At 59.2% G+C, this 113,287-nt stretch carries 103 protein-coding genes and 2 tRNA genes (1 of these 105 cut by a window edge); 58 read left to right on the top strand and 47 right to left on the bottom strand.

Annotated features, from left to right (window positions below; all coding sequences use genetic code 11):
* Window positions 1-131, bottom strand: partial view of a tRNA lysidine(34) synthetase TilS gene (gene tilS, locus RBB75_RS02515; RefSeq protein ID WP_353069418.1) — the beginning only. The gene continues 919 nt to the left of window position 1, outside the view; the window shows 131 of its 1,050 coding nt (coding positions 1-131); the start codon lies at window positions 129-131; the stop codon falls past the left edge of the window.
* A gap of 58 nt (window positions 132-189) precedes the next feature.
* Window positions 190-672 carry a carboxypeptidase-like regulatory domain-containing protein gene (locus RBB75_RS02510; protein ID WP_179639203.1) on the bottom strand — a complete coding sequence of 161 codons (483 nt, stop codon included), beginning with the start codon at window positions 670-672 and terminating at the stop codon, window positions 190-192.
* A gap of 85 nt (window positions 673-757) precedes the next feature.
* Between RBB75_RS02510 and RBB75_RS02505 the strand changes: the two genes are divergently transcribed.
* From RBB75_RS02505 to ispF, 3 genes are read left to right on the top strand one after another with little or no spacing between them, the layout of a single operon-like run.
* Window positions 758-1,195 carry a GNAT family N-acetyltransferase gene (locus tag RBB75_RS02505; protein WP_257031121.1) on the top strand — a complete coding sequence of 146 codons (438 nt, stop codon included), beginning with the start codon at window positions 758-760 and terminating at the stop codon, window positions 1,193-1,195.
* Window positions 1,196-1,221: 26 nt separating this feature from the next.
* Entirely contained in the window at window positions 1,222-1,944 is a 723-nt protein-coding gene (gene ispD / locus RBB75_RS02500; protein WP_179639201.1) for a 2-C-methyl-D-erythritol 4-phosphate cytidylyltransferase, read from the top strand.
* A 59-nt stretch (window positions 1,945-2,003) separates the two neighbouring features.
* Complete coding sequence (ispF, locus tag RBB75_RS02495; protein WP_353069417.1) at window positions 2,004-2,615, top strand: 2-C-methyl-D-erythritol 2,4-cyclodiphosphate synthase; 612 nt, start codon at window positions 2,004-2,006, stop codon at window positions 2,613-2,615.
* A 199-nt stretch (window positions 2,616-2,814) separates the two neighbouring features.
* Here the strand turns inward: ispF and RBB75_RS02490 are convergent, their stop codons facing one another.
* On the bottom strand, window positions 2,815-3,483 hold the full coding sequence (locus RBB75_RS02490; protein WP_179639199.1) for an O-methyltransferase: 669 nt from the start codon (window positions 3,481-3,483) through the stop codon (window positions 2,815-2,817).
* Between the two features lie 114 nt (window positions 3,484-3,597).
* Between RBB75_RS02490 and RBB75_RS02485 the strand changes: the two genes are divergently transcribed.
* The 3 genes from RBB75_RS02485 (at window position 3,598) to RBB75_RS02475 (ending at window position 8,060) form a co-directional block, all read left to right on the top strand.
* On the top strand, window positions 3,598-5,496 hold the full coding sequence (locus tag RBB75_RS02485; protein ID WP_179639198.1) for a M14 family metallopeptidase: 1,899 nt from the start codon (window positions 3,598-3,600) through the stop codon (window positions 5,494-5,496).
* Window positions 5,497-5,596: 100 nt separating this feature from the next.
* Entirely contained in the window at window positions 5,597-6,028 is a 432-nt protein-coding gene (locus RBB75_RS02480) for a hypothetical protein (RefSeq protein WP_353069416.1), read from the top strand.
* Between the two features lie 118 nt (window positions 6,029-6,146).
* Window positions 6,147-8,060 (top strand): CocE/NonD family hydrolase, encoded by a 1,914-nt coding sequence (locus tag RBB75_RS02475; RefSeq protein ID WP_353069415.1) that lies wholly within the window; start codon window positions 6,147-6,149, stop codon window positions 8,058-8,060.
* 62 nt (window positions 8,061-8,122) lie between these two features.
* Here RBB75_RS02475 and RBB75_RS02470 read toward each other — a convergent pair whose 3' ends face one another.
* A complete protein-coding gene (locus RBB75_RS02470; RefSeq protein WP_179639195.1) occupies window positions 8,123-8,896 on the bottom strand; it encodes an SDR family oxidoreductase in 774 nt (257 codons plus the stop codon).
* Window positions 8,897-9,050: 154 nt separating this feature from the next.
* Between RBB75_RS02470 and RBB75_RS02465 the strand changes: the two genes are divergently transcribed.
* A complete protein-coding gene (locus RBB75_RS02465) occupies window positions 9,051-9,605 on the top strand; it encodes a TetR/AcrR family transcriptional regulator (protein WP_179639194.1) in 555 nt (184 codons plus the stop codon).
* A 178-nt stretch (window positions 9,606-9,783) separates the two neighbouring features.
* Here RBB75_RS02465 and RBB75_RS02460 read toward each other — a convergent pair whose 3' ends face one another.
* Both RBB75_RS02460 and RBB75_RS02455 read right to left on the bottom strand, forming a co-directional pair.
* The gene (locus RBB75_RS02460) at window positions 9,784-11,085 is read right to left on the bottom strand and encodes a M24 family metallopeptidase (protein ID WP_353069414.1); all 1,302 of its coding nucleotides are present in this window, start codon (window positions 11,083-11,085) and stop codon (window positions 9,784-9,786) included.
* Between the two features lie 193 nt (window positions 11,086-11,278).
* A complete protein-coding gene (locus tag RBB75_RS02455; RefSeq protein ID WP_353069413.1) occupies window positions 11,279-11,737 on the bottom strand; it encodes an REP-associated tyrosine transposase in 459 nt (152 codons plus the stop codon).
* A gap of 178 nt (window positions 11,738-11,915) precedes the next feature.
* Here RBB75_RS02455 and fbp point away from each other — a divergent pair, with 178 nt between their 5' ends.
* The 4 genes from fbp to RBB75_RS02435 all read left to right on the top strand — a co-directional run bounded on the left by fbp (window position 11,916) and on the right by RBB75_RS02435 (window position 13,791).
* Window positions 11,916-12,962 carry a class 1 fructose-bisphosphatase gene (fbp, locus tag RBB75_RS02450; RefSeq protein WP_353069411.1) on the top strand — a complete coding sequence of 349 codons (1,047 nt, stop codon included), beginning with the start codon at window positions 11,916-11,918 and terminating at the stop codon, window positions 12,960-12,962.
* Window positions 12,955-13,218 carry a hypothetical protein gene (locus RBB75_RS02445; RefSeq protein ID WP_353069410.1) on the top strand — a complete coding sequence of 88 codons (264 nt, stop codon included), beginning with the start codon at window positions 12,955-12,957 and terminating at the stop codon, window positions 13,216-13,218. The genes fbp and RBB75_RS02445 overlap by 8 nt, the downstream gene beginning before the upstream one ends.
* Window positions 13,219-13,329: 111 nt before the next feature.
* A tRNA-Ala gene (locus RBB75_RS02440) sits at window positions 13,330-13,405 on the top strand.
* 176 nt (window positions 13,406-13,581) lie between these two features.
* Window positions 13,582-13,791 (top strand): hypothetical protein, encoded by a 210-nt coding sequence (locus tag RBB75_RS02435; protein ID WP_353069409.1) that lies wholly within the window; start codon window positions 13,582-13,584, stop codon window positions 13,789-13,791.
* Window positions 13,792-13,820: 29 nt separating this feature from the next.
* Here RBB75_RS02435 and RBB75_RS02430 read toward each other — a convergent pair whose 3' ends face one another.
* The 9 genes from RBB75_RS02430 to dinB form a co-directional block, all read right to left on the bottom strand.
* Complete coding sequence (locus RBB75_RS02430) at window positions 13,821-14,651, bottom strand: cytochrome c oxidase assembly protein (protein WP_353069408.1); 831 nt, start codon at window positions 14,649-14,651, stop codon at window positions 13,821-13,823.
* Window positions 14,652-14,802: 151 nt separating this feature from the next.
* Window positions 14,803-16,284, bottom strand: coding sequence for a cytochrome b N-terminal domain-containing protein (locus RBB75_RS02425; RefSeq protein WP_353069407.1), 1,482 nt, complete (start codon window positions 16,282-16,284; stop codon window positions 14,803-14,805).
* The gene (locus tag RBB75_RS02420; RefSeq protein ID WP_353069406.1) at window positions 16,272-16,964 is read right to left on the bottom strand and encodes a ubiquinol-cytochrome c reductase iron-sulfur subunit; all 693 of its coding nucleotides are present in this window, start codon (window positions 16,962-16,964) and stop codon (window positions 16,272-16,274) included. Before RBB75_RS02420 ends, RBB75_RS02425 begins: the two co-directional genes overlap by 13 nt.
* Before the next feature lie 50 nt (window positions 16,965-17,014).
* On the bottom strand, window positions 17,015-17,794 hold the full coding sequence (locus tag RBB75_RS02415) for a c-type cytochrome (RefSeq protein WP_353069405.1): 780 nt from the start codon (window positions 17,792-17,794) through the stop codon (window positions 17,015-17,017).
* The gene (locus RBB75_RS02410; protein WP_353069404.1) at window positions 17,791-18,660 is read right to left on the bottom strand and encodes a hypothetical protein; all 870 of its coding nucleotides are present in this window, start codon (window positions 18,658-18,660) and stop codon (window positions 17,791-17,793) included. The genes RBB75_RS02415 and RBB75_RS02410 overlap by 4 nt, the downstream gene beginning before the upstream one ends.
* Before the next feature lie 22 nt (window positions 18,661-18,682).
* Window positions 18,683-19,294, bottom strand: coding sequence for a cytochrome c oxidase subunit 3 (locus RBB75_RS02405; protein ID WP_353069403.1), 612 nt, complete (start codon window positions 19,292-19,294; stop codon window positions 18,683-18,685).
* Window positions 19,291-20,976 (bottom strand): cytochrome c oxidase subunit I, encoded by a 1,686-nt coding sequence (ctaD, locus tag RBB75_RS02400; RefSeq protein ID WP_353069402.1) that lies wholly within the window; start codon window positions 20,974-20,976, stop codon window positions 19,291-19,293. Before ctaD ends, RBB75_RS02405 begins: the two co-directional genes overlap by 4 nt.
* A gap of 24 nt (window positions 20,977-21,000) precedes the next feature.
* Window positions 21,001-22,029, bottom strand: coding sequence for a cytochrome c oxidase subunit II (coxB, locus tag RBB75_RS02395; RefSeq protein ID WP_179639183.1), 1,029 nt, complete (start codon window positions 22,027-22,029; stop codon window positions 21,001-21,003).
* 289 nt (window positions 22,030-22,318) lie between these two features.
* Window positions 22,319-23,377, bottom strand: a complete 1,059-nt coding sequence (gene dinB / locus RBB75_RS02390; protein ID WP_353069401.1) for a DNA polymerase IV — start codon at window positions 23,375-23,377, stop codon at window positions 22,319-22,321.
* 171 nt (window positions 23,378-23,548) lie between these two features.
* Here dinB and RBB75_RS02385 point away from each other — a divergent pair.
* Window positions 23,549-23,623 (top strand) — tRNA-Gly (locus RBB75_RS02385).
* A 72-nt stretch (window positions 23,624-23,695) separates the two neighbouring features.
* On the opposite strand, the gene RBB75_RS02380 is transcribed toward RBB75_RS02385, so the two are convergent.
* The gene (locus tag RBB75_RS02380) at window positions 23,696-25,309 is read right to left on the bottom strand and encodes a S41 family peptidase (RefSeq protein WP_179639181.1); all 1,614 of its coding nucleotides are present in this window, start codon (window positions 25,307-25,309) and stop codon (window positions 23,696-23,698) included.
* Window positions 25,310-25,585: 276 nt separating this feature from the next.
* Here RBB75_RS02380 and RBB75_RS02375 point away from each other — a divergent pair, with 276 nt between their 5' ends.
* Window positions 25,586-27,547, top strand: coding sequence for a peptidylprolyl isomerase (locus tag RBB75_RS02375; protein WP_353069400.1), 1,962 nt, complete (start codon window positions 25,586-25,588; stop codon window positions 27,545-27,547).
* A gap of 78 nt (window positions 27,548-27,625) precedes the next feature.
* Complete coding sequence (locus tag RBB75_RS02370) at window positions 27,626-28,606, top strand: 3'-5' exoribonuclease YhaM family protein (RefSeq protein ID WP_353069398.1); 981 nt, start codon at window positions 27,626-27,628, stop codon at window positions 28,604-28,606.
* Here RBB75_RS02370 and RBB75_RS02365 read toward each other — a convergent pair.
* On the bottom strand, window positions 28,582-28,839 hold the full coding sequence (locus RBB75_RS02365) for a hypothetical protein (protein ID WP_353069397.1): 258 nt from the start codon (window positions 28,837-28,839) through the stop codon (window positions 28,582-28,584). The genes RBB75_RS02370 and RBB75_RS02365 overlap by 25 nt on opposite strands.
* A gap of 521 nt (window positions 28,840-29,360) precedes the next feature.
* On the opposite strand from RBB75_RS02365, the gene RBB75_RS02360 reads away from it, so the two are divergent.
* Window positions 29,361-32,540 (top strand): TonB-dependent receptor, encoded by a 3,180-nt coding sequence (locus tag RBB75_RS02360; protein ID WP_353069396.1) that lies wholly within the window; start codon window positions 29,361-29,363, stop codon window positions 32,538-32,540.
* Between the two features lie 155 nt (window positions 32,541-32,695).
* Here the strand turns inward: RBB75_RS02360 and RBB75_RS02355 are convergent, their stop codons facing one another.
* The gene (locus tag RBB75_RS02355) at window positions 32,696-33,154 is read right to left on the bottom strand and encodes a hypothetical protein (RefSeq protein WP_353069395.1); all 459 of its coding nucleotides are present in this window, start codon (window positions 33,152-33,154) and stop codon (window positions 32,696-32,698) included.
* A 200-nt stretch (window positions 33,155-33,354) separates the two neighbouring features.
* On the opposite strand from RBB75_RS02355, the gene aroC reads away from it, so the two are divergent.
* From aroC to RBB75_RS02335, 4 genes are all read left to right on the top strand, one after another.
* The gene (gene aroC, locus RBB75_RS02350) at window positions 33,355-34,539 is read left to right on the top strand and encodes a chorismate synthase (protein ID WP_353069394.1); all 1,185 of its coding nucleotides are present in this window, start codon (window positions 33,355-33,357) and stop codon (window positions 34,537-34,539) included.
* Window positions 34,540-35,079, top strand: a complete 540-nt coding sequence (gene def / locus RBB75_RS02345) for a peptide deformylase (protein WP_353069392.1) — start codon at window positions 34,540-34,542, stop codon at window positions 35,077-35,079. It abuts the gene before it with no gap.
* Between the two features lie 202 nt (window positions 35,080-35,281).
* On the top strand, window positions 35,282-36,214 hold the full coding sequence (fmt, locus tag RBB75_RS02340; RefSeq protein ID WP_179639174.1) for a methionyl-tRNA formyltransferase: 933 nt from the start codon (window positions 35,282-35,284) through the stop codon (window positions 36,212-36,214).
* Window positions 36,211-37,593, top strand: coding sequence for a transcription antitermination factor NusB (locus RBB75_RS02335; RefSeq protein WP_353069391.1), 1,383 nt, complete (start codon window positions 36,211-36,213; stop codon window positions 37,591-37,593). The genes fmt and RBB75_RS02335 overlap by 4 nt, the downstream gene beginning before the upstream one ends.
* Before the next feature lie 312 nt (window positions 37,594-37,905).
* Here RBB75_RS02335 and RBB75_RS02330 read toward each other — a convergent pair whose 3' ends face one another.
* From RBB75_RS02330 to aroB, 12 genes are all read right to left on the bottom strand, one after another.
* On the bottom strand, window positions 37,906-38,673 hold the full coding sequence (locus tag RBB75_RS02330; RefSeq protein ID WP_179639172.1) for an SDR family NAD(P)-dependent oxidoreductase: 768 nt from the start codon (window positions 38,671-38,673) through the stop codon (window positions 37,906-37,908).
* Window positions 38,674-38,967: 294 nt separating this feature from the next.
* Window positions 38,968-39,807: a PASTA domain-containing protein gene (locus RBB75_RS02325; RefSeq protein WP_353069390.1), complete on the bottom strand. Its 840-nt coding sequence runs from the start codon at window positions 39,805-39,807 to the stop codon at window positions 38,968-38,970.
* A gap of 227 nt (window positions 39,808-40,034) precedes the next feature.
* On the bottom strand, window positions 40,035-42,371 hold the full coding sequence (locus RBB75_RS02320; RefSeq protein ID WP_353069389.1) for a TonB-dependent receptor: 2,337 nt from the start codon (window positions 42,369-42,371) through the stop codon (window positions 40,035-40,037).
* A 111-nt stretch (window positions 42,372-42,482) separates the two neighbouring features.
* On the bottom strand, window positions 42,483-42,863 hold the full coding sequence (locus RBB75_RS02315; protein WP_353069388.1) for a hypothetical protein: 381 nt from the start codon (window positions 42,861-42,863) through the stop codon (window positions 42,483-42,485).
* An 88-nt stretch (window positions 42,864-42,951) separates the two neighbouring features.
* Window positions 42,952-44,568: a Na+/H+ antiporter gene (locus tag RBB75_RS02310; protein ID WP_353069387.1), complete on the bottom strand. Its 1,617-nt coding sequence runs from the start codon at window positions 44,566-44,568 to the stop codon at window positions 42,952-42,954.
* A 265-nt stretch (window positions 44,569-44,833) separates the two neighbouring features.
* On the bottom strand, window positions 44,834-46,288 hold the full coding sequence (locus tag RBB75_RS02305; protein WP_353069386.1) for a cation diffusion facilitator family transporter: 1,455 nt from the start codon (window positions 46,286-46,288) through the stop codon (window positions 44,834-44,836).
* Window positions 46,288-47,670: an MFS transporter gene (locus tag RBB75_RS02300; protein WP_353069385.1), complete on the bottom strand. Its 1,383-nt coding sequence runs from the start codon at window positions 47,668-47,670 to the stop codon at window positions 46,288-46,290. The genes RBB75_RS02305 and RBB75_RS02300 overlap by 1 nt, the downstream gene beginning before the upstream one ends.
* Before the next feature lie 143 nt (window positions 47,671-47,813).
* On the bottom strand, window positions 47,814-48,242 hold the full coding sequence (locus RBB75_RS02295) for a type II toxin-antitoxin system HicB family antitoxin (protein WP_179639166.1): 429 nt from the start codon (window positions 48,240-48,242) through the stop codon (window positions 47,814-47,816).
* Window positions 48,243-48,251: 9 nt separating this feature from the next.
* Window positions 48,252-48,428: a type II toxin-antitoxin system HicA family toxin gene (locus RBB75_RS02290; RefSeq protein WP_353069384.1), complete on the bottom strand. Its 177-nt coding sequence runs from the start codon at window positions 48,426-48,428 to the stop codon at window positions 48,252-48,254.
* Between the two features lie 60 nt (window positions 48,429-48,488).
* Complete coding sequence (ubiE, locus tag RBB75_RS02285; RefSeq protein WP_353069383.1) at window positions 48,489-49,262, bottom strand: bifunctional demethylmenaquinone methyltransferase/2-methoxy-6-polyprenyl-1,4-benzoquinol methylase UbiE; 774 nt, start codon at window positions 49,260-49,262, stop codon at window positions 48,489-48,491.
* Window positions 49,263-49,296: 34 nt separating this feature from the next.
* Window positions 49,297-49,623 carry a hypothetical protein gene (locus tag RBB75_RS02280; RefSeq protein ID WP_353069381.1) on the bottom strand — a complete coding sequence of 109 codons (327 nt, stop codon included), beginning with the start codon at window positions 49,621-49,623 and terminating at the stop codon, window positions 49,297-49,299.
* Between the two features lie 165 nt (window positions 49,624-49,788).
* Window positions 49,789-50,907 (bottom strand): 3-dehydroquinate synthase, encoded by a 1,119-nt coding sequence (aroB, locus tag RBB75_RS02275; RefSeq protein ID WP_353069380.1) that lies wholly within the window; start codon window positions 50,905-50,907, stop codon window positions 49,789-49,791.
* A gap of 226 nt (window positions 50,908-51,133) precedes the next feature.
* Between aroB and nadB the strand changes: the two genes are divergently transcribed.
* Both nadB and RBB75_RS02265 read left to right on the top strand, forming a co-directional pair.
* Window positions 51,134-52,720, top strand: coding sequence for an L-aspartate oxidase (gene nadB / locus RBB75_RS02270; protein WP_179639162.1), 1,587 nt, complete (start codon window positions 51,134-51,136; stop codon window positions 52,718-52,720).
* Window positions 52,721-52,771: 51 nt separating this feature from the next.
* A complete protein-coding gene (locus RBB75_RS02265) occupies window positions 52,772-53,023 on the top strand; it encodes a hypothetical protein (RefSeq protein ID WP_179639161.1) in 252 nt (83 codons plus the stop codon).
* A gap of 25 nt (window positions 53,024-53,048) precedes the next feature.
* On the opposite strand, the gene RBB75_RS02260 is transcribed toward RBB75_RS02265, so the two are convergent.
* The 4 genes from RBB75_RS02260 to RBB75_RS02245 all read right to left on the bottom strand — a co-directional run bounded on the left by RBB75_RS02260 (window position 53,049) and on the right by RBB75_RS02245 (window position 55,920).
* A complete protein-coding gene (locus tag RBB75_RS02260) occupies window positions 53,049-53,606 on the bottom strand; it encodes a PepSY domain-containing protein (RefSeq protein ID WP_353069379.1) in 558 nt (185 codons plus the stop codon).
* Window positions 53,607-53,812: 206 nt separating this feature from the next.
* Window positions 53,813-54,367, bottom strand: a complete 555-nt coding sequence (locus RBB75_RS02255) for a PEP-CTERM sorting domain-containing protein (protein WP_179639159.1) — start codon at window positions 54,365-54,367, stop codon at window positions 53,813-53,815.
* Between the two features lie 301 nt (window positions 54,368-54,668).
* A complete protein-coding gene (locus tag RBB75_RS02250) occupies window positions 54,669-55,589 on the bottom strand; it encodes a TerC/Alx family metal homeostasis membrane protein (RefSeq protein ID WP_353069378.1) in 921 nt (306 codons plus the stop codon).
* A 127-nt stretch (window positions 55,590-55,716) separates the two neighbouring features.
* On the bottom strand, window positions 55,717-55,920 hold the full coding sequence (locus tag RBB75_RS02245) for a hypothetical protein (RefSeq protein WP_179639157.1): 204 nt from the start codon (window positions 55,918-55,920) through the stop codon (window positions 55,717-55,719).
* Window positions 55,921-56,127: 207 nt separating this feature from the next.
* On the opposite strand from RBB75_RS02245, the gene RBB75_RS02240 reads away from it, so the two are divergent.
* Complete coding sequence (locus RBB75_RS02240; protein WP_179639156.1) at window positions 56,128-56,670, top strand: DUF3761 domain-containing protein; 543 nt, start codon at window positions 56,128-56,130, stop codon at window positions 56,668-56,670.
* Window positions 56,671-56,893: 223 nt separating this feature from the next.
* On the opposite strand, the gene RBB75_RS02235 is transcribed toward RBB75_RS02240, so the two are convergent.
* From RBB75_RS02235 to RBB75_RS02225, 3 genes are read right to left on the bottom strand one after another with little or no spacing between them, the layout of a single operon-like run.
* The gene (locus RBB75_RS02235; RefSeq protein WP_179639155.1) at window positions 56,894-57,844 is read right to left on the bottom strand and encodes a M28 family peptidase; all 951 of its coding nucleotides are present in this window, start codon (window positions 57,842-57,844) and stop codon (window positions 56,894-56,896) included.
* The gene (tatC, locus tag RBB75_RS02230) at window positions 57,841-58,629 is read right to left on the bottom strand and encodes a twin-arginine translocase subunit TatC (protein WP_179639154.1); all 789 of its coding nucleotides are present in this window, start codon (window positions 58,627-58,629) and stop codon (window positions 57,841-57,843) included. The genes RBB75_RS02235 and tatC overlap by 4 nt, the downstream gene beginning before the upstream one ends.
* Window positions 58,622-59,182 (bottom strand): Sec-independent protein translocase subunit TatA/TatB, encoded by a 561-nt coding sequence (locus RBB75_RS02225; RefSeq protein WP_353069377.1) that lies wholly within the window; start codon window positions 59,180-59,182, stop codon window positions 58,622-58,624. The genes tatC and RBB75_RS02225 overlap by 8 nt, the downstream gene beginning before the upstream one ends.
* 345 nt (window positions 59,183-59,527) lie before the next feature.
* On the opposite strand from RBB75_RS02225, the gene nadA reads away from it, so the two are divergent.
* The 4 genes from nadA (at window position 59,528) to RBB75_RS02205 (ending at window position 63,142) form a co-directional block, all read left to right on the top strand.
* Window positions 59,528-60,682 (top strand): quinolinate synthase NadA, encoded by a 1,155-nt coding sequence (gene nadA, locus RBB75_RS02220; protein WP_353069376.1) that lies wholly within the window; start codon window positions 59,528-59,530, stop codon window positions 60,680-60,682.
* Window positions 60,679-61,110 carry a DUF2203 domain-containing protein gene (locus RBB75_RS02215; RefSeq protein ID WP_353069375.1) on the top strand — a complete coding sequence of 144 codons (432 nt, stop codon included), beginning with the start codon at window positions 60,679-60,681 and terminating at the stop codon, window positions 61,108-61,110. Before nadA ends, RBB75_RS02215 begins: the two co-directional genes overlap by 4 nt.
* A 76-nt stretch (window positions 61,111-61,186) precedes the next feature.
* Window positions 61,187-61,615, top strand: coding sequence for a Fur family transcriptional regulator (locus RBB75_RS02210; RefSeq protein ID WP_353069374.1), 429 nt, complete (start codon window positions 61,187-61,189; stop codon window positions 61,613-61,615).
* 33 nt (window positions 61,616-61,648) lie between these two features.
* Window positions 61,649-63,142, top strand: a complete 1,494-nt coding sequence (locus RBB75_RS02205) for a catalase (RefSeq protein ID WP_179639150.1) — start codon at window positions 61,649-61,651, stop codon at window positions 63,140-63,142.
* Between the two features lie 62 nt (window positions 63,143-63,204).
* On the opposite strand, the gene RBB75_RS02200 is transcribed toward RBB75_RS02205, so the two are convergent.
* A complete protein-coding gene (locus tag RBB75_RS02200) occupies window positions 63,205-63,333 on the bottom strand; it encodes a hypothetical protein (protein ID WP_353069373.1) in 129 nt (42 codons plus the stop codon).
* A gap of 70 nt (window positions 63,334-63,403) precedes the next feature.
* Window positions 63,404-64,318 carry a M28 family peptidase gene (locus RBB75_RS02195; RefSeq protein WP_353069372.1) on the bottom strand — a complete coding sequence of 305 codons (915 nt, stop codon included), beginning with the start codon at window positions 64,316-64,318 and terminating at the stop codon, window positions 63,404-63,406.
* Between the two features lie 248 nt (window positions 64,319-64,566).
* Here RBB75_RS02195 and RBB75_RS02190 point away from each other — a divergent pair, with 248 nt between their 5' ends.
* Both RBB75_RS02190 and RBB75_RS02185 read left to right on the top strand, forming a co-directional pair.
* On the top strand, window positions 64,567-65,724 hold the full coding sequence (locus RBB75_RS02190) for a lactonase family protein (RefSeq protein WP_353070346.1): 1,158 nt from the start codon (window positions 64,567-64,569) through the stop codon (window positions 65,722-65,724).
* A 172-nt stretch (window positions 65,725-65,896) separates the two neighbouring features.
* Window positions 65,897-67,078: an SH3 domain-containing protein gene (locus tag RBB75_RS02185; protein ID WP_353069371.1), complete on the top strand. Its 1,182-nt coding sequence runs from the start codon at window positions 65,897-65,899 to the stop codon at window positions 67,076-67,078.
* 44 nt (window positions 67,079-67,122) lie between these two features.
* On the opposite strand, the gene RBB75_RS02180 is transcribed toward RBB75_RS02185, so the two are convergent.
* A complete protein-coding gene (locus RBB75_RS02180) occupies window positions 67,123-68,298 on the bottom strand; it encodes a DegT/DnrJ/EryC1/StrS family aminotransferase (RefSeq protein ID WP_257031118.1) in 1,176 nt (391 codons plus the stop codon).
* 246 nt (window positions 68,299-68,544) lie between these two features.
* On the opposite strand from RBB75_RS02180, the gene hfq reads away from it, so the two are divergent.
* From hfq to atpC, 9 genes are all read left to right on the top strand, one after another.
* Window positions 68,545-68,865, top strand: a complete 321-nt coding sequence (hfq, locus tag RBB75_RS02175; protein WP_179639146.1) for an RNA chaperone Hfq — start codon at window positions 68,545-68,547, stop codon at window positions 68,863-68,865.
* Window positions 68,866-68,943: 78 nt separating this feature from the next.
* Complete coding sequence (gene hflX / locus RBB75_RS02170; RefSeq protein WP_179639932.1) at window positions 68,944-70,326, top strand: GTPase HflX; 1,383 nt, start codon at window positions 68,944-68,946, stop codon at window positions 70,324-70,326.
* A gap of 363 nt (window positions 70,327-70,689) precedes the next feature.
* Entirely contained in the window at window positions 70,690-71,157 is a 468-nt protein-coding gene (locus RBB75_RS02165) for a F0F1 ATP synthase subunit B family protein (protein ID WP_179639145.1), read from the top strand.
* A gap of 23 nt (window positions 71,158-71,180) precedes the next feature.
* The gene (locus RBB75_RS02160) at window positions 71,181-71,879 is read left to right on the top strand and encodes a F0F1 ATP synthase subunit B family protein (RefSeq protein WP_218884697.1); all 699 of its coding nucleotides are present in this window, start codon (window positions 71,181-71,183) and stop codon (window positions 71,877-71,879) included.
* Window positions 71,879-72,418, top strand: coding sequence for an ATP synthase F1 subunit delta (gene atpH / locus RBB75_RS02155; protein ID WP_179639143.1), 540 nt, complete (start codon window positions 71,879-71,881; stop codon window positions 72,416-72,418). Before RBB75_RS02160 ends, atpH begins: the two co-directional genes overlap by 1 nt.
* 62 nt (window positions 72,419-72,480) lie before the next feature.
* Entirely contained in the window at window positions 72,481-74,040 is a 1,560-nt protein-coding gene (gene atpA, locus RBB75_RS02150; protein ID WP_353069370.1) for a F0F1 ATP synthase subunit alpha, read from the top strand.
* Between the two features lie 3 nt (window positions 74,041-74,043).
* On the top strand, window positions 74,044-75,135 hold the full coding sequence (locus tag RBB75_RS02145; RefSeq protein ID WP_353069369.1) for a F0F1 ATP synthase subunit gamma: 1,092 nt from the start codon (window positions 74,044-74,046) through the stop codon (window positions 75,133-75,135).
* 31 nt (window positions 75,136-75,166) lie between these two features.
* A complete protein-coding gene (gene atpD / locus RBB75_RS02140; protein ID WP_179639140.1) occupies window positions 75,167-76,609 on the top strand; it encodes a F0F1 ATP synthase subunit beta in 1,443 nt (480 codons plus the stop codon).
* A 103-nt stretch (window positions 76,610-76,712) separates the two neighbouring features.
* Complete coding sequence (atpC, locus tag RBB75_RS02135) at window positions 76,713-77,144, top strand: ATP synthase F1 subunit epsilon (protein WP_179639139.1); 432 nt, start codon at window positions 76,713-76,715, stop codon at window positions 77,142-77,144.
* Between the two features lie 272 nt (window positions 77,145-77,416).
* Here atpC and aroE read toward each other — a convergent pair whose 3' ends face one another.
* On the bottom strand, window positions 77,417-79,009 hold the full coding sequence (aroE, locus tag RBB75_RS02130) for a shikimate dehydrogenase (protein ID WP_353069368.1): 1,593 nt from the start codon (window positions 79,007-79,009) through the stop codon (window positions 77,417-77,419).
* 279 nt (window positions 79,010-79,288) lie between these two features.
* On the opposite strand from aroE, the gene pgeF reads away from it, so the two are divergent.
* Entirely contained in the window at window positions 79,289-80,140 is an 852-nt protein-coding gene (pgeF, locus tag RBB75_RS02125) for a peptidoglycan editing factor PgeF (protein ID WP_353069367.1), read from the top strand.
* Between the two features lie 124 nt (window positions 80,141-80,264).
* Here the strand turns inward: pgeF and RBB75_RS02120 are convergent, their stop codons facing one another.
* From RBB75_RS02120 to RBB75_RS02110, 3 genes are all read right to left on the bottom strand, one after another.
* Window positions 80,265-82,394, bottom strand: coding sequence for a prolyl oligopeptidase family serine peptidase (locus RBB75_RS02120; RefSeq protein ID WP_353069366.1), 2,130 nt, complete (start codon window positions 82,392-82,394; stop codon window positions 80,265-80,267).
* 254 nt (window positions 82,395-82,648) lie between these two features.
* On the bottom strand, window positions 82,649-84,367 hold the full coding sequence (locus RBB75_RS02115) for a hypothetical protein (RefSeq protein WP_353069365.1): 1,719 nt from the start codon (window positions 84,365-84,367) through the stop codon (window positions 82,649-82,651).
* Window positions 84,355-85,158, bottom strand: a complete 804-nt coding sequence (locus RBB75_RS02110) for an ABC transporter ATP-binding protein (protein ID WP_179639135.1) — start codon at window positions 85,156-85,158, stop codon at window positions 84,355-84,357. The genes RBB75_RS02115 and RBB75_RS02110 overlap by 13 nt, the downstream gene beginning before the upstream one ends.
* 257 nt (window positions 85,159-85,415) lie before the next feature.
* Here RBB75_RS02110 and dxs point away from each other — a divergent pair, with 257 nt between their 5' ends.
* Complete coding sequence (gene dxs / locus RBB75_RS02105; RefSeq protein WP_353069364.1) at window positions 85,416-87,305, top strand: 1-deoxy-D-xylulose-5-phosphate synthase; 1,890 nt, start codon at window positions 85,416-85,418, stop codon at window positions 87,303-87,305.
* Between the two features lie 91 nt (window positions 87,306-87,396).
* Here dxs and RBB75_RS02100 read toward each other — a convergent pair whose 3' ends face one another.
* Window positions 87,397-87,981, bottom strand: a complete 585-nt coding sequence (locus tag RBB75_RS02100) for an SRPBCC family protein (protein WP_353069363.1) — start codon at window positions 87,979-87,981, stop codon at window positions 87,397-87,399.
* A gap of 87 nt (window positions 87,982-88,068) precedes the next feature.
* Window positions 88,069-88,623: a fasciclin domain-containing protein gene (locus tag RBB75_RS02095; protein ID WP_179639133.1), complete on the bottom strand. Its 555-nt coding sequence runs from the start codon at window positions 88,621-88,623 to the stop codon at window positions 88,069-88,071.
* A gap of 276 nt (window positions 88,624-88,899) precedes the next feature.
* On the opposite strand from RBB75_RS02095, the gene RBB75_RS02090 reads away from it, so the two are divergent.
* From RBB75_RS02090 to murG, 12 genes are all read left to right on the top strand, one after another.
* Entirely contained in the window at window positions 88,900-89,430 is a 531-nt protein-coding gene (locus tag RBB75_RS02090; protein ID WP_257031116.1) for a DUF2127 domain-containing protein, read from the top strand.
* Window positions 89,431-89,753: 323 nt separating this feature from the next.
* Window positions 89,754-90,215 carry a division/cell wall cluster transcriptional repressor MraZ gene (locus RBB75_RS02085; RefSeq protein ID WP_179639132.1) on the top strand — a complete coding sequence of 154 codons (462 nt, stop codon included), beginning with the start codon at window positions 89,754-89,756 and terminating at the stop codon, window positions 90,213-90,215.
* A gap of 45 nt (window positions 90,216-90,260) precedes the next feature.
* A complete protein-coding gene (rsmH, locus tag RBB75_RS02080; protein WP_179639131.1) occupies window positions 90,261-91,154 on the top strand; it encodes a 16S rRNA (cytosine(1402)-N(4))-methyltransferase RsmH in 894 nt (297 codons plus the stop codon).
* Between the two features lie 218 nt (window positions 91,155-91,372).
* Complete coding sequence (ftsL, locus tag RBB75_RS02075; RefSeq protein ID WP_179639130.1) at window positions 91,373-91,897, top strand: cell division protein FtsL; 525 nt, start codon at window positions 91,373-91,375, stop codon at window positions 91,895-91,897.
* Between the two features lie 95 nt (window positions 91,898-91,992).
* Window positions 91,993-94,323, top strand: a complete 2,331-nt coding sequence (locus RBB75_RS02070; RefSeq protein ID WP_179639129.1) for a penicillin-binding protein — start codon at window positions 91,993-91,995, stop codon at window positions 94,321-94,323.
* A gap of 97 nt (window positions 94,324-94,420) precedes the next feature.
* Window positions 94,421-95,890: a UDP-N-acetylmuramoyl-L-alanyl-D-glutamate--2,6-diaminopimelate ligase gene (locus RBB75_RS02065; RefSeq protein ID WP_179639928.1), complete on the top strand. Its 1,470-nt coding sequence runs from the start codon at window positions 94,421-94,423 to the stop codon at window positions 95,888-95,890.
* Window positions 95,887-97,272 carry a UDP-N-acetylmuramoyl-tripeptide--D-alanyl-D-alanine ligase gene (locus tag RBB75_RS02060; protein WP_179639128.1) on the top strand — a complete coding sequence of 462 codons (1,386 nt, stop codon included), beginning with the start codon at window positions 95,887-95,889 and terminating at the stop codon, window positions 97,270-97,272. The genes RBB75_RS02065 and RBB75_RS02060 overlap by 4 nt, the downstream gene beginning before the upstream one ends.
* A 101-nt stretch (window positions 97,273-97,373) precedes the next feature.
* The gene (locus RBB75_RS02055; RefSeq protein ID WP_179639127.1) at window positions 97,374-98,030 is read left to right on the top strand and encodes a hypothetical protein; all 657 of its coding nucleotides are present in this window, start codon (window positions 97,374-97,376) and stop codon (window positions 98,028-98,030) included.
* A 138-nt stretch (window positions 98,031-98,168) separates the two neighbouring features.
* Window positions 98,169-99,305, top strand: a complete 1,137-nt coding sequence (gene mraY / locus RBB75_RS02050; RefSeq protein ID WP_179639126.1) for a phospho-N-acetylmuramoyl-pentapeptide-transferase — start codon at window positions 98,169-98,171, stop codon at window positions 99,303-99,305.
* Between the two features lie 14 nt (window positions 99,306-99,319).
* A complete protein-coding gene (gene murD / locus RBB75_RS02045; RefSeq protein ID WP_179639927.1) occupies window positions 99,320-100,675 on the top strand; it encodes a UDP-N-acetylmuramoyl-L-alanine--D-glutamate ligase in 1,356 nt (451 codons plus the stop codon).
* A 15-nt stretch (window positions 100,676-100,690) separates the two neighbouring features.
* Window positions 100,691-101,785 (top strand): putative lipid II flippase FtsW, encoded by a 1,095-nt coding sequence (ftsW, locus tag RBB75_RS02040; RefSeq protein ID WP_179639125.1) that lies wholly within the window; start codon window positions 100,691-100,693, stop codon window positions 101,783-101,785.
* A gap of 144 nt (window positions 101,786-101,929) precedes the next feature.
* Entirely contained in the window at window positions 101,930-103,072 is a 1,143-nt protein-coding gene (gene murG / locus RBB75_RS02035; protein WP_353069362.1) for an undecaprenyldiphospho-muramoylpentapeptide beta-N-acetylglucosaminyltransferase, read from the top strand.
* Window positions 103,073-103,715: 643 nt separating this feature from the next.
* Here the strand turns inward: murG and RBB75_RS02030 are convergent.
* The gene (locus RBB75_RS02030) at window positions 103,716-104,978 is read right to left on the bottom strand and encodes a YXWGXW repeat-containing protein (protein ID WP_306459703.1); all 1,263 of its coding nucleotides are present in this window, start codon (window positions 104,976-104,978) and stop codon (window positions 103,716-103,718) included.
* A 470-nt stretch (window positions 104,979-105,448) separates the two neighbouring features.
* On the opposite strand from RBB75_RS02030, the gene murC reads away from it, so the two are divergent.
* The 7 genes from murC to RBB75_RS01995 all read left to right on the top strand — a co-directional run bounded on the left by murC (window position 105,449) and on the right by RBB75_RS01995 (window position 113,282).
* Window positions 105,449-106,840 carry a UDP-N-acetylmuramate--L-alanine ligase gene (gene murC / locus RBB75_RS02025; protein WP_179639124.1) on the top strand — a complete coding sequence of 464 codons (1,392 nt, stop codon included), beginning with the start codon at window positions 105,449-105,451 and terminating at the stop codon, window positions 106,838-106,840.
* Window positions 106,841-106,990: 150 nt separating this feature from the next.
* Window positions 106,991-108,328, top strand: a complete 1,338-nt coding sequence (locus RBB75_RS02020) for a cell division protein FtsQ/DivIB (RefSeq protein ID WP_353069361.1) — start codon at window positions 106,991-106,993, stop codon at window positions 108,326-108,328.
* Entirely contained in the window at window positions 108,325-109,566 is a 1,242-nt protein-coding gene (gene ftsA / locus RBB75_RS02015; protein WP_353069360.1) for a cell division protein FtsA, read from the top strand. Before RBB75_RS02020 ends, ftsA begins: the two co-directional genes overlap by 4 nt.
* A 226-nt stretch (window positions 109,567-109,792) precedes the next feature.
* Entirely contained in the window at window positions 109,793-111,631 is a 1,839-nt protein-coding gene (locus tag RBB75_RS02010; protein WP_353069359.1) for a hypothetical protein, read from the top strand.
* A 106-nt stretch (window positions 111,632-111,737) separates the two neighbouring features.
* Entirely contained in the window at window positions 111,738-112,109 is a 372-nt protein-coding gene (locus RBB75_RS02005; RefSeq protein WP_353069358.1) for an ArsR/SmtB family transcription factor, read from the top strand.
* A gap of 191 nt (window positions 112,110-112,300) precedes the next feature.
* Window positions 112,301-112,810, top strand: a complete 510-nt coding sequence (locus RBB75_RS02000; RefSeq protein WP_179639120.1) for an SRPBCC domain-containing protein — start codon at window positions 112,301-112,303, stop codon at window positions 112,808-112,810.
* Window positions 112,800-113,282, top strand: coding sequence for an SRPBCC family protein (locus RBB75_RS01995; RefSeq protein ID WP_179639119.1), 483 nt, complete (start codon window positions 112,800-112,802; stop codon window positions 113,280-113,282). Before RBB75_RS02000 ends, RBB75_RS01995 begins: the two co-directional genes overlap by 11 nt.
* The last annotated feature ends 5 nt before the right edge of the window (window positions 113,283-113,287 follow it).

The following is a 113,287-nucleotide window of genomic DNA, read 5'->3' as shown; positions in this document are numbered from 1 at the left end:
AGGGGCTCGCGTTGGGCGTGGAGGGTGAGGAGAAGGGCTACGGAGTCTGCTCCGCCGGAGAGGGCTACGCAGAGGCGGTCGCCGGGTTGGACTTGGGTGCGGTCGAAGGGGAGGGTGGGTTCGTGGGGCATGAACTGTAGAAGTCGGAGATCGAACTCTTAATAAGAGTAGCTGAGCGAGAGCCGGATCTTATCGGGAGAGTTTTTTTGATCTTCTGGAGTGGAGTTTGAGTGGCGGAAGGGGGGATAGAGGCAGGGTCGAGGTGAGTGAGGCATTGAGTAGCTCGATCTGGGGGAGCGGGGTGACGTCCACCACCGGCCCACTAAACGATGCTACGCTGAGTGCGACCTGCATCGTAGTCGGGGCCGCAGGAGTGAGATGAACTAGCTGATAGTATGACTCAAAACCTTGCGAGGATACCTTTAGCATGTAATCGCCGGGTACACCTTCGACGGTAAACTGGCCATCTGTGTCGGCTACCGTTTGGAGCCTGGGGATGCCTGGCATCTCCAGCCTGATATCAGCTTTAGGGATGGATGCGCCGGTTACGTCCTTTACGGTTCCGACGATAGACGCGGTCTGGGCGTGTGCTTGTCCAGTGTTTGCGGCAGCAAGGACTAATACCGCGAACCAACTACTCAGCATGGTGGCGCGTTGGATGAGGGATCGCATCGTTGGCCCAACTGGACGACCTGATGATAGCTCAATGTGAACCGATTCTTTCTATACTGAAAAGATGTTTGAGACAAGATTGGCTATGGTTAAGGATGCTGAGTTGATTGCGCGGCAGCGGCGGCAGATGTTTGTCGATGCAGGGCAGGCGGAGGACGCGGCGCTGCAGGCGATGATGGAGAACTTTGTGGCGTGGGTGCGGCCTCGTTTGAACGATGGCAGCTACGTTGGGTGGATAGTGGAGGATGCGGGCCGCGTGGTGGCGGGGGCGGGGATGTGGATGATGGAGTTTCCTCCGCACTGGATGGATGCGCAGCCGATGCGGGCGTATCTGCTGAACTTTTATGTGGAGCCGGAGGCGCGAGGGAAGGGGCTGGCTTATCGACTGCTGAAGACTTCGGTGGAGGCGGCGCGAGGGCGTGGGGTGAAGGTGGTTTCGCTGCACGCTTCGAAGTTCGGCAGGCCGATCTATGAGCGGAATGGATTTGAGGAGTCGACCGAAATGATGCTGCGGCTGGAGTAAGGCGCATCTTGTATACTTCGCAGGTTATGCGAGTTTTTGTGATTCTTCCTGCAGCAGGTATTGGGACGCGGATGGCCGCGGGGGGTGCGTCTGGCTCAGGGCCGGCGCCGAAGCAGTTTCTTGCGATCAGTGGAGTGCCGGTGCTGGTGCGGTCGGTGCGGGCGTTTCTTGCGGTGCCGCGGGTGGATGCGGTTTGCGTGGCGGTGCGGGCGCATGAGCGGGAGCGGGTAGAGGCGCAGATGGTGGAGTTCAAGCTTGGGCCGCGCGTGCATATGGTCGAGGGCGGGGATAATCGACAGGAGTCGGTGGGGAATGCGCTGGCGGCGCTGGAGTGCGATGCGGAGGATGTGGTGCTGGTGCATGATGCGGTGAGACCGCTGATCGATCCGGCGACGATTGAGCGGACGATTGATGCGGTGGTAAAGCATGGGGCGGCGATTGTGGGGCTGCCGGCGGTGGATACGATCAAGCAGGTGGAGCGGACGGCGGATGGGGCGATTGTGACGGCAACAATTCCTAGGGAGCGGATTGTGCAGGCGCAGACGCCGCAGGGCGCTCGGTTTGGGCTGCTGAGGGCGGCATTTGTGGAGGCGGAGGCGGATGGGTTTTCGGGAACCGATGAGGCTAGTCTGCTGGAGCGGGCCGGGGTGGAGGTGGCTGTGGTGCAGGGGTCGGCGAGGAACTTCAAGATTACGCAGCCGGGGGATATTGAGCTTGCGGAGTTTTATCTGGGGCAGGGGAAGGCTTGACGGATCGGTGGGGCGCTCGTGGGTGCTCCGCGATTTTGGGAAGCATGGGAAGATAGCTTATGGGTATGAGGATTGGTTACGGATTCGACTCGCATGCGTTTACGGCGGGTGTGCCGTTGGTGATTGGCGGACTTGCGATTGAACATCCCGAGGGGCTGGCTGGGCACTCGGATGGCGATGTGCTGCTGCATGCGATTACGGATGCGCTGCTGGGTGCGGTGAGCGCGGGGGATATCGGTACGTTCTTTCCGCCGAGCGATCCGCGGTGGAAGGGCGCGGCTTCAAGTGTGTTTCTGCAGACGGCGCTAGAAGAGGTGGCTACGGCTGGATACAAGATCGTGAACATCGATACGGTGCTGGTGATGGCGAAGCCGAAGATTGTGCCGATTGCGGGGGAGTTGCGGGAGAGCGTTGCGGCGCTGCTGGGCGTGCAGCCGGGTGAGGTGGGGATCAAGGCGAAGACGCCGGAGGGTTTGAATCAGGATAATGTCGCTGTGGCCCATGTGACGGTGCTGCTGGAGAGTCTGGGGATTCCAGAGCCGGTGGGGGTTATGGCTGCTTCGGCTGAGAATGAGATTGATGTGGTGGTGAAGACGCTGGTGGGGGATTCGCGGAGCGTTTCGGCGCTGGGGCGGAAGGTGACTCCTTTTGATACGGATGATTTGACTTGAGAAGATGTCCTGCCGGACGAGCGCCCTGCGCGGGCGGCGGTCACTTCGTGACTTGTGTACCCGCTTCGCGCGGCGCTCCAGTTGGTCGCGAAGGGTAATAGTTCCGACCAACGGGAGGACCTATACAGCTGATCCTGCCTTGTCCGGTATACACGTCACGAAGTGACCGCGCCGCGCGTAGCGGGCCCGTCCGGCAGGACTATGCTTTGACTATGGCTATGGCGAATCCGTCGTAGCCTTTGCTGCCTACGGTCTGGAGCGCGGTGGCGTCGAGGCGGGGATTGTCTCCAAAGCGCTCGAGAAAGGTGCGGGTGCCTGAGACTGCGGGGTCGGTACTTTTGGGATCGAGGATGGCGCCGTCGCGGATGACGTTGTCTCCGACGATGACCGTGCCGGGACGCGAGAGTTTGAGCGCCCATTCCAGGTAGGAGGGGTTGTTGGGTTTGTCCGCGTCGAGAAAGATGAGATCGAAGGGTGCGGCTTTTTGAGCGTGCAGGTTGGTTAGGGATTCGAGTGCGCTGCCGACTTTGAGGTCGACTAGCGAGGACAACCCTGCTCGCTTGATGTTCGCCGCAGCAACCTTTGCGTGGGTGGGATTGAGTTCGAGTGTGACCAGTGTGCCGTCTGGTGGGAGAGCGCGGGCCAGCCAAATGGTGCTGTATCCGCCGAGGGTTCCTACTTCCAGAATGCGCTTCGCTCTATGGATGCGGGCGAGGAGATGAAGGAATTTGCCCTGGTTTGGCGCTACGTCGATGGCAGGTAGACCGGCGTCTGCGTTGGCGCGGACGGCTTCGTCGAGTGCTTGATCGGGATGAACGAGGGTGTGGGTGAGGTAGTGGTCGACTGAGGTCCAAAGATCCTGATTCATATAGTGATGAGGATATCGGTGCGCGGCACGAGGGGCAAGTTGTGTGCGGAGGTCGGTTGCATTCTCGGGAATGTTAGCGTGTTGGTAGATAGTTCATCGTGCGAGGAGTCCGAGATGCGAATTGGTTCCAGCGTTGGTTTGATTTTTGTGGCGGCTTTGGTTTGGGGTGTAGTGGCGCAGGGGCAGACCGTGGCTGATGTTAGTTTGCAGCCTCATGCCGCGGGTAGTGTGGCTTGCGCTCCGAGCGGCGATGCAACCTGGATGACGCCGGCGGAGAAGAGTTGTTATCAGACGACTCCGGATTATGCGGAGACGATGGCTTATCTGAATCGCGTGCAGAGTGCGGCACCGGGACAGGTGAGGATTGAGGCGTTTGGGAAGACGGGTGAGGGCAGGGAGTTGGATGTGGTGGTGGTTTCGCGGGATGGTGTATTTGATCCTTCTGAGTTACATAAAGCGAAACGCCCGATTGTGTTGGTGCAGAACTCGATTCATGCGGGGGAGATGGATGGGAAGGATGCTTGCCTTGCGCTGCTGCGGGATATGGTGATCTCGAAGACGAAGGCTGGTTTGCTGGAGCGGGCGGTGTTTGTGTTCATCCCGATCTATAACGCGGATGGGCATGAGCGGAGGAGTGCTTATAACCGCATCAACCAGGCTGGTCCGGCGGAGATGGGGTGGCGCGGCAATGGGACGAACCTGAATTTGAATCGTGATTATCTGAAGCTGGATACACCGGAGGCTCGGGCGTTCAACTCGATGTTTCATCGCTGGCTGCCGGACTTTTTTGTGGATGACCATGTTACCGACGGCGCGGACTATCAGTATGACGTGACGTTCACGATTGATGATGGCCCGAATGTGCCGAAGGGTACGGCGAAGTGGGTGAATGAGGTCGCGACGCCGACGCTGGAGAAGTATGTGGACTCGCATGGGCATCTGGCTTCGCCTACGTATATCAATCTTGTGAATGACAACGATCCGGCGGAGGGGCTTGGGTTCAATGATGATCCTCCGCGGTTTTCGACGGGGTATGTAATTCTTGAGGGCCGGCCGGGGATGCTGGTTGAGCTGCATATGCTGAAGGACTATAAGACGCGCGTGACGGGGAACTACGAGATTCTGGCTGGGCTGATGGAGTTGATGAACCGCGATGCGGATAAGGTGATTGCGCTGAATGCGGCGGCAGATAAGGAGGCAGAGGCGCTGGGGGCGCATCCGCTGGGGAACGTGATGTACCCGCTGGCGTTGGGATGGAGCGGGGATACGACGCCGTTTTTGTTTCGCGGATACAAGTACACGCGAGAGTTGAGTGAGGTTTCGGGGGCGATGCGTGTGGAGTATACGCATGAGCCGTGGAATGTTTCGCTGCCGTTCCAGACTGGGTTCAAGGTGAAGGCCGAGACGAAGGTGCCGGCTGCGTACATCATTCCGGCGCAGTGGGTGAAGGTGATTGATGTGCTGGCGGCGCACCAGGTGGAGATGGAGCGGACGACGGCGACGTGGACGGGTGATGTGGAGACGTATCAGTGCGCTGGAATGGCGTGGCAGGAGCCTCCGTTTGAGGGGCGGCATCCGACGTTTAATGGTGAGGCGATGCATGATCCGGGGAAGTATGGGAGCTGCGTGCTGGTGCGGGAGAAGAGGACATTTCCGGCGGGGTCGGCGGTGGTGCGGCTGAATCAGCGGCTGTCGAAGGTGGCGCTGGAGTGGCTGGAGCCTGCTGGGCCTGACTCGGCTTTGCAGTGGGGATTCTTCGATTCGATCTTTGAGCAGAAGGAGTATGGCGAGGCGTATGTGCTGGAGTCGCTGGCGCGGGAGATGATGGCGAAGGACCCGAAGCTGAAGACGGAGTTTGAGAAGAAGGTGGCGAGCGATCCGGTGTTTGCGGGGAATTCGTATGCGCGGCTGGAGTTTTTCTATGAGCGGACGCCGTGGTTTGCGGCGAATCGGGTGGGGCAGTATCCGGTGGGGCGGTTGCTGAGTGTGGAGGGAGTTCCGGTGGCGCGATAGTTTGGGGTCGAAGGCAGGCTGACGTTTGCAGGCAAATGTTTGCTGGCCGAGTTTGCGGGCCGATGGGCTATGATGGTGGGCTTCCTGGGAGAGGTGAGCTATGCATGATCTCGTCGTCGATGTTGTGGCTGTTGCGGTGTGCGGAGCGGTGGGCGGTTTTGTGAATGTGTTTATTGGGGACTCTGGACTTCATCTGCCGACGATGGAGCAAGGGGTCTTTCGTCCGGGATACCTTGGGGTGGTGCTGGTGGGGATGGTGGCGGCGGTTGGAGCCTGGCTTGGGACGCAGGGTTCGATGCTGACGAGCGGTTTTGTGCCATCGCCTCCGGTGACGTTGAGGCTGTCGGAGTTGAGCACTGCGATGCTGATAGGTTTTGGCGGAGCGCGATGGTTCAAGTCGGAGGGAGAGACGACGATCTTTCGCAAGGCGGCGGTGATTGCCGCGAGCAAGCCGGCGGACGGGGAGGCTGCGGCTACGATTGCGACGGGGACGCCGTTTCAGGCGCTGACGGCTGCGAACAGGATGCGGTGAGTGCTGGTTTTTCATGGATAGATGTAGAGATCTGTAAGGTGGCGTGAAATATCGTATGTCAGGAATCGCGCGAATCGCGATAGACTGCCACTATTCTGTTTTCACCTTTTGAGGTTCGATGATGAGAAAGTTCGCGCTTGTGGTGTGTTTGTTGGCGGTGGTGAGTGGCGGAGTGATGGCGCAGGCTCCGGCGGCGAGTCAGGAAGAGTTCATCAAGACGCACTATGCGAAGTTTGAGTACCGTATTCCGATGAGGGACGGGGTGAAGCTGTTTGTGTCGGTGTATACGCCGCAGGCGGGGGCATTCAAGGATGCGGGCCCGTATCCGTTTTTGATGACGCGAACGCCTTATAGCTGCGGGCCGTATGGCGAGGATAAGATGCCGACGCGGCTTGGGGTGAGCCAGGAGCTGCTGGAGTCGGGCTACATCTTTGTGTGTGGGGACGCGCGTGGGCGGTATGAGAGCGAGGGCGTGTTTCAGGAGATGAGCCCGCATATCGAGGATAAGAAGTCCGCGAAGGATGTGGATGAGTCGACGGATATGTACGACACGGTGGAGTTTTTGCTGAAGCACGTTGAAAACAATAACGGCAAGGTGGGGATTACGGGGATCAGCTATCCGGGGTTTTATACGTCGGCGAGCATTATTGATTCGCATCCGGCGATCAAGGCGGCCAGTCCGCAGGCTCCGATGACGAATCTGTTCTTCAACGATGATGGGTATCATGGCGGCGCGTTTATGCTGTCGGCCAACTATGGGTTTTATGTGTTCTTCAAACCGCTGAAGAACCCTACGTTGCCGGAGAAGCACGAGCCATTCGACTTTGGTACCCCAGACAGTTACAAATTCTATTTGAAGGCGGGGCCGACAGAGAACCTGGATAAGGCGTTTGCCGGGTCGAACTTTTTGTTTCATGACCAGGTGGTGCATACGACCTATGACGAGTACTGGAAGAAGCGTGATCTGTCGCTGCATATGAAGAATGTTCATGCGGCGGTGATGACGGTTGGCGGGTGGTTTGATGCTGAAGATCTTTCGGGGCCGTTCAAGACGTTCCATGCGATCGATGAGTTCAATCCTGGCGCGGTAAATACGCTGGTGGTTGGCCCGTGGACGCATGGCGGCTGGGCGATGTGGGATGGGGACAAGCTGGGGGATGTGAACTTTGGATCGAAGACCGGGGTGTTCTTTCGGTCGCAGATTCAGTTTCCGTTTTTTGAACACTACTTGAAGGGGCATGACGGCGGAGTGCTGCCAAAGGCTTATGTGTTCGAGACGGGCAGCAATGTGTGGAAGAAGTATGACGCGTGGCCACCGAAGTCTGCGGCTGCGAAGACGCTTTATTTTCGCGAGGGCGGCAAGCTGAGCTTCGATGCGCCTGCGGAGAAGGCCGGTGTGGATGAGTATGTGAGCGATCCGGCTCATCCTGTGCCGTTTGTGAACTACACGACGGACACGGTGCCGCAACGGTATATGGATGACGATCAGCGGTTTGCTTCGCGGCGGCCGGATGTTTTGACGTATGAGACCGAGCCGCTGACGGAGGATGTGACGATTGCGGGGCCGGTGCGGCCGAAGTTGAAGGTGGCTTCTACGGGGACGGATGCGGACTTTGTGGTGAAGCTGATTGATGTCTATCCAAATGATTTTCCGGATCCACCGAACGACGCTGTGGGGAAGCGGGTGCTTGGAGCGGCACCGATTTTGATGGGCGGATATGAGCAGCTGGTTCGGGGCGAGCCCATGCGGGCGAAGTTCCGGGATAGCTGGGAGAAGCCGACGGCGTTGACGCCGGGAAAGATGGTAGAGGTGAATGCGGAGATGCCGGATATCAACCACACGTTCCGCGCGGGGCATCGGATTATGGTGCAGGTGCAGAGCTCGTGGTTCCCGCTGGTGGACCGGAATCCGCAGACATTTGTGGATATTCCGTTTGCCAAGCCGGAGCAGTTTGTGAAGGCAACGGAGAGTGTGTACCGGAGCGCAGGCGCGGCTAGCGGGGTTGAGGTGCTTGTTGTGCCGCAGCACTAATTTTCCGAGACGACAGGGAAGTTGCGGGCGATCGTGAATAGGTTTCGCGATCGCCCGTTGTTTTAGCCGCGGAAGGCTGGTCCGCCGAAGGGAGTGCCTACTGCACCGCCGTCGACGAAGAACTCGACTGCGTTGACGTAGGAGGAGTCATCGGAGGCAAGGAAGAGGACTGCTTTTGCGAGCTCCTCTGCTTCACCGAAGCGGCCTAGTGGAATCGTCGAGGCGATGAACTTTGCTACTCCGTCATTCTCTTCGGTGGTGTGGGTGTTGCGGCTCCAGATGGGTGTTTTGATTGGCCCTGGAGCGACGACGTTGACGCGGATGCCGCGGGGGGCGAGATCGGCGGCCATGGAGCGGGAGAGACCGCGGAGGCCGGCCTTGCTTGCGGCGTATGCGGCGTAGCCTGGCTGGCCGAGCGATCCGATGACAGAGCCGTTGAAGATGACGGAGGAACCGTCTTTGAGGATGGGAAGAGCCTCTTCGACTGTGAAGAAGGCGCCGGTGAGGTTGATGCGGATGATGTTTTCAAAGGTGGCTTCGTCGGTTTTGCCGGTGGTTGTTTGTCCGGCGATGCCGGCGTTAGCGAAGACGATGTCGAGGTGGCCGAAGTCTTTCTTGATCTTGGCGAAGAGATCTTTGCGTGCAGCGGAGTCGGCGACGTCGGCGCGGTAGGCGGTGGCCTTCGGGCCGAGGAGCTTGGCTGCTTCGTCGAGGGTCTTCTGGTCGCGGCCGGTGATGGCGACTTGTGCGCCTTCCTTGATGAAGAGCTGGGCGGTGGCGAGTCCGATGCCGCTGTTGCCGCCGGTGATGAGAGCCTTTTTACCTTCGAGTTTCATGATGGTTTCCTCTTGTCTTGTTAGCTTCTTTGATTGCGGACTGCCTGGGTTGGGTGCAGTCTCTACTTCAGAAATTGGTAAACATGATGATTATCATGCTTAACTCTCTATCAAGCATGACGTGTATCATGTATTAAGTCAAGTGGAGGTTGGGATGAGATATCCGGTAGCAGAGACGGCGGAGAAACATGCGCGGATTCTGGAAGAGGCGTCGCGATTATTTCGCGAAAGGGGATTCTCGGGGGTTAGCGTCAGCGAGATTATGAAGGCGACCGGTTTGACGCATGGGCCTTTTTATAATCACTTCGACTCGAAGGAAGAGCTGATGGTCGAGAGCGTACTGCAAGGGTTCAAGAGCACGCTGGACGGGCTGCATGCGACGGAAGGGACTGCAAGGGGGAGAGCGGAGTATGTGAAGAGGTATCTGAGTGCGGGGCACCGGAATGCTCCTGGTATGGGATGCACGATGGCTAGCCTTTCTTCAGAGATTCGACATGAGCCAAAGGTGAAGGGTGCGTTCACGGATCGGCTGAAGGCTGTGATTGAGGCTGTGACGGCTCACTTTCCATGGCCTTCCAAGAGATCGGCGCGGGGGGATGCGATTCGGATGATGGCTTCGATGGTGGGGGCGATGATTCTGGCGCGGGCGGTGGAGGATGAGAGATTCTCGGATGAGATTCTGAGTGAGGTGCGGAAGGGGTTGGTGTGACGCTTCTGCGGTGGATTGAAGGAAAGGCAACAGCAAGTGCAAAGGCGAAATGCGGGGATCCTTCACTCCGTTCAGGATGACGGCCAAAAACAACGGCAACACAGGCAACAGCAAACGGACACAAAACAGACGGCAGTGGAACAAGGCTTCGATTGCGGTTGTTAGATAGGGTTCTGGCTTATCCGAAGGGGTGTTCGAGGCTGGGGCTTTGCGGGGTGAACATCTTGCCACCGTCTTCGGTGACGTGCCAGTCGTCTTCGAGGCGGACACCGAACTCGCCGGGGAGGTAGATGCCGGGTTCGTCGGAGAAGCACATGCCTGCGGCGAGTGGGGTGGTGTTGCCGCGGACGAGATAGGGCCACTCGTGTCCATCCATGCCGATGCCGTGGCCTAGGCGGTGGGTGAAGTACTTGTAGTCCGGGCCGTAGCCGGCGGCGGTGATGAGGTCGCGCGCGGCGGCGTCGACGGTGTGGCAGGGGGCGCCGGGATGACCCGCGGCAAGGGCTGCTGACTGCGCCTTCAAGACGATGTCGAAGACCTTGCGGGCTTTGTCGAGCTTGGGGATGGTGGGGTCGCCGAGGACGAAGGTGCGGGAGATGTCGGATTGGTAGCCTTCGACGGTGCAGCCATCGTCGATGAGGATGATCTCTGCTTCGCGGATGATTTGCGGTTGGAGGGAGCCGTGGGGTAGCGCGGAGTACTCGCCTACCTGACAGCTGGCGTCGCCGGTGACTCCGCAGCGGGTGTAGGCGAGGTCGACCATCTGGCTGAACTGGCGGTTGGTCATGCCGGGTTGCGCGGATTGGTAGCAGGCTTTGTAGACGGAGAGGGTGATGTTGTTGGCCAGCTGCATGAGGGCTAGTTCGGCGGGGGATTTGATGGCGCGACAGCCGAAGGTGACGGGAGTTGCGCTGGTGGTGGTGAGGGCCGGGCTGGCGTGACTGATGCCGTCGGCGAAGACGAACTGGGTGCGCTCTTCGATGCCGATTCTTCCTGTGGCTACGCCGGAGTCTTTGAGGGCTTTGGCGAGGAGCTGGTAGGGATCTTCGTCTTCGTTCCAGGTGTAGACGCGGGTGATGGAGGCGGAGGGGAGGGTGGCGGGTTTGGCGTCCATGCGTTCGCGCACGCGGCCCTCTTCGAAGACTGGGCAGACGATGAACGGGGCGCCGGTGGCGGGGAGGGTCCAGGCGAAGAGGCGCTCGGACTGGCCCCAGCGGAGGCCGGTGAAGTAGGTGAGGGAGGTGCCGGTGGTGATGACGATGGCGTCGATGCTGTGCTGGTGCATGAGGGCGCGGGCGCGTTCGAGCCGGTGTTCGCGTTCGGCGAGGGTGATGGGGACGGCTTCGGCGCGGCGGTTGGTGAGGGCGGTGATGGCGGACGGGAGTTTCACGGTTTGCTCAGACTGGGCGGCTAGTTTGAGCGTGGGGGCGGCTGCGACTGTCGCGGCAGAGGTGATAAGGAAGCGGCGGCGGGTGGGCATGGGTGATTGTAACTAAGGTGTTCGTGCGGGTGGGTGGGTTTGCTTCGGATGATTCTGAAGGCACGGGCGACTGAACTGCGGTTCGCGCCTGCCGGCGCGAATACCCCACCCTATCGCGATGAGACTGCGAAAGGATGGGGCACCCGGTCTTACCCCGGGGTCTTATCTTGCACACAGCGTACTTTTTTGGCTGTTATCGGGTGATGAGGATTGGATGAGCGTCGTTGGTGGCGTGGGCATTGAAGCTGCTCCACTGCCAATGGCCGGGCTCTGTGACTAGTCCACGGGTGACTGGGTTGCGGCGAATGTAGCGGAGTTTTTCAATTCTCTTGGGTTCGGTGCGGACGTTGAAGTCGTAGTAGCGGGTCTCCCAAACGTAGTCTTCGGTGCGAGTGCGGGAGAAGCGCTGCTTGAGGATCTGGATGGCGAGCGATAGTGGGGCGGATTTGGGCTCTGAGACGAGAATGTGGACATGGTTGGGCATGACGACATAGCCGTTGATGTGGAAGAGATATTTGCGGGTCTGTTCGAAGATTTCTACGAAGCGGTCGCGGGCTTCGTAGGTGCCGAGGATGTTTCGTTTGCGGAAGCAACTGAAGGTGATGAAATGGAGGTCGCCGGTTTGATGGTATCGGTTCAGGCCCAGGGACATAGGGTTAGTTTAGCGAAGACGGTTCGCGCCTGCCGGCGCGAATACCCCACCCTATCGCGATGAGACTGCGAAAGGATGGGGCACCTGGTGTCCATTGCGATGAGACTGCGAAAGGATGGGGCACCCGGTGGCTATCCGCGTTGCATTTGGCACTCCATCAGGCACTGCGGAGGCAGATATGATTGGAGAGACACGGAGAGTGGCGATGGCGATGATTACGACGGTGCAGCAGCATATTTTGCAGCAGCAGCAGGATATGTTGAAGTCTACGGGACGTGAGGCTACGGGGACGTTCAGCTGGTTGCTGAGTGGGATTACGCTGGCCGCGAAGATGGTGGAGGCGAAGATTCGCTCGGCTGGGTTGAGCGATGTGTATGGCTCGTTTGGCGCGGAGAACGTGCAGGGGGAGCAGCAGCAGAAGCTGGATGTTTATGCGAACCAGGCTCTGCTGCATTGCCTTGGGCTCCGCGATAGCGTTGCGGCTCTGGTGAGCGAGGAGGATGAGCAGCCGGTGACGTTCAACCGGGATGCGGAGACGGGGAAGTACATTATTGTGTTCGATCCGCTGGATGGGTCAAGCAACATTGATGTGAATGTGAATGTGGGAACGATCTTCAGCGTGCTGCGGAGGATGCCGGCGGAGCTGGGGACGCTGGAGGAGTCGATTCTGCAGCCGGGGTTTCGGCAGGTGGCGGCGGGGTATGTGGTGTATGGGCCGTCGACGGTGCTGGTGTATACGACGGGAAATGGGGTGCATGGATTTACGCTCGATCCGACGATTGGGGCGTTTGTGCTGAGCAACGAGAAGATGATGATGCCGGAGCAGGGGAGCTACTACTCGGTGAACGAGGCCAATGCGGCGGGGTGGTCGGAGGAGTATCGCGGGTATGTGGAGATGCTGCGGACGGGTGGGTTGAAGAAGGAGTATAGCTCGCGGTATATCGGGAGCCTGGTGGCGGACTTTCATCGGACGCTGCTGAAGGGTGGGGTGTTTTTGTATCCGCCCACGCTGAAGCAGCCGAAGGGGAAGCTACGGCTGTTGTATGAGGCGAATCCGCTGGCGTTTATTGCGGAGCAGGCGGGTGGGATGGCTACGCATGGGGCGGGGCGGATTCTGGATATCAAGCCGGAGGGGATCCATCAGCGGACGCCATTTTGTGTGGGGAGTAAGAGGGAGATGGAGGCGCTGGTGGCGGCGGTTAGTCCGGTGAGTGCACGTGAGTGAGTTTGCTGCGGAGGTGATTGATATTCGCGAGGAGTCGCGTGTGGCGGGGCGGCAGCGATGGCAGATGGCGCTCGATCGGACGGAGTTTGTTGCAGGCGATGTGGGGATGCTGGAGGCGGTGGCTCGGAGTGGAGCGAGGTTGGTGGTTCCGGTGCTTGAGGTGGTGATGGATGCTGGCGAGGTGTGGCATGTGGTAGAGAAGCCGTTAGCTGCTGGGACGGCGGTGACTGGGCGGGTTGGTGTGTCGGTGGAGTGATGTTGATTGGAGCCTCGTGGTTGAGCCGCTGGGGTGGTTGCTGATACACTCGGAGATGTTGTTTCGACTGCGTTGGGCCTGCGAAAGCGGTGCGCGATGCGGGTTTGGTGGGGGGCTGTAGCTCAGTTGGGAGAGCGCCTCGTTCGCAACGAGGAGGTCAGCGGTTCGATCCCGCTCAGCTCCACCATAGAAACATTCTTTCTATCATCTAAATTGACCAAGCTGACGTGCTTGTGTTGCTGTAAAACAGAAACCTCGATTTGCTGGCTCCCCAAAACCAATTCGCGTAGACTTCGTTCTTTAGAAACGTTCAGTCCCCCGCGTCCTCGGAGAATGATGAGTCCGAAGAGAAAAAGAAAACGAATGAGAGCTATGACTCTCGGTCTCATGATTGGGATGACGGTTGGAATCGCCGTTGGGTGGTGGCGTCAAAGTCTGGAGCTTGGCGTGATGATTGGAATAGGCCTTGGTTGGGCCTTCGGAAAGCTCATTTCAAAGTATCACTTGCGGTCGACGATTAAAACGGCGCTGCAGGGTGGTTCGCGTCCGGAGGTCGACGGTCGTCAAGACTAGCTAAAACAGTTCGCTTCTTTGCTAGACGGCTATGACGTGCGGGTCTTCTCTTGTTGGAGGAGGCGGAAGGTGACGAAGACGGCTGGGACGAGGAAGATGAGCGAGCCGAGGACCCACATGATGACGGCTCCTGCGCGCTGGTCGGCGATGGGGTCGATGTGGAAGGGGTTGGGGTGCTCGAGGTAGTAGGTGTAGACGGGGCGGTCGCAGAAGGCGAGGAAGGCGGAGAGTGCTGTGTTGACGATGTCTGCCAGGACCAGATAAGGCAGCATGATCCAGCCGGGGTAGCGCGCGGTGGTGGGCCAGGGGCGGATGAGCGGCCACCAGAAGAGGATCGATGAGGCGAGGAAGCAGATGTGCTCGAACTCGTGCCAGTGTTCGTGCTCGAGAGCGAAGTCGTAGGCGGCGGGAATGTGCCAGAGGAGGAAGGTGAGGTTCATTGCGAGCCACGCTACGACGGGGCGGGTGAGGAAGTGGCCCAGGGTGCGGAGCCACTTCATGCGCAGGAAAGGTGCGAGTAGATGGACGGTGAGCGCGTGTGGGAGACCTCGGAGGAGTGGGACTTGCGGGTAGCCGAGTAGGAGCATTGGGGGGACGAAGGACATGAGGAGGAGGTGCTCGACCATGTGGGCGCTGAGGAGCGCGTCGGCGAAGCCGTCCATAGGGGAGGCGATGGCGAGCCAGATGGTTGCGATGCCGAGGTTGAAGCAGACGAGGCGCCAGGTGGGGAAGAGTGCGGGCCTGGTTTTGCGGATGGCGTACCAGCCGCGTGTGTAGAGGAGGACGCTGAGGAGGAGCGCCGTGGTGAGGAAGAGCGGAGGGGACCATTCGTCGAAGATGGCCCGGTATTCAGGAGGCATGGGAGTAGGGTATATGCGGGCTATAAGGATGAGTCCTGCCGGACGGGCTCGCTGCGCGCGAGGCGGTCACTTCGTGACTTGTATACCTTATGTTGGTAAGTGAAATGATGTGGTCCTCCCGTTGGTCGGAAGGTTTTCGTGTGCTCGCAGTTCAGTGCGGTGTTTTGCCCGTGAGGGCCAGGTGGCGGGAGGCGTCGATGGCAGGCTGCAGGTCGTTGCCGCGCAGGGTGGTAAGGAACTTGACGAGTGCGGTGGTCTCGGAGGGGTTGAGGGCGTTGCCGTAGGAAGGCATATTGCCTCCGCCTTGCAGGACCTGGCGGATGATCTGGTCTTCGGTCATGCGCGAGGCTACGGCGTCGAGTGCAGGGCCGCGCAGACCGCCTTCGCCGCCGATGGAGTGGCAGTTGCGGCACTGTTTGTTCTGTAGGACGAGGGCGCCTTCGCGTTCGAGCGGGGTGCGGTTGTGCAGGTAGGCGACGGGGATGGGATCGCTGGTCCAGGCGTTCATGATGGGGCTCCACGGCGTGTAGGTGCCGAGGTGGGTGAAGACGCCGAGCGAGACAGCGATGACACTTACGATCAGCACGGCTGCGGGACGGCGAGAGACATGCTTTTCGCCTTCGCCGGAGAGCAGCGGGAGGAGAATCATTGCGCCGAGGCCGAGGACGGGAGCGATGAAGAGGACAGGGGTTTCGATGGATGGGGGCAGATAGGCGAGGACGGCGTAGAGCCAAAGGAAGAAGTAGTCGGGCTTGGGTGCGGTCTGGATGATGGTGGGGTCGGGTTGGCCACTGGGGCCGAAGGGGCCGAACCAGAGGGCGCAGGCGATGACGGCGAGCATGATGGCGGCGGCGAAGGCGGCGTCCTTCCAGGCGGCGTCGGGGACGAAGGGGATGCCGGTTTTCTTTTCTAGCTCGTGGTACTCGCGCTGATAAGTGGATTTTTTGACGAGACGGCCGGGCATGGGCCAGTCGTTGATGCCGAGTCGGAGGACCATCCAGACGTGCAGGCCAACGAGGCCGAGGAGGATGCCAGGGATGACGAAGACGTGCAGGGCAAAGAAGCGGGAGAGGGTGTTGCCGGCGATGATGGGGCCGCCGAGCATGAGGCCGACGAGTGGGCCTCCGATGAGCGGGACGCGGCTAAGGATGGAGGCGCCGATGCCGAGGCCCCAGTAGGCGTCCTGGTCGAAGCGCAGGACTTGGCCGGTGAAGGCCATGCCGAGGGTGAGCAGGAGGAGGAAGACGCCGATGATCCAGGTGAGCTCGCGGGGGAACTTGTAGGCTCCGAAGAGGAAGACCTGCAACATGTGGATGAGGACGATGGCGACCATGAAGTCCGAGCCCCAGCCGTGCATGGCGCGGAGGAACCAGCCGAGCTTGACGTTGTGGTCGAGGAACTGGAGGCTGTTCCAGGCGTTGCTGGCGGTGGGGGCGTAGACGAGCGCGAGCAGGATGCCGGTCATGATCTGCAGGACGAGGATGACGGTGGCGGCGCTGCCGAAGACGTACCACCAGCTGGCGGTGTTGGCGGGGACTTCGTGCTCGGCTACTTCAATGAGAGGTGCGCCCAGTCCGAGACGGGCTTCAAACCAGTTGTAGACCTCGAGGCCGCGTTGTTTTAGGTCTGGCATGAGCTGCACCTCGGTTGGGGTTGGTCGATTGCGTTGAGACGGGCTGCGGGGCTGCCGTTGATTTGAGTGAGGGGATCGACGTTTTTTGCCTCGTTAGCCAAGGTTGGCATTCTGCCGCCGCTGATCATGAGGGTGCCGTTGGAGACTTTGTGGTCGTACTCGAAGAGGCCGCGCTCGGGTGGGCCGGAGGCACGGGAGCCGTCGGCGTAGTAGGCGCCACCGTGGCAGGGGCAGAGGAAGAGTTTGGACTGGGCGAACCAGCGGACGGGGCAGCCGAGGTGAGCGCAGTTGATGGCAAAGACCTGGAAGGTGTCGCCGGAGACGCGGCGGACCCAGGCAGGGACGTCGCCGGTCTGGCCGTCCCAGTCGGTTGTGATGGGGTTGCGGTAGTTGACGAGGCGGGTCTCGCCTTCGGGAAAGTCGGAGATTGGGCCAAGGTTGATCCATGAGTTTTCGGCGGAGGTCTTCTTGAGCGCGGGGCCGAGGAGATAGCCGACGATGGGGATGGCGAGGACGACGCCGACTACGCCGTTGACCGCAATGGCGAGCTTGAAGAGGAAGGCGCGGCGGGAGTGGCCCGCGGCGATGCTCGGGTCTTTGACGAAGTCGGGTTGCGGCTCGGTCATCGTTTGACCAGCACGGGTTTGATCGGTTGGTGGGAGCTGTTCACTCGGTATCATTGCTTCCTGCTCCTGCGTTGCGCTTCGTTTTCACTTCTTGTCTTCCGCGTTTAGTGAGAGTGATAGGGCTGGCCGGGTTCGGTGATGCGTTTGGAGGTTAGCCAGGCTAGGATGTCGGTGATCTGCTGATCGGTGAGGGGCTGGGCGGAGTCGGAGCGCCAGTCGGGCATTCCCTCGTCGGGTCGGCCTGCGATGACGATGCTGCGCAGGCCCTGATCGCTGATGAGGGCAAGATAGGACGAGTTGACGATGGAGCCTAGTTTTTCTGCGCTTGCTTTAGAATCACTGGTTTTAGGATCACCGGTTTTGGGATCGACCGAGGTGCCTTCGCCGCTTGCTCCGTGGCATCGCGCACAGGCTGCGGCATAGGCTTGCTGGCCGCGGTTGGCATCGCCCTGCGAGGCGGCCGCGTAGGGGGGTGGAGTTACTCCAGCTAGCTGACCCGGGGCGCCCCACTGCTGCAGGATGCCCTGCGACAAGATCGCGACCTGCTTGTCGGTGAGTGATCCGCCGGAGGTTCTGGCGAAGGCAGGCATCAGGCCTCCGGGGACGCCTTTGGTGATGGTCTGGTGGATGGTCTGCTCTCCGGCTACTGCGAGGTAGATGGGGTTGGCGAGCGCGATGGCTGCGCCGTTCTTGCCGTTCGCTCCGTGGCAGGCTGTGCAGTTCTCTTTGTAGAGGGTTGGGAAGTCGAGGACTTCATCGGGTCGTATGACCTCGGGGCCTGGTCCGGGGCGACCGTGGATGCGGCTGCATCCGATGGTGGCGAGGCACGCTGTCGACAGCATGAGGGTGCCGAACACTTTAAGTCTGCGAGGGACTGCGCTCATTGGTCGTCGTCTTTCGTAATGGGTACATCGCTATGGATACCGGCGCGAACGGCGAAGGGCAGAGATCGGAACTGCGGAGTGCGCACCTTAACCTGGAGGTTGACGATGAAGCCGCAGACCAGACCGAAGGCGATCTGTGAGATGACGAACCATAGCCAGTTGATACGGGCGTTGAGGACGGGGCTGATGACTCCGAGCGCGGAGTAGAGGAGGCCGGTCCAGAGCAGAGGCGCGACGAAGCCGGCGGTGAGGATCGGCTTTCTGGGGAACATCGGGAGCATGGCTCCGTAGAGAAGGCCGATGAGGACGGAGGTGAAGGCGTGGATGCCAGTAGCAGCTAGAAGGCCTTCGAGATGAAACTGGCAGAGGAAGGCCGTGCTCTCGCTCGCCCAGCTAACGAAGCCGCCTGCAGCCAGAAGATTCACGGCGTACCAGATGCTGTGATATTTGAGCAGGCCGAAGAGAGCTGCGGGAATGATCATTGCGATGCCGCCGACGATGCCGCCCTTGATGCCAGCGGTGACGCTGAAGGTTTCAACCGGCAGCATCTGACGATGATCTGCACTGACGGGAAGCTGTTCGCGTGTGGTGCGGGTGCTGGCGATCTTCATTACGCCGGTTTGAACGGGGACGGCGACGTGAAGCTCGTGGGGGAAGATATCGAAGAACCAGCCGAACATGGCGCGCAGAGTCAGGATGAGTCCTAAAAGGCTGATGACCCAATGTGTGACCATGCCGGCGATCAGGAGCGAGAGACCGAGCGCGAGAACCATGGGCCAGGGCGTTGGCGCCGGAAGGATGACGGTGTCGGATCGGTGTTCGTGCTCGTGGCTTGGCGAGGATTGCGTGAATGGCTCTTCCTGCATCGTGCTCCTCCTCTCCGGGGAGTTATCTGCCTAAGACGTAGACGACGAGAAATACGACGACCCAGACTGCGTCGACGAAGTGCCAGTAGAGTGAGAGGACTTCGAGCTTCTCGGAGTGCTCTTCTTTTACGTGGCCGGTTAGCGAGATGCCCAGGACCAGAGTGAGCATGATGAGGCCGACGACGACGTGGGTTGCGTGCAGGCCGACCAAAGAGTAGTAGGTGGTGCCGAAGAGGTTGGTCTTGATGGTGAGACCCTCGTCGTGGATGAGGTGATACCACTCGCGGGCTGTGGTCGCTAGAAAGATAAGTCCGAGTAGGACGGTGATGGCGAGATTCAGGGTGCAGCCTCGGCGGTTGTCTTTGCGCAGAGAGCTGACTGCGTTGTGAACGAAGATGCTGCTGGAGAGCAGACAGATGGTGCCGAAGATGGGAAGCTCGAGCACCTGGGCGGGGGTTGGGCCGCTGAGGCTCTTACCAATGTAGTAGATGTAAGCGACGACGAAGATGATGAAGATTGCGGACTCGGCGATGATGAGGCAAGCCATGCCGATGGTGCCGCGGTAGGGCAGCTTCCACGGTGTTTCGATGGGACCGTCGATTGGAATTCTGCTGGCAGTCGCTATGGTTGTCATGATTCGTAGTCCGAGTCTGGATCTTCAGGATGCTTGATATCCCACAGCGGGCGGCGACTGTTGACGGTTGGCTCGATAGCAAAGTTATAGGACGGCGGCGGAGAGGGGACCGACCATTCGAGGGTCCAGGCGTCCCAGGGATCGTGGCCGGCATCCTTGCCTTTGTAGTAGGAGTGGATCATGTTGTAGACCAGAACCAGGGTGCCTGCGGCCTGAAAGATGGCTCCGATACCGATGATGAAGTTCAGGGTGTCCCAGCCGCGGCCAGCTTCGTAGGTGTAGATACGTCGCGGCATGCCGAGGATGCCGGGGACGTGCATGAAGTCGAAGGTAAGGTGGAAGCCGATGAGGAAGAGCCAGAAGTGCCATTTGCCGAGTGTTTCGCTCATCATCTTGCCGGTGACTTTGGGGTACCAGTAGTAGAAGGCGCTGAAGAGCGAGAAGACGATCGCTCCGACGAGTACGTAGTGGAAGTGCGCGACGACGAAGTACGAGGCGCTGAGCTGCCAGTCGAATGGTGCCGCCGAGAGCATGATGCCGGTGAGGCCAGCGATGAGGAACTGGAAGAGAAAGCCGATCATAAACATCATCGGAACGGCGAAGATGATTTTGCCGCCCCAGATGGTGGCGAGCCAGTTGAAGATCTTAATGCCGGTCGGCACCGAGATGACCATGGTGGCGAAGACGAAGAAGGTGTTGCCGGCGGGGCCGAGGCCGGCGGTGAACATATGGTGCGCCCAGACGCTGAGGCTGATGAAGCCGATGGAGACCGAAGCCGCGACCATCGCGGGGTAGCCGAACATGGCCTTGCGGGAGAAGACGGGGATGATCTCGTTGGCGAAGGCGAAGGCGGGGAGTACGAGGACGTAGACCTCGGGGTGGCCGAAGATCCAGAAGAAGTGCATCCACAAGATGGCGGAGCCGCCGGCCTGGGTATCGAAGAAGTGAGCGCCGAGATAGCGGTCCAGCGTGAGCATGACCTGCGCGGCGGTGAGCGGACTGACGGCGACGAAGACGAGGCAGGACATGACGAGATAGAGCCAGGGAAGCAGCGGCATGCGGCTCATCTTCATGCCCTTGCAGCGCATGCAGAGGATGGTGGTGACGATGTTCAGTGCAGTTCCTATGCTACCTATGCCGCTGAGAAAGACGGCGAGGGTCCAGTAGTCGGTGCTGTGGCCGGGGGAGAAGACTTTTGAGGTGAGAGGGGCATAGGCGAACCATCCGACGTCAGGCGCGGAGCCTGCGGCGTAGAGGCCGCTGCCGCCGATGTAACTGAAGTAGAGCAGGAGGCCGGCGAAGGCGGAGATCCAGAAGCTGAAGGCGTTCAGCCGTGGGAAGGCCATGTCGCGCGCGCCGATCATCAGGGGGACGAGGTAGTTTCCCATGCCGAAGAGGATAGGCATGCCCATGAAAAAGACCATGGTGGTGCCGTGCATGGTGAAGAGCTGATTGAAGACCTGCGGTGAGACGAAGTGGTTGTTTGGAATGGCGAGCTGAATGCGCATCAGGATCGCTTCGAAGCCGCCGATGACGAGAAAGATGAGGGCGTAGACGATGTACATCAGGCCGATCTTTTTATGATCGACCGTGGTCAGCCACTCGTAGATAACGTTGAGCGGCTGCTTGCCCTGCGTCTCCTGTGTCTCGTCGATCGCTTCCAATACGGGAGTTGTAGTCATGCTTCGCTTCTTTCCGGTAAAGGGTTAGTGAAGCTGAGAGAGATAAGCGGTGATGACGTCGAGATCATGATCGTTCAGGTGCATCGCCGGCATCAGCGAGCCGGGCTTCATGGTGTTTGGATCCTCGACCCACTTCTTCAGATTCTCGGGCGTGTTTTGAATCGGGCCGGAGGCGATGGTGTCGCGGCTGGCGAGATGGGTCAGATCGGGGCCGAAGCGACCGGTGGCGACGGTTCCTTTGACGGTGTGGCAGTTGATGCAGGCGTTCTTCATGAAGACGGCCTGGCCTTCGGTCGCGGCGGGGTTGCCGGGGAATTCTTGTTGCGCGGGTTTGTTCTGCTGCTCGATCCACGCGGCGAATTCCTGCGGGGACTGCGCGTAGACGCGGAGGAGCATCTTGGCATGCTGGGTGCCGCAGTATTGGGCGCACTGGCCGAGATAGAGGCCTGTTGCTTCAGGGTCGATCCACATGGTGTTGACGCGATTTGGGATTAGGTCCATCTTGCCGGCGAGGCGAGGCACCCAGAAGCTGTGGGAGACGTCGGCGGAGGACATGGTGAGATAGGTTGGGGTAGGCGATGCGGGATCGCTGATGGGAACGTGGAGCTCGTTGGCGGTGACAACGCCGGATTTGGGATAGCGATACTCCCACCAAAACTGATGGCCGATGACGGTTACATCCATGGCGCTTGCGGGCTTGGGAATTGCCTGGGTTCCGAGGATCACGCGCGTGGTGGTGAGGAAGAGCGTAACGACGATCAGGATCGGAATGACGGTCCAGGAGAGCTCGATCTGGTTGCTGCCGTAGATCTGGGCGGGCTCGCGATTGGAGTCCGTCGGGCGGTGGCGGAAGCGGATCAGCGCATAGAGCAAGAGGCCGGCAACGATGAGAAATATAACCAGCGTGATAGAGAGGACCAGCATCGACAGGCCGAAGGTGGAGCGTGCCGGAGTGCCTGCGGGGTCGAAGACATTGGTGGGGGTTTGCGCGAAGGCCGTACCGGCAACTAAAGACAGGCTGAACGCTGCTCCCCGCAAGATCCATGCGGGCATGATTCTGTTTTGAGAGGTATCTGTCGGCGAATGTCCGGTGAAAGGAGACAAGACGGTATGACCTCGCTACGCAACAGGTTGAAGGAGCATCACTAAAGCCAAGGGTCTGAAAACGATGTTAAACCAATCCAGCACGGTTGATTGAACTTGCGAAACATTTTGTTTCGTTTATGACATTCACCCGCGTTAGATGGAAGTGAGATTCAAATGGCGGCAGCTTTGTAAAGAGAGATTTTTGGAGATTATCTCACTGCTGTTCGCGATCATGTTGCGCGGGTTTGATGTGGATCTAGTCGAACAGAGGGGACTGCGGGCTTTCGGCGTCGCGAAAGTTACTCAGGCCGACCCCCACCAAACGGAAGCGTTGAGCAGGTTCCAGAGTTATACGCCCTCGGAGGAAGAGAGCGATAGCGGTGAGCTCCTCGCAGGATTCTGGAGGGAGGGGAGGGGTGTGGCTGCGGGTGAGGATGCTGAAGTCGCTTGTCTTTAGTTTTAGAACCACGGTTCGCGCTATGCGACCTTCTTTGCGGGAGGCGGTCCAGACTTTTTCTGCGAGACGACGGATGAGCTCCTCGGTTTCAGACAGGGGGATGTCGCGCTCGAAGGTGTCTTCGGCAGAGATGGATTTGGTTGGCCTGTCCGGGATGACCTTGCTGTGGTCGATCCCCCGGGCCAGCTCGTGGAGGCGTACTCCGTAGCGGCCGAACTGTGCTTCGAGGGCGCTTGATTCCAGGGCCAGCAGGTCAGCGATGGTGAGGACGCCGATCTGCTTCAGGCGGGTTTCGGTGACCTTGCCGACGCCGGGAATGCGCACTACGGGGAGGGGAGGGAGGAAGGTTTGAACCTCCTCGGGTTGAATGACGAAGAGACCGTTTGGTTTGCGCCAGTCGGAGGCGATCTTGGCGAGGAATTTATTCTGCGCCACGCCAGCGGATGCTGTGAGGTGGAGCTCGTCGTGAATCTGCTGCCGGATGGTGATGGCTACCCGCGTTGCGGTGGGCAGGCCGGTCTTGTTCTCGGTGACGTCGAGATAAGCCTCGTCGAGGGAGAGAGGCTCGATCAGATCGGTGTGGCGCTGGAAGATCTCTTGCACGGCACGGGATACGGCACGATAGCGAGTGAAGTCGGGCGGCACGAAGATCGCCTCTGGACACAGCCGTTCGGCATGAATGGCCGGCATTGCGGAGTGGACACCGAAGCGTCGGGCCTCGTAGGAGGCTGCACAGACCACGGATCGCTTGCCACGCCAGGCGACGACGACGGGTCTTCCGCGCAGCGCCGGATCATCACGTTGCTCGACCGAGGCATAGAACGCGTCCATATCTACGTGAACGATCTTGCGGATCATGATTCAGCTCCATGATAGGCCTCGGGGTTGAGAATGAAGAGTGAGATGTCGGCAGCCATCTTTTGATGTGTGCGCGAAGCGTGCGGATCTTTGTGCCTGATGGGTGCGATTGAGTGAAGCAGGGAAACCCTCAAGTTTTGCTTGAATCTTTTGCGTATAATTGGAGTCGTTGCGGGAGTAGTTCAGTGGCAGAACGTCAGCTTCCCAAGCTGAATGTCGCCGGTTCGATCCCGGTCTCCCGCTCCATTACTTTGAAGCATGGAAAAGGCGTTCAAGCTTGTGCTTGAACGCCTTTTTCTATCGTCGATGAGTTACGGTTCAGCGGCTGGCGGTGTTCTTCTGGGCCAGCTTGGAGTGATCTTCGAGGGTCTGGGCTTCGGGTAGGAAGGTGACTGCCTTGGCGATCTGGGGGTCCCACTCGGCGCGGACTTTGAGACCTTCGAGTTGACCGAACTGCGAGGTGAAGAGCTCGCTCTTGATGCTCTCCTTGACCCAGTCGCTGACGCCGGCGATGTCGGAGTCGGTGTAGTCAACCTGATTGTCCTTGAGGAAGGCCTTGAACTGTTGAAGGACTGCATCGTCGACCGTGAAGTCTTTGGTGACGGTGTGGCTGGCGAGATAGTGCTTGCTGAAGTTGAAGAAGGCGTAGTGGATGAGGAGGCTATCCTGGAAGTGGTTCAACTTCTGGTTGTCGATCTTCTCGTCAGGAGTGATTCCGCCGCCGCCGTAGACGGTACGTCCGGAGTCGGTGAGTTTGACCTCGAGGTTGCTCTTGTCCTTCGTTTTGTCAGCGTCGTCGCGGACGTAGTAGTAGTCGTAGAGGGAGACATGGTCGTAGTTGCGCTGGATGAGGCGGCCCGAGGGCGTGTAGTAGTGATAGGTGGTGAGGGCGAGGCCGGTGTTCTCGGTGATCTGAAAGACCGTCTGCACAAGGCCCTTGCCGAAGGTGGTTTCGCCGACGATGAGGGCGCGGTCGTGATCCTGTAGGGCGCCGGAGACGATCTCAGCGGCTGAGGCGGTGTTGCGGTTGACCAGAACGACGATGGGGAACTTAGGACCTTCTTCGCCGCGGGTTGCGCGATAGACCTGATCCGGGAATGCGCGTCCGCGCTGGGAGACTACGATCTGTCCCTTTTGCAGGAACTTGTCGGACATGTTGACGGCTTCGTTGAGCAGGCCGCCGGGGTTACCGCGCAGGTCGAGGACGAGGCCGTGAATGTCGCCGAACTTGTCGAGTGCGTCGCCGACTTCGTGGCTGGTGGTTTCGATGAAGCTGGAGACGTGGATGTAGCCGACGCCGGGGCTGAGCAGGAAGGCCAGATCAACCGAGGGGCGGGGGATTTCGTCGCGGACGAGATCGAAGACGAGAGGCCGGGCTGCGCCTTCGCGAACCATGGTGACGGAGACGTGGGTGCCGCGTGCTCCTTTGAGCATGGTGGCGACTGCAGTGGAGTCCATGCCTTCAGTGGATTTGCCGTCGACGGTGAGGATCTCGTCGCCGGGACGGATGCCGGCTTTATAGGAGGGAGTTCCTTCGAAGGGATAGAGAACGACGATCTTGGTCTTGCCGCTTGGGGTGGGCTGCGGCTGAATAGTCATGCCGACGCCGTAGTATTTGCCGTGCTGGTCTTCGCGCATCTGGGCGAAGGCTTTGGGGTCGTAGAAGTTTGAGTGGGGATCGAGGACGTGGAGCATGCCTGGAATCGCGCCGTCGTAGATGGCCTTGTCGGTCTTGTCGGTGTTGAGGGGCTCGGCGTAGTTCTGCTCGACCAGGGAGTAGACGTTGGTGAAGGAGTGGAGTGAGTCGCGCAGGGTGGACTCATCGCTGGCGGACTGGGCGGCGACCTTCTGGTTGATGAAGGAGCCGATGACGGCGCAGGTGGCCAGAAAGACGGTAGCGGAGAAGAGTGCGCGGCGGGTGCGGGGAGCCATGGGCTTGGGTGACCTCAAAAGGGTGGAGACGGCGCTTAAAGATGCGCTGGGACAGACGTCCTATCTTGGACGGAGTATAGCATCCGGGGGTGAGCCGGAGCTGCGCCGAAGGAGGGATTCGCTTGTTCGGGGCGCGGCAGTTAGAATTGAGTACGGATACCGTCCAATCCTGGGTTGAGTCTAAAAAACAGGGCGGACGTGTTGGGCGATAAGGGTTCGGACCCGGGCAGTGGCTGGGATTTTGATGTTGGGATGTTGATAAAGATACGAGTGACGATGACCTTGAGAATTTCGCAGTTTGCGGTGGTGTGCGGGCTAGGTTTGCTGACACTGCCGGGAGTGGTGCAGGCACAAGCGCCGCGGTACCAGAGCCCTTTGAGCGTTCCGAACGCGCCGCAACCAGTGTTGACGCTACCAGTGACTCAGCCGATTACGCCGAATGGGACCGTTGTGGAGGATGTGGTCGTGCATGTAAACGACCAGATCATCAGCCGGAGCGATGTGGAGCGAGCAGAACAACAGCTTGCGGAAGAGGCCCGACAGAGCGGGGCAAGTGCTGCCGACGTTACTGACAGGCAGAAGAACCTGCTGCGCGACATGATCGATAAGCAGTTGCTGCTCTCACGAGGTAAGGAGCTGGGGATCAACGCGGACGCGGATGTAATTCGTCGGCTGGACGAGATTCGCAAGCAGAATCACATGGACACGATGGAGGACCTCGAGAAGGCGGCGCGGCAGCAAGGCGTGTCTTTTGAGGACTTCAAGGCTGGGATTCGCGATAGCGTGATTACCCAGCAGGTGGTGCGGGATGAGGTGGGCCGGCGTCTGCAGATTACGCAGGGCCAGGAACAGGCTTACTACGACGCGCATAAGCAGGAGTTTGTTCAGCCGGAGCAGATCAAGCTGAGCGAGATCCTGATTCCTTCGGCTGCCGACGCCGATGATGCCGCGGTTGCCCAGGCAAAGGCGAAAGCAGACGGTATTGAAGCAAAGCTGAAGGACGGTGGGAACTTCGAGGAGTTGGCGAAGGCGAACTCTGGCGGGCCGACCGCCGATAAGGGCGGGGATCTGGGACTTTACAAGCGTGGGGCGCTGGCGAAGGTGCTGGAGGATCAGACCTTCAGCCTGAAGGCGGGGGAGTGGACGGCGCCGATCCGGACGCGGCAGGGGTTTGTGATCTTGAAGGTCACCGACCATGTGGCTCCCGGGGTGCCACCTATTAAGGACGTTGAACAGCAGATTCAGGAGGCGATGTACTCGGAGCAGATGCAGCCTGCGCTGCGCGCGTACCTGACGAAGCTGCGGGAAGAGGCTTATATCGATATTCGCGCCGGATATGTGGACTCGGGCGCGAGCGCGAAGCAGACCAAGCCGGTATTTACGGCGTATGCTCCGCCGGTCGTGAAGAAGAAGACGGCTCAGCAGAAGAAGAGATTTGATCGGGGCACGAAGTTCTCTACGGCTGCGAAGACGACTACGGCGCCCGTGGCTAAGCCGGTTGCCGCGGTGGCAACTCCGACTACGACCACGACGAAGAACGGAAAGCCTGCAAAGCCGAAGAAGGTGAAGCGGGAGAAGGTTCGGTTTGGACAGGCTCCGCGGAACTCTTTGCCGGCAGGGCCTGAGGAGACGGCTTCGGGGAGCGATGTAGGCGCTGGTGCGGCTTCGGCTTCGTCTGCCTCTGCGCAGGCGGCAGCTCCTGGAACGGCGATTGCACCGCTGGAGACGGTGGCGCAGGAGTCGAGCTCGGATACGGGAGCGAATCCCCTTGCAGCGACAACGCCTGTCGCTGGAAAGACACGTTTCAGTGATCGCGCAAAGGTTGATGCTGTAGCGAAGAAGACGGCGAAGGTAAAGAAGGTGAAGGAGAAGGCGGCTGCTGCGCCTGCTCCCGCGAGTGCGGAAGAGAAGGCGACCCAGCAGACCCAGGCGGCACCGCTGGGACTGAACGGGGACACGGCCAAGAAGAAGAAAAAGAAGAAGGTGAAGGGAGCGAAGAAGGAGCGGCTGCAAAATCAGGCTCCTACTCCGAAGGCTCCGCTGGAGGAGACGCCGTCGAAGGCTCCTGACCGAGGAACTCCGTTGGAAGGAGTTCATGGAACGGGAACTCCTGCACCGAAGGCGAGCGATAAGACGACACTGCCTCCGGCGACTGCGCCTCCTGCCAGTAATCCTCCGGATGGGGGGCAGCCACCGGCTACGCCGGGGTCGCCAATCCCGATTCCTCCTCCGCAGTAGACGTGCGGTTTTCCTTACAGCGCGAGGGCTTCGGCTCTCGCGCTTCTGTTTGGGTCGGTGCGCGGTATTCTGTTTGAGATGAAAGACTTTTTTGTTGAAGATGCGGCGCGGTTCGATAACGCGACAGTCACGACTTACTTTGTTTTGACGTCGATGCAGGTGAGAGACAAGAAGCAGGGGGGACAGTATCTTGCGTTGATGGTGAGCGATAAGACGGGATCGCTTGAAGCGCGTATGTGGGATGACGTGACAGAGGCGGTTGCGACCTGTGACGAAGGCTGCTATGTGAAGGTGCAGGGGGATATCTCCAGGTATCAGGGGAAGTTCCAGATCACGTTGAAGAAGCTGCGGCTGGCGGCGGAGTCGGAGGTCGATCCGAAGGACTTTCAGCCTTCGACGAAGTTCGATGTGGAGCAGATGTGGGGGGAGCTACGGGGGTATGTCTCTGCTTTCAGGAATTTAGAGTTGCAACGACTGGTGTTTGCGTTTCTTGATGATGAGCAGATAGGCCCTGCGTTCAAGGCGGCTCCTGCGGCGAAGCGGCTGCATCATGCGTGGCTTGGCGGGTTGCTGGAACATGTGCTGACGCTGGTGCGGGTGTGTCTGGGGACGGCTCCGTTTTATCCGGAGGTGGATGCGGATCTGCTGGTTACGGGGGCGATTTTGCATGATATTGGTAAGATTCGCGAGCTTTCCTGGGGTTCGAGCTTCAGCTATACGCTGGAAGGGCAGATGATTGGGCATATCAGCATTGCGCAGGGGATGTTGCGGGAGAAGGTGCAGCAACTGGCGCCGTTTCCGGAGAAGCTGCGGGTGCTGGTGGAGCATATGATTCTGAGCCATCATGGGAAGTATGAGTTTGGTTCGCCGAAGCTGCCGATGACGCCGGAGGCTATTCTTTTGAGTGCGTTGGATGACCTTGAGGCGAAGATGCAGGCGATGCGGAATGAGTTTGCGGCGGCGGTGGCGAGTGGGAAGAGCAGCGGCGAGGTGACCGACTGGGTGAGGAGTATGGATCGGCCTCTGCTGAATACTCAGGGATATTTGAAGGACGAGTAGGCGAGTTTTTGGGGTTTGGAGCGAGAAAAAATATTGGCGCGGTAGAGTGGCGTTTTTGCTGGGGGTTTTACGGTTTTATGGTGTTTTTTCGCTGGTAAAGCATGGTGTGGTTGTGGTGGGTTGGTGGTGAGAGCGTGGTGTTTCGCCGTCACTTTTCCGGCTGCTAAAAATACGCCACGGTTTTGAAGTTTATTTTTGACCCGGCTGGCTGACGGTCGGATGGCACCTGCCATCTTGCCTGCATGCAAGGTTCGGCGGGGCGACAGGGCAGTGGATCGCGGTACAGGTCCGCTCATGCCACCGCCGCGGTTCCTGCCTGCCCTTTGATTGGGGAACGGCCGGACGATGAGGGTAAGGCTAAAAGAGATTTTTGATTTTCTTTGGAAGGTGGCTGTCTAAGCGATCCTGGCGGATTGGCTCATGAGCAATCCTGCTGTGGCGATTTGCCTGGGTGTAGAGACTGCAAACGCAGATTCCCTTCGGGAATGACAAACAAAAAAAGCGAAAGCGACTGCGCGCCAAACAAAAAAGCGAAAGTGACTCCACGCCAAACAAAAAAAGCGAAAGCGACTCCACGCCGATTCAGCAATAGACGATCCGCAGGCTTTTTTGTTTGCACGCCGACTTAGTCTGGGGTAACATCGGCAGCATTACCTACATCTGTCATCTTTTGGGTCCACGGGCCTCAGAAGAACGTTTTTATCGACTGTGGCTTATTCGAGCTGGCGGTCTGCTTTTCTTTATCCGGAGGAATATGCATATCAGATATCAACGCCTCGTTGTTTTTCTAGTCATGATGTTCGCGACCGCAGCGGTCTTCGGTCAGGCGACCAGCACCGGGAACATCGTCGGAGCGGTCACGGATGCGACGGGAGCCGCTGTGGCGGGCGCCACGGTTACCGCGACGAACAAGGGGACGAACTCTCAGCGTACGGTCACCACGAATCGTGCCGGGGAGTATAGGTTCGACCTGCTGCCGGTCGGGACCTATACGGTGAAGGTAGAGGCGCAGGGCTTCAGCTCCGGTCAGGCTGCGAATCTTGAGCTGATTGTAGGGACGACGCTGAATGCGAATTTCCCGCTGATAGCCGGGCAGGTGTCGACCTCGATCGAGGTCTCGACCGGAAACCAGCTGGTGAATGCGGAGAAGACGGACAGCTCGACGGCTGTGACTCCGCAGGAGATCAACAATCTGCCGTTGAACGGACGCGACTTTGCGAACCTTGCGATTCTGGCGCCGGGCGTGAAGCAGGTGGACAGCTACGATCCAACGAAGAACCGGTATGCGGTGTATGCGGTGAACGGTTCGAGCGGCCGTAATACGAACACGACGGTCAACGGCGTGGATAACAAGGACAACACGGTGGGCGGTGCGGTGATGCAGCTACCGCTCGAGGCGGTGCAGGAGTTCAACATCAGCACGAGCCGGTTCTCTGCTGAGAACGGGCGCAGCGAAGGTGCTGCGGTGAACGTGGTGACCAAGTCGGGGACCAACCAGTTTCATGGTGCGCTGTATGGCTTCTTCCGGAGCCAGGCGATTCAGACCAACAATGCGATCAGCGAACAGGCCGGGCAGCCGAAGCCGGACTACAGCCGTCAGCAGTATGGCGGGGCGATCGACGGTCCGATCCGCAAGGACAAGGACTTCGGATTTTTTGCGTATGAAGGATTGCGGGAGCGTTCGAGCCTGGCAGTGACCGACCTTTCGTATAACGAACTGGTGCTTGCGGAGCCGTTGGGTGCAAAGCCGATCCATACGATTGCGACTCCCTTCGATGAGAAGAGGTATAACGGCCGGCTGGACCACTACTTCAGCGACCGGGAGAAGTTTTACGTCAGCTACACGGCGCAGGACAACAAGAGCAACAACGATCAGTCGACCGGACAGGTGGATATGACCGAAGGCAACTTCACGATCAACGATCTGATTATTGCCAATGCGACGCTGACCTCGATTCTGTCATCGAAGTCGATTAACAACTTTACGGTGGGATTCCAGTACTGGAATAACCTGATCGATTCAACGACCCGGACGCCGTACTTTCTGTTTCCCGACGGGACGAGCTTTGGGACGAACATCAACGTTCCGCAGAAGTCGAGCCAGCACAAGTTCCAGTTCCGCGATGATTTTTCGCAGACGGTTGGCAAACATACTTTGAAGATGGGATTCGACTTCCTGTATGAGCCGCAGGTTGGCGGATTCTTCGAGAATAATCCGACTCCGGAGTTCGACTTCTTCGATTCTGCGGCGAACCTTCTGGACCCGAGCAAGTATCCGAACGGATTCTCTTCACCCGGTGCGATTCAGGCTTCGACGGGCACCTCGGGCGATCCGAGCTTCAATCTTTCTCCGAAGATGCTTGGTCTCTACTTCGAGGATGACTGGCGGGCGACGTCACGGCTGTTTCTGAATCTTGGCATCCGCTACGATCGCGATATCGATACGTACGGATTGGACAAGCAAGCGAACAGCCGCACGCACCAGGAGCTGGTGGCTGCGGCTGCGACGACGGTGCCAACGCTTCCGACGACCCCACCTGTGAGCCTCGTGGGTGTCGGCTACACGCCCACGTTGGATTTCCTTGGCGGAAACTACACGGGCCTGCCCAAGAACGACAATCTGGACATCAGCCCACGCATTGGATTCTCGTACGATGTCTGGGGCGACGGGCGGTTTGTGCTTCGCGGAGGATATGGGCTGTATTTTGGCCAGACGTTCGAGAATATTCCTCTGTTCATGATTCAGCAGGCGAACAGCGCGGTGTTTGCGAATACGTATTCGATCGCCTGCGCCGGTCCAACGGATACGAGCTGCGGCGCGGCCAACTTTGTTCCGGGGACAAACATTCCGTTGAGCCAGTACCGGTATGGCGTCGATCCGGCGCCGGTGATTCCACCTGCGAGCTTCAATCTTGCGACGGGATCGACGGGACGCCTGATGGATCCGGGCTTCCGCAATCCTTACACGCAGCAGATCAACCTGGGGATTCAGTATGCGTTGACAACACACTCGGTGTTTGAGGTGGAGTACAACCAGTCGCGCGGCATCCACGAAGACAAGACGGTGAACATCAATCCGACGGAGTACTTCAACGGCGGGATTCGTCCGTTCGCCGCAGCGTTCAAGGCGGCTGGGGTTCCGGTGCTTGGCCGGTTCGGCGCGGAGAAGTCGCTGGGGCGCTCGTACTACGATGGGCTGAATCTGAGCTATCGGCAGTCGTTGAATCGTCACTTCAGCGCGATTGTGAACTATACGTATGCGAAGGCGCTGGCGTTTGAGGGTAATCCTGCGGCGTTCCGCAACTCGGCGACGAATCCGTTTCTTGGGGAGTTCCGGAAGCCGGACTATGGGACGGCGCCTAACGACGAGCGGCACCACATTACGGCGGCTGGAACGATCGCGTTGCCTTGGCGGATCGAGATCTCGCCGATCTTGTCGGTGGGCTCCGCGCGGCCACTGGACATCGTCGAGTCGAGCAGCGATCTGTGGGGGGTAGGCAGCGGTCGCAGCAACCCGCATGCGCTGGTCTTAAGTGGAGCTAAGGAGAGTACGCAGGCTTATGCCGACTATCTGAATACTGCGAAGGCGGCGGTGGCGGCGGATCCGACCGGGGCTACAACGCTGGCGAGCTTCTACAAGAGCTGCCTGGTGTCGGGCCGGTGCCGCGAGGTCTCGTATGACTCGAATCACGGCCAGACGTTCGCACAGCTGGATGCGCGGTTCAGCAAGACGATCTCGATCAAGGATCGCTACAATGTGGCGCTGTTCTTCCAGGGATTCAACCTTACGAATCGCGCCAACTATGGCAACAACTACGATGGCATCGTATCGGACGGGTCAAGTTTCCTGACGCCAAAGGGGTTCATCAATCCGAGCAGCACGGTGATCCCGCGATCGTTTACAGGGGAGTTCGGCGGGAGGTTCTCGTTCTAACGTCGCTGTAGGGCATGATTACGGTGGTTTGAGGAGTAGGCGTTTTGCGTCGCTCCCCAGACTCTGTGAGTGGTGATTTGGAATTGCAAAAAAAGAGACATCTCGCCTGTTCCGGGAGATGTCTCTTTTCTTTTGCTGGGAGGGCTGATTCGGTTTTAGTGGTGACCTCCGCCGCCGTGGCTGCCGCCACCACCGGGGTGACCGCCGCCTTGGAAGCCGGCGCTGTGTTCGTTGGTAGGCTCGTGGCCGGCGTTGCCTATGTGACCTTGCGGGTCGTGGGCTTCGTTGCCGTGGAAGTGGTTGAAGGCCTGCTCGTTTCGCTCGGGCATGGGGCCTGCGTAGCCGTGACGTGGGTCGTAGCGGTTGTCGACGTGTCCGTAGAAGCCGCCGTGGCCGTGGTACCAGGGGCCGGCGCCGATGAAGACTCCGCCGGTGAACCAGTCGGGTCCGTAGTAGCCATAGGGAGCGCAGGGGTACGGGGAGTAGTCAAAGTATCCATAGGGGCAGTAAGGAGCCGCTCCGATGCTGACGGAGATCTGCGCGGGTGCTACGGAGACGCTGCTGACCAGGGCTACGGCGAGAGCAGAGAGGGCGAACGATTTGATGCGGGACATATTTTCTCCTCGATCCACTTCGGTTTGATTCGTGCTGGGATGGGAGAGTTGTTTGCGGCACGGACTTGTTTGTGGGATGGGTAGAAGGGTGTGAAGGTGCAGAAGGTGTTGCGATGTGACCAGTTTAGTCTTCGAAGGGTGATGTGGATCGGGTTGTTACAATTTAGGTTTGGGCGCTGTTTCTTGAGGGATTGATACGGATGGTGCGATTTTCTACGGCGGGAGAGAGCCACGGGGAGAGCCTGGTGGCGACGGTGAGCGGAATGCCCGCGGGTGTGGCTGTGGATCAGGAGTTTGTTGATCGTGAGCTGTGGCGACGGCAGAAGGGATATGGACGCGGTGGGAGGATGCGGATTGAGAAAGACACGGCGCATATTCTGAGCGGGGTGCGGCATGGGAAGACGATTGGGTCGCCGATTGCGATGGTGCTCGCAAATAACGATTGGAAGAACTGGGTCGACATACTGCCTGTAGAGGTTGGTGATTCAAGCAAGCATAAGGCTGTTGCTTCGCCGCGGCCGGGGCATGCGGATTTGGCGGGGAGTTTGAAGTACGACTTTCCGGATGCGCGGTATGTGCTGGAGCGGGCGAGTGCGCGGGAGAGCGCGGCGAGGGTTGCGGCGGGTGCGATTGCGAAGTTGTTGCTGCGGGCGCTGGGCGTGGAGGTTGCGAGCCACGTGATTCGCGTGGGGAAGGCGGAGCTGGGGCGGGCGGCGGCGTGGGAGGAGATTGCGGCGTTGCAGTTGAAGGAGGAGGTTTTGTTGAACTGCGTGGATGCTGAGGCCGAGGCTCGGATGAAGGCTGAGGTGGATGCGGTGCTGCGGACGGGCGATACGGTGGGTGGGGTGTTTGAGGTAGTGGTGCATGGGCTGCCGCCGGGTGTGGGGACGCATGCGAACTGGGATGAGCGGATGGATGGTTTGTTGGCGCAGGCGGTGATGAGTTTGCAGGCGGTGAAGGCGGTGGAGTTGGGACGCGGTGTGACGGCGGCGGAATCGGTGGGGTCGGCGGTGCATGATGCGATTGGGTATGAGGGTGCTCCTGAGGAGGGACGCGGGTTTACGAAGTTTTCGCGGGAGCAGAATAATGCGGGGGGAATTGAGGGTGGGATCTCGAATGGCGAAGATGTGGTGGTGCGGGGGTATTTGAAGCCGATTTCTACGCTGCGGCGGCCTTTGGGTTCGGTGAGTTTTGAGACGCGGGAGCCGGTGAAGGCTGCTTATGAGCGGAGCGATGTGTGTGTGGTGCCGGCGGCTGGTGTTGCGGCCGAGGCGATGGTTGCGCTGACGGTGGCGCGGCTGGTGGTGGAGAAGTTTGGTGGGGACTCGCTGCGTGAGATGCAGCGAAATTTCAATGGCTATTGCGAGCAGATTCGAGCGTATTGAGTGACTGGAAAAGTGAGCGAGAAGAAGACGAAGATTCATGAGGTGGTGAAGTGGCCGGATCCGGTGCTGGCAAAGCGCGGAGAGACGGTGACGGTGTTTGACGCGAAGCTGAAGAAGCTGGTCGACGAGATGTTCGAGAGCATGTATGTGGCGCAGGGGATTGGACTGGCGGCGCCGCAGATTGCGATCTCGCAGCGGATTACGGTGATCGATGTGAGCTTCAAGAAGAATCCGGAGGAGAAGATTGTGCTGATCAATCCGGAGATTGTGGAGCGTGAAGGGAAGCAGGTGGAGGAGGAGGGGTGCCTGAGCCTGCCGGAGATTCGCGAGAAGGTGCAGCGGGCAGAGTGGGTGAAGGTGAAGGCGCAGGATGTGACGGGGAAGTGGTTTGAGATTGAGGGGACGGAGTTGCTGGCGCGGGCGATGCAGCATGAGATCGATCATCTGGAGGGGGTGCTGTTTATCGATCGGCTGAGCCGGTTGAAGAGGGATCTGGTGATTCGAAGGATCAAGAAGCTAATTAAGAACGGCGAATGGTAGCACTTCGTGCCGTTCTCGACCGCTTCGCGGTGTTGTCTCGGTGACATGAGCTTAATAGCGGCCTCCCGTTGGTCGGCGTAAGATTTTGTATCCCGAGCATCGCTCGGACCTGGGTGTTGACTTGTCGAGACAAGGTATACAAGTCACGAAGTGACCGCCCTCCGCGTAGGAGGCCCGTCCGGCAGGACAGAGGATTATCAAAATGAAATTGGTTTTTTGTGGCACGCCGGAGTTTGCAGTACCTACGCTTGAAGCGGTGATTGCTGCGGGGCATGAGATTGCTCTGGTGGTGACGCAGCCGGATCGTGCGGCAGGGCGGGGGCTGGAGGTTCATGTTCCTCCGGTGAAGCAGGCGGCGTTACTGCATGGCTTGACAGTGGTGCAACCGGAAAAGATCAAGAACAATCTGGAGTTGCGCGGGTGGCTTGAAGAGATTAAGCCTGATGCGATTCTGGTGGTCGCGTATGGGCGGATCATTCCGCAGTGGATGCTGGAGCTGCCGCGGTTTGGGAACATCAATCTGCATGGGTCGTTGTTGCCGAAGTATCGCGGGGCTGCTCCGATTCAGTGGGCGGTGGCTTGTGGAGAAGTAGTGACGGGCGTTACGACGATGCGGCTGGACGCGGGGCTTGATACGGGCGATATGCTGTTGGCGGCGGTGTGCCCGGTGGGGCAGGAGGAGACGGCGGTGGATGTGTATGGATGTCTCGCACCGCTGGGCGCGGAGTTGATGGTGGAGACGCTGAGACGGTTGGAGGCGGGAACGATCTGTCCCGAGGTGCAGAACCATTCGCTGGCTACGCTTGCTCCTATCTTGAAGCGAGAGGATGGGCTGGTAGATTTTTCTCGCTCGGCGAAGCAGATCTATGACAGGTGGAGAGGGTTTCAACCCTGGCCGGGTGCGCATACGACGCTGCGGGGGAAGAAGCTGATTGTGGCGAAGATGAGAGTTGGGAGTGGGCGTACGGTTGTTGCGGGGGAGCTACTGGTGGATGGGGAGCAGATGCTGGTTGGGTGCGGGGGTGGGACGATGGCGGAGCTGCTTGAGGTACAGATGGAAGGGAAGAAGCGGGTGAGTGCGGCGGAGTTTTTGCATGGGTATCAGGTGAAGAGCGGCGAACGGTTGGGGATATGAAGAAGCAGGGCGCAGGGCTCAGGGATCAGGGGGTAGATGGGACAGCCAAGGTTGGGCCTGCGCGGAAGAGGCCGGTGTCGGCTGGGCCTACGGCTTCGGTGGAGGCTGCGGTTGCGAAGATTACGCCGGCTCGGCTGGCTGCGTTTGAGATTTTGAAGCTGGTGGGAGAGAACAAGGGGCATAGCGACGAGTTGCTGCATTCGGCGCGGGTGGATGGGTTGTCGCCTGAGGATCGGAACCTGACGACGGCGTTGGTGATGGGGGTGTTGCGGTGGCAGATAGGGCTGGATGCGCGGGTGCGTGGGTTGTTGCAGAGGCCGGAGCAGAGGCTGGCGGAGCCGGTGGCGATTGCGCTGCGGTTGGGGGCGTTTCAGTTGCTGCACCTGGATAAGATTCCTGCGCATGCGGCGCTGAGTGAGAGCGTGGAGCTTTGCAGGGCGGCGGGGGAGCCACATGCGACGGGGATGGTGAATGCGGTGCTGCGGAAGTTGGCGGCTAAACCCACATCTCAAAATCGAGATGTGGGGCACCCGGATCTTCGCTCTGGGCGTACGGTTCCGTTGCATGAATCGGTTGCGGCGTTTGCGGAGAGGCTGGGGCATCCGCGATGGCTGGTGGAGCGGTGGGTTGCGGCGTATGGTCGTGAGGCGGCGTTGATGATCTGTGAGGCGGATCAGCGGGAGCCTGCGAAGGGTGGGATGTTTGTGGAGCGGGGTGGGGATTGGCCGGTGATGGATGATGGGTCGCGGCTGGTGGCGGAGATTGCTGCGGCGGCAATGCCTGAGGCGAAGCGGGTTTGGGATTGCTGTGCTGCTCCGGGTGGTAAGACTTTGATTTTGGCGAAGCGACTTGGTAGTGCAGAGATTGTGGCTAGTGATGTGAGTGCGAAGCGGCTGGCGCAGACGGAGGCGAGGCTGCGGCGTTATGCGTATGCGGAGCGGGTTGGGTTTTCGGTTGCCGATGCGGCGGATGCCAAAAGTGTCACCGGGGAGTTTGATCTGATTCTTTGCGATGTGCCCTGCTCGGGGACCGGGACGATGGCGGGGAATCCGGAGATTCGGCATCGGCTGAAGGTGGAGGAGTTTGTGCGGCAGGCGGAGAGGCAGAGGTCGATTTTGACGGGGGCTTTGAAACGGCTGGCTCCGGGGGGACGGTTGGTTTATTCGACTTGCTCGCTGGAGGCGGAGGAGTGTGAGGGGGTGGTGGATGCGGTGGTTGGCGCGGGTGGTGTGGTTAGGGTTCCGGTGGATGGTGTGATGGTGGAGCGTGGGGTTCTGAGTGGGGAGATGGGGTCGGCGGTGCGGGATGGGGCGCTTCGGACGCTGCCTGGAGTGCATGGGGGTGATGGGTTTTATGCGGTGATTCTGGAGCGGGCTTAGACGATTCGCGAACGATATTAACTGGGAGAAGTGAAGGGCGGTTCGCGCGTGGCGCGAATACCCCCACCCTATCGCGATGAGACTGCGAAAGGATGGGGCACCCGGCACCCGGCGGATGACGAAAGCAAACCCCAGGGGCTAAAGCCCTCGTCTTTGGCGGGTTTGATTGCCAAGGCTAAAGCCTTGGCCTACCTAGAAGCAAAGGCTGTTCTTTACAGACCTCTCTTTACAGACCCTCCAAAATGACTTAGGCAGAGTTGCCTGTAGTTTCTGAGGTCGAGGCCTTCAACTATTTTCCATACGCGTTTGCTTTTAGATCCAGCCGCCGTCGATGATGTGACTTTGATTGGTGATCGCTTCGCTGTCGTCGGCGGCGAGGAAGAGGACGAGGCGGGCAACGTCGTCGGGCAGGAGGTGGCGCTTGAGGCATTGGCGGCTGAGGACCTCTTGCTCATACTCTGGGGACATCCACAGTTGATGCTGGCGCTCGGTCAGGATTGCTCCGGGCAGGACGCAGTTGACGCGGATTCCCGCTGGGCCCAGATCGTGTGCAAGGGAGCGCGTCATGCCGACGATGGCGGCTTTGGCTGTGTTGTATACGGGGAGGCGGTGGCCTGGAATCATCCACGAGATCGAACTGAGGTTGATGATGGAGCCGCTGCCGATCGCTTTCATCCCTTCCGCCACGGCTTGTGCGGCAAAGAACTGATGTTTGAGGTTGACTGCCATTCTTTGGTCCCAATATTCGGGCGTTACGTTGGCAAAGTCGTGGCGGTCGTCGCTGCCGGCGTTGTTGACGAGGACCTGGGGCGCGCCGAGGCTGCGCGAGATCTGCGCGATCGCCGATTGCAACGTTGGGATGTTCGTTAGATCGCAAGGCAGGAAGAGTGGGCGGTGCGCGCAGTGGGGTGCGAGGCGCTCGACCAGGTTTGTGGATAGCTGCTCGGCGATATCGAGGAAAGCTACTTTGGCGCGTTGCGACGCGAAGTGTTCGACGAGGGATGCGCCTATGCCTGAACCTCCGCCGGTGATGAGCACCACGCGGTCTTCGAGGCTGGGGTAGGTGGCGAAGTTCGACATCAGGTGGCTAACCTCCGATGCGTTGTGCTGGGCAAAAGCCGATTTTAGTGTGGGTGTGAGGAAGGCAACCGCAGATTCCCTTCGGGAATGACAAATAAGAGGCACGGCAGACTCACCCAACTACTACTTTTGCTCCAAGGAAATTCTGATTAAGTATCCAGCATTCCCCCAGCGACTAAAGTCGCGCTGCTGTGGTTAGACTGGCGGCGGGACTAAAGTCCAGCCCTTTCAAAAGCAGGACTTGATCAGGAGTTCTCTAAAAAACTGTGATGCGTGTTTCGCGCAGCAGAATGATTAGTCGGTGAGGGTGATGTGGACTGGGTCGCCTTTGACGACGCGGTGGCCGGCGGGCGGGGTTTGCGCTATGACGGTGCCGATGGAGGAGACGGTGCGGGCTATGGGCTCGGTGAAAGATGGCGTGGTGGCGCTGGGTGGGGATTGCGGCGTGAGTGGGGCGGCTTCTGCTGAGGCTGAGTTTAGGTTGAGGTCTTCGGCGCTGGCGATGTGGAGGCCGGCGGATGCTGCTCTTGCGGCGGCGGCGGTGAGTGTGAGGCCGGCGAGGGAGGGCATGACGAAGGCTTCGGCGGAGGTTGCGGTTTCGGGGTCGCTGAGAAGGAGGCTGACGCGGGGGCGGTCGACGCCGATGGCGTTGGGGTTGGGGGTTTGGGCGATGACGGTGCCGGGTTCTCCGGCGGATGGGATGTGGGCGACGGCGCCTAGTTCGAGGCCGAGGCGGCGGATGTTGATGGTGGCGGTGCGCTCGGTTTGGTTGAGGAGGTCGGGGATGGCGACTTGCTGGGCGCCGAGGCTTTCGGTGATGCGGACGGGCCACTCGCGACGAACGGTGAGGCCGGGGGCGGGGGATTGGGCGAGGACGCGGCCGGGTGGGGTGTTTGGGGAGTAGAAGCGGTTTTCGAGGCTGAGGACGAGGCCGAGGGAGCGGGTCTTCTGGCTGGCTTCGGAGAGGGTGAGGCTGGTGAGGTCGGGGACTTTGACCTCGTGGCCGTGGATGGCGAGGCGCATGGTGATGAAGGCGGAGACGAGCGCGACGGTGAGCATCGCGAGGGCTCCCAGGACGATGTTGAAGAAGCGGTTGATGCTTCGGGTGACTTTTCTGGGGATTCGGAGCTTCATGCGTTTTTTGAGTATATCTTTGTCCTGCCGGACGGGCGCCCTGCGCGGGCAGCGGTCACTTCGTGACTTGTGTACCTTGTCCTGGTGGGATGAGCGGCTTGGGTCCTCGCGATGCTCGGGCCGACCAGCGGGAGGACTTTGGTTGATGACGGCGGCACGACCGGTATACGCGTCACGAAGTGACCGCCCCACGCGTAGTGGGTCCGTCAGGCAGGACATATCTTCTCTCAGTATTTGAAGCGGTAGCGGAGTTCGGCGAAGATTTCGCGCGGGTCGTTGTAGTGGAAGCCGCCGAAGGTGAGGCTATTGTCGAGCAGGACGCGACGGTTGGCTACGTTGGTTGCAGTGACGGAGGCAGTTAGTTTTTCGGTGAAGGTTTTGCCGAGGGAGAGGTCGAAGGTGGTGTGCTCGGGGAGGTAGGGGTTGGGGTAGCGTGAGTCTGCAGGCGGGCCGTCGGGATTGAAGCCGCCGTTGACGAAGCCGGAGCCGTAGTACAGGTTGGTGGAGGCGGTGGTGTGGAAGGGAAGAGTGGCGTTGAAGCCGACGTTCAGGGTGTTGCGCTGGTCGTGATCGACGGGGGTGTAGGCGGAGTCGACGTCGCACTCGGCGGAGGTGGGAGGAGAGCAGATGAGGCCGCCGATGATGGCTCCGCGCTGCTCGGCGATCTGGTTGGAGTAGGCGAGGTGGAACTGGCCGAGGTTCCAGAGATGCGGGCTGCGGAGGCTTAGCTCCCAGGCGCGGACGAGGGCTCCGTCGACGGTGACGGGAAAGTAGATGCTGGAGTCGCCGATGTTGGAGTGGTCGAGGAAGTTGTTGATGCGGGTCTTGAAGGTGTCGGCGTCGAGGAGCCAGCCGTGGAGGGGGATTTGTACGCCGAACTGATGCTCTTCGTCGCGCTCGCCGTGGAGCGGGGAGAAGCTGGTGCCGGAGCTGAGGGCGAAGTTTTGCAGGCTGCAGGTTCCGTTGGCGATGGCGGCGGCGGTGCAGCCGAAGGTGAGTAGCGGTGGGGGTTGGTAGAAGCGGCCGTAGAAGCCGCGGAAGACCCAGTTGAGTTTGGGGATGCGGAGGGCTACGCCGAAGCGGGGGGCGGTGTAGTTCTCGGTGAATTCGGCTTGAAAGTGGGTTTGGCGGAGGCCGGCGATGAGGGTGAGCCAGGTGGTGGGTTTGTAGTTGTCGGAGATGAACTCTTCGATGACGCCGCCTGAGGCTGAGTCGGGTGTGGAGAAGGCGGGCGTGTTGGTGCTGTCGTTGAAGATGGCGCCGAAGAGGTAGTTGTCGTGCTGACCGAAGGAGTAGAGGCCGGCTTGGAGGGTGTTGCGGGTGGGCTTGCTGGGAAAGACTTCGGTGGTGATGTTGGCTTGTGCGCCGGCGTAGGTGGAGCTGCGGTCGGAGGTGGTGGCTACGGGGATGTCGTTGGGGTTGGATTCGTAGTCGGCGCGGTTGTAGTGGAAGAAGGGTGAGACCTGGAGGACTGTCGCGGGGTTGAAGGTGTGAAGCCAGGAGAAGGCTACGGTGCCGTCAAGCTCGTGCTGGCCATCGCGCAGGCCGCTGGATTGAAACTGCTGGTTGCCGGGGCTGTTGGGGTCGGGGTCGTAGGAGATCTGAAAGTAGTCGGCGCGGAACTGGGTGATGAGACGGAGCTGGTCTTTCGGGGTGCGGTTGTAGAGGAGGGATGCGAAGCCGCCGTAGCCGTTGGCGGCGTCGTGGATGACGACTCCTGTGGGTGGGGAGAGGCCGTAGTCGCTGCGGTTGCCGGTGAGGCTGGCGTAGTAGGCGAACTTCTCGGTGTGGTCGCCGAAGTTGAGCTGGTCGTTGGTCTGGAGGAAGCTGCCGGCGCTGAGGATGAGCTCGGCCTGGCGGTTGCGCTCGAAGCCGGTGCGGGGGACGACGTTGAAGACGCCGTAGGTGCGGTCGCCTACGTCGGAGGTGTAGCTGCCGCGCTGGACTTCGATGTAGTCGATGTCCTTGGGGTCGATCTGCGCGCCGAGGTTGGAGGCGATGTTGGTGTTGGGGATCTGGACGCCGTCGAGGAGCCACGAGACCTGGTGGCCGCCGCGCATGTGGAGCATGTCGTGGGTCATGTAGGCGCCGGGGACGTAGTTGGTGATCATGGCCATGCTGTTGGTGCGGTCGGCGCCGGGGGTTTGTGCGATGTCCTGACGGCTGATGAGGGTGGTGGGGGTTACGGTGTTGACGTTGGCGGTGTTGAGGTCGGTAGTGACGCTGGTGGTTTGTTCGATGGTGCCGATTTGGAGTTCGATGTGGAGGATGGGTGCGGTGTCGGAGGCTAGCGTGAGGGATTGCTTTGTGGTGTCGAAGCCGGGTTGCGAGATGGTGATGGTGTAGTCGCCTAGGGGGAGAGAGGGGAGGGTGAAGGAGCCGTCTTGCGCGGTGGTGGTGGATCTGGTGAAGGCGGAGTTGGCGGCGTGGAGTTCGATGGTTGCGCCTGCGATGGGGCGGTGCTGGGGGTCGTGGACTACGCCGTGGAGCTGGCTGAAGATGGTGGCTTTAGTGGTGACGACGCTGAAGAAGCACAGGAGACAGAGTAGAGCGAGCTTGCGCATAGGATTTTTCCTCGTCAGAGACGCTGACGGAGTTCAGACTGCGTAACGGGACGGCAGAGCGACGTGCCCTCGCGAATGGCGGGAGGTTATGTCGGCTGCTGGTCGGGTCGCTTAGAGGGAGTAGGAGGGAGGGCCGCGTTTTTGGCGGGAGCGATCGAGAGCCACGCGGGCGCGGGCTTCAGTCTGGGTTGTGACGGAGGGCTGGCTGACGATCTCTGCAAAGAGGAGGGAGGCAGCGTGGGACGAGAGATCTCCGTGCTGGATTGAGGTGACCGCGGCTGGATAGGACGGGCACTTCTGCGGGATCGTGGAGACATTGATCCCTGAGCTTGAGGACTCCGCTTGCTGCATGTTCCTCATGCAGTGATGTGCGCCGTTCCGTCTGCAACAGGCCGGCAGATTCGCTTGACTGCCGGCGGTAAGAGCCAGTAGCGGCGAGATCAGCGGGGAGCTGAAGAGGAGTAAGAGCGTGATGCCGATTAAGCGTCGCACGGTTTCATTGTAGCGGAGGTTTGTCAGCGCAGTGTCATGGGATGGGTCATCTTTGATGAGAGTGCATGTTCAAGTGGGGATGAGAGTCTCAGGGATGGATCATCGAGCCGGTGTGTACGCGGCTCTCGGCCAGATCGAGCTCTCGCTGCAGGGTGCGCAAGACTTCATCGTCGATCTGCTCCTCATCTCGCAGTCTGATCAACGCTTCGCGTTCGGCCTGCAGCGCGGTCAGAATTGCGTCGTTTCGTCGAGCCTGATGGATAAGCCCGGTCGCCGACCGCTCGCGTTCGAGGGGCATGGCGTCAAGTCGTTGCTGGTATCGATCGATCAGCTCCTGAAAGAGTGGGGATTGGTCTCGATTCTTCGATCTGGTGCGATGCAGATGCATGATTGCTTCAGTCGCGAGGACGCGTCGAGCCTCTTGTTCTTCGCGGTTTGTATGCCCCGACTCGGAGAGGCCCATGATTCGAATCAGCCAGGGAAGTGTCAGGCCCTGCACCACCAGCGTTGCTACGATCAGGCAGAACGCGAGATAGATGATCATGCTGCGCTGAGAGAAGGTTCTGCCTCCTGGAAGAGCGTAAGGGAGCGAGATGGCTGCTGCGAGCGACAGCACACCGCGCATGCCGCCCCACCCGATGACAAACACCTGCCGCGGCTGCGGTGGTTTTACGTCCAACTTCCGGACCCATCGCCGGAGCCCGTAGGCGACGTAGGTTTCTGCGAAGACCCAGGCTATGCGCAGACAGATCATCAGGGCAGAGAAGCCGATTCCGTATTCAAGGAGAACCGGGCGGCTCATGCCAACGATCTGCCCGACGACATAGGGGAGCTGAAGTCCGATGAGAACGAAGACGATGCCGTTGAGGATGAAGGTCAGTGCATCCCAGACAGCGGTCGTCTGCAGGCGGACCTGGGGCGACATATACTCGGGACTTTTGCGGCTCATGTACATGCTGCAGGCGATGACGGCCATGACCCCGGAGACCTGCATGCGGGCTCCCAGGAGGTAAGCTCCGTAGGGTGCCAGAATGCTGATGACGATCTCGATGGGGCCATCGTCGACCCATCTTTCAAACCACGCTACGACAGCTCCGATGGCCAGGCCCACGGCTACTCCACCGCAGGTCAGGAAGACGAGTTGACCGAGTCCTTCAATGACTGACGGCGTTCGGCCTGTGACCAGCATGGTGAGGCCGAATTGCAGGGCGAGGAGGCCGGTGCCGTCGTTGACGAGGCTTTCGGCTTCGAGGATGTCGACGATTCGTTGCGGAAGGCCCACTCTTCGTGCGATCGATGTGGCTGCGATGGCGTCAGTGGCCGCGACGACCGCACCGAGCAGCACGGCGGACTTCCAATCGAACCCTGGCAGGAGAGAACCCGCGACTACGGCGAGTCCTACGATGGTGAACAGCACCAAGCCTACGGCGAGCATGGCTATGCTGACAAAGTTGCGCTGGAACTCTCTCCATGACAGGGTCCATGCCGCTGAGTAGAGCAGAGGAGGAAGGAAGACGAGAAAGACCAGGTCGGGATCGAGGCCGATGCGTGGCATGCCGGGTAGAAAGCTCAAGAGCAGGCCGGCGATGACGAGCAGGATCGGATACGGCACTTTGAGTCTTCGGGCCAGCCCGGCAAAGACGGCTACGAAGACGAGAAGGAGAAGGAAGACCGCTTGTACGGCATGCACTCCGCCACCCATCATCGAGCGAGCCCTCGGATGCGAGGTGCTGGCGCTCTGCTAATCGCGATGGGAAGGGAGGGCATGGGCCATTATCTCGCGCTTATGGTAATTCGCCTGACGGTGCAGAAACTGCAAACGCAGATTCCCTTCGGGAATGACAAACAAAAGAGCTAAAGCGACTCCACACCAACTGAGGCGTTGCTCAAGTGGGTAGAGAGAATTAAGACGAAGGTGCGATAACGTCACTCGTTTGGTTAACCCGGTTGGAAGACCATCAGAGGGCAAGTCAGCGGCGGTTGTCGGTGGCGGGCTCGGGGTGGATGAGGAGGCGGGAGACTTCGGGGCAGTCTAGTTTGAAGGCGTTTTCGAGGGCGGTAATGATCTCGTGGACCTTCGACATGGGGAGGTCGTCGGGCAGGGTGCAGTGGCAGTTGACCTGGATGCGGTCGACTCCTGTGTTGTGGGCCCGGGTTACGAAGACCTCGTGGATGTCAAGGATCTCCGGGAAGGCCTGGGCTGCGCGGCGGAGGCGGACTTCGAGCTGGCGGTCGCGCTCGAGGGAGGCGGGACGCTCGATGGTGGCGGGTTCGCTTTCGATGTGGGTGAGGATGGTGGAGATCTCGGGGATCTCACGGCGGATGTCGGACTCGAGTTGGGTGACGAGCGCGTGGGCGGCGCTGAGGGACATCTTCTCGTCGACTTCGAGGTGCTGCTCGACGTGGAGCTCCTGGTTGTACTCCTGCACGGCGACGTCGTGAATGGCGAGATTGGAGCGTGCGGCTACGGCGCGGATGCGGTCGTGGAGGCTTTCGGCGAGGGAGGCGGTGGGGATGGAGTGGACGACGACGTCGGCGCCGGGGAGATGGCGGCGGACGGCGGCGGTAGCGGCCATGGTGATCTGCTCGGAGCGCTGGAAGGTGAGATTGCGGGGGAGGCCGAGGGTGAGGTCGGCGAAGTAGTTGGGGCCGGCGCGGCGGGTGCGGATGCGGTCGACGGAGAGGACGCCGTCGATGGCTGCGATGTCGCGGGTCATGTCGCGGGTTTGGGCGCGGGTTTCGATGGGGGTGGCGTCGGTGAGGGCGTCGATGGTGCGGCGGGCGAGGTTCCAGGTGACGTGGAGGATGATGCCGGAGACGAGGATGGCGGCGATGGGGTCGGCTAGCTCTAGCTGGGTGATGTGGAAGCGCTCGCCGATGTAGCTGGCGGTGAGGCCGAGGAGGACGGCGATGGAGGACCAGATGTCGGTGCGGAAGTGGATGGCGTCGGCTTCGAGCGCTTCACTTTTTGTTTCGTCTGCGATTTTTTTGAGCTTGCCGGAGCGGGTGTAGTCGACGGTGATAGAGAGGAGAAGGACAACGAAGGGCCAGATTGAGAAGTTGAGGGCGAGGTGCTGGCGGTGGGCGATGCGGCGGACGGCTTCGGTGAGGATCCAGACGCAGGAGCCGAGCATGAGGACGGACTCGATTGCGGCGGAGAGGCTTTCGATTTTTCCGTGGCCGTAGGTGTGGTCGGCGTCGGCGGGGCGGTCGGAGACCTGGACGGAGAAGAGGGTGATGGCGGCGGCGATGAGGTCGATGCCGGAGTGGGCGGCCTCGGAGAGCATGCCGAGGGAGCCGGTGAGCAGGCCGGTGAGGAGCTTGAGGAGGGTGACGGCGAAGGCGGCGAGGACGGAGAAGAGCGCGGCGGAGCGCTTGGCGCTGTGTGGGGTGGCGGCTTGTTCGGGCTGGGCCGTTGTGCTCATCAGGAAGATGGTACAGGGTTTTCGGGGCTGAGGGTTTGGCTTCGGAGGCGCGTTTGGGCGCGGAGATAAAACATGATGAGGGCGCCGAGGAGCATGGGGATGCTCATGAGGAGGAGGCCGCGTTGGTAGTCTCCGGTGAGATCTTTGGCGAAGCCTACAAAGTAAGGGCCGAGAAAGCCGCCGATCATGCCGATCATGTTGAGGGTTGCGATGCCGGCGGCCGCGGTTCGTCCATGAAAGAAGCTTCCGGGCAGAGACCAGAGGGGACCCTGCATGGCGTTGTAGGCGATGATGATGGCGCCGATGGCGACGACGACGTTGATGGGATTGGTTGAGAGACCGCAGGCGAAGAAGCCGGCCGAGATGAGGAAGGCCCAGGGGATGATGTGCATGTAGCGGGGATAGATACTGTGTGGCGTCCGGCGCTGGACTCGGTCGGAGTAGATGCCGTTGATCAGCATGGCGGCTGCACCGAGGAGGCTGAGGATTGCGATGAGGTAGCCGACCTTTGACGTGCTGAGGTGGGTCGCTCGCTGGATGATGTCGGGAGCGACAAAGGTGTAGGCGTAGGAGGAGGCAAGCATCAGGAGCATGAAGAGGCCAAGCTGCCAGACGCGGGGATCAAGGAGGGCTGCGCTTAGATTGTGGCTGCGCTGGCCGCTTAGAGAAGGATCGTTGTGGACGTGGTCGAGGATCCAGGCGCGCTCGTCTTCGGTGAGCCACTGAGCCTGCTGCGGGCCGTCGGGGAGCAGGTAGAGGAAGACGATGCCTAGCAGGATGGGAGGAATGCCTTCGACGAGGAAGAGCCATTGCCAGCCGCGGAGGCCGAGGCGGCCGTCGAGGTTGAGAAGTGCGCCGGCGATGAGTCCCATGAATACGAAGCTGAGCGGCAGGGAGATGTAGAAGCGGCTGATGGCGCGGGCTCGGAGTTCGGAGGGGAACCACTGCGTGAGATAGAAGATGACTCCGGGGAAGAATCCGGCTTCGGCGACACCGAGGAAGAAGCGCGCGGTGTAGAACTGCCAGGGAGTGCGAACGAAGAGCATGGCCATGGCAAGGATTCCCCAGGTGACCATGATGCGGGCGAGCCAGCGACGTGCTCCGAAGCGGTAGAGGAGGAGGTTTGAGGGGATCTCGCAGGCGGCATAGCTGAGAAAGAAGAGGCCGGCGCCGAAGCCGTAGGTGGTGGCGCTGAAGTGAAGATCGCGGTTCATCTGGAGGGAGGCGAAGCTGATGTTGATGCGGTCCATATAGGCTGCGCCGTAGCCGAGGGCGATGAGAGGGATGAGATGGCCGGTGGCTTTGCGCATGGCGGATGCGCCGATGGCTGCGTCAGGGGAGACTAAAGGCCCGTCGAGGATGGGGGGCTGCGTCGAGGCCATTGGAATTTCGTCTCATTGACCGAAGTTGAAGCAAGGCCGAACGAACAACGTAAAAAAAGAGTTATATCGAGCTAACTGCTGAAGTGTCGATTGAATCCGTACTGTCTTTTCTTTGGTAGTCGAACGGTGACTTGCCGGGAGGTTTAGGCGGCCAAGTCGTTTGCAGCGCTGATCTGGAGTGTTTTGCCGAGTGCCTTCATCGCGTCTGCAATGCCGTCAATCTTGGACGTGTGACGGATATTGGTAAGCCGGTTTATCTCCTGAGGCGTCGTATGCAGCCTTCTTGCCAGTTCCGCCGGTCTTACCTTTTGCCGCAGCATTTCGTTTAGCAGAAGCACCTTCGCCGCGAGACTGACGGGCAATTCCACGTATCGCTGTTTGCGCTTAAGCAGGGAAGGGCTTGGAACGATGCGGTTTTCTTCGAAATAGAAGTCCAGCGCTGTCTCCAAAGCTTCTTTTGCGGCATGGAGCGCCTGCTCTTCTCCTTCGCCCTGCGTGATCGCTTCGGGAATATCAGGAAAGGTCACGAGAAAGAACTTTCCATCCTGCTTCAGTTTGATTGGATATCGCATGCTCCCCTCCTATTTGAGACCCAACTGCTTCTTGATTGCAGCAACCAGACCGGTGCCGAGTTCTTTGTTGTGCATCGGAAGAACAGATTGCTTTCCGTTCAGCGTGACCTTAAGATGGGACCCTTTTCCTGGCTTGAAGAATGCTCCTTGATCTGAGAGCCAACGCTTGAACTCACTACTCTTCATGAATGCTTAGAGTAAACAATTTTGCTTATATTGGCAAGTAGGATTGTCGGCTCTCAATTGTTAGGGCTTGGTGGCGTGGTAAAGGCCGACGACACCGAAGGTGTAGCTGGTCCAGGTGGGGTTGGTGAAGCCTGCGGCTTTGAGGAGTTGGAGCATGCGGGGTGGGCGGGGGAAGCGCTCGACTGAGGCGTTGAGGTAGCTGTAGGCGCGTTCGTTGCCGGTGATGAGGCCGCCGAGACGGGGCAGGATGGATTTGAAGTAGATGTTGTAGAGCGCGCCGGTGAGGCCTTCGGGCTGGTTGCACTCGAGGATGCCGAGCTGGCCGCCGGGGCGGAGGACGCGAAGGATTTCGGTGAGGCCTTCGTGGTAGTTGGCGAGGTTGCGAAAGCCGAAGGCGGAGGTGACCAGGTCGATGGAGGCGTCGGCTAGGGGGAGGTGGAGGGCATCGGCTTCGATGGGGGTTACGTTGTGCGTGCCGAATTTCTTGATGCCGAGGGCGAGCATCTGGTGGGAGAAGTCTACGGCGAGGATGGGCGCTGCGCCGGGGGTGGTGGGGCGATGTTTGAGGAGGGCCATGGTCATGTCGCCGGTGCCGCAGCAGAGGTCGAGGGTGACGGCTTCGGGGTGCTGGAGGATGGGGCGGAAGAGGCGGGCGGTGCGGGTCCACCAGGTGCGATCGATGCCGGCGGAAAGAAGGTGGTTGGCGCGGTCGTAGGCGGGAGCGATGGTGTCGAACATCTGCTGGACGGAGGTGGCGGCGGCTTGCTCGGTGGTGATGCCGGCGGGGCGGGCTCCGGTGGAGCGTTCGTGTTCGGGTTTTAGATCGATTGTCACTTTGCTTATGTTAGTCGTTCTTCAAAGGCCATTTTTAGGATAAGAACGATTTCATGGTTGGCAGCCACGAGGCACCTTCGTACCACGCGACATCAATGTATTCATCGTGAGAGGCGAAAAAATGGAAGTCAGTGGTTGTGCTTGCTCCAGCAATATCGAATAGCGAAATCAATGAAAGATGAAGAATGTTGCGAAATTCATTCGCCTCAGAAGAGGTAAAAATATGAAAGTGAGCGTCATTCAAGAAGCGCTGCTCTCCAAGGTAGCGTCGGTACGCGTAGAACAAGTCCATGTTCGTTGACGACGGCCATACGTTCCAATCAGTGATGTCCAAACAAGCAACTGACGCTTCGCTGGTCATAAGGTAATCGGTAAGCATCTTTGCGTATGCGCATCGCCTCCCAACGTCGGTCGTTACTTCAGATCGCGAGACCTGCGGTTCAAGGCGGGTAACTTTACCGCCGAGTCCATGTTTGGTTAAGAATATTGTTGCTTCCTCTTCCGTAAGCACGTGCATAGATGAAGTCTAACGGCTACGTATCTGTTGGCGCATGAGGGTGAGCATGGCGTTGGTGGCGGTTAGGAGTTCGGGTTCGGTGATGTTGCGGACTATTTCTACTTTGCCTATGGCGGTGGGTAGGACGAATGAGCGGATGCCGCTGCGGTTTTTCTTGTCGCGGGCGGTTAGGGCTACTAGTTTTTCGGCGGTGGCTTTGAACGGGGGAAGCGGGCCGTAGCGGAGGATCAGATTTACGATGCAGTTCGCGTCTTTTTCGCTGATCGTGTTGCGAGCTACTGATACGCTGAGTGCCGCGATGGAGCCCCAGGCTACGGCTTCGCCGTGGAGGAGCTGCTTGTAGTTGGTGGCGGCTTCGATGGCGTGGCCGATGGTGTGGCCGAAGTTGAGGATCATGCGGAGGCCGGACTCTTTTTCGTCCTGGCTGACTACTTCGGCTTTGACTCGGACGGAGGCGGCTACTACTTTGGCTAACGGTGTCGGGTCTGCGTTTCTTTTTGTGCTCAGGATGGCTTCGGCGTTTTGTTCCATGTAGCGGAAGAGCTTTGCGTCGTAGATGACTCCGGCTTTGATGGACTCCTGGAGGCCGGCGCGGAGTTCGGCGGGTGGGAGGGTGCGGAGGAGGTCGGTGTCGGCGAAGACGGCTTGCGGGTGGTGGAAGCTGCCGATGAGGTTTTTGCCGGTGGCGAGGTTGACTCCCGTCTTGCCGCCGATGGAGGAGTCGACTTGGGCTAGAAGCGTGGTGGGGATTTGAACGTAGCGGATGCCGCGCATGTAGATGGCGGCGAGGAAGCCGGTGATGTCGCCGATGACGCCGCCACCGAAGGCGAGGAGGAGAGCGTCGCGGTCGGCTCCTGCGGTGGAGAGTTGCTGGGCGAGGGATTCGACGCTGGCCATGCGCTTGTGGCGCTCGCCTGCGGGGTGGAAGAGGACGGTTGGAGGTTCCTTAAAGCTGGCTAGGAAGGGCTTGGACCAGAGGGCCCAGATGTTGGGTGAAGTGATGATGAAGGGGCGAAAGGGTTTGCCGGGGTTTAGTTTGCGGAGGCGAGAGTGGAGGGTGGTGAGGAGGTTTGGGGCTATCGTGACGTTGTAGGTGGCCGAGGGCGTGTTGACGGGGATTACGGGCACGGTTTCTTCATCGTATCGTATCTATTCTTTGTCCTGCCGGACGGGCCCACTGCGCGTGGGGCGGTCACTTCGTGACTTGTATACCGCTTCGCGTGGCGCGAGGGAAGCTGATTCCGACCAACGGGAGGACCACGCGAAGCTTTAAAAAGACGTGCGAACGCCCGCCCCACGCGCAGTGGGCCCGTCTGGCAGGACCTATCTTTCTAGACTCCGGTAGCATTGAGAGATGGAACGGTTTGACTTTTTGGTGATAGGGGCAGGGATTGCAGGGTTGAGTGCGGCGATTCGGTTGGCGGAGACGAGCACGGTACTAGTGGTGACCAAGGAAGAGCTGGCGGAGTCGAATACAGCTTATGCGCAGGGTGGAATCGCGGTGGCGATGGGAGGCGAGGAAGATGTCGCACTGCATCTTGAGGACACGATGGCGGCTGGCGATGGGCTGGTGAATCGTGAGGCCGCTGCGGTGTTGGTGACCAAGGGGCCGAAGCGTGTGGAGGAGCTGCTGGAGTGGGGGACGGCGTTCGATCGCTATCCGACGGACAAGAACGGGGTGGAGGGCGAGTTGATGCGGACACGCGAGGGGGCGCATAGCCTGTCGCGGATTCTGCATGCGAATGGAGATGCGACGGGGAAGGAGATTGCGGTGTCGCTGCTGCGGCATGTGCGGGAGATTCCCTCGATCGAGTTGATGGAGTGGGCGACCAGTGTGGATCTGCTGGTGGAGGGTGGTCGCGTGGTGGGGGCTACGCTGCTGGATGGCGAGGGTGGCCTGAGGGTGGTGCGGGCTGGGGCTGTGTTGCTGGCCAGCGGCGGGGCGGGGCAGGTCTATAGCGATACGACGAACCCTGCGGTGGCTACGGGAGACGGGATTGCGATGGCTTACCGGGCGGGTGCGGCGGTGAGCGATATGGAGTTCTATCAGTTTCATCCGACGGCGTTTATTGAGCCAGGGGCACCGCGCTTTTTGCTGAGTGAGGCGCTGCGGGGCGAGGGCGCTACCCTGGTGAATGCGAAGGGGGAGCGGTTTATGGAGCGGTATCATCCGCTGCTGGAGCTGGCTCCGCGGGATGTGGTGGCGCGGGCGATTACGCGGGAGGGCATGGATGGGCCGGTGTATCTGGATATGCGGCATGTGGCTTTGAATCCGACTGGGAGTCCGGGCGCGACGGACTTGCAGAGGCGGTTTCCGGGGATCTCGAAGTTTCTGGCGAAGTATCGGCTGGAGTTGGGGAGGGATCTGGTTCCGGTGCGGCCGGCGGCGCACTATCTGATGGGTGGGGTGAAGACGGATGTGCAGGGAAGGACGACGCTGCCGGGGTTGTATGCGGCGGGCGAGGCGGCCTGTACGGGGGTGCATGGAGCGAATCGGCTGGCGAGCAACTCGCTGCTGGAGGGGCTGGTGTTTGGGCCGCTGGCGGCGGAGACGATGGTTGCGGAGACGTCGTTGGCCGAGCTTGATGCAAGTGCTTCGGTAGTGGCTTCCAGTGGGGGTGTGACGCCGGAGGCTGCGACGGAGCGATGGATCAAAGAGCTGCGCGATCTGATGTGGAAGTACGCCGGGCTGCTGCGGGATAAGGCTGGTCTGGAGCAGGCTAAGCGTGGGTTGGATGCGTTGGGGACGGCTATGCCGAAGGGGCTGACCCGGCGGGCGGTGGAGGCCAGGAATCTGCATGTAGTGGCGGAGCTGATCGTGACGTCGGCGCTGGGGCGCGAGGAGAGCCGGGGAGCACATTTTCGGAATGACTTTCCGCTGCGGGATAAGGTTGCGAAGCACTCGGTGATGCAGAATGGGAGGCTTGAGTTTGTTGCTTGAGATGGGGCGGGTTGTTTTGGGGATAGATTGGAAGCGGATAGAGGTTCAGGCTTGAGCCGGGGGCACGGTCTTTCGCGATTGGTGGCATCGATTGTGGGAGCGGGGTTGAGTTTTTGCGTGGTCGCGGTGGCGATCTATTGCAAGGTTGCGGATGTCAGGGAGAATGGACTCTTCCATGGCGGCCCGGAGGCGCTGGCAGCGGCGATGGCTGGATTGTTTGGCGGCGGGATCGTTGCGGTTCTGGTCCTGGTGTTTCTTCTGCGTTGGGGGAATGGCAGCGAACGACGGGAGTTGGAGCCGTGATGTGGCTGCGACTTTAGGGGCGTAATTACAGGATAGTTAGAAGTATGGGAATGACGACACCGGCAATCAGGATAGCGGTGATGAGACCTCTGTTGCGGATGTACTTGTAGGACATGTAAATGCCCGAGATGGTCGAGATAAAGAGACCGATGGAGACGAGAAGAAAGAAGATCTTCAGGGGCAGGGTGTTGTGTGACTTTGGTGCGGGTGCGTCTGATGATTGGGGCGATGGGCTTTGCGCCGGCTGCGTGCCAGTGATGGGAGCAGATTGAGATTTGACAGGTTGCTTGTCGGCGCTGTTGTTTGAAGGCTTGTCTTGTAATTTGGCTGAGGAATTTTCTGGGGATCGCTCTGGTGGGGGGAGTTTTCTTAGGGGAACGACGGTGGTCTGCTTCTTGTGGATCTGGCCCAGCGTCACGGCCCAGGAGGGCGGTTTGTAGCTGCTGCCGCGCGTGGTTTCATGGAGGCTGAAGGTTTGGAGGGCTCCGGTAAAGGCGAAGAAGAGCAGGGCAGGTGCAATAAAGACCCCGAGATAGAGATGGACAAGTCTGGTGTACTTCAGGGCGGAATGAGAAGAGGACATTAAGTCTTTTTACACAAGGAATTGAAATACGACAAGTTCAGTCCTAGTTGGATCCGGGTTTCAGCAAGATTTGTCTTGTCTGGTCGATTTTGAGGGAAAAGGGGATGGATCGCGTGGCGATGGATTGGATGAAAAAAAGCGGGCCGCCAGATTTGACGGCCCATAAGTTTGCCTTGAGCTAACGTGGTTTGCTGTCGGAAAACACTTTAGGCCGTCGCGAATTTGCGGCGGACGGTAGCGGCTGCGCCGAGCAGGCCTGTGGCCATGAGGCTCAGTGTGCCGGGTTCCGGGACGGGGCTGTTCGAGGAAGGATTGGTGAAGTCAAATGAGCCTGAACCTGCTCCGATGCTGCCGTCGAAGTTGACTCCGGCTACGCCTCCTGCCACGTTGGCGCCGAGGCCGAGAAAGGTCCCGACAGTTATGTCACCGAGGGTGGCATTGGTAAAGGAAAATGCAAGGCTTTGGCAGGGAGCTGCGTGGTTGAAGACGACGGTTACGGCGACGCAGGCCTCGGTAACGTTTAGAACACCAAGTACTCCTGAGACGTCTGCGTAGCTTGCGGTGAAGGTTTCGAGACTGGTGCTGAAGATGTCTGTGCTGAGCTTCGTGAAGCTGAACACCTCGGCGTCACCGATGACGATTGGGGTAATGATTTGATCACCGGCACCGGCATTAATGATTGCGGAGATTGAGTCGGCGTGAAGGGCGGATGGGATAAGGGCGAGAGTAACCAGAGCGAGAAATGCGGCAGGCGATTTCATAGGTGTGACTCCTTATACCTGTGGTTATTGCAAGTCCCTGGCCAAAGACTATTTATCGCCAAGAAATAGGAAACTCTGGTTTTAGCGGTGTTTCTGAACTACTTGCCAGGATTTCGCATAACGGCGGAGGGCGGATCTTGGATTTGAGTTCGTATGGAATTTTTTTCGGAGTCTAGTCTCCGGCTGCCTTTAAGTGGAAAAAATTTTCCACTTAAAACTGCAAATTTACCCCATTCCCGCCGACGGCAGCTCTATCAAGAGTCCGCGCAACGCAAATTTTCCCTATAAATTCAATGCTTTATCAGGCCACGGAGCGCTTTTTTGGGAGGAGTGAGAGAGCGATGGTGATTCCGAGGATGGCTACGATCGCGACGAGCGAGAGCAGGGGACCGATCTCGATCCAGTGGGCGGCGAGCATTTTGAAGGCTGCGAAGGCGAGGACCGCGGCGAGGCCGTAGTGGAGGAAACGCAGCTTGGCGAGCAGGTGGGCGAGGAGGAAGTAGAGAGAGCGAAGACCCATGACGGCCATGATGTTCGAGGTGTAGGCGAGGAAGGGCTGGCGGGTGATGGAGAGGACGGCGGGGATGGAGTCGAGGGCGAAGACAACGTCGGTGAGTTCAATGGCGATGAGGGCGAGGAAGAGAACGGTGATCATGCGCTGGCCGCTCTCGAAGACGAAGAACTTGTCCTGATGGAGGCTAACGGGGTGGAGGCGGGAGAGCCAGGCGATCCAGCGGGGCGTCTCGGTTTGTGGCTTTTCGGCGCCTGGGAGGACGAGGCGAATGGCGGCGAGGAGCAGGATCGCAGCGAAGAGGTAGCTGACCCACTCGAAGCGGGCAAGGAGGCCGAGGCCGGCGGCGATGAAGGCTCCACGCATGAGGATGGCGCCAAGGACTCCCCAGAAGAGAGCTTTGGGCTGATGGGCAGGTTCGATCTTGAAGACGCGGAAGAGGAGGAGGAAGAGGAAGAGATTGTCGATGGAGAGCGACTCTTCGATGGCATAGCCGGCGAGGTACTGGGTTGCGGACTGGCTGCCCATGGAGCGAAAGAGGAAGAGGGCGAAGGCGAGGGCGGCGGCTACCCAGAGGATGGTGGCGGCGACGGAGGTGGATTGGGTTTTTGAGGGGCCCTGGCGGCGGACGTATAACAGCTCGGCCCCGAGGAGGATGAGGATGAAGAGGTGGAAACCTATCCAGTGGCTGATGGGGGTCGCGGCGAGCATCTCATTTGGATGCTACAGGGCGCGGGCTGGAGCTTGCCTGGAGGGTGGATCAATTTGGGGGGCCGAGCTCGTCTGGGGAGGGTTTGACGGAGCTATTACCTGCTGTATTGCAACTACAGAGCGCTGGCTAGTGGGCGCCGGCGACCATGGAGTAGACCGTGTAGACGATAATTGCGAGCGCCATCCACAGGAGGGAGGAGAGAAAGAGGCTGCGCGCGATATCGAGGACATGATGGGTCTCGAGGAAGCCGTCTGCATTGTTTTGACGAGCGGTGCGGGTGGTGAGTTCTCTGTATCGGTTGTGAATGTCTGCGTACGATGGTGTCTGCATGGTCCCTCCTATCGGCCAAGACTAGGGGGAACGTTAGCCTGGAGACTATCCCTCGAATGCAGTAGTTTGTAACTCGTTTGGGTGATAATTGGTCTGTTTTTTCGAGACGATGGAACTGGTTTTCGGCGGTTTTTGGTGACAGCTGAGGCGCGATGGGGTAGGATTTGGCGGTATTCGGGCCACCTAAATCAAACTACTGGAGATGTTATGAAGATTTCGATGTGTTTAATGGCGGTTGCGGTGGGGCTGGTCGGGACACAGATGGCTGCGGCTCAGGCAGCGGCACCAGCGGGATCTACAGGCATGTGCAAGGACGGAACCTACTCGACGGCTGCGAGTAAAGCCGGGGCTTGCCGGGGACACCAGGGGGTGAAGGAGTGGTATGCGGCTTCGACGGCGAAGGCACCCGCTGCTGCTGCGGCTGCACCTGCTGCTGCACCTGCGGCCAAGACCGCTTCGGCAACTGCTCCTGCTGCTGCGGCGACAACTGCACCCGCGGCTGCGGCTGCATCTGCGTCGGCTTCGTCGGGTGGTACGTCCGGAAAGATGTCTCCAGCGCAGAAGGCTGCGGCTCGTCCGCTGGCTGCGGGCGGCGGTCCTGGCCTGGTGTGGGTGAATACGTCGAGCAACGTCTACCATTGCTATGGGACGGACTTCTACGGCAAGACGAAGGAAGGCGCTTATATGTCTGAGGCTGATGCCAAGGCTAAGGGCGCTCATGGGGACCACGGAAAGAGCTGCACGAAGTAGAGACTGTCCTGCCGGACGGGCCCGCTACGCGCGGCGCGGTCACTTCGTGACGTGTATACCTTTCCTCGGGTTAGTGAAAGATATGCGCCCTCCCGTTGGTCGGAATAAGATTTTCATCCCGACCAACGGGAGGACCGGCATCTACGGCTCACCGCGACAAGGTATACGAGTCACGAAGTGACCGCCCTCCGCGCAGGAGGGCCGTCCGGCAGGACACTATCTTTTAGGGGCGCTGGTTGATTAAGCGGATCATCTCGAGGAAGATGTCGCCGGAGATCTGCAGGGAATGGGCGCTGATCTTGTCGAGGGTGTCCTTGTCGGTGTGGTGGTAGCCGTCGGGGAGGGCTGCGGTGAAGGCGCCGTAGTGGGCGTCGATCACATCGAGGACAGGTACGCCGCGTGCCGCGAACGGGAGATGATCATCTTCTTCGGCCTCGCGGTATTTGAAGATGCTGGCGGAGTGGCCGGTGTTTTTGGCGGCGACTTTTAGCAGGTCGAGCAGCCACGGGGTGGAGTTTTCTACGTAGTCAATGTTGAGATCCTTGTCGGCGATCATGTCGGCGACTAGGAGAGCTTTCATTTTGGAGAGGGTGCCGTCCTGGGACCATTTGGCGGCGAGGTGACGGGTGCCATAGAGGGAGTCGGCGGTGGACCACTTGCCGCTGACGGACTCTTCTCCGTCGTCAAAGACGAGCCAGATGGAGTAGCCCTCGGGCGGGTGGGCTCGGAGGACGCTGGCGATTTCGATGAGCAATGCGCTGGTGGCTGCGCCGTCGTTCGCGCCGTAAAAATCGATGTCGCGAAGGTAGTAGTTGGTCTCGTAGTGAGAGACGAGGACGATGATGCCGTCTTTTTTGCCTGGAAATTTGGCGATGTAGTTGGTCATCGTCTGGAGGCCGGCGGGGGTGGTGGCGGTGAAGGTGTCGGCGACGAAGTTTCCCTTGGCGGCTTCCGGGGCGAAGTGCTGCTTGAGGAACTCTTCGGCCTTGGCGTGGCCGGGAGAGCCGTTGAAGCGTTTGGGAGCTACGTCGAGGAGCTGTTTGGTGAGGTTGTAGGCAGCTTGTCCGCTGAATTGAGGGGAGGCGGCTCTCTGGGCGTTAGCTTTTGGGGCATTGATTGCAGATGCAAGGAAGGCGAGAAGCAGCGCGAGGAAAAGTGGTCGGCGTCGGGTCATGCGGCTTTACTGGCCTCTTTGGGTTTGCGACGGGATGGATGGACAAAGTACGCGACGCCTACGCCGAGCAGATAGAGAACGAGCATGGGACTGGCGAAGAGGATCATGCTGAAGGGGTCGGGCAACGGACAGATGATGGCCGAGATGAGGAAGATGACGAGAATGGCGTAGCGGATGTGCTTGATGAGGAACTTGGCGTCGACGATGCCGAAGAGCGAGAGGAAGAAGATGAGGATTGGCAGTTCGAAGCAGATGCCGAGGCCGAGTATGACGGCGAGGAAGAACTGGGTGTAGTCCTCGATGGTGAGGATGGGGTGGAATCTCTTGCCGAAGTCCAGGACGAGGACTTTGATGGCGCCGGGGAGCACCCAGTGATAGCCGAACCACGCTCCCGCCATGAAGAGACCGATGGTCGCGCCCATGAAGGGAAATACGTAGCGCTTCTCGTTGGCGTACATGCCGGGCGAGATGAAGAGCCAGAGCTGGTAGAGGATGAAGGGCGAGGCTAGGATCGCGCCACCCAGCAGGGCGGTCTTGAGGTAGAGATTGAGACCGTCGGTGGGGTGGGTGAAGTTGAGTGCGATGTGGAGGTCGTCGAGTGGTTTCTGGACGAGGCCGTAGAGCCGCTCGTGAAAGGCGTAGGCAACGGCGAATCCGATGAGCAGATAGACGGTGGCATGGATGAGGCGCTTGCGGAGCTCGGTGAGATGCTCCATCAGGCTCATGCCGGGGAGTTCGGCGCGGTCGGTGACTGCGGCGCGAACGCTGTCGACCAGATCAGCCATGGTGGGTGGCCTCGCTGGTGACTACTTCGGCTGCTGGTTCAGGCTCGGTGGCGTGGGGGATGGCGTCTAGGACAGGCGAGAGGGCCGAGTTGCTGACAGGAAGGCCGGTGGAGGGTGGCATGAGATTGAGGTCACCGGAGGTTGCAATGGGAAGCGGCGCGGGAATCGCGGGCGGCATGTGTGGGTGGTCTTCCACCAACTCCTGGGTGAGCTGGGCGATGCGCTCGGGGGTTACGTCGGAGGTGGAGGCTTCGGTGAGTGCGGGCGGTGCGATGGTGTTCTCGCCGTCGGCTATGACGGGTGCGGTAATGGCTGGTGTGGCTATAACTGGGGAGACGGGGGCGGCGGCCTCCATGGCGGCGATCTTTTTTCGCTGCTCTTCCTGGTCAGCGACGCGGAGCTCGTCTTCCATCTGCATGCGAAATTCGTTGGAGGCACGACGGAACTCGGCCATGAGCTTACCCAGTTGGCGGGCGAGCTCGGGCAGCTTCTTCGGGCCGAAGAGAAGCAGGGCGAGGAAGAAGATGACGGCGCTGTCCTGAAAGCTAGGCATAAGTCAATCCCATGATACGGCTTACGTGTTGGTGGAACAAATGGATGGAGCGCTTTGATGCTGTTGTAAGATTTCCAGTGTAGGCAGCAGGATCGTTCGAAGAAAAGCGCATCTTTTGATTCGAGAGTGTGTCTAATTGTACGAACGAGTGATCTGACGGATCACGAGTGATGAAGTGGTAGGAGTTGCAACACCCCCGTGGGTTGGGTGACGGTTTGAGACCGGCACAGTGAATCCACTGCGACTCAAGCAGTGCATGCTTTCAACATCCCCGTCTCAGAGGCGAAAAGACGGTATCGGCCTAGCCGGTGCCAGACGACCTTGTGAGACTGAAGGCGGAGTACTTTGAACGGACTATTGGAGATCGCACCGGCTGCGGCCGTGGCGGAGAACGTTGCAGATTCGTGTTCTTTAGACAACTACCTTTCACAGCCAGACCATACGATGGACGCCCGGATCGCTGCTGCGCGCGAGAAGCTAGGCAAAGATGTTGTTTTGCTCGGCCATCATTATCAGCGAGATGAGGTAATTCGTTTTGCGGACTTTACCGGGGACAGCTACAAGCTTTCGAAGGTCGCCGCCGAGACGGATGCGAAGTACATGCTCTTTTGCGGCGTGCACTTTATGGCTGAGACGGCGGATGTGCTGGGGCGGCCGTGGCAGCAGGTGATTCTGCCGGACTTGAATGCGGGCTGCTCGATGGCCGATATGGCGGAGATCGGGCAGGTGGAAGACTGCTGGGATTCGTTGGAGCGCGCGGGCATTACCGATGAGGCTTCGGGTGGGTTGATTCCTCTGACTTATATGAACTCGGCTGCTGCGATTAAGGCTTTCTGCGGCGAGCGGGGTGGGTTGGTGTGTACGTCTTCGAACGCTCGTGGCGTCTTTGAGTGGGCGTTTGCACGTGCGGGGAAGATTCTCTTTCTGCCGGATCAACATCTGGGACGGAACACCGCGTTTGCGATGGGGATTCCGCTAAGCGAGATGGTGGTCTGGGATCCATATCAGATTAATGGCGGAGTTAGCCCCGACCGGCTGAAGGCGGCGAAGGTGATTCTGTGGAAGGGACACTGCTCGGTGCATCAGAGGTTTCTGCCGGAGCATGTCGATCGCGTGCGCCGGGAGGAGCCGGGGATGCAGGTGATCGTGCACCCGGAGTGCCGGTGGGAGGTCTGCCAGAAGGCCGATGATGTGGGTTCGACCGAGCACATTATTCAGGCGATTGAGCGTGCGCCGGAGGGTTCGAGTTTTGCGGTTGGGACGGAGATTCACCTCGTCAACCGGCTGGCGAAGCGGTTTGCGCCGCTGGGCAAGCGGGTGATTACGCTCGATGACTCGGGCTGCCTGTGCACGACGATGTATAGAATTTCGCCGCAGCATCTGGCGTGGGCTCTGGAGAATCTGGTTGAGGGACGGGTTGTGAATCGCATCAAGGTGGATGATGATGTGAAGCAGTGGGCGCGTGTTGCGCTGGACAGGATGCTGGAGATCAGGATTTGAGTAAGACGTTTACGTTGGGCGAGGCACAGACGTTGCTGCCGGTAGTAGAGGCTCTGCTGAGAAAGGCTCGGGAGGGACAGGCCCGGGCCGCGGAGTTTGAGTACGAGATGCAGCAGTTGAGCCATAGGATCTTTCTCTCGGGTGGGATGCATGTGGATGTGAGCGTCGCGGCTCGACGCCGAGCGGAGCGGGATAAGGCAGTGCAGGTGGCCAAGGATACGCTGTCTGAGATCGACTCGATCGGGGTGCAGGTGAAGGATCTCGAGGAGGGGTTGCTGGACTTTCCTTATGTGATGGATGGGAGAACAGTGTTGCTCTGCTGGAAGCTGGGCGAGCCGACGATTGCCCATTGGCACACCGAGGAGGAGGGGTTTGATGGGAGAAAGCCCCTGGATTCACGGTTCGGCAAGACGGAGCGGCTGAACTAGATTTGGGTCAAAAGATTCCTCTTCTGTGGATAACTAAATTTATCGGACGATAATCTTTATCGTTTATACTCGTCTCATGTTGGTGAACGAGGCCAGATCGTTTCGCGAGCTCTGCCAGGAGAACGGCATCGCTGTGACTCACCAACGGCAGGTCTTGTACGAAGTGATGAAGACGATGCATGGCCATCCGAGTCCGGAAGAGGTCTATGCGCAGGTTAAGAAGAAGGTGCCGGCAATCTCGCTGGCTACCGTTTACAAAAACATACATCTGTTTGTGGAGAGCGGCGTCTTTCGCGAGGTGAGCCTGCATCATGGCTCGCTGCGCGTGGAGATGAACGATGAATCGCATCACCACATGGTGTGCTCAAAGTGTAAGGCGATTACCGACATTGGAGAAAAAGAGCTTGGGCTGGTGTCGAAGCAGGACAGACTGCCTGGCGGATTTCTCGTGGAGCGGTATGCAGTGGATGTGATTGGCATTTGTGCGAAGTGCCAGCAGGCTTAGGGCGATTTCCTAACGAGTGGTAAGAGGTGAACTATGGCAGAAGATCTGAAGAGCAAGCAAATGACTACCGATGCCGGGCGACCGGTTGGCGATAACCAGAACTCCATCACGGTGGGCAATCGTGGACCGATCGTGTTTGAAGATTATTTGCTGTTTGAAAAGATGGCGCACTTCAATCGTGAGCGTGTTCCCGAGCGTGTGGTTCATGCGAAGGGTTCGGCGGCGCATGGCACCTTTACCTGTACTCACCCTGATATGGCGAAGTACACGACCGCGAAGGTGTTTGAGAAGGGGAAGAAGACCCCGACGTTCCTGCGGTTTTCGACCGTTGGCGGCGAGAAGGGGTCGGCTGACTCTGAGCGCGATCCGCGTGGGTTTGCGCTGAAGTTCTACACGGAAGAGGGCAACTGGGATCTGGTGGGCAACAATACGCCGGTGTTTTTTATCCGCGATCCTCTGAAGTTTGGCGATTTCATTCATACGCAGAAGCGTGATCCGGAGACGAACCTGAAGTCGCCGAAGATGATGTGGGATTTCTGGTCGCTTTCGCCGGAGAGCCTGCACCAGGTTACGATTCTGTTTTCGGATCGCGGTACTCCGGATGGCTATCGCCATTTGAATGGATACGGCAGCCACACGTTTTCGCTGATCAATGCGAAGAACGAGCTGTTCTATGTGAAGTACCACTTCAAGACGAAGCAGGGGATTAAGAACTTCACTCGCGAAGAGGCCGACCACATGAAGTCTGTGGATATGGATCACTCGCAGAGCGATCTCTTCCGCTCGATCGAGAAGGGCGACTTTCCCAAGTGGACGGTGCAGATTCAGATCATGCCAGAAGCTGAAGCGGAGACTTACCACATCAATCCGTTTGACCTGACGAAGATCTGGCCACATGCGGACTATCCTGTGATCGAGATCGGCGAGCTGGAGTTGAACCGCAATCCGAAGAATTATTTTGCTGAGGTTGAGCAGGCGGCGTTTGATCCGAAGAACGTTGCTCCGGGCATGGGCTTTTCGCCGGACAAGATGTTGCAGGGCCGTTTGATCAGCTATCCGGATGCACACCGGTATCGCATCGGAGTGAACTACAACCTCCTTCCGATCAACGAGCCGAAGTGCCCGTACAGCACGTACAACCGTGATGGCAGCATGCGCTACGGTGAGAACGGCGGCAGTGGTCCGAACTATGAGCCCAACAGCTTTGGCGGACCGACGCAGGATAAGAAGTATCTTGAGCGTCCTGTGACCTACAACACGGCGACCGTGGGACGGTACGACCATCGTGAGCATGATGGCGACTACTACACGCAGCCGGGGAACCTGTTCCGCCTGATGACACCGGATGCGCAGGAGCGGCTGTGCGGGAATATCGCGGCCGGCCTGGGTAAGGTCGAGACGCGGATTCAGGACCTGCAGATCAATCACTTCTACAAGTGCGATCCGAAGTATGGCGAAGGTGTTGCCAAGGCTATCGGACGCAAGATTGAAGACATTGTGAAGAAGGAAGAGCTGGTTGGTGCATAAGTAACTAATTTAGTTACATAAAGAGGCGGCCCTTTGCGGGCCGCTCTTTTTCTTTTAAAAGACTATGTCCTGCCGGACGGGCCTCCTGCGCGGAGGGCGGTCACTTCGTGACTTGTATACCCCTTCGGCTGGTCCTCCCGTTGGTCGGGGGAGAGATAAATTTCGACCAACGGGAGAACCTCGAGATTCATCTCTCCAAGACCGGTATACGCGTCACGAAGTGACCGCTTCGCGCGCAGCGAGCCCGTCCGGCAGGACGTTTTACGGCGTTGGGGCGGTGGGGTTGGCGTCGGGTTTATGGCCTGGGAGCCACTCGGGCTTCCACGAGGTGTCGGCCAGCCAGCGGATGGGGTTGACCATAGAGGCGATGGCGTTGGTCATGTGGGTGAAGTCGATGGTGCGGATCTCGTCGCTGGGCTGATGGTAGTCCTTGTGCAGGCCGTAGCTCGAGACGGTTTGAGCGACGATGCCTTGCTGAGCCAGCGCGTAGTTGTCGGAGCGGCGGAAGAAGTTTTCTTTGGGGTGAGGGTCGTTGACCAGGTGGGCACCGTGCTTTGCCAGTTCTGGGCCAAGGTTGGAGCGATCGAAGCCGGTGAGCCAGAGGGTTCCGGCGGGGACGACCGGGTCGGGGCGGCCGATCATCTCGAACTCGAGGTTGGCGACGATGCTGGCCAATGGCACGGGCGGGTGGGCGAGGAAGGCACGGTTGCCGAAGCCGCCGAGTTCTTCTGAGCCGAAGAGTGCGAAGACGATGGTGCGTTTGGGTCGCGGGCCGGTGGCGAGGATGTGGGCCAGTGCCAGGACTGCGGTGGTGCCGGATGCGTCGTCGTCGGCTCCGTTGTAGTTGGTGTCGCCGGCGGCGTTGGCGGGACCGATGCCGAGGTGATCGAGGTGCGCGGTGAGGAGGATGACCTCATTGGGTGCAGTGGTTCCGAGCAGGATGGCGATGGCGTTCCAGGTCTCTTTGCGGGGGACGTCCTGAAACTTGGCGAGGCGCTGCTGAGTTCTTGCGGGCAGGGGATCGGGGAGAGCTGACTTCTGGAGAAAGGTACCGTTGTCTCCGCCGGGCTCAAGGCCGAGGGACTGAAGTTGAGAGGCCACGAAGAGGGCGGCAATATGCTCATCGCGTGTGGCTGAGCCGCGGCCGTGAAGCTCATCGTCGGCCAGGAAGTTCATATCTGCGTGAACTTCCTGTTGCAGTGCAAAGGAGAGCGATACTGTTTGTCGAGCTGTTGCGTCGAAAGGGTGAGAGGGCTGCGATTGTGCTTTGGAGGGAAGAGTTTGTGCGAGCAGTATTGCGGCCAAGGGCAGAAGATGGAAAAGCTTCGAGGGTTGCATTGCGAAAATTATAGAGGAACGTTTTTATTGAATTAATTCTGCGTTGGCTGTGGCTGCTGCGAAGATAGAAGAGAGGCTTTGTGACGATGGAACGATGGGGAAGTTTGCGGCGTTGGGCTGTGGCGGGCGCTGCGCTGATGCTGCCTGTTTTCACCGGGTGTACGGGATTCTTTCCCCCGGTCGACAACTCTGGTGGTGGCGGGACCGGAGCGGGTGGGAACCAGGTATATGTGGTGAATCAGACGACGAAGTCTGTGAGTGGATTCGCAGTGGGGACTGCGACCTTGACTGCGGTGAGTAACTCGCCGGTCGCGCTTGGGTCGCAACCCTTTGCGGAGGTTGTAACTCCGAATGATGCGTTTCTTTACATCGCGGGACAAGCGTCGCTCAGCCTGTATCTGATCAACGCGAATGGATCTTTGAGCACTCCGGCAGCTGGCGCAGTGCAGAATCTTGTGACTGCGGCCTCGCTGGCGGTTTCGCCGGATGGGCAATGGCTGATTGCGCTGGATAGTTTTACGCAGCAATTGGATGTCTACCAGATCAACTCTTCGACGGGAGCGTTGAGTGACGTGGGGTCGCCTGCGTATTCGCTTCATGCTGGGGCGGGGACCTGGCACCCTTCGATGGTGAAGGTGTCGCCGGATGGGACGCTGATCTTTGCGGCACTTGGAACCGGCGGAGACGTCGTGTTTACGTTCGACACAGCTACTGGTACTGCGGTGCAGAGCCAGAGTCTGGCTAACGTAGATGCGAGCACAGGTGATGTTGGGCTGGCGATCGATCCCAAGACGGCTTATCTCTACATTGCGCGAAGTGGGACCAGCGGGGGAGTCGCCGTCTACACGATCGGGTCTGGAGGCGTGTTGAATTCGGTTACGGGGTCGCCATTTGCAGCGGGGAACGGAACCATGTCCGTCGTGCTGGATAGTACGGGCACTTACGCCTATGCGGCGAATCGTACTGATGGCACGATCTCTGGATACACGATTGTCGCTGGGACTACCCCTTCGGCTTTATCGTTGACTCCGCTGAGCGGATCGCCCTATAAGAGCGGGACGTCGGTGCAGTCGCTGGGGATTGATCGAACCGGAAAGTATCTGCTGGCGGCATCGGTGGGTGGGAGTCCGGATCTGACGATGTACAGCTTCGACATTACGACTCCGGGGAAGCTTGACGCGGCGACCAGTATCGCTACTGACGCTGATCCTGCAGGGGCGGCCGCGGTGGCGCTGACACACTAGTTGTTCCAGACCGGGACGGTGGTGTAGGAGTTGATGCCTGGATGTTATGGATTTAGCGAGGCCGCCGTTAGTATGGTGGAAGTAGTGTGTCGTGACGCGGAGTTTCAAGACTATCGTTTCTTCCTCTGGACAATTCGGTTTCGTGCGGTGCTTTTCACGGATTTGCGGCCTCGTGGCAGTCTCGGTGCTTTTGGTGGCGGGCGGGAGCGGGTGCTCGCGGCTGCGGCCTAAGCCGGCGGCTCAGTATGTGTATGTGACGGCGAAGCAGACGTTCTTGCGCGACCGGGTGGCGGCGGTCTCCAATCGCACGGCTACGGTGGAGAACGGCGATCGGCTCGAAGTGCTCGATCACGGGCGGCGGTTTGTGAAGGTTCAGACAGCCAAGGGAGAGCAGGGCTGGATCGATGAGAAGGTCGTCGCGACGCAGGACGTCTTCGATCAGTTTGAGAAGTTGAAGCAGGATCATAAGGCTGACCCGGTGGTTGCCTCGGCGGTGGTGCGGGACGAAGTTTATATGCATGCCAAGCCGGGCCGCGACACGGAGAGGTTCTTTCGTCTGGCGGAGGGCGAGAAGCTGAAGCTGCTGTCTCGCGCGACGCTGGCAAAGCCTCTGCCGCCGGGAACGCGGGTTGCGAAGGCTGCACCTCCCACTCCAGCGGCTGCGGCTGGTGCTGCAGGAAAGAGTGCGAAAGGTGCCGCGGCTGCTGCAGTGCCGGACGAGCCCGCTCCTCCGGTGATGGAAGACTGGTGGTTGGTGCGTGACTCCAAAGGCGATACAGGCTGGCTCTTTAGCCGGATGATGGATGTCGATGCGCCGGACGCGATCACGCGATACTCCGAAGGACAGAGGATTGTCGGTTCGTACATTCTTACTACGGTGAACGATCCGGAGGCCGAGCAGGACGATAAGAATATTCCGATCTACGTGACGGTGCTGAGCCCTTATAAAGCAGGGCTGACGTATGACTTCGATCAGGTGCGCGTCTTTACGTGGAATGTAAAGAAGCATCGCTATGAGACGGGGTTTCGCGACAGGAATATTGAAGGATATCTTCCGGTCACGGTAACGATGGCTAGCGATTCTTATGGCAAGTTGCCGGCGGCTACGACTGCGGCGCCAACCTTTTCGTATCGAGTGCTCTCCGATGAGGCTGGGCCGGTGGTGCCTGATCCTGTGACGGGTGCGATTGTGCCGGGCAAGACGGTGATGAAGATCTATCGGCTGGAGGGCAATCTGGTTCGTCGAGTGATTCAGCCTGGAACAACAGCGCCTGGGGAGGCTCATCCGGAGCCTGTGTCTGAGAAGAAGAAGGCTGCGGCGGGCAGGGGCGGAAGAGGCAAGAAGAAGCGGTAGGGTGTGTCTGGCGTGCAGACTTCCGCGGATGACTAAGAAGGTTTTTACTGATAGAAGCTGGCTATCGTGTCGACTACGGTTTGCTGCTCGTCTTCGCGTAGCTCGGGATACATAGGGAGGGCCAGGACTTCATCGGCAGCGGCTTCGCTGATGGGGAAGTCGCCCTGCTTGTAGCTGAGGTAGGAGAGACTGGTCTGCAGATGCAAGGGGACGGGGTAGTAGATCTCGCTGCCGATCTTTCGATCTGTAAGGTATTGGCGGAGTTCGTCGCGGCGGGGTGTGCGGATGACGTACTGGTGGAAGACGTGGCCGGCGCGCGGGTCGGTGATTGGGAGGACGATGCCTTTGTCGGTACTGGCTGTGCTGTCTGCGGTGAGGTTGGCTTTGTGGAAGAGCTGGTCGTAGCGGGCAGCGTGGTCGCGGCGCTGCTGGTTCCACTTTGGCAGATAACGGAGTTTGACCTCGAGGACAGCGGCTTGAATGGAGTCGAGGCGGGAGTTCCAACCGATCTCCTCGTGATAGTAGCGGCGGCGCATGCCGTGGGCGCGGAGGACGCGGGCATGATCGTCGATTGCGGCGGAAGTGGTGGTGACGAGGCCGGCATCTCCCATGGCACTTAGATTTTTTGTGGGATAGAAGCTGAAGGCGGCTGCATCTCCAAGGGCTCCTGCGGGGACTCCGTTCCATGTGGCTCCGAAGGCCTGGGCGGCATCTTCGATGAGCAGGAGTTTGTGGTTTTGTTTCAGTGCGGTGAATGCGTCCCAATCGGCGCACTGGCCGTAGAGGTGAACGGGGAGGATGGCTTTGACGTTGCGGCCCACGGGAGAGTCGAGGAGTTTCGCGACGGCCGGGGCTGAGAGGTTGAAGGTGGCAGGGTCGATGTCGGCCAGCAAAGGTGTGGCGCCGCAGCGGAGGATGGCGCTGACAGTGGCGAAGAAGCTGAAGGGGGTGGTGATGACCGCGTCGCCGGGGCCGACGTTTGCGGCGGCGAGAGCGAGCCAGATGGCGTCGGTGCCGCTGGCGCAGCCGATGGCGTGAGGAGCTGCGCAGGCAGTGGCGGCGGCGTGTTCGAAGCTGGTGACCTGGGGGCCAAGGATGAAGTGCTGCGACGTGCAGACGGCTTCGATGGAGTCGAAGATCTCCTGCCGGAGGACGGCGAACTGGCGGGAGAAGTCAAGCATTGGAACGGGTTGCGGCTTGCGGATGGTCACATCTGCCATGGTATATCGTTCGTATGTCGCTGCGGAGACTGCGCCAGACTGCCGTTCCGTCTTGCAATGCGTCTAAGGAAGTATTGCGTTCGTCTCTACCATGTGACGGGCCAGGTTGATTATTGCCGTCGATGCTCGTATTGTTGACAGTCTTGGCTTCAGACTTGGCGTTTGCGCTGAGTTTTGTTCTGAAGCCGATGGGTCACGGCAGAACCTCATCGCAGTATGAACATTTGAATAAAGGAGATCGGCCCCATGGAATCAAAGCCGGCACAGAACATTCAGGATACTTTTCTCAATACAGTGCGAAAAGATAAGAGTCCGATCACGATTTACCTGGTAAGCGGCGTGAAGCTGACAGGGAAGATTCGGTCGTTCGATAAGTACTCGGTGTTGCTGGAGAACAACAGCCAGGAACAGCTGATCTTCAAACATGCGATCTCGACGGTGGTGAGTGGGCGAGCAGGGGCGCATGGGGATGTGCGGAGTGATGCGAAGCCAGAGGTGCGGGCGGCGGTAGGTTCAGCCCCTGCCGGTGGGCCAGTACAAGAGGCGACAGGGACACAAGGCCGCTAGCCGTTGACAACTGAAGATGGAAAGAGGAATGGAAGGAAGCCTGCGAGGCGCAGTCTGGTGGAGGCGCACGAGGCTGCGATGCGCCATGGGCGGGGTGATCTGCCCCAGGCGGAGCGCGCCGTTCTGGTCGCAGTGGAGTTTACCGGGGAGCGGCGCAAGCTGACTGCTGCAGCGAGACTGGCAAAGACCGCAGCTGCGGTCTCGGCTGGTACTGCGCTGGATGGCCTCGATCTTTCTGTGGCGCCTAAGGCTGTGGCTGACCTTGACTTCGATGCTTCGCTGGCGGAGTTTGAAGAGCTGGCGAGAAGCGCGGGAGCCGAGGTGGCTGCGACCCTCATTCAACGGCGGCCGAGGCCAGATCCTGCGACGCTGGTGGGGCAAGGCAAGTTGGAGGAGATCGAGGGCGTGATTGCCTCGACCGGGGCTGACCTGGTTCTGTTCGATCACGATCTGTCGCCGTCGCAGCTGAGAAACCTGGAGGCGAAGCTGCCTTGCCGGGTCATCGACCGAACGCAGCTGATTCTGGATATCTTCGCAAGACACGCGCGGACGCGGGAGGGTCAGCTGCAGGTGGAGTTGGCACAACTGGAGTACCAGCTTCCCCGGCTGGCTGGGCGGGGGAAGTCGATGTCGCAGCTGGGCGGCGGCATCGGGACCCGTGGACCGGGTGAGACGCAGCTGGAGACGGATCGACGGAAGATCAATCTGCGCATCGACCATGTGAAGGAGCAGCTGGAGTCAGTGCGGCGAATTCGCAGGCAGCAAAGGCAGCGGAGAGAGGCGGTGCCGGTCCCTGTGGTTGCGCTGGTGGGCTATACGAATGCGGGGAAGAGCACACTGTTCAATGCGCTGACCGAGGCGGGAGTGCTGGAGTCTGCGCGGATGTTTGCTACGCTCGATCCCAAGCTGCGTCAGTTGACGCTGCCTTCGCGGAGAAAGATTCTGCTGTCGGATACGGTGGGATTTATTCGCAACCTGCCGCACACGCTGGTTACCAGCTTTCGGGCGACGCTGGAGGAGGTAGAGCGCGCGGAGCTGCTGCTGCATATTCGCGACGCTTCGAGTCCCATGGTGGATGAGCAGAAGACTCAGGTTGAGAAGGTCCTGGCGGAGTTGGACGTTTCGAAGAAGCCTGTGATCGAGGTGCTGAACAAGATCGACCTGGTTGGGAATGACGAAGGGATGCCCATGGGAGCGCCCGGAAGTATCGCGGTCTCGGGACTGAAAAAGCTGGGGCTGGACCATCTGCTGGCAGCGATCGATGCTGCATTGGTTGTCGATCCGCTGATTGAGATGCAGTTTCGTCTGCCGCAGTCGGAGGGAGCCGTACTGGCGGCGTTGGAGGCAGGGGCGGTGGTAGAGGGAAAGCGCTTCGAGGGAAATCTTGCCTACGTTACGGCACGAGGGCCCGCTTCATTGCTGAACAGATTCAGAAGATTCCGGGAACGGGCGATTGAATAGAAGACACCCTTAACTAGCATAGGCCGCCTGACGGGGAGCGGAGGTGGTGTCCCCAATCACGCGACCTATGTGACCCAGAGCTTAGGGTCCAGGTGGTACATCAAAGTCTAGTCCTTTGCCCGAGGAAGTCAAAGGAAACGTGCAAATAATTGGCTCAAGGGCTTGGGAGTGAACCACGTGCGAATACCGTTCACGATGGCCGATATTCATCAGGTGATTGGTTGACACCCTTGTAACCGCTTTGCTAAAACTAGGTGTACCTCGAACTATCATGCAGCGCCTGCGCCAGTGATTTCTGGAACAGAGTAGCGGTGTGAGACCGCTCACGACAGGACTTTCAAGCGGCCCCGGCCGACCCCATTCATGGATCAGATACTGAATCAACTCGGTGGACTTGTGCTCGGCTCCGTGCCGACGATGGTCTTGTTTATCTTGCTGGTGGTGGCTTATGGGCTGATTGTTCGACGTCCGCTGGATCGCGTGCTGGCTGAGCGGCGCGCCCGTACCTCAGGTGCTCTTGAGCAGGCTCGGAGAGCGATTGCCGCAGCGGAGGCGGAGACCGCGGCTTATGAAGAGAAGTTGCGCCACGCCAGGGTTGAGATCTTCCAGATGCGCGATAAGAAGCTGAAGCAGTGGAATGCGGAGCGGGAGGCAGCACTCGCCCAGGCCCGTCAGCAGACGCAGGACCGAGTTCATGGAGCCAAGCAGGAGATAGAGCAGAGTGCTCATGAGGCGCGGCTGCAGATTGCAGGAATGAGCGAAGAGTTAAGCTCGCGGGTTCTCAATGCGGTGCTTCCAGCTGGAGTTCAGGCAGCGGAGGTTGCGCAGTGAAGAATTCTTTTGTGAAGAGGCTTTTGCCTGCTGTTTTCTTGCTTGGATTTCTCTTCGCGCCAGTACGCCATGGGAAGGCACAGGATGCAGGTGCTCCCAGCGCAGGCACTGATCGGCCCGCCGTCTCCGAGACGCAGTCCTCCGAGAAGAATCAACAGGAAGAAGACGAAAACGACAAGTACCTTCATTCGGCCACGGTGCGCGCTCTTGGGGCGAAGGTTGGTTTGAACGCGGAGCAGGCGGCTACGGCGTTTACGGTTGCCAACTTTGTAGTTCTAGCCGCGCTCGTAGGGTGGTTTCTGGCGAAGACGTTGCCGAAGACCTTTCGTAATCGGAGCACATTGATTCAGAAGCAGCTCGTGGATGCGCGCACTGCGACCGAAGATGCCAATGCCAGGTTGAACAGTGTAGAAGCTCGCCTAAGCAAGCTGGACAGCCAGATCGCGGCCATGCGCTCCCAGGCAGAGAAGGACTCCGCGCTCGATGAACAGCGCATTGCGGCCAGCGTGGAAGAGGAAAAGCAGAAGATTCTGGCGGCAGCCGAGCAGGAGATTACTGCCGCGACGGCTCTTGCGCAGCGACAGATACAGCAGTATGCGGCAGAGCTTGCTATCGAACAGGCAGCACGCAAGCTGGTAGTCACGGCGGAGACTGACCGTCTGTTGATCCAGAGCTTTGCGCAGCGGTTGACCGGCGACGATTCGAAGAAAGGACAAAACTGATGTCTGTCCTTTCGTTGCGTTACGCTCACGCGTTTGCCGCAGTGGCTGCCTCTGCGCACCTTGATGCAGCCGCGGCACAACAACAGCTTCGTGATTTCAGTGGAACGTTCGCGGGTAGTCATGACCTTCGTGAAGTTTTGATGAATCCGTCGATTGCGAACGAACAGAAGTTGAAGGTGCTCGATGCGATTGCAGGACGCATCGGGATGTTCCCGCAGGTGCGAAATTTTATTGCAGTGATCATGGATCATCAGCGCCTCGATGAGTTGAACGAGATTCTCGAGGAGTACCACGTCCTTGCCGATGAGCAATCGAACATGGCGGAGGCGGAGATTACCAGCGCCCGGCCGTTGAATGATCAGGATCGTGCCGAACTCGAGGCTCAGGTTGCGAAGCTCGCGGGGGGTCGCGTTCGGGCCACTTATCTCCAGGATGCAACTCTGTTGGGTGGAGCTGTAGTGCGGCTTGGTTCCACGGTGTACGACGGGTCCATCCGCGGACAGTTGCAGCAGTTGAAGCAGAAGCTTGTGAACGCGTAGAGTCTTGCCGGCGACGGCGCTAAGTTTTTGAAGGTTTGACACGAATCGAGTAGAAGGAAGACATGGCACAGATCAAGGCGGATGAGATAACAGAACTGCTTCGCCAGCAGATTGAGAACTTTGAGCAGCGCATCCAGGTGGATGAGGTTGGAACGGTCATCTCGCTGGGTGATGGTATCGCGCGTGTCCACGGCCTGGATAAAGTGATGGCCGGTGAGCTGATCGAGTTTCCGCACGGCGTTGCGGGCCTTGCCATGAACCTAGATGAAGACCAGGTCGGCGCGGTGCTGCTGGGTGACTACACGGAGGTCAGCGAAGGCGATCAGGTGAAGCGGACCGGTAAAATCATGTCCGTGCCGGTCGGCGAGGCTCTGATTGGCCGCGTTGTAAATGCGCTGGGTCAGCCTATCGACGACAAGGGTCCGATCAATACCGACAAGTATCTACCAGTGGAGCGGCTTGCTCCTGGCGTTATCGATCGTCAGTCGGTGCGTGAGCCGATGGCTACCGGCATCAAAGCCATCGACACGATGATTCCGATTGGCCGCGGCCAGCGTGAACTTTTGATCGGCGACCGTCAGACCGGAAAGACTGCAATCGCGCTCGACACCATCATCAACTCCGCCAAGAACAACCTGATCTGCATCTATTGCGCGGTCGGGCAGAAGCGTTCTTCCGTGGCACAGGTGGTGCAGACGCTTGAAGAGCATGGCGCAATGGCTTACACCATTGTTGTTGCCGCGACTGCCTCTGAGCCGGCGCCGATGCAGTACCTCGCTCCGTTTGCTGCGACGGCAATGGGTGAGTACTTCCGCGACAGCGGCAAGCATGCGCTGGTGATCTATGACGATCTCTCGAAGCACGCCGCCAGCTATCGCGAGATCTCGCTGCTGCTCCGCCGTCCGCCTGGGCGCGAGGCGTACCCCGGCGATGTGTTCTATCTCCACTCTCGGCTGCTCGAGCGCTCCTCAAAGGTTTCAGACAAGCTCGGCGGCGGTTCGCTGACGGCGCTTCCGATCATCGAGACGCAAGCTGGCGACGTTTCGGCTTACATCCCGACGAATGTGATCTCAATCACGGATGGGCAGATCTTCCTTGAGACCGACTTGTTCAACTCTGGCGTGCGTCCTGCCGTCAACGTTGGTCTCTCCGTATCACGCGTAGGCTTCTCGGCTGCAATCAAAGCAACCAAGCAGGTTGGAGCCACCCTGAAGCTTGATCTGGCGCAGTATCGCGAGCTGGCTGCGTTCTCGCAGTTTGGTTCGGATCTGGATAAGGTAACGCAGCAGCAGCTCAACCGCGGACAGCGCCTGACGGAGCTCCTCAAGCAGCCGCAGTTCCAGCCGCTCAGCGCGGAGAAGCAGGTTGCAATCCTCTTCGCTGGTGTAAACGGCCTTCTGGATGATGTAAAGGTTAGTGATCTGCGGGCGTTCGAGGACGGCTTCTATCCTTATCTCGAATCGGCACAGCCCGCGATTCTGACAGACATCGCCACCAAGAAGGCTCTGGACGACGATTTGAAGTCTCGTCTGACCGCGGCGATCAAAGAGTACAAGGGCAACTTCCTCGCAGATCGCAAGGACAAGAACCAGCAACAGAAAGAGACGGTTGCAGCTAAGTAAACCATGGCAAACGTACTCGATTTACGTCGTCGCATCCGCAGTGTGAAGAACACGCGGCAGATCACGAAGGCCATGAAGATGGTCTCGGCGGCTAAGCTGCGCCGTGCGCAGGAGCGTGCCATGCAGGCACGACCCTACGCCCAGATGCTGATCAACGTGCTGGAGTCTCTGGTGCGCCGCACCGATATCTACAACGAGCAGACCGGCGAGATTCTTCATCCCCTGCTGATTGAGCGCGAAGAGAAGAACGTACTCGTCGTCGTGATCGCAGGCGATAAGGGATTTGCAGGCGGCTTCAACTCGAACGTTGGCAAAGCAGCGCAGAAGTTCATCGACGCTCGCGTGGCGAGAGGACAGAACATCGACCTTGAGCCCATTGGGAAAAAGGCGATTGGCTTTTACAAGAGGAAGTTTCCAGCGGCGAACTACGAGAAGACAGAAGAGCACTACGACAACGATCTCGCAATACACTACGATACGATTCGCCATCGCGCAGCACAGATCGAAGTTGCAGCGGAGCATCCGGACCTTCTCGTCAAGACCGAATTTGAAGCTGTCTCCAAGCTGGCGCACTCCATCATCGAACGTTACGAACGGTCGGAGATTGACTCTGTCTATCTCGTCTACAACGAGTTCAAATCTGTGCTGCAGCAGAGAATCGTTGTAGAAAAGTTGCTGCCGATTGTCGAGCTTGGAGCTCACAACGTTGAGTCTTCTCAGGAGCCGACCCAGGAAGAGCGCGATGCGGCTGTTAAGGCAGCGCAGTCGGAAGGCATCAGCGTTCATGTACCCGAAGCCAGCGAGATGGAAGAAGAAGCCAAGAAGTTTGGCACCGCCGATGTCGATTACATCTTCGACCAATCGCCGGAGAGACTCTTCCGTCACCTGATGCCGCGTTATGTGACGACAGTGATCTTTCATGCATTGCTCGAGTCCACCGCTGCAGAACACGCAGCGCGTATGACGGCAACCGATGCTGCGACCAAGAACGCAGGCGACCTGATCGACAGCCTGAGCCTCACCATGAACCGCGTACGTCAGGCAGCAATTACCAAGGAAATTATTGAGATTGTGAGTGGCGCGGCTGCTCTCTAAGCACAGACGGCTGCAATAACGAAAGAGACCTATGGCAGAGAATATTGGCAAAGTAATTTCGATCAGCGGACCGGCCGTTGACGTTCAATTCGAAGAGTCGCACATGCCGCCTATCTTTCAGGCGATCCGCATCGTCAGCGAAGGCTTTGATGTTCCCACCCCGTTGGACGTAATCGTTGAGGTCCAGCAGCATCTTGGTGAAGGCCGCGTGCGCTGCATCGCAATGGTCGCGACCGAAGGGATGGTTCGCGGGATGAAGGCGATCGACACCGGTTCGGGCATCATGGTGCCGGTGGGCCGTGAGACGCTTGGCCGCGTGCTCAACGTGCTTGGCGAGCCGGTGGATGAGCTGGGACCGGTCAACGCGAAGGTGCATATGCCGATTCACCGGCTGGCTCCTGCGTTTGATGAGCAGTCAACCAGTGAGGAGATGTTCGAGACTGGCATCAAGGTCATTGACCTCATCCAGCCGTTTATGAAGGGCGGCAAGATCGGCCTGTTTGGTGGCGCTGGTGTGGGCAAGACCGTCATCATTCAAGAGCTGATCAATAACGTTGCCAGCCAGCATGGAGGCTTTTCGGTGTTCGCCGGTGTGGGCGAGCGTACCCGCGAAGGCAACGATCTTTGGATGGAGTTTCAGGAGTCCGGCGTTATCGACCTGAAGGATCTGCCGAAGAGCAAAGCGACGCTGGTCTATGGGCAGATGACTGAGCCGCCAGGGGCGCGTCTTCGCGTGGCGCTGACCGGCCTTACAGTGGCGGAGCACTTCCGCGACGAAGAGGGCGCGGATACGCTGCTGTTCATCGACAACATCTTCCGCTTTACCCAGGCGGGTTCTGAGGTTTCGACGCTGCTTGGCCGTATGCCTTCGGCCGTAGGCTATCAGCCTAATCTTGCGACCGAGATGGGTGAGTTGCAGGAGCGCATCACCTCGACGAAGAAAGGTTCGATTACGTCGGTGCAGGCGGTGTATGTGCCTGCCGACGACTTCACTGACCCGGCTCCGGCGACGACCTTTGCTCACCTTGATGCGACCACATCGCTTTCGCGGCCCCTCTCCGAACTAGGAATCTATCCCGCTGTAGACCCGCTGGCTTCTACCTCGCGCATTCTGACTCCTCGCGTGGTCGGGCAGGAGCACTACGATGTGGCGCAGGGTGTGAAGAAAATTCTGCAGCGCTACAAGGATTTGCAGGACATTATCGCAATTCTCGGTATCGACGAGCTCTCGGAAGAGGACAAGGTCACCGTGGCACGTGCGCGTAAGGTGCAGCGGTTCCTGTCGCAGCCGTTCCATGTGGCTGAGATCTTCACCGGTATCCCAGGCGCTTACGTCAAGGTTGCGGATACGGTTCGGAGCTTCAAGGAGATTATCGAAGGCAAGCACGATGACATTCCCGAGCAGGCCTTCTATCTGAAGGGCGGAATCGAAGACGTGATTGCAGCTGCAGAGAAGATGAAGCAGACGGTATAGAGCAGCGAGTCAGCGAAGTGCAGCAAGTCAGCGAGTTAGCAGAGAAAACAGCAAGTCAGCTGACCAGTTTTCGCTAACTTGCTGACTCGCTATGAAAGGAAACATGGCAGAGACACAACAATCTGGTCTTCTCAGCGTTCGGCTGGTCACTCCCGACCGTGTTCTGCTGGATGCGACGGCAGAGGCGGTGGAGTTGCCGTCGATGTCGGGATATCTGGAGGCGCTCTATGGTGCGGCGCCCCTGCTCGCAGAGCTTGGTGCGGGCGAGGTGCGCTTACATGGTGGCAGCTCAGGCGATCAGAAGTTTTTCGTAGCCTGGGGCTTCGTGGAGGTGCTGCCGGAGCGTGTGACGATCTTGGCGGAGACCGCGCTGCACCCCAACGAGATTGACACCGCCGAGGCCCAGAAGGAGCTTCAAGAGGGTCAGAAGCTTTGGAACGAGGCTGGTGACGACGGTGCGAAGTACGACGAAGCCAATGCGGTTACCCGGAAGGCTGAGGAGAAGCTCGCTTCAGCGCAGGGTAAGAGCAGCTAAGCCCGTCTGCTGTCCTCAAGCCATCAGGAGCCGCCTCGATCGAGGCGGCTCCTTTGTTTTAGAAAAAATAATCAAAAATCTTGGCGTATTTTTGAGGTTCCCCGAGAACGCTGTTTGGGAGCCACGTCCACCACGCATCTCACCACGATCACACTACAAAATCACCACACGAAAACACGCGAAATTCTAAAACACCCCTCGAAAACACCAGCAAAGACAGGGAAAACCCCGGGATCGCCGGGGTTCCATTTTTTTCCTGTGCAGCAGTCCAATCAGGAAGCTTTTTTCGTTTTGGCAGTAGGTGCCGGTGTCTCTGCAGCAGACTCGGCCTGCTGGCGTAGAGCGTGGATGACGACGCGCAGCATCTCCTCTTCCGGCGCAGGCTTGCCGGTGAAGATCTCGAACTGGCGCGCTCCCTGCTGTACGAACATCTCGATGCCGGTGATGATGGGGATGCTGTGTTGGCGCGCGAGACGAAGCAGTGGCGTTTCGAGCGGGTTGTAGACGAGATCAAATACCAGTTTGGTGTTGAGGTCTGCCGCTTCGAGGACCGGCGCGCCCTTGATGCCGGTCATGCCGATGGGAGTCGCATTGACGATGACGTCGAAGGTGGTCTTGGCGAGGGCATCCTTCTTGATGGTCTTCGAACCGGACTGCCTTGCCAGCTTCTGCGCTGTTTCGGCGGTGCGATTGAGGATGAAGACGTCTGCTCCCTTATCGCGCATCCCAAAGACTGCAGCGCGAGCAGCTCCGCCGGCCCCGAGGACAAGGGCCTTTGCTCCGCGAAGAGACATCCGCTTCTCAATGGGGCCCGTGATGCCGGCGACGTCGGTGTTGAAGCCGTAGAGCTTGCCGTCCTGACGCAGCACGGTGTTGCAGGCACCGATCTTGGCCGAGAGGGGATCTGTCTTCTCGAGATGCGACATGATCTCCTGCTTGAGCGGCATGGTGACGCTGAGGCCTTGGATGGGGATCTCGTGGACGAGCTTGAGCAGGTCGGAGAGTTTGTTGGCCTGAAGCGCGAGATAGACGGCGTTGACGGTCTCGCGGCGAAAGGCCGTGTTCATCATGATGGGAGAGAGTGAGCTGCGGATAGGGTTTCCGGCGACGCCATAGACCTTGGTGGCTGCGTCCACTTGATCGATGCGATAGGTTTCGATGAGTGTGCGGGCGGCGATCTGGCCGGGGGCAGTCTCTTCGCCAGCGGTGGCTGCGGCGAAGGTAAAGGCAGAGCCGGCGCGGAGTCCGAGGACGCGCGAGATGATGCCGGCATCGCCCATACAGACGCCGACGATGTTGGAGTGATCGTCCATACGCTCAATGAAGCGCATGAGGGTGACGTTGTCGGTGAGCGATTTGGCCGTGGGGACGATTTTGATGAAGTCGGGGCGGAAGGGTTCGATGCGTTTGAAGACGCCGTCGAGATCTTTGGTTGCGGTGAAGTCGTGGTGGCTAACAATGAGCGCAACGCCAGTCTCGCGAAGCTTCTGAAGCTCGCCTTTCTTCAGACTCTCAGCGGATTCGAGTTCAAGATCGACGATGTGGAAACCGGAGGTTCCAGCTTTGGAGAGAATCTCCATCTCTGCGGCGAGATTGCCGGAGAATTTGCCGCCGTTGGCGGCGCGGCGGCAGGTCGCGATAGCAGTGACAGCGGTATTTTCACTGAGGAAGTGCTTTAGCTTTGGCAGGGCGAGGAGAGGCTTCTCCAGGTAGTCGAGGCGAAACTCGAGGAAAGGAGTTTCTTTGGCGACGGCGCTGGCTTTTTCAAGCATCTCGGCAGGCGTGGCGCCGATGATGGGCACGCAGACTTTACTGATACGGGAACGAATAAATTGGGGGGCTACGGTGGGCACATTCACTCTCATGTCTACAATCGCGGTATATTACAGACCCGCGGGGAAGGATGCAAATTTTTGTTGCAACAGAAGGGGGTTAGTTGGTGCCCCTGCATCATCAGCTGTTACCGTCTTTTTGATGCTGTAACCCTCGTTGCGGTACTAAAAATAGACTCTGTGGATTGAGGAATGTTACCGGAAAGGGTTTTATGGAATCGGCGGCGATAACATTAGGGATCAGGGACGCCTGCTAGCGGGTACTGCCAGGAGTGCGTTAGGGTTATGGGCGCTCAAAATAAAGGAGTTAGCGTGAGTGAGCAGATTGAGGTGGTGCGGGTTGAGGCGTGGGAGGGGCTGGGGTGGTTGCGGCATGGGTTCAGTACGCGGGGTGGGGGTGTTTCTTCGGTTTATGGGGGAAAAACGCTGAATCTGGGGTGGACGAAGGAGGATGAGGCGGTTTCGGTGGTGGAAAATCGGGTGCGTTTTGTGCGGTGTGTTGATGGTGATCTGGTGCAGGGACGTGGTTCGTTGCTGGTGGGATTGAGGCAGATTCACTCAGATGTTGTGCTGGGGGTTCGGGAGGGGGACGGGGCGCTGGAAGGGAGGCTGCAGACTGCGGAGGGGAGGGCGGTGCTGGAGGGGGATGGGTTGATTACGAATGTGTCGGGCGTGCTGCTGGGGGTGGGGACGGCGGATTGCGTTCCGGTGCTGGTGGTGGATCGGGAGAAGAGGGCGGTGGGGGCGTTTCATGCGGGGTGGCGGGGTACGGTGGCGAAGATTGTGGAGCGCGGGGTGGCGATGATGGTGGCGGAGTATGGGTCGCGGGTGGAGGACCTGGAGGCGGCGGTGGGGCCGAGTATCGGGGCTTGCTGCTACTCGGTGGGTGGGGAGGTGCGCCGGGAGTTTGGGGAGCGATTTGGGTATGGGGAGGAGCTTTTTCGGGTGGGTGCCGCGGAGGAGGAGGGGAAACTGTATCTGGATCTTTGGGAGGCTAATCGCAGGCAGTTGGTGGAGGCTGGTGTAGGGGAGGAGCGGATCACCGTGGTGGGTGAGTGTACGGCTTGTGCGGTGGATCCGGTGGGGGAGATGAAGTACTTTTCGCATCGTGGGGAGAAGGGTGTTGCGGGGAGGATGTTGAGCGTGGTGGGTGTGGCTGGGTAGGTGCGAAAGGCGCTCTGTCCTGCCGGACGGGCCCACTACGCGTGGGGCGGTCACTTCGTGACTTGTATACCCCTTCGGTTGGCGCTCCCGTTGGTCGCGAGCCATCTTCCGCGGTCCATGCTTCCTAGTCCATGAGTTTTCGGGTTAGGTAGGTGTATTGTTCGGCGCGAGTGTTGGCTTGTTCTTTGAGGTTGGCTCCGGCGGCGTGACCGCCTTCGACGATCTCGTCGTAGAAGAAAGGCTTGTGAAACTCTTCGAGGCGGGCGGCGAATTTGCGGGCGTGGACGGGGCCGACGCGGTCATCTTTGGTCGTAGTGAAGATGAGCGGCTCGGGGTAGTTGGTGTTGGGGTTTAGTTGATTGTAGGGGGAGATGTGGGCGAGGAACTTTCGCTCATCTGGGATGGTGACGGTGCCGTACTCGCCGACCCAGGAGGCTCCGGCGGCGATGTGCTCGAAGCGGATCATGTCGAGCAGGGGGACCTGGATGACGACGGCGTTCCACATCTCGGGATGCTGGGTGAACTCGACGCCCATGAGGAGGCCGCCGTTGGAGCCGCCTACGATGCCGAGGCGGCGGGGTGAGGTGATCTTGCGGGTGAAGAGGTCCTGGCCGACGGAGGCGAAGTCGTCGTAGATGCGCTGGCGGTGGGTCTTGAGGCCGGCGTCGTGCCAGGCGGGGCCGAACTCGCCGCCGCCGCGGATGTTGGCGAGGACGAAGGTGCCGCCTCGCTCAAGCCAGAGCTTGCCGAGGATGGGATTGTAGAGGGGCGTCATGGAGACCTGAAAGCCTCCGTAGGCGTTCATGAGGGTGGGGTTCGAGCCGTCGTACTTGATGTCTTTGTGGCGGACGAGGAAGTAGGGGACTTTGGTTCCGTCTTTGGAGGTGGCCTGGAGTTGCTCGACGATGAGATTGGAGGCGTCGAACTGGGCGGGGAGAGTTTTGGCGGACTTTAGACTCGTCGATGCGGCGTCGCCGAGAAGGAGGGAGGAGGGCGTCAGGAAGCCGGTGGTTTCGAGGAAGAACTTGTTGTCGGAGGTGTTGGTGGTGGCGATGCTGACGCTGAGGTTGTCGGGGATGTCGAGTTTCTTGCGTGTCCAGGTGTTGTTGGCTTCGTGGGTGTAGAGGTAGGCGCGGCCTTGTACGTGGTCGAGCGTGGTGAGGAGGAGATGGTCTTTGGTGATGGCCGACTCCTGAAAGAACTCTTCAGTAGTGGGAGTGAAGATGACGGTGGGCTTGAGGTGGACGGGGTCCTTCTTTACGGCTTCGAGGTCGAGTGCAATGACTGAGCCTTGAGGGAAGGTTTTCGAGTGGCCTTCGGGCTTCCAGTCCTGGTTGAGTTCGACGATGAGCTGGCCGTCGAGCATGCCGTGGGTCCGCGACTTGCCAGGCACGAAGACTTTTTTGGGACCGCTGTCGGTGTAGAGGAAGGTCTCACGCTCGAAGAAGTTGACTCCGCGGTCGAGGATTACAGCGGTGTGACCCTGGCTGTCGTGAATTGCGGCTGCGCCGACTTCTACGTCGGTAGGTGTGCCTCGATAGACTTCTTTGGCCTGGTCGAGGGTCTGGCCGCGCTTCCAGAGCTTGATGACGAAGGGATAGCCGGATTGGGTCATGGTGCCTTCGCCCCAGTCGCGGGCTACGAGGAGGGTGTCTTTATCGACCCAGGTTACGTCCTGCTTGGACTTCGGTAAGACGAAGCCGCCTGCGACGAACTTTCCGGTCTTGAGGTCGAACTCGCGGAGTGTGTCTGCGTCTTCGCCGCCGGCGGAGAGAGAGACGAGGCAGAGCCCGTCTCCGGGGTAGAGGCAGTTAAGGCCCTTCTCGACCCATTTTTCGTTGTCCTTTGCGGCGAGGGCGTCATAGTCGATGACGGTCTGCCAGTCGGGCTGGTCGGTGAGGTAACTGTCGAGGGAGGTTTTGCGAAGAATGCCGCGGACGTGCTGGGCGTCCTGCCAGGTGTTGTAGATCTCACCGACGCGGAAGTCTGGAGTTGGGAGGCGGGTGGGCGATTCGAGCACCTTGAGCGCTGTTTCGGCGAGCGCGGGGTATCGCGGGTCGGCTTGCAGGACTTTGGCGGAGCGGGCATTTTCTTCGTTGACCCAGGCCATGGCTTTGCCGCCGGAGACGTCTTCGAGCCATTGGTAGTTGTCGGGCTGCTCGGGTGTGGTTTGGGCGGTGGCGTGAATGGAGCCGAAGGTGGTTGCTGTTGCGAATGCGATGAGGACTGCTGCCCTGCGGCTCGTGAGGTGCATCTCGTCTTTTTTCCTTCCTGATACTCACTTGGTGCGTTTGGCGGCGGTAGGTGAGCTGGTGTGCGGAGAGAGCCAGTGTAGCGTAGGTCTCGCCACGGGTGTCGTGAACTTTCTTGGGAAATGAAGAACAGACAACGGCTTGAACGTGTGGGTGGAAAAGGGCGAGCGGTTTGGGCAGGTGGAGTTCGTCGGGATCCTTCGCTGCACTCAGGATGACGGCAAAGGCTAATACGGCTTCGCCTGGACTCAGGACACTAGGTCTTGCATAGCTCTTCGGCGATGGTCTCGCGATGGTTCAGCGCGATGGTGTCGAGACGGTTGAGGACGTGGAGGTAGAAGAGGAAGGCTGCCTCAGCGAGGGCGAGGAGGATGGGGATCATGAGCCAAGGTTGGCCCAAGTGTTGGCTGAGAAGGACGATGGCAAAGCCGATTCCGAAACAGGCTAGAACAACGCCCAATGCGATGAGAGCGCTGAGTTGAGAGGTCTGTTTGCGGCTGATCTTCGACAGGTCGATTTTTTTTGGTGCGCTGAGGGAGCGGAGATTGCCGATGGCTCCGTTGGTGAAGGTGGCGAAGACGAGCCAGCAGAGGGTTGCGAGGGCGATGAGGAGCGATGGAGTGCCGGCGCTGAAGGTGAGAACTGCGAAGATGAGGCCGAACTCGATAAGGCTGAGGAGGAAGCCTATGAGGTTCTTTGCGAGGAAGACGTCGCGGAGGCGGGTGGGGCTGAGGAAGTAGAACTGGACGCCGGGGCCGTCCATGCCGAGGCCGTTGTAAGAGAGGATGGAGACGCCGAGGAGGGAGTAGGCGACGGCGGCGGGGAAGACGAGGCTGCCGCCGGTACCGCTGGCTCCCATGCGGTTGGCGAAGAGGAAGACCATAAAGATGGGCGCGATGAAGCCGTAGAGCTGATTGGTGTTGCGGCGGAGGTAGAGGAGCTCCTTACGCAGACATGCGGAAAGGATGGGGCTGAGGCTGAAGAGGCTGCGGGTGGGCTGAGCCGTTGCGGACGGCGCGCCGGCGATGCGCTGCGGGGGCGAGATGCGGGTTGCGGTGGGTTGGTGGGAGACCTGGCTTAGATTTTCGCCGCGGAACTCGCGATGCATACGCCAGGCGTAGATGGCCAGGAAGAGGCATCCGAAGGCGGTGAGGCCGAGGAGAGATGCGATGGCGATGAGGTGGTGTCCCTGCGTAGAGCTGACGATGGAGGTGGCGGCCAGGCCGGGTGGAAGGAAGTCGGCGATGGGGCGAATGCGGTTGAAGATTTTGATGAGGATTGGAAGTTTGCTGGCGTGGTGGCCGTGTTGGAAGGCTGGGTTGAAGTTTAGATTGATGTACTGAAAACCGAGGGAGCCGAAGATGATGAGAGCGGTGAAGATCTCGCTGGCGCGGCGGGTGGAGAGCCAGCGCTCGACCCAGGTGGTGGCCATTCGGGTGAAGAAGATGTTTGCCAAAGCGAAGACGAGGAGAGTGAGGGTGGCCCAGGGGATGAGCGAGGGCCTGGCTATACCGATGCCGATGTCGGTTGCGATGAGAGCGAGAGTGCCAATGACGTTGGCCGCAGAGAGGAGGCCGAAGAAGAGGCGCGCCAGGAGGTAGCGGGGGAAGCTGATGGGGAAGCGGATGATGGTGTTGACGTCGAAGCTGAGGCCCGGCGCGGAGATGTTGAGGACGACGAGCTGCCAGAGCAGGAAGACGCCCCAGGTGATTGCGGAGAGCATGGCGAGGCGATTGGTGACGACGAGAAGATGTGCTCCGATGCCTGCGCCGAGGATGGGGAAGATGGCGATGATGGCGAGGAAGGGGACGAAGAGGATGCGGGCGATGAGTTCGCCGGTTCCACCTTTGCGGCGGAAGGCGTTGCGGAAGATGCACCAGCGCAGTTGGGCGAGGGCGGCGAACTGGGCGCGGCTTTGGGCGGAGGTCCAGGGTTGATTTGGAGGTTGGCTTGGAGTTTCGGTTAGCCCAGCCATGAGAGCTCCTGCTCGGGTTGGATAGTGGCAGGATCGCTGCCTACTATGTCCAGGAATATTTGTTCGAGGGTGAGGATCTGGTTGCTGCCGTTGCCTTCGGGGTTGCGGGCCTGGACGCCGGCTCGGAGCTCTTCGAGGGAGCCGTTGGCGATGAGGTGGCCGCGGTCGATGATGGCGATGTGGGTGCAGAGGCGCTCGACGATCTCGAGGACGTGGGAGGTGAGGAAGATGGTGGCGCCGCGGGCGATCATACCCTGGAGCATGGCTTTGAGGGTGCCGGAGGCGATGGCGTCGACGCCTTCGAAGGGCTCGTCGAGAAAGAGGATGCGGGGGCCGTGGATGACGGCGGCGGCGAGGGCGAGTTTTTTCTGCATGCCGTGGGAGAAGTCGGTGATGAGTTTTTTGGTTTCGCCGGCGAGGCTCATGAAGTCGAGGAGTTCGGTGGTGCGGGCGGCGGTGATGGCGGCGTCGAGGCCGTACATGCGGCCTACGAAGCGGAGGTATTCGGCGGCGGTGAGGCGGCCGAAGAGAGCGAGGCCTTCGGGGACTACGCCGATCTGGCGCTTGACCTCGATGGGGTTGGTGGCGGCGTCGAGGCCGAGGATCTGGATGGAGCCGGAGGTGGGGGCAAGCAGGCCGGTGAGCATCTTGATGGTGGTGGATTTGCCCGCGCCGTTGGGACCGAGGAAGCCGAAGAACTGGCCGGGAGCGACGGTGAGGTTGACGTCCTGAACTGCGGTGAATTCGCCGAAGCGGCGGGTGAGGCCTGTGGTGGTGACGGCGGGGACCATGTGTGGGAAGCATATCGCAGTGGATGCGCCGGTAGGGCAAATTCAGGGTGCTTTGGGTTGTCTGGGGGGCCGATTTAGGTGCGTGATAGAGATCCAACAAAGGTGTGGCAACGTCTAAGAGTCGAGATGGAAAGATGCGACACGTGAAGTTGCGGATTGGTATACTTAAAAGTCAGGTTGTTTAGCTGGGTTCAGGATATAGCTGGGTTTTGCGCAGGACGCGACACTCGGTTAGCGAGACTGCAGACAGGTTTTGAATGAGTAATATTCTCGAGACAATTAACTCTCCGGCTGATGTGAAGAAGCTTTCGATTGCGGAGCTGACTCTGTTGGCAGAAGAGATTCGGGCGCGGCTAATCGTGGGGGTGGCAAAGACGGGCGGACATATTGGCCCGAATCTTGGCGTGGTTGAACTGACTCTGGCGATGCACTATGTGTTCGATACCCCGACCGATAGCTTTGTGTTTGATGTGAGTCATCAGGCGTATGTGCACAAGCTGCTGACGGGGCGGGAGAAGCTGTTTCATACGATTCGGCAGCCTGGTGGACTGAATGGATTTATGCTGCGCACCGAGAGTGAGCATGACAGCTATGGTGCCGGGCACGCAGGAACGGCGCTGAGTGCGGCGCTGGGGATGGCTGTTGGCCGCGACATGGCAGGTGGGAAAGAACACATCGTTGCGCTGGCCGGAGATGCGGCGTTTACGAATGGAATTTCGTTTGAAGCGCTGAACAATATTGCGGCTCAGACCAAGAGATTGATCGTGGTGTTGAATGATAATGCCTGGTCGATTGATAAGAATGTGGGGGCGATTGCGGAGTACTTCCACAAGATCGTGACCAATCCTACGATCTCGAGTCTGCACGACCGAGCGGCCGATCTGCTGGAGCGGTTTGGCGGCAAGACGGTGCGGCATGTTGCTCGCAAGGCGGAGGAGGCGGCGAAGGGTTTGATTGGGCCTGGCACGCTCTTTGAAGAGTTTGGGCTGAGCTACTTCGGGCCGCTTGATGGACATAATCTGCCGCTGCTGATTGAGACGTTCCAATTTTTGAAGCAGCAGAACAAGCCGGTGGTGCTGCATGCAATCACTCAAAAGGGAAAAGGGTTTCAGCCTGCGATAGAAAAGCAGAAGAAGTTTCATGGGCTGGGGCCTTACGATGCGCAGACGGGTGAGACCAAGCCTGCTGGGCAGAAGACCTACTCTGAGATCTTTGCGGAGTCGCTGACAAAGCTGGCTACGGCGAACGATAAGGTGGTGGCGATTACGGCTGCGATGCCGAACGGCACGGCGCTCGATCTTTTTAGGCCGCATCATCCGAAACGGTACTTCGACGTGGGGATCGCGGAGGAGCATGCGGTGATCTTTGCGGCTGGAATGGCGACGAAGGGATATAAGCCATTCTGTGCGATCTACTCGACGTTTTTGCAGCGGGCGTTTGATCAGGTGGTGCATGATGTCTGTCTGCAGAATCTGCCTGTGGTGTTCTGCATGGATCGCGGGGGGTTGAGCGGGGACGATGGGCCGACGCATCATGGCCTGTTCGACATCAGCTATCTGCGCAGCGTGCCGAACCTGGTGCACATGGTGCCGAAGGATGAGGATGAGTTGGCCGACATGATGTATACGGCGATGCTGCATGAAGGGCCGAGCGCGATTCGATATCCGCGTGGGACTGGGCCGGGCGTTCAAGTGAAAGAGCAGCAGGTGGCGCTCGCGATCGGCAAGGCTGAGGTGATCTGCGACGGAGTGGATGTCGCTATCTTCGGCCTGGGTGCGATGTTGCCGGAGGCGGTACGGCTTGCAGAGATGTTGAAGCTGGAAGGATTTTCTGCGGCGGTGATCAATCCGCGCTTTGCGAAGCCGGTGGATCGCGATTGCGTTGGGGAGTTTGGCGGACGCTGTGGGTTGGTGATTACGTTAGAGGATCATGTGCTGGCAGGTGGGTTTGGCTCTGCCGTGATGGAGACCTTGAACGAACTTGAGTTGCAGGTGCCGGTTGTGAGGGTGGGCTGGCCGGATGCGTTCATCGAGCATGGCAAGGTGGAGTCGCTGCGGGAGAAGTATGGCCTAACGGCAGAGGCAGCGCTTGAGAGGTCGAGACCTTATCTCAGCAAGATGATGGAGCAGGTGCTGGCTAAGCACTAGGTGGAAGGACTGGCGGCCTGCAGTTCGCGGTGCGTGTTTTTTCTTCAACTTCTTTAGCGGCCTTTATGGGGGGTTCCGTTAAGAGCGACTTTCAGCGATGGGTCAAGTGCGCGAGCAGCTCGCTGGTGCGGGCGTGACGATAGGCGAAGGTGTTTCGTAGCTGGGAGGTGACGAAGAGGCTGTTGGCTAGGGTGCCCAGTTTGCCCATCGGCAGTTCGTAGTTGACTTCGTCCTCGAGCAGGGTGCCCGAAGTGACGCTGCCTGAAAGTTCTGTTCGCGTCTGCGGCTTTACGTGGTGGCAGTGATGCCAGTAGGCGAAGGGACCGCGGAGCTGCTGGTCGCAGAAGTGATCGTTCCAGGCGAACTCAGAGATCTCTGCATCCCATGAGACTCGAATGGGGGAGTATGGGACGGGCCGAAAGCTGAGGGTGAGCCTGGTTCCGGCGCCGGCTGTGATGCTGTTGGAGGTTACGGGTTGCGTGGGTGGGGGTGCGAGGAAGATCTTCTCGATGCGGGCCTTTTGCCAAGGGAGCATGAGCCGGGGGAGGTTGTCGGGGTTTGAGAAGAAGGCGAAGACTAGTTCGACAGGGTAGGGGAGCCACTGTCCGGAGTGGAAGGTGCGGCGCATCGCTGAGTCGGTTATAGCGTGTTCGAAGGGAGAGCGCGAGGGATGCAAGGCTGTTGAGCAAAGAGTGTTTTTCATGGGGTGAGAAAAAGGGCGCCTCGTTATGAGGCGCCCCAAGGGAACTGCTGGAGGAAGACACTAGTTGGGCATGAGGACGGTGTCGATGACGTGGATGACACCGTTCGACTGGAAGACATCGGCGGTGGTGACGGTGGCCGTGCCGCCCTTGGCATCGGTCAGAATGATGTTGCCGCCGGACATGCTGGCGGTGAGATCTTCACCCTGGACGGTCTTAAGGGTGGCTTTGCCGCCGCCCTTTTTGATCATCTTCTCGAGTTCCTTAGAGCTGATCTTGCCGGCTACGACGTGGTAGGTGAGGATCTTATCGAGGGTGTCCTTGCTCTCTGGCTTGACGAGAGTGTCGACGGTGCCGGCGGGGAGTTTGGCGAAGGCGTCATCGGTTGGGGCGAAGACGGTGAAGGGTCCGGGGCTGTTGAGTGTGTCGACCAGGCCACCTGCCTTGACGGCAGCGACGAGGGTCTTGTGGATCGGCGAGTTGACTGCGTTCTCGACGATGGTTTTAGTGGGGTACATCGCAGCGCCGCCGACTTCGGGATCCTTCTGGGCGTGGGCGCTGAGGGAGGTGATGGCCAAGGCAGCAACTGCCAAGGTCGCGAGGAAGGTCTTCTTCATTGTCGTTATCCTTTATCGTTCTTGTATCGTTCTTGTATCGTTCTTGATTCTTAGAAGTTGGTTCCCTGCAAGGGCACTCATAAGCATCTACGTGCGCTTGCTGAGACTGGATTGGTCTCGTTCCAATCATGCTCGTGAGATGTCCTTTCAGGAGGCGGCGTTAGGAGGTCTAATGGGTGCGCGTAACAGTTGAGGGGAAGATGTTGATGGGGTGAAGATGCGTGACACGAAGGTGGCGTTGACAATTTCATCGCGTCCTCGTCAACTGAAGGTCTGATGATGTTGAAAGAACCGATCAGCAGGAGCGAGTCGATACAGGCACCGGAGCACGGGCATCACGCGACCGGAGTGCATGATCGTGGGTTGATGCTGATCGGGCTTTTCAAGCTGGCGAAGGCGATCTTCTTCTTCTGTATCGGTGCGGGCGCGATTCATCTGCTGCATAAAGATATCGGCGATGAGGTGACGCGGCTGGCGCTGAAGCTGAGATTTGACCCTGAGAGCCGGCTGGTTGCTTTGTTGCTGCACAAGGCTGACCTTATCGATGCTCATCGGATGCGACAGATCAGTGTCGCGACGTTTGGCTACTCCGCGCTGGCTCTAACAGAGGGGATTGGACTGCTTCTGGAGAAGGTGTGGGCCGAGTATCTGACGCTGATCCTGACGATCTCTTTTTTACCTTGGGAGCTGTATGAGCTGGTTCGAAGGCCCGACTGGTTTCGCCTGAGCCTGTTGCTCATCAATCTGGCAGTGCTTGCGTACCTGGTGTGGCTGCTTCGGCGGAAGAAGTTGCTAAGTGGGAGCTAGCGTTTTCGCTTTTATTTCGCTTACCAGATGGATTCGCGCTCTGCAAGTAACAGAGTTGGTATGAATCAACCGAGCCAACACTACAGCTAGCGGTTACCTCTTCGGTATACACAAGTAGCTGAGTTTTCCACATTCCAATATGGGAAATACACAGAAGTTGCACAAATTAGTCCTTTACAGGGCTAGATACCTCGGCGATGCTGGTGGAGCGAAGTAGAAGATTTTGGAGTTTCGTGGACCAAACTAGGTTCCTTGACAACAAGATTCTACGATGCGGAGCTGGTTTGAACCAAAGATGAGCCGGGAGAGGTATCGAGGTCGTTATGTTTCGGGGAAATCACCCAACCCGCGTGGACGAGAAGGGCAGATTGAAGCTGCCTGCCGAGTTCAAGCGCCGTGTGGATGAGCTGTATGGCCCCCAGTTCTACATAACGAGCATGGATGGGAGGCGGGCGCAGGTTTACCCGCTGAAGGAGTGGGAGCAGATTGAAGCGTCGCTGTCGAAGATGTCCCCAATGGATCCGGTACGGAAGAAGTTTCAGGATGTAACGAACTTTTACGGGCAGATGGCGGAGATGGATGCGCAGGGCCGGGTGCTGATTCCGCAGAAGCTGCGGGAGTTGGCGAAGGTGACAGGCGAGGTGAATGTTCTGGGGTCGCAGACGCTGCTTGAGGTTGTGAATGCGGAGATGTTCGACGCGGAGATGAAGAAGGCCAGTGGCGCGGTTGAGCTGACGGACGCGGATCTGATGGCGTTCGCAGAGAAGACAAAGGTTGTTGCTTAAAGGTTGCAAGGTGGCCCCCAGGGGCAGCACGGAAGGCGGGTTGATATGAAGAGTCCGCAACATGTGCCGGTTCTTTTAGAAGAAGTTCTGGAGTACTTGAATGTGCGGCCGGGCGGCGTGGTGGTTGACGCGACGCTGGGTCTGGCGGGGCACTCTTTGGAGATTGCGAAGAGGCTGGGCGGCAGAGGCAGGTTGATTGGCTTTGACCGTGACCCGGAGGCGATGGAGAAGGCCAAGGCAAGGCTAGAAGATTTACGGGTCGAGCTTGGAGACGAGATGCCGGAGGTGGTGTTTGAGCCGAGGGCGTTTTCGGAGGCCTCGGGAGTGATCGAGCCGGGAAGCCTGGATGGATTGCTTGCCGATTTTGGCGTGAGCAGCCTGCAGCTGGACGAGGCGCACAGAGGATTTAGTTTTCGGACCGATGGCCCGCTTGATATGCGGATGGATACGCGCAGCGGAGAGACGGCCGAGCAAGTGGTAAATCAGGAAGACGAAAACGAACTCGCCGACCTGATTTACGAATTCGGAGAGGAAAGGAGGTCGCGGAGAATCGCCAGAGCCATTGTTAGGGCCCGGCCGATTACGACTACAGCAGAATTGGCTCGAATCGTATCGGCCGAGGCCCCACCAATGAAAAGCGAGAAGATTCATCCGGCTACTAGAACCTTTCAGGCACTTCGGATTCGAGTGAATAACGAGTTGGGAGAGATTCAATCGCTGCTGAAGAGCGCGGGGTCTCTGTTGAAGCCGGGGGGAAGGCTGGTGCTGATCAGCTTTCACTCGTTGGAGGATCGGCTGGTGAAGGATGCGTTCAAGGCGGCAAAGGACGCGAAGGTATTTGAGGTCTTAACGAAGAAGCCGGTTGTGGCGGCTGAACAGGAACAGATGAGAAATCCGCGGTCGCGTAGTGCGAAGTTGAGGGCGGCCGAAAAAATTTAGGTACAAGATTCTCTATTGCACTAAAAATGGTGCAGTCTATAGATAGAGAAGACAAGTGATCGGGCCGGGGTTGTCCCACCTTCTTTCAGGCGAAAGACAACTCTGCAACACAAAGTCCCTTCCTCCATAGCGATCCCGGCCCGGTTCGTACGTTAAGGAGAGTGGCAAGGTTTGATTGAGAGATAGAGATTCAGAGGCGAGTTTTAGAGAGGTGCACCATGGCAGCTTCGGCGATGGCAGGACAACAGCTAGAGATGTTGGGTTCGCGGGCGCAGAGCCGTGCGGAGTCGCTGACGGCGCGGAATCGTGAGCTCTATGAGGCGCAACGGCGCGCGCGGCGTGGACCGACGCCAGAGGTCTTCTTTACCAAGCACATCGACAACAGCCGCATTGTGAAGGCGGACGATCCGGAACGGCGTCGCGAGATGCGCACGTTTACCGCAGTAATGAGCGTGTTGTTTGTGCTGGTGATGGTCTATGTGTGGCAGCACTTTTCTGCGATTGAGATTGGGTATCACGTTGAGGCGCAGAAGGCGCAGGTGGAGCAGTTGCGGGAGGAGAATCGGCAGCTTCGCTTGTCCGAGGCGCAACTGACCGATCCTGGCCGGATCGATCGGATTGCAAAACAGCTTGGTCTGGGCGAGCCCCAGCCGGGCCAGGTAGTGCGGCCGGAGGGCGGCGGAGATCCGAATGCCCCGGCGCTGGCGCAGGCGAGCGCTCCGGCGATGCAGATGGCTCAGTAGTGGATCGTCGGGTCGTCGGCAGAGGGTGTTCGACTTTGCAGAGAATGTCTGACGAAGAGGACCGGGAAGTACACTAACGATAAAGCAGGGATGAGATGAACAAGGCGCCACGGCAGACGTTGACCGCTCCGATACGGAGGATCCGTTTCGCCTATGTGGCGCTGTTTTTTTGCGCCTGGACGGTTTTGATCGCGGTACGTCTGGGCTGGTTGCAGGTGGTGCGCCACTCGGACTTTGTGCATCGTGCGGCGCTGCAGCAGCAGAGGACGTTCGAAGTGGCTCCACGGCGGGGGATGCTGTATGACCGTAATCTGCGGGAGCTTGCGGTGACGGTGCAGGTGGATAGCGTCTATGCGGTGCCGTCGGAGCTGGGGGATAATCGTGCGAGTGCGGCGGAGATACTGGCTGAGATTGTGCATGCGGATCCGAGGGACAACTTTACATCGCAGCAGCAGATGCTGGCTCGGTTCAACGCCTCGAGGAACTTTGCCTGGGTTGCACGGAAGGTTGATCCTGGTATTGCTGATCGTCTGCGCGAGCTGAATTTGAAAGGCGTCTATTTTCAGAAGGAGTTCAAGCGGTTTTATCCGAACAATGATTTAGCCGCGCAGGTGTTGGGGTATGTGGGTACGGATGATGTAGGGCTGGGCGGGCTGGAGCGACAGTTCGATGAAGATATGCATGGTGAGCCCGGTCATATGCTGACTGCGCTCGATGCACGGCGGCACGTGTTGGGCAGTGAAGAGAGTCAGCCGATGCCGGGTGAAAATCTTGTGCTCTCGATCGACGCAAATATTCAGTACATGGCGGAACGGGCGCTGGATGCACAGATGCTCAAGACAAAGGCGCTGCACGGGACGGTGGTGGTGCAGGATCCGCATACTGGGCAGATTCTTGCGCTGGCGATTTCACCTCGATTTAATCCGAACGACCAGAGGCACATGGACGCGAGTGTGCTGCAAAACCTGGCTGTGAGTGATGTGTATGAGCCGGGGTCTACGTTCAAGCTAGTGACGTATTCGGCGGCGCTCGATGGCGCAGGTGTGCAGCCGACGGACCTGGTGGACTGCCAGAACGGGGCGATGACGATGTATGGCCGCACGCTGCATGACGATCACAGCGACCACTTCGGCGTGGTGACGGTGCAGTATGCGCTGGAGCACTCGAGCGACGTAGGTGCGGCGAAGATGGCGTTGAAGCTGGGGCCGAACAAGTTCTATGGATATATGCGCGGATTTGGTTTTGGCGACCGGTCAGGGATCGAATTGCCCAGCGAGACCCGAGGGCTGCTGCGGTCACCGAAGAAGTGGGGATCGACGAGCATCCTGTCGATGGCGATCGGGCAAGAGGTTGGCGTAACGCCGGTACAGCTGGTGACGATGGTGAGTGCGCTCGCGAATGGCGGGGTCTACATGCCGCCGCATGTACTATTGCAGTCGACTGATGAGATGAAGGGGGACGCAAGATTGAAGCCCGCAGCATTTCGGCCATCAAATCAGTTGCCGGCCACACTGCCGGATGGGGCTCATCGGGTGATCTCAGAGATGACCTCCGCGAAGATGCGGATGATGATGCAGGGCATCGTGACCGAGGGGACGGGCAAACTGGCTGCGTTGAACGGTTACAGCTCTGCGGGCAAGACTGGGACCGCACAGAAGATAGATGTGGCGACGCACACATACTCTCATACGAAGCTCGTAGCGAGCTTTGCGGGATTTGCGCCAGTGAGTAATCCGGCGATCTCGATCGCTGTGGTAATCGATACGCCGACAGCTGGTGGTGAAGCAGCGCACTACGGAGGAGCAGCGAGTGCGCCAGTGTTTGCGGATGTGGCGCAGCAGGTGCTGGAGTATCTGGGTGTACCGCATGATCAGCCGTTGAAGACCCAAAAAGAACTGATTGTTGCGGCAAAGGCGGACGCGGAGGGGGATGCGCCGAGCGAAAACACAGCAGATCTGAATGCGATGTTCGATGATGTGAACAGCTTACCGGCGGATGATCCGCTGCGCACCCCGGCGGCCGCCGCGGCTGCCGAGGTTGCGGTGAATAAGACTCCGGTAGCTGTGACGCAAAAGGCGCAGGGTAAGACAGCTGAGATTTTGAACATGCTGCCGGTGAAGGTTCTGGCGGCGTTCCATTCAGGGGATGGGAGCGGTTCTGTGTCTCCTGCGTCTGCGCCACTGTCAGCGCAGAAGGCTCGTCCTGCTGTTGATGCAAACGAGAAGGGCGCGGTTGTCGTGGATGCGGGACTACGTGTGCCTGTGCCCTCGTTTGAAGGGTCGGGGCTGCGGGGGGTGGTGGAACGTGCGGATTCCGTGGGTTTGCGGGTGCAGGCCGTGGGAAGTGGGTTGGCTAGAGAGCAGGCTCCGGCGGCGGGGACGATGGTACCGGCAGGAACTGAGATCGTGGTGCGGTTCAGTCGATGATGGTCAGGTGCTGGGAGATATTCGGAATCTCGGCTAGCATCGCTCTATGAGTTGTGAGACGGTGAACTGGCAGACAGTTTGCGAGGGCTTGAGCGCCATGGATCGGTATTGCACTTCCGTCGAGGTTTCGGGGGTGGAATATGACTCTCGGCGGGTGAAGAGCGGGCATGTGTTTGTCGCGATGCGGGGTGAGGCGACGGATGGAAATCGCTATATAGAGGCGGCTGTCGCGAAGGGGGCGACGGCGGTGGTGACGGACTCTCGCGAGGCTTATGAGAAGCTGCGCCATGAGCATGTGGGCGTTGGCGCGGCGTTGGTGGAGCGGGGGAGGCGGGCGCTGGCAGAGGTAAGCGCTGCGGTCATGGGGCATCCGGAACGTGATCTTGCTTTGAGCGCAGTGACCGGGACGAACGGAAAGACGACTACGGCATTCTTGCTGGAGGCGATGCTGCGTAGTGTGGGACGGACGTGTGTGTTGATCGGGACAATTGAGACACATGTTGGAGATGAGGTGCGGGTTTCTCCGCATACGACGCCAGAGTCGCGGGATGTTCTGGAGATCTTTGCGGATGGTGTGAAGGCGGGAGCTACGGAGGCCGTTATGGAGATGTCATCCCATGCGCTGGAGCAGGAGCGTGTCTGGGGGCTGCCGGTGGATGTGGCGATGTTTACGAATCTGACACAGGATCATCTGGACTATCACGGGACGATGGAGAAGTACTTTGCGGCGAAGGCGCGACTGTTCGAAGGAGTTGGGTCGACTCCTCCGAGGATAGCTGTTGTAAATCATGATGATGAATATGGCGGCTTGATTGAGAAAGCAGCTATAGGATGCAGCGAACTTTGGACTTACGGGTTCAAGAAAAACTACGGTGGGGTTCCAGAGTTTCGCGCGGAGAATGTGACCCTGCAAGCAGGTGAAACGTCTTTTGATTGGAAGACGCCAATGGGGACAGTGGAGATGAGATCTTCCCTGACCGGGCGAGTGAATGTGTACAACCTGCTAGCAGCATCTTGTGCTGCCTTGGCTCGGGGTTTGAGTTTGGAGCAAATTGCGGAAGCTGCTGGTAAGTTGATGCCTGTTCCGGGACGCTTTGAGACCATCGCGAATCAACTCGGCTTTACTGTGGTGGTGGACTACGCGCACACGGACGATGCTTTGCGGAACTTGATCTCGCTGGCGAGGGAGTTGGTGGCGGAGCGCGGGGCCAGGGTGATCACTTTATTTGGCTGTGGCGGCGATCGGGATAAGACGAAGCGCCCGCGGATGGGCAGGGCGGCGGGCGAGGGAAGCGACCTTGTGGTGCTTACGAGCGACAATCCTCGAAGTGAAGATCCGATGACAATTATCAACGAGGCTCTGGTGGGGGTGCGGGAGACGACGGCTAGGTGCATAGTAGAGCAGGATCGAGCTGCGGCGATCGAGATTGCGATTCGCGCGGCCAAGGTTGGAGACATTGTTCTGATCGCTGGAAAGGGCCATGAGAAGGTGCAGATCCTGCGAGATGGGACGGTGCCGTTTGATGATGTGGCAGTAGCTGCTGAAGTTTTGAGGGAGATAGCGTGAAGCTGACCTTGGGGAAGATTGCTGACTGGATTCATGCCGATGGCGAGTTCGATACGTCGGCCGAGGCGGAAGGCTATGGGATTGATTCGCGGACCATCGGCGCAGGGGAACTTTTTTTCGCCGTTCGCGGCGAGAGACTGGATGGACATGACTATGTAGAGGCCGCGCTTGCGAATGGGGCGGTCGCTGCGGTAGTGAGTAATCGATGGGTCGTGCCGGCTGAGGTGGATGAAAGGCGGTTGTTGCGGGTGGCAGCGTGCGATGACTGTGTGTTGATGGCGCTGCAGCAACTGGCTCATGCGGTGCGGCGAGAGTGGGGCGGGAGGGTGATCGGCGTAACCGGGTCGGCCGGAAAGACGACGACCAAGGAAGCCGTGGCGCAGGTTTTAGGCGCGAAATTCAAGGTGCTGAAGTCGGCAGGCAACCTGAACAACGCGTTTGGGCTACCGTTGCAGCTTCTGAAGTTGGAGCGGGAGCATGAGGTTGCGGTGATCGAGATGGGAATGAACCACGCGGGGGAGATTGCCGCGCTGTCGAGGATTGCGGAGCCCGATTGGGCGGTGGTGTCGAACGTGGGGCCGGTGCATCTCGAGTTCTTTCCGGAGGGACTAATTGGAATCGCACGGGCGAAGTATGAGTTGATTGAGGCACTGCCCGCGGACGGCATCGCGGTTTTGAACTTCGATGACGCTTTTGTGGCGGCGTTTGGCCGTGGACTGGGAGAACGCGCGGTGTTTTACGGGTTTGGCGAGGGTGCGGGTGTGAGAGCTGTGAACGTGGCGGAGGTGGGTACCGAGGGCGTGGTGTTTACGGTGGAGGCCAGGGGGCAGCGTGCGAGTGTGCAGTTGAAGATGTTGGGGCGGCATAATGTTCCGAATGCGCTGGCCGCCATTGCAGTGGGCCTGCAGAGCGGGATGGGACTGGGGGATTGTGCTGCGGCTGTCGGTGAACTGCGGGCAGGAGACAAACGTGGCGAGGTTCTGGAGTGGCGGGGGGCGACGCTGATCAATGACTGCTATAACTCCAATCCGACGGCGCTGAATGCGATGATCGATGCGTTGATGGCGATTCCGGCGGAGCGACATATTGTGGTTGCGGGGGAGATGCTGGAGCTTGGTCCGGATTCGGCTGCGCTGCACGCAGCGTGCGGTACGAGGATGAAGGAGAGGGGGGTAGATTTTGTGCTTGGAGTACGGGGCGCGGCCGAGGCTACTGTCGAGGCGGCAAGAGCTGCGGGTACGGAGGCGCTTTTTGTCACGAGCCCTGAGGAGGCGGGGGAGTGGCTGGTTGCGAATGTGCGTCCGAGCGACGTAGTGTTGTTGAAGGCTTCGCGGGGCGTGCGCCTGGAGAAGGCTTTGGCGGCGATTGCCGGAAGGCTGTAGGACGCTTGGGGTTTAAACGCATCTGACTGATTTGCCGGGCTTGATTTTGACGAGCTTGGTTTACCGATTTGCGGTACTAGAACCTAGGGGAGTGGAGAGATATGTCGAGCAATGGGAATGCGCTGGTCAAAAGGGAGTCCGATTCGGCGCTGAAGAAGCATGCGAAGAAGGCGATGAAACATGCCGCGAAAAAACACCCGGCAAAACATGCCGCCAAGCATGCTAAAAAAGCTGCGAAGGCCGCGAAGAAAGCTGCAGAGAAGGTTGCGGGTTCTGGATTTGTCTATGCAACCGATCATGGGCTTATGACTGCGTTTCACCACATGCAGCGGGCTTCGGTGGTGATCTCGTTGATGGAGAAGGGGACTGGGGAAGATCTGAGGGATCTGCTGGAGCGTGGGGTGAAGCTCTACCGCAAGGCGACCGAGGGTGAAGAGGGCAACAAGTTTGTGCTGCGGGCGATTGGGGTTTTGCGCGCGGCGGAGCATCTGTCGCTGGCGGGTTTGTATGCAGCTAGGGACAAGCACCGGCAGAGGGTAGCGTCGCCTTCGCCGGAGTGGCTGGAGAGATTTATTGCGGAGGCGGATCATCGGCTGGAGAAGATCGAGAACGCAGAGCGCGGCAAGGGGACGGATCTTTTTCCGGTGACGGTGGAGTTGCTGCGGCAGGCGGAGGATTCGGACCACGATGCACATCTGGCGTTCGAACTTGCGATGGCGGCGGATGCGCTCTGCTTTGCTCTGGAGCATGGGCTTTGAGCTGAGAACCTCGGATTCGGTGGGCATTCGAGTTGGTTCACAGATGAGATAAACCAAGGATGTGGGGGATGGTGCTGTTAAGATAGCCGTGACTCGCAACGAAAACGGGCATTAGCTGCGGGTAAAGGCGGAGGCGTTTTGCTCTATTGGTTGCTGTACCAGAAGCTGTTCCCTTACTTTCGGCTGTTTCGCATATTCCGATATCTGACGTTTCGTACTGTGTTTGCGAGCCTTACGGCGCTGCTGATCGGGTTGCTGATCGGCCCGTATGTGATCGAGAAGCTGCGCGAGTTTCAGATTGGGCAATACATCCGGGAAGAGGGACCGCAGTCGCACCAAAAGAAGAGTGGGACACCGACGATGGGCGGGGTGCTGATCTGCATCTCGATTTTGGTGCCGACGTTGATGTGGTCGGATCTTTCGAATCCCTATGTGTGGCTGGTGATGCTGTCTACGCTTGCGTTTGGGGCGATTGGATTTGCGGATGACTATATCAAGGTGGTGCACCGGCAGAATCAAGGCCTGACGGCGAGGGCGAAGTTGGGTTTGCAGTTTATTGCGAGTGGGCTGGTCGCGGCTGCGCTGGTGGTGATGGAGATTCGCGGGGGCTACTCGACACGGCTGATGGTGCCGTTTGCAAAGCGATTCAGGCCGGACCTGGTGTGGGAGTGGATGGGGCATATTCCACATATGCACTGGCTGGTGTTTGTGCCGTTCGTTGTGTTTGTGATGATCGTGATTGCGGGCGCGAGCAATGCGGTGAATCTGACCGATGGATTGGATGGGTTGGCGATTGGGTGCACGATCATTGCGGCTGGAGCCTTGACGGTGCTGACCTATGTCAGTGGGCATGTGGTGTTTTCTGATTATCTTGAGCTGCAGCGAATGCCGATGGTGAGCGAACTGACGGTTTTTTGCGGGTCGATGGTGGGCGCTAGTATCGGGTTCCTTTGGTATAACGCTCATCCGGCTGAGATCTTTATGGGGGATGTTGGGAGCCTTGCTCTGGGTGGGGCGATTGGAACGGTGGCGGTTGTGATTAAGCAGGAGTTGCTGCTGCCGTTTATTGGCGGGGTGTTTATTCTTGAGGCGTTGAGCGTGATGCTGCAGGTGGGGAGCTATAAGCTGAGGAACGGGAAGCGCATCTTCAAGATGGCTCCGCTGCACCATCACTTTGAGTTGATGGGATGGTCGGAGTCGAAGGTGATTGCGCGATTTTGGATTCTGGCGCTGGTGTTTGCTTTGTTCGCGTTGACTACTTTGAAGCTGCGATGAGAGTGTTGGGCATGATGGATTTGAAGAATAAGCGGGTGTTGGTGGTGGGGTTGGGGAAGTCCGGGCTGTCGGCGGCGATGTTTCTGCGTGCGCAGGGGGCGCGGGTTACGGTAAGCGACACGCGTAGTGCGGTTGCGCTGGCGCAAGAGATTCCTGCGTTGCTGGAAGCGGGGATTATGGTTGAGTCGGGTGGACATGGGCTTCTGACGTTTCGGCGGCAGGATCTGATTGTGGTCTCGCCGGGTGTGCCGATGGATACGCCGGAGGTGAAGCAGGTCGTCGCGTTTGGGTTGACGGTGATTGGAGAGTTGGAACTTGCGAGTCGCTATCTGCAAGGGCAGGTGGTGGCGATTACTGGATCGAATGGGAAGACGACGACGACGACGCTGGTGGGGAAGATCCTGAGTGATGCAGGGGTGCCGACGCAGGTGGGCGGGAATATCGGTCTGCCGGTGATTGATCTGGTGGCGAAGAGTACGCCTGAGACGGTGAATGTGTTGGAGGTTTCGAGCTTCCAACTGGAGACGGTGGAGGAGTTTCATCCGCGGATTGCCGTGATTCTGAATATTACGCCGGACCATTTGGATCGGCATGGCAGCTTCGAGAGGTATGTGGCGGCAAAGGAGAGGATCTTCGAGCGGCAGGGTGCTGGGGACGCGCTGGTGTTGAACGGAGATGATCGCGTGACGCAGATGTGTGCGGCGCGGGCGAAGAGCGAGGTGTTCTGGTTCAGTGGGACCAAGGCCGTGCGGAAGGGCGCGTTTGTGCGGGATGGCGTGATTGTATGGGTGGAGAAGGAGGGCGGGGTGACGGAGCCGGTGATGCCGGTCTCGGAAGTGCCTCTGAAGGGTGCGCACAACATCGAGAATGTGCTGGCTGCGGTGTGTGCGGCTCGTTTGGCGAAGGTTTCGGCGGAGAGTGTTCGGGCTTCTGTGGCGAGCTTTACGGCGGTGGAGCACCGGCTGGAGCTGGTGCGGAAGCTGAATGGGGTTGAGTTCTACAATGACTCTAAGGCGACGAATGTGGATGCGACGATGAAGGCTGTGGCTTCGTTCAGCAAGGGTGTTCACCTGATTCTTGGCGGGAAGGATAAGGATTCGGACTATGGGCTGATGGCCGAGTTGCTGAAGGAGAGGGTGAAGGTTGTTTATACGATTGGTTCAGCTGCAGAAAAGATTGAGCGGCAGCTGCACGGAGTCGTGAAGATGGTGGCAGCGGGAACGATGGAGACGGCGGTGGCTGAGGCGGCTAAGGCTGCTGTGACGGGCGATGTGGTGCTGCTGTCGCCTGCGTGTTCGAGCTTCGACCAGTTTGAGAACTATGAGCATCGCGGTCGCGTGTTTCGGCAGTTGGTGAATCAATTAATTTAGAAGTGGAAGTGATGCATGGCGAAGAGAGTTGGGGTGGACAAGTGGCTCTTCGGAGTGGTGCTGCTGCTGGTGCTGTTTGGGCTGGTGATGGTGTTCTCGGCGTCGGCGGTGATGGCGCAGTCGAGTCTAGGGTCTCCCTATCCTTATGTGATGAAGCAGGCGATCTGGGCGGTGCTGGGGCTGATTGCGCTGGTTGCGTTGATGCAGGTGGACTATCGGACCTATAACAATCCGAAGGTCGTGTTTCCTGCGGTTGCGGTGACGATGCTGATGCTGATAGGCGTGTTTGCGATGAAGGACTCGCATGCGACGCATCGCTGGGTTCGGTTTGGAAACCTGTTTACGTTTCAGCCTTCGGAGTTGGCGAAGCCTGTGCTGGTGCTGTTCCTTGCTTACTTTCTGCAGACTCGAATCCACCAGATGGACGACTGGAAGGGAACGATTCTGCGGGCGGTTGCGGTGCCGATGGCGTTTACGGCTTTGATCTTGAAGGAGCCGGACCTGGGGACGGGGCTGGTGTGCATGTCGGTGACGGCGTTGATGCTGTATCTGGCTGGGGCTAAGACGAAGTACTTTGCGGTGGGTGCGGCGTTTGCGGCTCCTGTTCTTTACTTCATGCTGTTTCATGTGGCGTTTCGACGGGCGCGGATGCTGGCATTTGTGAATCCTGAGGCCGATCCTCGCGGGACTGGGTTTCACATTCTTCAGTCGCTGATTGCGGTTGGGACGGGTGGGATCCGTGGGCTTGGGTTGATGGAGGGGCGGCAGAAGCTGTTCTACCTGCCTGAGGTTCAGACGGACTTTATCTTTGCGAACATCTGTGAGGAGCTGGGGTTGATTGGGGCACTGCTGGTGGTTGGGCTGTTTGTGGCGCTGGGGTATCGGGGGCTGCGGGCGGCGTTTCTGTCGACCGATCCGTTTGCGCGGTTTCTTGCGTTTGGGCTGACGACGGCTATTCTGATCCAGGCGTTCTTCAATATGAGCGTGGTGCTGGCGCTGCTGCCGACCAAGGGGATTCCGCTGCCGTTTATCTCCTCGGGGGGGACATCGATCTTTATTACGCTGGCCAGTATGGGCGTGCTGCTGAATATCACTCGCGAGATCGATTGAGGTGGAAGAGAGTCAAATCCTTTGTCCTGCCGGACGGGCCCACTCCGCGTGGGGCGGTCACTTCGTGACTTGTGTACCTTTTCTGGGTGGGAGGAGCGGCATTGGTCCTTCCTTCGGTCGGAATTTAGCTTGGAGTACAGCTCGGTGAGACAAGCTTTGCGAGTTTTGATTGCTGGCGGGGGCACCGGGGGGCATGTGATTCCGGCGCTGGCGATTGCGCGGGAGCTGCGCGATGCGCATGAGGCCGAGGTGCGGTTTGTGGGGACGGCGCGGGGGCTTGAGACTCGCCTGGTGCCGGAGGCTGGGTTTCCTCTGGAGCTGATTCGCGTAGGGCAGTTGAAGAATGTGAGTTTAGCGACGCGGGTACGGACGGTGGCTGATCTGCCGCTTGGCGTTGCTCGGTGCCTGGAACTGGCGCGGAGCTTCAAGCCGGATGTGGTGGTGGGGGTGGGCGGGTATGCTTCGGGGCCGGCGATGATGGCGGCGGTTCTGTTGCGGGTTCCTACGCTGGCGTTTGAGCCGAATGCGGTGCCGGGGCTGGCGAACCGGCTGGTAGGGCGACGCGTGAGTGCGGCGGCGGTGAACTTCGAGGAGACCCGGAGGTACTTTCGCGGTGCACGGGTAACTGGGATTCCGGTGCGGCAGGAGTTTTTTGAGATTGCTCCGATGCCGGATGCGAAGGAGGATCGCATCTCTTTCGTAGGTAGTGTTGCCCAGGATGGGCCGGCATCGGCTCGACGGTTGCTTGTGTTTGGCGGCAGCCAGGGGGCGCGGGTCTTCAATTCGGTGATGCCGAAGATTGCAAAGCGGCTGTTGGAGTATGTGCCGGGGCTGAGGATTCTGCACCAGACTGGGAAGGGGCAGGCGGAGTCGACCGGGGAGGCGTATGGGGCGAGCGGTGCGGATCCCTCTCGCTGGGAGGTAGCGGCGTATCTCGACGATATGCCGAGGAGGTTTGCGGATGCGGATCTGATTCTTTGCCGCAGTGGTGCGAGTACGGTTGCGGAGCTGGCAGCGGCGGGACGGCCGGCGGTGCTGGTGCCTTTTCCGGGAGCGGCGGACGACCACCAGATGAAGAATGCGGAGGCCTTTGCGCGGGTTGGGGCGGCGGAGCTGCGGGTGCAGGAAGCGGACGACCTGATGGGAGCGTTTCTGTTAAGCGACCTGTCTGGACTTTTGCTGGATGCAGGGAGACTGGCGGAGATGGGCCGGAGAGTTCGGGGACTGGCACACCCGGATGCGGTAACGGAGATTGGGCATATGGTGGCAGAGCTGGCGGGGTGTTGACGATTCTGTTTGAGCGTGGCCATTCGGTGTTTCCTTTCATGGGGTACCCCCCCCCCCTATTATCGGCGCGTAACCCATTTATAATCATCTACTTGCGTGGAATGTGGCCTCGTAAAATATTCATTCTAAAAAGGTTACTTGCAGAATCGTCTTTCTAAAGGAGTTACGGGCTTTAATGGCGAAAGCCCCGATTTTGGCCGGGGCTTCTTTGATCTATGTATCAAGTATAGCGGTTGGAGCATAACTGATACGCCACGCGAATCTGCTGGATTGGCGCGGGTTTTGATGATTTGGGGGCTTGACACGGTTTTTGATGGGACTTAGCAGAGGGAAATGGTGAGCAATCTCAAGCGGTTGAATGTGGGTTGAAAGGGTTCTAGCGGTATGGGTGAGTGGTGGTGTGTCGGGATCCTTCGCTACGCTCAGGATGACGGCAGGAACGGGCAAAAGCAACAGCAGAGGCAACGGCAGCAGCAGAGGCAAATGCGCGGGCGTTTCTCCACTGCGCTGACTACGATGAGACTGTGGTTCGCTTCGGTCGAAATGGCGGTTTGTTGAGTGGTGATGAAAGCCAAGGAAAGGGCTGAGGATTTGATTCCTCAGCCCTTTAAATTTTCAGTTCTTTGGTTTGCTGGCTCGGGTTTTAGCGATGACCGCCGCCACCGCCGCCGTGTGATCCGCCGCCACCGCCTCCGCCGCCACCACCGCCATGGAAGCCACCTCCTCCACCGCCGCCGCTATAGCCGCCTCCGCCATGCGAACCGCCTCCGCCGTAGTTACCTCCACCGGAGTATGAGGCGTGGGGAGCGCTGGCGTAGTTAGCGTGACTCTGTGCAGCGGCTGGCTGCGAGTAGCCGCGAGAGGCTCCGCTGTAGGCGCTGTTGCCGGCATAGGTTCGGCCTGCGTTGTAGTTCGCGCTGCTACCGCTGTAAGCGCGGCTTGCGTTGTAGTTCGCACCGGCATTGCTGTAGGTGCGGCCTGCATTGGCGTCGGTGCCGTTGTAGGCGCGGGCGGTTCCGTTGTTGGCGGTTGCTCCACTATAGCCGGTGTGGATGCTGTGGTCGCCGAAGCCTGCCGGATTGCCGCGGCCGACGTTGGATTGGGCGAAGCTGTGGCCGTTGATGCTGGAGCCGCGAGCGCCGGAGAAGTTATTGCCGTGATAGGCGGTGTTGTTCACGTGAGTGAAGCTGGCTCCGCCAGGGCGGCCGGAGTAACCGTTATAGGAGTGATTGTAGAAGTTGCCGCCATGCCATCCGCGACCGATGTTGCAGTAGGCGCGGTTGTAGTAAAAGCGGCCGCCGCCCCAGTATCCGCCGTAGAAGCCTATGCCGAAGTAGCCGAAGCCGTAGTTGATGCCGCCGTAGTAGCCGACGTAGGGACCCCAGTAACCTGCGTTCCAGTAGTAGCCGTCGTTGAAACCCCAGTAGCCAGGGGTCCAGAGGGCTCCGGAGTAGGGAGCGAGTACCCATGCGCCCTGAACCCACTGATAGCCATCAGCGGTCCAGGCCCAGTAGCCGGGGGTCCATATATAGCCATCACCGGGGGCGGGGGGCTGCTCGTAGTCGGGGATTTGGGGTGGGGCCTGCTCGATGCCCTGGGGTTGTCCGGGCTGAGGTGCTCCATACTGCTGGGGCGCGCCCTGGTTGGGATCGCCGTACTGCTGTGGAGGTCCCTGGTTGGGGTCGCCATATTGCTGAGGGGGGGCGTACTGCTGCGACGCGGTGTTGTCCTGCTGCTGGGCCGCGAATTGGGGATCCTGCTGAGCCTGCTGGGCGGCGGGAGAGCCGTATTGATCGTTGGGGTTGTAGGGTTCGACTTGAGCTTGGGCCATAAGCGGCATGGCCAGCGTGAAGCCGGCTAGTGTTGCTACACCGAGTGAGTTTCTGAAGAGGCGGGTGAACGTCATAGCGCTACCTTCCTGCTCAGCCTTCGGTTATCCGGGGTTGCGTCGTGCGGCGGACTTCGCGGAGAGCAAGGACGAGTTCCAGCCCGGCTGGGAGTTCCCGGGTCAAGTGCTCAAATGATTAGACACGAATATATATCGTTTGTTGCGAAATATTGACAGAGCAGGGTTCCTTGGTGTGGCTGAAAAGGTTGTAGGGATTTGATCGATTTGTTGGGGGATTTGTGATTATTTAGGCGCGGCGGAGAGTGGAAATGACCGGTCCTACCGGACGGGCCCGCTGCGCGTGCTTCTGTCCTGCCGGACGGGCCCACTGCGCGTGGGGCGGTCACTTCGTGACTTGTGTACCTTTTCTGGGGTGGAAGGATCGATTGTGCCCTCCCGCTGGTCGGGATAGAGAGAGATTCTTTGCGCTGATAGAGTGAAGGATTAGCTCGTTGCGCGCAATTTTTTGAAAGTAGAGATTGGTCAGCATGTTTGTGCCTGGACATTTTTTGTTTGCCCCGTCGCAGAGGATTCACTTTATCGGGATCGGCGGGATTGGGATGAGCGGGATCGCGGAGATTCTGCTGACGATGGGGTACTCGGTCTCGGGGAGCGACCTGCGGCGGAGTGCGGTGACGGATCGGCTGCTGGGGATGGGGGCGCGAATCTTTGAGGGACACGTTGCAAGCAATGCTGCTGCCAGCGATGTTGTCGTGACGAGTTCGGCAGTGGCTAAGGACAATCCTGAGGTGCTGGATGCGCGGGAGCGGAAGATTCCGGTGATTCAGCGGGCGGAGATGCTGGCGGAGCTGATGCGGCTGAAGTATGGGATCGCCGTGGCGGGAATGCATGGGAAGACTACGACGACCTCGATGGTGGCGGCGGTGCTGGCAGGGGGCGGGCTGGATCCGACGGTGGTGGTGGGTGGAAGGGTGAATGCGCTGGGGTCGAATGCTCGGCTGGGCAACTCGCAGTACCTGGTGGCGGAGGCGGATGAGAGCGACCGGAGTTTTTTGAAGCTGTCGCCGGTGCTGGCGGTGGTGACGAATCTGGATCGCGAACATATGGATTGCTATCGCGATATGGAGGATGTTGAGGGAGCGTTTCTCGAGTTTATGGATAGGCTGCCGTTCTATGGAGCGACTACGGCGTGCGTGGATAATGCCCTGCTGCGAACGGTGCTGCCGCGGGTGAGGCGGAAGGTTTATACCTATGGCGAAAGTGTGGATGCGGACTTTCGCGTGGAGGTGTTGCCGAAGGATGCGGAGTGTCACTCGTGTTTCGCTGTGAACTACAAGGGGCTTGTGTTGGGGAAGTTTCGGCTGCATGTTCCGGGGCGGCATAATGTGTTGAATGCTGCGGCTGCGGTGGCGGTGGGGGTGCAGCTGGGGGTGGCTCCGGACCAGATTGCGGCGGGGCTGGAGACGTTTCGTGGGGTGGATCGGCGGTTTCAGATCAAGGGTGAGGTGCGGGGCGTGACTGTGGTGGATGACTATGGACATCATCCGACGGAGATTTTGGCTACGCTGCGGGCGGCGCGGGAGTGTGGGTACTCGCGGTTGCATGTTTTGTTTCAGCCGCATCGGTTTACGCGGACGCTGGATTTGATGGCGGAGTTTGCGGGGGCTTTCAGGGACGCGGATACGGTTGAGGTGTTGGATATCTATGCGGCGAGTGAGGCTCCAATTGCGGGGGTTGATGCGCAGACGCTGGTGAAGGCGATTCGGGCTGCGGGTGGAGCTGGGGTGGAGTATGCGGCTTCGGTGGATGAGGGCGTCGCGGCGCTGGTGCGGGAGGCAAAGGTAGGGGATGTGATTTTGACGCTGGGGGCGGGGAGTGTATCGCAGGCGGGGGCTGCGTTGCTGGAGGCTTTATCTTGAAGTGGGACGAATGGGTGAGTTCCTGAAAGGGTACATGCTGAAGATGGGTGGGAATGGCAGGCGCGGTGCGAGTTATGCTCAGGATGGCGATTCTCGCGGCCTTGCTCAGGCGTGCGACAAAGCGATGCTTTTTCGAGGGGTGGAACAACGGTGCTAGAGGCGCCTGAAAAGAATTACGTCTCGGAGTCTCGAGGCGCGCGGGGGCCGCGGCGGGTGTCGGCTTCGCCGGAGCGGCGGCTGCGTCGCGATCTCAGCGAGGACTTTGCGGACGATCCGCATTGGGACGATGACGCTCCGGTGGGACGACGCAAGGCGGGGGTACGGGTGCGGTTTCGCGGAGTGCCTGCGACCAAGTGGGGAAGGATCGCTGCGGGATGTGGGGTGTTGGTTCTGCTTGGGGTCTGCGCCGGGCTGTTTGCGATGGCGAGGAGTTTTTTGTTGCACGATGAGCGGTTTGTGATTCCTTCGTCATCGTCGATTGAGTTTCAGGGGAATGCGCATGTGACGCGGGCGCAGCTGTTGAGCATCTTTGGCGAGGATGTGGAGCGGAATATCTTTACGGTGTCGCTGACGCAGAGGCGCGCGGAGCTGGAGCGGCTGCCGTGGGTGGCGCATGCGACGGTGATGCGGCTGCTGCCGAACCGGATGAGGGTGTCGATTGTGGAGAGGACGCCGGTGGCGTTTGTGCGGCAGGGAAATCATATTGGATTGGTAGATGGGAACGGCGTGCTGCTGGATATGCCGGTGGGGGCCAAGCCGGATGGGAAGTATTCGTTTCCGGTGGTGACGGGGATCTCGGCGGATGATCCGCTGTCGACGCGTGCGGCACGGATGAAGATCTATGAGCGATTTACGTCGGAGCTGGACGGGGCGGCGGGGACGGGCGGGGAGAAGATTTCGCAGGGGCTGAGCGAGGTGGACCTGTCGAATCCTGAGGATGTGAAGGCGTTGATTCCGGATAAGTCGAGTGAGGTGCTGGTTCACTTTGGCGATGCGGATTTTCTGGACCGCTACAGGAGATTTGAAGAGCATCTGCCGGAGTGGCGGACGGTTTATCCGAAGCTCTCGTCGGTGGATATGCGGTATGAGCGGCAGGTGGTACTGGAGATGCAGCCGGGAGCTGGTGTGCCGGTGGCTTCGTCGCCGAACGGCGCGGCGGTGATGGCGGCTGATACGAAGACGCCTGCTGGAGCGGCTCAGCATACAAGTATCGATGAGGCCAAGCCTGCGGCGAAGCCTGTTGTGAAGACACCCGCAAAAGCTGCGCCAGCGGCACACGTTGCGGGAGTGAAGCACGCGGCTGTGGTGAAGAGCAAGGCTTCTGCCAAGGCGACAGCAAATGGTGCGGCGAAGAGTCATTTGCCGGTGAAGGCGAAGAAGGTCGATCCAAAGGCGAAACATGTTGTCGTTGCGAAGCCCCATTCGGTGGTTGCGAAGCCGTCGGCTGGTTCGACGCAGTATCATCCTGCACAGGCGGTACAACCATGAATCAGAAGCAGGACAATCTGATCACCGTGCTCGACGCGGGAAGCACGAAGAGTTGTGTGCTGGTGGCTGAGCTGCAGGATGGTGTGCTGCGGTATCGGGGACATGGCGTGGAGCCGTCGCGAGGAATGCGCAAGGGTTTGATTGCGGAGCTGGGGCCGGCCGCGGAGGCGATCAATCGTGCGGCGCTGACGGCGGAGCGTGTGGCGAAGGCTGGGATTGAGACGGCGATTGTGGGCATTGGCGGGACGCATGTGCGCGGAGTGAACTCGCGCGGCGGCATCAGCATGGGCAGCAGGATGCGGGAGATTACGCGGGAGGAGGTGCGGGCTGCGGTGGATCGTGCGCGTTCGGTGGCGCTGCCTCCGGATCGCGAGGTGCTTCATCTGTTGCCGCAGGAGTTCATCCTGGATGATCAGCCGGGGATTCATGATCCGGTGGGGATGGTGGGGAACAGGCTTGAGGTGAATCTGCATCTGTCGACGTGCTCGGGTGGTGTGGCGCAGAGCGTGATAACGTGCGCGAACCGTGCGGGGCTCGAGGTGATGGATACGGTGTATGAGGGGATCGCCGCAGCTGAGGCGGTGCTGAGCGCCGATGAGCGGGAGCTAGGCGTCTGCATGGCTGATATAGGGTCGAGCACGACGGAGCTTGCGGTTTTTTTTGAGGGATCGATTGCGCATACGGCGGTGCTGCCGATCGGTGGAGATCACTTTACAAATGACTTGGCGGTTGGGCTGCACGTGACGGTTGAGGAAGCAGAGTATCTGAAGAAGATGTATGGGCACTGCGTGGTGACGGCGGTGCCGCAGTTGAATGAGATTGAGGTTGGCGGCAACCTTGCGGTCGGTGCCCTGGGTGGGGGCGGGCAGTCGGCGCGGATGGTGCGGCAGAGATTTCTGGCGGAGATTCTAGAGCCGCGTGCGCGCGAGTTGTTTACGATGCTGCGGGATAATCTGCGGCAGGGTGGAGTGCTGGAGGCACTTGGCGCGGGCTGTGTGGTGACTGGCGGCGGCGCGAACATGGCCGGGCTGTTGGATAATGCGGAGAGTTTGTTGCGGGTGCCGGCGCGGATCGGATACCCGGTGCCGCTCTCGCGGATGCCTGCTGAGCTGGCGGTGCCGGAGTTTTCGGCGGCGATTGGGATGCTGTTGTATACGCACAGGACGCAGGTTCGGCGTGCGAGCGAAGAGCAGGGGCTGAAGGCGAAGTTGAAGGCGATCTTTGCGGGTAGCTTCTAGAACCGCTTTTGTTTCTCAGCGTTTGTGAAAGCGTTTGTTGATCTGCTTTGATAATTGTCCTTGATTGATCTTTGCCTGGGAGCAGAAGTGGAACAGGCTTCCAGAAGACTGCATCGGATCAAACCAAAAATTACATGAAGCAAAATATCAGCGTCTAACTTTCAGCAGCTATTGCTGGCGTTTCTGGTGTGCGCAGCCGGCTCCTCGCCCGGACGGGTTAGAGACCGTGCCGACTGCGGTGAATGGATGGTTCGCAGATCAGGATCAGCCAGTCAGACGACTGGTGGACATGATGATCGAAAAGCTTCAGACCGGTGAGGATGAGCAGGATCCCAAAGAGAATGATGCCGTGTCGCGGTGGCGGCAACGATCGCTCTATCTCCTGCTTGGGGCCGCGGTGATGATTGCCGGCGCTCTGGAAGGGAGGTATGGGAAGCCGGAGTTATTTGGGGACGACATCTCCTATCTCGACGTTGCCAACAGGATTCAAGCGGGCGACTGGAAGATGGCGCTGAATTCGCTTTGGAATATCGGATATCCTCTGCTGTTGTCGGTGGTGAGACAGTTGTTTCCGTCGACTCCGCGAGGAGAGATGACTGCGGTCTTCTGGCTTAATCTTTCGATTTACTTTTTTTCGTGGGTAGGGTTTTTGTGGCTACTCCAGGGGATGGCGCGTGCCGGGCGGGGAGAGCGCGACTCCTTGTCGCCCTTTCTATCGATTTGTGCGGCCTGCATTTTTGTCAGTGTGCAGACAGGAGTGGGACGGGTATCCACGATTGGGCCTGATCTTCTGGTGGCCTGCCTGTTTTTTTTCGCCTCGGCGCTTCTGCTTAAGTTGTTTTCCAATCCAGCCCGGAGTACAGCAGCGTGGCTGGGCCTTGTGCTTGGGATGGGGTTTCTGTGTAAAGCGATCTTCCTGACTCTTTCCTGCATTTTCTTTGCGGTCGTGATCGTGTTCAGGGGGCGGCGCAGTGTTATCTCTCCGCTTCTTCGTGTCGGTGGTGTGTTCCTCCTTTTTGTTGTTGTCTATAGCGCGGGCATGTCCTGGTCGCTTGGGCGCCCGACGCTTGGTGAGACTGGAGCACTGAACTACGCCTTTCACGTGAATCATTTAAGCCACTGGATGGGGTGGCAGGGAGGGCTGGGGGAGTTGGGAACTCCGATTCATCCGGTGAAGTTGCTCTACAACCATCCTCCGGTCTTTGGTTTTGGAGAGCCGTTTCCTGTGACTTACCCGCCACAGTTTAACCTGGTGTATTGGTACGAGGGGTACCATCCGTTTTTCAGTTTGAAGAATATGGTTCGAGCTGTCTACGGGAACTTGCTTGCGTCGAAGTATTTGCTTCAAGATATTCTTCCCGTCGCTGTAGCTGTTGTTCTCTGCGGCTGTCTCGCGTTCTGGCCGCGCGAGAGCGAAGATGATGATGCTAGAGGGGCGATCAGTCCCTGGATCTTGTACCTGCCTTCGTTGCTTGGGTATCTGATGCTTTTGTTGATCCATGTCGAAGGACGGTATGTGACGGGATTTCTCTGTGTGCTGGGGATGGCGCCGTTTCTTCGCTTCGATCGCTGGCGGGGATCGGGCGGGGTTGGATTGCGTACGGCTGCGCTCGCTCTTCTCGCGACGGCTACGGTGTTTAATTCTTCAGAGCGGCTGCATGGTGCGGTTCGTCTGGCGGTTCAGCGGACGAATATGGAGAGTGGGGGGCAGTGGGAGATCGCTAAATACCTGCGGGGACTGGGTTTGAAAGCGGGAGATAGAGTGGCCTCGGTCTCACCAGGAAACGACATACGTTGTACGTGGGCTTACGCCGCTCGATTACATATTGTGGCAGCGATTGGGAACGATGCGTATGACCCACAGAATCAGGTGCAGGATGTGCATCTGTTCTTCGATAATCCCTCGATCCAGGCAGAGGTACTGGAGGTGTTCCGGCGGCAGGGTGCTGTGGCTGTGGTGGCGACGGAGATTCCGTTTGATGTTTCGTCGCCGGGGTGGCAGCGGGTTCCTGGAAGCAGGGCATGGGTACTTCTGTTGGAACCGTCGGCTTCCGCCAGTCGATAGTCGAAGGCTTTTGTTCGAAGCGATTTTTTTAGTTATTGGTGGCGATTCTTGTTTACAGATTGTGTATTTAACGTTATGGTTATTTAACTTAGCTGTTAATTGCGATATGACAGATCAGATTAGTTCGACGTTTTCTGCATTGGCCGATCCGACCCGGCGGGCGATTCTTGCACGGCTGGCGTTGGGGGAGACCTCGGTGACGGAGATTGCTGCTCCGTTCGAGATGAGCATGCCGGCGATCTCACGGCACCTGAAGGTGCTGGAGAAGGCTGGGTTGATCACGCGGGGACGGGAGGCGCAGTGGCGGCCCTGCAAGCTGAAGGCGGAGCCTTTGAAGCAGGCGTCGGACTGGCTGGAGGAGTACCGCAACTTCTGGGAGCAGAGTTTCGATCGATTGGACGAGTATTTGAAGGCCTTACAGAAAAAGGAGAAGCGAGATGCCGGAAAGAAGAATGGGAGTGGTCGAAAGCGCCGTTGAAATGGCTGAGGCTCGGGAACAAAATGTGCATGACTACGGTTCGATTGAGGGCATTAAGCAGACCTTCGAGAAGCTGGCGGAGTATTTGGCGGGCCGTCTTTTCTGAACGATGGTGACGGCGTAAACACAGGGGTATGAGAGCACAGGGCCTGGAAGAGGTCGGGCCTCGAAGATACAGGGAGGAGTTTCGAATGAGCACAGCGACGGTATCGCCAACGGTGAGAACACGGCAAGAGCTGGAGATTACGAGGGTCTTCGATGCACCCCGCGAACTGGTGTGGAAGGCGTGGACCAATCCCGATGAGATGAGACAGTGGTTCGGGCCGCGCGACTTTGTGGCTCGTAACCTGACGGCGGTGGCGCGGCCGGGCGGGAGATGGCGTAACTGCTTGCATAGCGACGGCTTCGACACGGGAGACGGGGAGAAACGCAGGCTCGACCTATGGCAGGGCGGTGAGTATCTGGAGGTGGTTGAGCCGGTACGGCTGGTCTTTACCTTTCAGTGGGACGAGGGCAGTGGACTTCCGGAGCACGAGACTGTGATTACGATCACGTTTGAGGAAAATAAGGGGAAGACGACGATGAACTTCCACCAGACTTTCTTCGTAACTGAAGAAGATCGCGATGGGCATATGAAGGGCTGGAACAGCAGCTTCGAGAAGCTCGATGATCTTTTGCGCGAGGTGAGAGATGGCCGTTGAAGGAGGAGTGATGGAAGCGGGGCTGCTTGAGGTCTGTCTAACGCGAAGAGTGGCGGCTCCGCCGGCGATGGTGTTTGCGGCGTGGATCGATCGGGAACAGCTGGCGAAGTGGTGGGGGCCGAAGTGCTTCACCAACCGGGTGTACCAGGTGGATGCACGGGTCGGCGGCGCGATTTTGATCGATATGCAATCGCCGGAGGGCGTGGTGTATCCGATGACGGGGCGGTTTGTGACGATCGATCGGCCACACAGGCTGGTGTTTGTGACAGCAGCGATCGATGAGCATGGCAAGCCGATGTTCGAGGTAATGAACACGGTGACCTTTACAGAAGCGCGGGGCGGAACGGAGATCTCGCTGGTGGCGCGCGTGATCAAGACGACGTCTGCTGCTGCGCCGAAGCACCTTGAGGGGATGTCGCAGGGGTGGTGCCAGAGCCTGGATCGGCTGTCGGAGCTGGTGGCTCTGGTCTAGCGTGG

Source organism: Tunturibacter empetritectus (assembly GCF_040358985.1).
In the GTDB taxonomy this organism is placed as follows: domain Bacteria; phylum Acidobacteriota; class Terriglobia; order Terriglobales; family Acidobacteriaceae; genus Edaphobacter; species Edaphobacter empetritectus.
The sequence above is the reverse complement of the archived record's forward strand: the minus strand, read 5'-3'. Positions and strand labels throughout refer to the sequence as shown.

Excerpts from the sequence above, each read along its gene's own strand:
- RBB75_RS02250 (WP_353069378.1), bottom strand. The coding sequence starts at position 55,589 with ATGCTCGCCGCGACCCCCATCAGCCACTGGATAGGTTTCCACCTCTTC.
- RBB75_RS02290 (WP_353069384.1), bottom strand. The coding sequence starts at position 48,428 with ATGAAGAGTAGTGAGTTCAAGCGTTGGCTCTCAGATCAAGGAGCATTC.
- RBB75_RS02405 (WP_353069403.1), bottom strand. The coding sequence starts at position 19,294 with ATGACAACCATAGCGACTGCCAGCAGAATTCCAATCGACGGTCCCATC.
- fmt (WP_179639174.1), top strand. The coding sequence starts at position 35,282 with ATGAAATTGGTTTTTTGTGGCACGCCGGAGTTTGCAGTACCTACGCTT.
- atpH (WP_179639143.1), top strand. The coding sequence starts at position 71,879 with ATGTCTGTCCTTTCGTTGCGTTACGCTCACGCGTTTGCCGCAGTGGCT.
- RBB75_RS02420 (WP_353069406.1), bottom strand. The coding sequence starts at position 16,964 with ATGATACCGAGTGAACAGCTCCCACCAACCGATCAAACCCGTGCTGGT.
- dinB (WP_353069401.1), bottom strand. The coding sequence starts at position 23,377 with ATGATCCGCAAGATCGTTCACGTAGATATGGACGCGTTCTATGCCTCG.
- RBB75_RS02375 (WP_353069400.1), top strand. The coding sequence starts at position 25,586 with ATGACCTTGAGAATTTCGCAGTTTGCGGTGGTGTGCGGGCTAGGTTTG.
- ftsL (WP_179639130.1), top strand. The coding sequence starts at position 91,373 with ATGGCAGCTTCGGCGATGGCAGGACAACAGCTAGAGATGTTGGGTTCG.
- RBB75_RS02065 (WP_179639928.1), top strand. The coding sequence starts at position 94,421 with ATGGATCGGTATTGCACTTCCGTCGAGGTTTCGGGGGTGGAATATGAC.
- RBB75_RS02110 (WP_179639135.1), bottom strand. The coding sequence starts at position 85,158 with ATGGTCCCCGCCGTCACCACCACAGGCCTCACCCGCCGCTTCGGCGAA.
- RBB75_RS02485 (WP_179639198.1), top strand. The coding sequence starts at position 3,598 with ATGCGAATTGGTTCCAGCGTTGGTTTGATTTTTGTGGCGGCTTTGGTT.
- RBB75_RS02410 (WP_353069404.1), bottom strand. The coding sequence starts at position 18,660 with ATGCAGGAAGAGCCATTCACGCAATCCTCGCCAAGCCACGAGCACGAA.
- RBB75_RS02310 (WP_353069387.1), bottom strand. The coding sequence starts at position 44,568 with ATGATGGGTGGCGGAGTGCATGCCGTACAAGCGGTCTTCCTTCTCCTT.
- RBB75_RS02210 (WP_353069374.1), top strand. The coding sequence starts at position 61,187 with ATGTTGGTGAACGAGGCCAGATCGTTTCGCGAGCTCTGCCAGGAGAAC.
- tatC (WP_179639154.1), bottom strand. The coding sequence starts at position 58,629 with ATGGCTGATCTGGTCGACAGCGTTCGCGCCGCAGTCACCGACCGCGCC.
- RBB75_RS02090 (WP_257031116.1), top strand. The coding sequence starts at position 88,900 with ATGATGTTGAAAGAACCGATCAGCAGGAGCGAGTCGATACAGGCACCG.
- fbp (WP_353069411.1), top strand. The coding sequence starts at position 11,916 with ATGATTGGAGAGACACGGAGAGTGGCGATGGCGATGATTACGACGGTG.
- murD (WP_179639927.1), top strand. The coding sequence starts at position 99,320 with ATGGATTTGAAGAATAAGCGGGTGTTGGTGGTGGGGTTGGGGAAGTCC.
- RBB75_RS02145 (WP_353069369.1), top strand. The coding sequence starts at position 74,044 with ATGGCAAACGTACTCGATTTACGTCGTCGCATCCGCAGTGTGAAGAAC.
- RBB75_RS02465 (WP_179639194.1), top strand. The coding sequence starts at position 9,051 with ATGAGATATCCGGTAGCAGAGACGGCGGAGAAACATGCGCGGATTCTG.
- RBB75_RS02305 (WP_353069386.1), bottom strand. The coding sequence starts at position 46,288 with ATGAGCACAACGGCCCAGCCCGAACAAGCCGCCACCCCACACAGCGCC.
- RBB75_RS02460 (WP_353069414.1), bottom strand. The coding sequence starts at position 11,085 with ATGCCCACCCGCCGCCGCTTCCTTATCACCTCTGCCGCGACAGTCGCA.
- ftsW (WP_179639125.1), top strand. The coding sequence starts at position 100,691 with ATGGCGAAGAGAGTTGGGGTGGACAAGTGGCTCTTCGGAGTGGTGCTG.
- RBB75_RS01995 (WP_179639119.1), top strand. The coding sequence starts at position 112,800 with ATGGCCGTTGAAGGAGGAGTGATGGAAGCGGGGCTGCTTGAGGTCTGT.
- aroC (WP_353069394.1), top strand. The coding sequence starts at position 33,355 with ATGGTGCGATTTTCTACGGCGGGAGAGAGCCACGGGGAGAGCCTGGTG.
- RBB75_RS02120 (WP_353069366.1), bottom strand. The coding sequence starts at position 82,394 with ATGCACCTCACGAGCCGCAGGGCAGCAGTCCTCATCGCATTCGCAACA.
- RBB75_RS02360 (WP_353069396.1), top strand. The coding sequence starts at position 29,361 with ATGCATATCAGATATCAACGCCTCGTTGTTTTTCTAGTCATGATGTTC.
- RBB75_RS02330 (WP_179639172.1), bottom strand. The coding sequence starts at position 38,673 with ATGTCGAACTTCGCCACCTACCCCAGCCTCGAAGACCGCGTGGTGCTC.
- RBB75_RS02475 (WP_353069415.1), top strand. The coding sequence starts at position 6,147 with ATGATGAGAAAGTTCGCGCTTGTGGTGTGTTTGTTGGCGGTGGTGAGT.
- coxB (WP_179639183.1), bottom strand. The coding sequence starts at position 22,029 with ATGCCCGCATGGATCTTGCGGGGAGCAGCGTTCAGCCTGTCTTTAGTT.
- RBB75_RS02300 (WP_353069385.1), bottom strand. The coding sequence starts at position 47,670 with ATGGCCTCGACGCAGCCCCCCATCCTCGACGGGCCTTTAGTCTCCCCT.
- RBB75_RS02370 (WP_353069398.1), top strand. The coding sequence starts at position 27,626 with ATGAAAGACTTTTTTGTTGAAGATGCGGCGCGGTTCGATAACGCGACA.
- RBB75_RS02325 (WP_353069390.1), bottom strand. The coding sequence starts at position 39,807 with ATGAAGCTCCGAATCCCCAGAAAAGTCACCCGAAGCATCAACCGCTTC.
- murC (WP_179639124.1), top strand. The coding sequence starts at position 105,449 with ATGTTTGTGCCTGGACATTTTTTGTTTGCCCCGTCGCAGAGGATTCAC.
- RBB75_RS02085 (WP_179639132.1), top strand. The coding sequence starts at position 89,754 with ATGTTTCGGGGAAATCACCCAACCCGCGTGGACGAGAAGGGCAGATTG.
- hfq (WP_179639146.1), top strand. The coding sequence starts at position 68,545 with ATGGAATCAAAGCCGGCACAGAACATTCAGGATACTTTTCTCAATACA.
- atpA (WP_353069370.1), top strand. The coding sequence starts at position 72,481 with ATGGCACAGATCAAGGCGGATGAGATAACAGAACTGCTTCGCCAGCAG.
- ftsA (WP_353069360.1), top strand. The coding sequence starts at position 108,325 with ATGAATCAGAAGCAGGACAATCTGATCACCGTGCTCGACGCGGGAAGC.
- ispF (WP_353069417.1), top strand. The coding sequence starts at position 2,004 with ATGGGTATGAGGATTGGTTACGGATTCGACTCGCATGCGTTTACGGCG.
- RBB75_RS02255 (WP_179639159.1), bottom strand. The coding sequence starts at position 54,367 with ATGAAATCGCCTGCCGCATTTCTCGCTCTGGTTACTCTCGCCCTTATC.
- RBB75_RS02490 (WP_179639199.1), bottom strand. The coding sequence starts at position 3,483 with ATGAATCAGGATCTTTGGACCTCAGTCGACCACTACCTCACCCACACC.
- RBB75_RS02455 (WP_353069413.1), bottom strand. The coding sequence starts at position 11,737 with ATGTCCCTGGGCCTGAACCGATACCATCAAACCGGCGACCTCCATTTC.
- RBB75_RS02070 (WP_179639129.1), top strand. The coding sequence starts at position 91,993 with ATGAACAAGGCGCCACGGCAGACGTTGACCGCTCCGATACGGAGGATC.
- RBB75_RS02320 (WP_353069389.1), bottom strand. The coding sequence starts at position 42,371 with ATGCGCAAGCTCGCTCTACTCTGTCTCCTGTGCTTCTTCAGCGTCGTC.
- RBB75_RS02430 (WP_353069408.1), bottom strand. The coding sequence starts at position 14,651 with ATGCCTCCTGAATACCGGGCCATCTTCGACGAATGGTCCCCTCCGCTC.
- RBB75_RS02480 (WP_353069416.1), top strand. The coding sequence starts at position 5,597 with ATGCATGATCTCGTCGTCGATGTTGTGGCTGTTGCGGTGTGCGGAGCG.
- RBB75_RS02435 (WP_353069409.1), top strand. The coding sequence starts at position 13,582 with ATGAGAGCTATGACTCTCGGTCTCATGATTGGGATGACGGTTGGAATC.
- RBB75_RS02225 (WP_353069377.1), bottom strand. The coding sequence starts at position 59,182 with ATGCCTAGCTTTCAGGACAGCGCCGTCATCTTCTTCCTCGCCCTGCTT.
- RBB75_RS02295 (WP_179639166.1), bottom strand. The coding sequence starts at position 48,242 with ATGCGATATCCAATCAAACTGAAGCAGGATGGAAAGTTCTTTCTCGTG.
- RBB75_RS02335 (WP_353069391.1), top strand. The coding sequence starts at position 36,211 with ATGAAGAAGCAGGGCGCAGGGCTCAGGGATCAGGGGGTAGATGGGACA.
- RBB75_RS02415 (WP_353069405.1), bottom strand. The coding sequence starts at position 17,794 with ATGAGCGCAGTCCCTCGCAGACTTAAAGTGTTCGGCACCCTCATGCTG.
- RBB75_RS02505 (WP_257031121.1), top strand. The coding sequence starts at position 758 with ATGGTTAAGGATGCTGAGTTGATTGCGCGGCAGCGGCGGCAGATGTTT.
- ispD (WP_179639201.1), top strand. The coding sequence starts at position 1,222 with ATGCGAGTTTTTGTGATTCTTCCTGCAGCAGGTATTGGGACGCGGATG.
- RBB75_RS02095 (WP_179639133.1), bottom strand. The coding sequence starts at position 88,623 with ATGAAGAAGACCTTCCTCGCGACCTTGGCAGTTGCTGCCTTGGCCATC.
- ctaD (WP_353069402.1), bottom strand. The coding sequence starts at position 20,976 with ATGACTACAACTCCCGTATTGGAAGCGATCGACGAGACACAGGAGACG.
- RBB75_RS02355 (WP_353069395.1), bottom strand. The coding sequence starts at position 33,154 with ATGTCCCGCATCAAATCGTTCGCCCTCTCTGCTCTCGCCGTAGCCCTG.
- RBB75_RS02190 (WP_353070346.1), top strand. The coding sequence starts at position 64,567 with ATGGAACGATGGGGAAGTTTGCGGCGTTGGGCTGTGGCGGGCGCTGCG.
- rsmH (WP_179639131.1), top strand. The coding sequence starts at position 90,261 with ATGAAGAGTCCGCAACATGTGCCGGTTCTTTTAGAAGAAGTTCTGGAG.
- RBB75_RS02180 (WP_257031118.1), bottom strand. The coding sequence starts at position 68,298 with ATGGCAGATGTGACCATCCGCAAGCCGCAACCCGTTCCAATGCTTGAC.
- RBB75_RS02030 (WP_306459703.1), bottom strand. The coding sequence starts at position 104,978 with ATGACGTTCACCCGCCTCTTCAGAAACTCACTCGGTGTAGCAACACTA.
- RBB75_RS02425 (WP_353069407.1), bottom strand. The coding sequence starts at position 16,284 with ATGCCAGACCTAAAACAACGCGGCCTCGAGGTCTACAACTGGTTTGAA.
- RBB75_RS02280 (WP_353069381.1), bottom strand. The coding sequence starts at position 49,623 with ATGACCAGCGAAGCGTCAGTTGCTTGTTTGGACATCACTGATTGGAAC.
- RBB75_RS02235 (WP_179639155.1), bottom strand. The coding sequence starts at position 57,844 with ATGACCCGACGCCGACCACTTTTCCTCGCGCTGCTTCTCGCCTTCCTT.
- RBB75_RS02240 (WP_179639156.1), top strand. The coding sequence starts at position 56,128 with ATGAAGATTTCGATGTGTTTAATGGCGGTTGCGGTGGGGCTGGTCGGG.
- RBB75_RS02365 (WP_353069397.1), bottom strand. The coding sequence starts at position 28,839 with ATGGCAGGTGCCATCCGACCGTCAGCCAGCCGGGTCAAAAATAAACTT.
- hflX (WP_179639932.1), top strand. The coding sequence starts at position 68,944 with ATGCGCCATGGGCGGGGTGATCTGCCCCAGGCGGAGCGCGCCGTTCTG.
- RBB75_RS02380 (WP_179639181.1), bottom strand. The coding sequence starts at position 25,309 with ATGGCTCCCCGCACCCGCCGCGCACTCTTCTCCGCTACCGTCTTTCTG.
- RBB75_RS02200 (WP_353069373.1), bottom strand. The coding sequence starts at position 63,333 with ATGAATCTCGAGGTTCTCCCGTTGGTCGAAATTTATCTCTCCCCCGAC.
- RBB75_RS02055 (WP_179639127.1), top strand. The coding sequence starts at position 97,374 with ATGTCGAGCAATGGGAATGCGCTGGTCAAAAGGGAGTCCGATTCGGCG.
- atpD (WP_179639140.1), top strand. The coding sequence starts at position 75,167 with ATGGCAGAGAATATTGGCAAAGTAATTTCGATCAGCGGACCGGCCGTT.
- RBB75_RS02245 (WP_179639157.1), bottom strand. The coding sequence starts at position 55,920 with ATGCAGACACCATCGTACGCAGACATTCACAACCGATACAGAGAACTC.
- RBB75_RS02205 (WP_179639150.1), top strand. The coding sequence starts at position 61,649 with ATGGCAGAAGATCTGAAGAGCAAGCAAATGACTACCGATGCCGGGCGA.
- RBB75_RS02260 (WP_353069379.1), bottom strand. The coding sequence starts at position 53,606 with ATGTCCTCTTCTCATTCCGCCCTGAAGTACACCAGACTTGTCCATCTC.
- RBB75_RS02005 (WP_353069358.1), top strand. The coding sequence starts at position 111,738 with ATGACAGATCAGATTAGTTCGACGTTTTCTGCATTGGCCGATCCGACC.
- RBB75_RS02510 (WP_179639203.1), bottom strand. The coding sequence starts at position 672 with ATGCGATCCCTCATCCAACGCGCCACCATGCTGAGTAGTTGGTTCGCG.
- dxs (WP_353069364.1), top strand. The coding sequence starts at position 85,416 with ATGAGTAATATTCTCGAGACAATTAACTCTCCGGCTGATGTGAAGAAG.
- nadB (WP_179639162.1), top strand. The coding sequence starts at position 51,134 with ATGGAACGGTTTGACTTTTTGGTGATAGGGGCAGGGATTGCAGGGTTG.
- RBB75_RS02115 (WP_353069365.1), bottom strand. The coding sequence starts at position 84,367 with ATGGCTGGGCTAACCGAAACTCCAAGCCAACCTCCAAATCAACCCTGG.
- RBB75_RS02470 (WP_179639195.1), bottom strand. The coding sequence starts at position 8,896 with ATGAAACTCGAAGGTAAAAAGGCTCTCATCACCGGCGGCAACAGCGGC.
- aroE (WP_353069368.1), bottom strand. The coding sequence starts at position 79,009 with ATGAGAGTGAATGTGCCCACCGTAGCCCCCCAATTTATTCGTTCCCGT.
- RBB75_RS02000 (WP_179639120.1), top strand. The coding sequence starts at position 112,301 with ATGAGCACAGCGACGGTATCGCCAACGGTGAGAACACGGCAAGAGCTG.
- RBB75_RS02165 (WP_179639145.1), top strand. The coding sequence starts at position 70,690 with ATGGATCAGATACTGAATCAACTCGGTGGACTTGTGCTCGGCTCCGTG.
- RBB75_RS02195 (WP_353069372.1), bottom strand. The coding sequence starts at position 64,318 with ATGAACTTCCTGGCCGACGATGAGCTTCACGGCCGCGGCTCAGCCACA.
- atpC (WP_179639139.1), top strand. The coding sequence starts at position 76,713 with ATGGCAGAGACACAACAATCTGGTCTTCTCAGCGTTCGGCTGGTCACT.